The 96,532-nt window shown below is 51.4% G+C and carries 101 protein-coding genes and 2 pseudogenes; 72 read left to right on the top strand and 31 right to left on the bottom strand.

What is annotated here, in order from left to right; translation table 11 throughout:
- The first annotated feature begins 288 nt into the window (after positions 1 to 288).
- A complete protein-coding gene (locus SU32_RS12290) occupies positions 289 to 2,079 on the top strand; it encodes a methyl-accepting chemotaxis protein (RefSeq protein WP_053999667.1) in 1,791 nt (596 codons plus the stop codon).
- Between the two features lie 215 nt (positions 2,080 to 2,294).
- On the opposite strand, the gene acnA is transcribed toward SU32_RS12290, so the two are convergent.
- Positions 2,295 to 4,985, bottom strand: coding sequence for an aconitate hydratase AcnA (gene acnA / locus SU32_RS12285; protein WP_053999666.1), 2,691 nt, complete (start codon positions 4,983 to 4,985; stop codon positions 2,295 to 2,297).
- A gap of 181 nt (positions 4,986 to 5,166) precedes the next feature.
- Between acnA and ccmA the strand changes: the two genes are divergently transcribed.
- The 8 genes from ccmA to SU32_RS12250 all read left to right on the top strand — a co-directional run bounded on the left by ccmA (position 5,167) and on the right by SU32_RS12250 (position 11,359).
- Complete coding sequence (ccmA, locus tag SU32_RS12280; protein WP_053999677.1) at positions 5,167 to 5,763, top strand: heme ABC exporter ATP-binding protein CcmA; 597 nt, start codon at positions 5,167 to 5,169, stop codon at positions 5,761 to 5,763.
- A complete protein-coding gene (gene ccmB / locus SU32_RS12275) occupies positions 5,760 to 6,425 on the top strand; it encodes a heme exporter protein CcmB (protein ID WP_053999665.1) in 666 nt (221 codons plus the stop codon). Before ccmA ends, ccmB begins: the two co-directional genes overlap by 4 nt.
- A gap of 207 nt (positions 6,426 to 6,632) precedes the next feature.
- On the top strand, positions 6,633 to 7,628 hold the full coding sequence (locus SU32_RS12270; protein ID WP_053999664.1) for an ABC transporter substrate-binding protein: 996 nt from the start codon (positions 6,633 to 6,635) through the stop codon (positions 7,626 to 7,628).
- A 75-nt stretch (positions 7,629 to 7,703) separates the two neighbouring features.
- On the top strand, positions 7,704 to 8,585 hold the full coding sequence (locus SU32_RS12265; protein WP_053999663.1) for an ABC transporter permease: 882 nt from the start codon (positions 7,704 to 7,706) through the stop codon (positions 8,583 to 8,585).
- Between the two features lie 4 nt (positions 8,586 to 8,589).
- Positions 8,590 to 9,624 (top strand): quaternary amine ABC transporter ATP-binding protein, encoded by a 1,035-nt coding sequence (locus SU32_RS12260; protein ID WP_053999662.1) that lies wholly within the window; start codon positions 8,590 to 8,592, stop codon positions 9,622 to 9,624.
- Positions 9,625 to 9,805: 181 nt separating this feature from the next.
- The gene (locus SU32_RS12255) at positions 9,806 to 10,591 is read left to right on the top strand and encodes a heme ABC transporter permease (RefSeq protein ID WP_053999661.1); all 786 of its coding nucleotides are present in this window, start codon (positions 9,806 to 9,808) and stop codon (positions 10,589 to 10,591) included.
- 3 nt (positions 10,592 to 10,594) lie between these two features.
- A complete protein-coding gene (gene ccmD / locus SU32_RS17130; RefSeq protein ID WP_082376699.1) occupies positions 10,595 to 10,765 on the top strand; it encodes a heme exporter protein CcmD in 171 nt (56 codons plus the stop codon).
- Positions 10,766 to 10,768: 3 nt separating this feature from the next.
- Positions 10,769 to 11,359 carry a DsbE family thiol:disulfide interchange protein gene (locus SU32_RS12250; RefSeq protein WP_053999660.1) on the top strand — a complete coding sequence of 197 codons (591 nt, stop codon included), beginning with the start codon at positions 10,769 to 10,771 and terminating at the stop codon, positions 11,357 to 11,359.
- Between the two features lie 10 nt (positions 11,360 to 11,369).
- On the opposite strand, the gene SU32_RS12245 is transcribed toward SU32_RS12250, so the two are convergent.
- From SU32_RS12245 to mtaB, 4 genes are read right to left on the bottom strand one after another with little or no spacing between them, the layout of a single operon-like run.
- Positions 11,370 to 12,500, bottom strand: a complete 1,131-nt coding sequence (locus SU32_RS12245; protein ID WP_211097760.1) for a glycerate kinase type-2 family protein — start codon at positions 12,498 to 12,500, stop codon at positions 11,370 to 11,372.
- Positions 12,500 to 13,153, bottom strand: a complete 654-nt coding sequence (locus SU32_RS12240) for a septation protein A (protein ID WP_053999659.1) — start codon at positions 13,151 to 13,153, stop codon at positions 12,500 to 12,502. Before SU32_RS12240 ends, SU32_RS12245 begins: the two co-directional genes overlap by 1 nt.
- Complete coding sequence (gene ftsY, locus SU32_RS12235; protein ID WP_053999658.1) at positions 13,154 to 14,560, bottom strand: signal recognition particle-docking protein FtsY; 1,407 nt, start codon at positions 14,558 to 14,560, stop codon at positions 13,154 to 13,156.
- Between the two features lie 11 nt (positions 14,561 to 14,571).
- Positions 14,572 to 15,864, bottom strand: a complete 1,293-nt coding sequence (gene mtaB, locus SU32_RS12230; RefSeq protein ID WP_053999657.1) for a tRNA (N(6)-L-threonylcarbamoyladenosine(37)-C(2))-methylthiotransferase MtaB — start codon at positions 15,862 to 15,864, stop codon at positions 14,572 to 14,574.
- 147 nt (positions 15,865 to 16,011) lie between these two features.
- Between mtaB and SU32_RS12225 the strand changes: the two genes are divergently transcribed.
- Positions 16,012 to 16,617, top strand: coding sequence for an SH3 domain-containing protein (locus SU32_RS12225; RefSeq protein WP_053999656.1), 606 nt, complete (start codon positions 16,012 to 16,014; stop codon positions 16,615 to 16,617).
- Here SU32_RS12225 and dapF read toward each other — a convergent pair whose 3' ends face one another.
- Together dapF and SU32_RS17125 are read right to left on the bottom strand one after the other, a co-directional pair.
- Positions 16,618 to 17,496, bottom strand: a complete 879-nt coding sequence (dapF, locus tag SU32_RS12220; RefSeq protein WP_053999655.1) for a diaminopimelate epimerase — start codon at positions 17,494 to 17,496, stop codon at positions 16,618 to 16,620.
- A 122-nt stretch (positions 17,497 to 17,618) separates the two neighbouring features.
- The gene (locus tag SU32_RS17125) at positions 17,619 to 17,780 is read right to left on the bottom strand and encodes a DUF1328 family protein (RefSeq protein WP_082376697.1); all 162 of its coding nucleotides are present in this window, start codon (positions 17,778 to 17,780) and stop codon (positions 17,619 to 17,621) included.
- Positions 17,781 to 17,937: 157 nt separating this feature from the next.
- Between SU32_RS17125 and SU32_RS12215 the strand changes: the two genes are divergently transcribed.
- Positions 17,938 to 18,582: a carbonic anhydrase gene (locus SU32_RS12215; protein WP_053999675.1), complete on the top strand. Its 645-nt coding sequence runs from the start codon at positions 17,938 to 17,940 to the stop codon at positions 18,580 to 18,582.
- A gap of 95 nt (positions 18,583 to 18,677) precedes the next feature.
- On the opposite strand, the gene SU32_RS12210 is transcribed toward SU32_RS12215, so the two are convergent.
- Complete coding sequence (locus SU32_RS12210) at positions 18,678 to 19,274, bottom strand: HupE/UreJ family protein (protein ID WP_053999654.1); 597 nt, start codon at positions 19,272 to 19,274, stop codon at positions 18,678 to 18,680.
- 186 nt (positions 19,275 to 19,460) lie between these two features.
- Positions 19,461 to 20,366: an MBL fold metallo-hydrolase gene (locus SU32_RS12205; protein WP_053999653.1), complete on the bottom strand. Its 906-nt coding sequence runs from the start codon at positions 20,364 to 20,366 to the stop codon at positions 19,461 to 19,463.
- Positions 20,367 to 20,460: 94 nt separating this feature from the next.
- On the opposite strand from SU32_RS12205, the gene SU32_RS12200 reads away from it, so the two are divergent.
- Positions 20,461 to 21,294 carry a LysR family transcriptional regulator gene (locus SU32_RS12200; RefSeq protein WP_053999652.1) on the top strand — a complete coding sequence of 278 codons (834 nt, stop codon included), beginning with the start codon at positions 20,461 to 20,463 and terminating at the stop codon, positions 21,292 to 21,294.
- A gap of 54 nt (positions 21,295 to 21,348) precedes the next feature.
- Here the strand turns inward: SU32_RS12200 and SU32_RS12195 are convergent, their stop codons facing one another.
- Positions 21,349 to 21,903, bottom strand: coding sequence for a carboxymuconolactone decarboxylase family protein (locus SU32_RS12195; protein ID WP_053999651.1), 555 nt, complete (start codon positions 21,901 to 21,903; stop codon positions 21,349 to 21,351).
- Between the two features lie 203 nt (positions 21,904 to 22,106).
- On the opposite strand from SU32_RS12195, the gene SU32_RS12190 reads away from it, so the two are divergent.
- From SU32_RS12190 to SU32_RS12100, 17 genes and pseudogenes are all read left to right on the top strand, one after another.
- Positions 22,107 to 22,655, top strand: a complete 549-nt coding sequence (locus SU32_RS12190; RefSeq protein ID WP_245625531.1) for a TetR/AcrR family transcriptional regulator — start codon at positions 22,107 to 22,109, stop codon at positions 22,653 to 22,655.
- A gap of 212 nt (positions 22,656 to 22,867) precedes the next feature.
- A complete protein-coding gene (locus SU32_RS12185; RefSeq protein WP_053999650.1) occupies positions 22,868 to 23,842 on the top strand; it encodes an alpha/beta hydrolase family protein in 975 nt (324 codons plus the stop codon).
- A 383-nt stretch (positions 23,843 to 24,225) separates the two neighbouring features.
- Positions 24,226 to 25,785 carry a signal recognition particle protein gene (gene ffh, locus SU32_RS12175; RefSeq protein ID WP_053999648.1) on the top strand — a complete coding sequence of 520 codons (1,560 nt, stop codon included), beginning with the start codon at positions 24,226 to 24,228 and terminating at the stop codon, positions 25,783 to 25,785.
- Between the two features lie 42 nt (positions 25,786 to 25,827).
- Positions 25,828 to 26,256, top strand: a complete 429-nt coding sequence (gene rpsP / locus SU32_RS12170; protein ID WP_053999647.1) for a 30S ribosomal protein S16 — start codon at positions 25,828 to 25,830, stop codon at positions 26,254 to 26,256.
- 223 nt (positions 26,257 to 26,479) lie between these two features.
- Positions 26,480 to 27,055: a protease inhibitor Inh/omp19 family protein gene (locus SU32_RS12165; RefSeq protein ID WP_245625530.1), complete on the top strand. Its 576-nt coding sequence runs from the start codon at positions 26,480 to 26,482 to the stop codon at positions 27,053 to 27,055.
- Between the two features lie 72 nt (positions 27,056 to 27,127).
- Entirely contained in the window at positions 27,128 to 28,270 is a 1,143-nt protein-coding gene (zapE, locus tag SU32_RS12160; protein WP_053999645.1) for a cell division protein ZapE, read from the top strand.
- Positions 28,267 to 28,654: pseudogene (locus tag SU32_RS12155) on the top strand (VOC family protein). Before zapE ends, SU32_RS12155 begins: the two are co-directional and overlap by 4 nt.
- A 218-nt stretch (positions 28,655 to 28,872) precedes the next feature.
- Positions 28,873 to 29,835, top strand: a complete 963-nt coding sequence (mdh, locus tag SU32_RS12150) for a malate dehydrogenase (protein WP_053999644.1) — start codon at positions 28,873 to 28,875, stop codon at positions 29,833 to 29,835.
- A 64-nt stretch (positions 29,836 to 29,899) separates the two neighbouring features.
- Complete coding sequence (gene sucC / locus SU32_RS12145; protein WP_053999643.1) at positions 29,900 to 31,093, top strand: ADP-forming succinate--CoA ligase subunit beta; 1,194 nt, start codon at positions 29,900 to 29,902, stop codon at positions 31,091 to 31,093.
- A gap of 4 nt (positions 31,094 to 31,097) precedes the next feature.
- Positions 31,098 to 31,301, top strand: coding sequence for a hypothetical protein (locus tag SU32_RS12140; RefSeq protein ID WP_053999642.1), 204 nt, complete (start codon positions 31,098 to 31,100; stop codon positions 31,299 to 31,301).
- The gene (sucD, locus tag SU32_RS12135) at positions 31,301 to 32,221 is read left to right on the top strand and encodes a succinate--CoA ligase subunit alpha (protein ID WP_053999641.1); all 921 of its coding nucleotides are present in this window, start codon (positions 31,301 to 31,303) and stop codon (positions 32,219 to 32,221) included. Before SU32_RS12140 ends, sucD begins: the two co-directional genes overlap by 1 nt.
- A 110-nt stretch (positions 32,222 to 32,331) precedes the next feature.
- Positions 32,332 to 35,322, top strand: a complete 2,991-nt coding sequence (locus SU32_RS12130; protein WP_053999640.1) for a 2-oxoglutarate dehydrogenase E1 component — start codon at positions 32,332 to 32,334, stop codon at positions 35,320 to 35,322.
- A 37-nt stretch (positions 35,323 to 35,359) separates the two neighbouring features.
- The gene (gene odhB / locus SU32_RS12125; RefSeq protein ID WP_053999639.1) at positions 35,360 to 36,601 is read left to right on the top strand and encodes a 2-oxoglutarate dehydrogenase complex dihydrolipoyllysine-residue succinyltransferase; all 1,242 of its coding nucleotides are present in this window, start codon (positions 35,360 to 35,362) and stop codon (positions 36,599 to 36,601) included.
- Positions 36,602 to 36,610: 9 nt separating this feature from the next.
- A complete protein-coding gene (locus SU32_RS12120) occupies positions 36,611 to 37,111 on the top strand; it encodes a hypothetical protein (protein ID WP_053999638.1) in 501 nt (166 codons plus the stop codon).
- A 27-nt stretch (positions 37,112 to 37,138) separates the two neighbouring features.
- On the top strand, positions 37,139 to 38,548 hold the full coding sequence (gene lpdA / locus SU32_RS12115) for a dihydrolipoyl dehydrogenase (protein WP_053999637.1): 1,410 nt from the start codon (positions 37,139 to 37,141) through the stop codon (positions 38,546 to 38,548).
- 72 nt (positions 38,549 to 38,620) lie between these two features.
- A complete protein-coding gene (locus SU32_RS17120) occupies positions 38,621 to 39,031 on the top strand; it encodes a DUF2867 domain-containing protein (protein WP_160316312.1) in 411 nt (136 codons plus the stop codon).
- Positions 39,032 to 39,250: 219 nt separating this feature from the next.
- Positions 39,251 to 40,885: a BCCT family transporter gene (locus SU32_RS12100; RefSeq protein WP_053999634.1), complete on the top strand. Its 1,635-nt coding sequence runs from the start codon at positions 39,251 to 39,253 to the stop codon at positions 40,883 to 40,885.
- A gap of 245 nt (positions 40,886 to 41,130) precedes the next feature.
- Here the strand turns inward: SU32_RS12100 and SU32_RS12095 are convergent, their stop codons facing one another.
- The 6 genes from SU32_RS12095 to SU32_RS12070 form a co-directional block, all read right to left on the bottom strand.
- The gene (locus SU32_RS12095) at positions 41,131 to 41,799 is read right to left on the bottom strand and encodes an MBL fold metallo-hydrolase (protein ID WP_053999633.1); all 669 of its coding nucleotides are present in this window, start codon (positions 41,797 to 41,799) and stop codon (positions 41,131 to 41,133) included.
- Between the two features lies 1 nt (position 41,800).
- Complete coding sequence (locus tag SU32_RS12090) at positions 41,801 to 42,406, bottom strand: TetR/AcrR family transcriptional regulator (protein WP_082376693.1); 606 nt, start codon at positions 42,404 to 42,406, stop codon at positions 41,801 to 41,803.
- A gap of 293 nt (positions 42,407 to 42,699) precedes the next feature.
- Positions 42,700 to 42,915: a hypothetical protein gene (locus SU32_RS12085; RefSeq protein ID WP_053999631.1), complete on the bottom strand. Its 216-nt coding sequence runs from the start codon at positions 42,913 to 42,915 to the stop codon at positions 42,700 to 42,702.
- A gap of 81 nt (positions 42,916 to 42,996) precedes the next feature.
- Positions 42,997 to 44,091, bottom strand: coding sequence for a TraB/GumN family protein (locus SU32_RS12080; RefSeq protein WP_053999630.1), 1,095 nt, complete (start codon positions 44,089 to 44,091; stop codon positions 42,997 to 42,999).
- A 72-nt stretch (positions 44,092 to 44,163) separates the two neighbouring features.
- Positions 44,164 to 45,117, bottom strand: a complete 954-nt coding sequence (locus tag SU32_RS12075; protein WP_053999629.1) for a tyrosine recombinase XerC — start codon at positions 45,115 to 45,117, stop codon at positions 44,164 to 44,166.
- A gap of 76 nt (positions 45,118 to 45,193) precedes the next feature.
- Complete coding sequence (locus tag SU32_RS12070; protein ID WP_053999628.1) at positions 45,194 to 46,033, bottom strand: hypothetical protein; 840 nt, start codon at positions 46,031 to 46,033, stop codon at positions 45,194 to 45,196.
- Between the two features lie 166 nt (positions 46,034 to 46,199).
- On the opposite strand from SU32_RS12070, the gene rimM reads away from it, so the two are divergent.
- The 5 genes from rimM to SU32_RS12045 all read left to right on the top strand — a co-directional run bounded on the left by rimM (position 46,200) and on the right by SU32_RS12045 (position 50,032).
- Positions 46,200 to 46,811: a ribosome maturation factor RimM gene (gene rimM / locus SU32_RS12065; RefSeq protein WP_053999673.1), complete on the top strand. Its 612-nt coding sequence runs from the start codon at positions 46,200 to 46,202 to the stop codon at positions 46,809 to 46,811.
- Complete coding sequence (gene trmD / locus SU32_RS12060; RefSeq protein WP_053999627.1) at positions 46,808 to 47,515, top strand: tRNA (guanosine(37)-N1)-methyltransferase TrmD; 708 nt, start codon at positions 46,808 to 46,810, stop codon at positions 47,513 to 47,515. The genes rimM and trmD overlap by 4 nt, the downstream gene beginning before the upstream one ends.
- A gap of 180 nt (positions 47,516 to 47,695) precedes the next feature.
- Positions 47,696 to 48,226 carry a 50S ribosomal protein L19 gene (gene rplS, locus SU32_RS12055; RefSeq protein ID WP_053999626.1) on the top strand — a complete coding sequence of 177 codons (531 nt, stop codon included), beginning with the start codon at positions 47,696 to 47,698 and terminating at the stop codon, positions 48,224 to 48,226.
- 156 nt (positions 48,227 to 48,382) lie between these two features.
- Complete coding sequence (locus tag SU32_RS12050) at positions 48,383 to 49,186, top strand: transporter substrate-binding domain-containing protein (RefSeq protein ID WP_053999625.1); 804 nt, start codon at positions 48,383 to 48,385, stop codon at positions 49,184 to 49,186.
- An 18-nt stretch (positions 49,187 to 49,204) separates the two neighbouring features.
- Positions 49,205 to 50,032: an amino acid ABC transporter permease gene (locus SU32_RS12045; protein WP_082376691.1), complete on the top strand. Its 828-nt coding sequence runs from the start codon at positions 49,205 to 49,207 to the stop codon at positions 50,030 to 50,032.
- A gap of 27 nt (positions 50,033 to 50,059) precedes the next feature.
- Here SU32_RS12045 and SU32_RS12040 read toward each other — a convergent pair whose 3' ends face one another.
- Positions 50,060 to 50,953 (bottom strand): DMT family transporter, encoded by an 894-nt coding sequence (locus SU32_RS12040; protein ID WP_053999624.1) that lies wholly within the window; start codon positions 50,951 to 50,953, stop codon positions 50,060 to 50,062.
- A gap of 147 nt (positions 50,954 to 51,100) precedes the next feature.
- Between SU32_RS12040 and leuC the strand changes: the two genes are divergently transcribed.
- Both leuC and SU32_RS12030 read left to right on the top strand, forming a co-directional pair.
- Positions 51,101 to 52,507, top strand: a complete 1,407-nt coding sequence (leuC, locus tag SU32_RS12035; RefSeq protein WP_053999623.1) for a 3-isopropylmalate dehydratase large subunit — start codon at positions 51,101 to 51,103, stop codon at positions 52,505 to 52,507.
- A gap of 196 nt (positions 52,508 to 52,703) precedes the next feature.
- On the top strand, positions 52,704 to 53,924 hold the full coding sequence (locus SU32_RS12030; protein ID WP_144421120.1) for a GGDEF domain-containing protein: 1,221 nt from the start codon (positions 52,704 to 52,706) through the stop codon (positions 53,922 to 53,924).
- Here the strand turns inward: SU32_RS12030 and SU32_RS12025 are convergent.
- Positions 53,894 to 54,841, bottom strand: a complete 948-nt coding sequence (locus SU32_RS12025) for an AEC family transporter (RefSeq protein WP_053999621.1) — start codon at positions 54,839 to 54,841, stop codon at positions 53,894 to 53,896. The two genes, SU32_RS12030 and SU32_RS12025, sit on opposite strands and share 31 nt — an antisense overlap.
- Positions 54,842 to 54,964: 123 nt before the next feature.
- On the opposite strand from SU32_RS12025, the gene SU32_RS12020 reads away from it, so the two are divergent.
- The 6 genes and pseudogenes from SU32_RS12020 to SU32_RS17255 all read left to right on the top strand — a co-directional run.
- Positions 54,965 to 55,294 carry a hypothetical protein gene (locus tag SU32_RS12020; protein ID WP_144421119.1) on the top strand — a complete coding sequence of 110 codons (330 nt, stop codon included), beginning with the start codon at positions 54,965 to 54,967 and terminating at the stop codon, positions 55,292 to 55,294.
- 218 nt (positions 55,295 to 55,512) lie between these two features.
- Positions 55,513 to 55,911, top strand: a complete 399-nt coding sequence (sdhC, locus tag SU32_RS12015; protein ID WP_053999619.1) for a succinate dehydrogenase, cytochrome b556 subunit — start codon at positions 55,513 to 55,515, stop codon at positions 55,909 to 55,911.
- Positions 55,912 to 55,922: 11 nt separating this feature from the next.
- Complete coding sequence (sdhD, locus tag SU32_RS12010) at positions 55,923 to 56,303, top strand: succinate dehydrogenase, hydrophobic membrane anchor protein (RefSeq protein WP_053999618.1); 381 nt, start codon at positions 55,923 to 55,925, stop codon at positions 56,301 to 56,303.
- Positions 56,303 to 58,150, top strand: coding sequence for a succinate dehydrogenase flavoprotein subunit (sdhA, locus tag SU32_RS12005; protein ID WP_053999617.1), 1,848 nt, complete (start codon positions 56,303 to 56,305; stop codon positions 58,148 to 58,150). The genes sdhD and sdhA overlap by 1 nt, the downstream gene beginning before the upstream one ends.
- Before the next feature lie 10 nt (positions 58,151 to 58,160).
- Positions 58,161 to 58,940 carry a succinate dehydrogenase iron-sulfur subunit gene (locus SU32_RS12000; RefSeq protein ID WP_053999616.1) on the top strand — a complete coding sequence of 260 codons (780 nt, stop codon included), beginning with the start codon at positions 58,161 to 58,163 and terminating at the stop codon, positions 58,938 to 58,940.
- A 169-nt stretch (positions 58,941 to 59,109) separates the two neighbouring features.
- Positions 59,110 to 59,199: pseudogene (locus SU32_RS17255) on the top strand (succinate dehydrogenase iron-sulfur subunit); the annotation flags it as partial.
- Between the two features lie 135 nt (positions 59,200 to 59,334).
- Here the strand turns inward: SU32_RS17255 and SU32_RS11990 are convergent.
- Both SU32_RS11990 and SU32_RS11985 read right to left on the bottom strand, forming a co-directional pair.
- Complete coding sequence (locus tag SU32_RS11990) at positions 59,335 to 59,841, bottom strand: SRPBCC family protein (protein WP_053999614.1); 507 nt, start codon at positions 59,839 to 59,841, stop codon at positions 59,335 to 59,337.
- Positions 59,834 to 60,178, bottom strand: coding sequence for an ArsR/SmtB family transcription factor (locus SU32_RS11985; RefSeq protein WP_053999613.1), 345 nt, complete (start codon positions 60,176 to 60,178; stop codon positions 59,834 to 59,836). Before SU32_RS11985 ends, SU32_RS11990 begins: the two co-directional genes overlap by 8 nt.
- A 158-nt stretch (positions 60,179 to 60,336) precedes the next feature.
- Between SU32_RS11985 and SU32_RS11980 the strand changes: the two genes are divergently transcribed.
- The 3 genes from SU32_RS11980 (at position 60,337) to SU32_RS11970 (ending at position 62,602) form a co-directional block, all read left to right on the top strand.
- Positions 60,337 to 60,798, top strand: coding sequence for a DUF302 domain-containing protein (locus SU32_RS11980; protein ID WP_053999612.1), 462 nt, complete (start codon positions 60,337 to 60,339; stop codon positions 60,796 to 60,798).
- A 113-nt stretch (positions 60,799 to 60,911) separates the two neighbouring features.
- The gene (msrA, locus tag SU32_RS11975; protein WP_053999611.1) at positions 60,912 to 61,559 is read left to right on the top strand and encodes a peptide-methionine (S)-S-oxide reductase MsrA; all 648 of its coding nucleotides are present in this window, start codon (positions 60,912 to 60,914) and stop codon (positions 61,557 to 61,559) included.
- 140 nt (positions 61,560 to 61,699) lie between these two features.
- Complete coding sequence (locus SU32_RS11970; RefSeq protein WP_082376689.1) at positions 61,700 to 62,602, top strand: GNAT family N-acetyltransferase; 903 nt, start codon at positions 61,700 to 61,702, stop codon at positions 62,600 to 62,602.
- Here the strand turns inward: SU32_RS11970 and SU32_RS11965 are convergent, their stop codons facing one another.
- Both SU32_RS11965 and fsa read right to left on the bottom strand, forming a co-directional pair.
- The gene (locus SU32_RS11965; protein ID WP_053999609.1) at positions 62,603 to 63,292 is read right to left on the bottom strand and encodes an SDR family oxidoreductase; all 690 of its coding nucleotides are present in this window, start codon (positions 63,290 to 63,292) and stop codon (positions 62,603 to 62,605) included. It abuts the gene before it with no gap.
- A 75-nt stretch (positions 63,293 to 63,367) separates the two neighbouring features.
- Positions 63,368 to 64,024, bottom strand: coding sequence for a fructose-6-phosphate aldolase (fsa, locus tag SU32_RS11960; protein WP_053999608.1), 657 nt, complete (start codon positions 64,022 to 64,024; stop codon positions 63,368 to 63,370).
- Between the two features lie 74 nt (positions 64,025 to 64,098).
- Here fsa and SU32_RS11955 point away from each other — a divergent pair, with 74 nt between their 5' ends.
- On the top strand, positions 64,099 to 66,297 hold the full coding sequence (locus SU32_RS11955) for a primosomal protein N' (protein ID WP_053999607.1): 2,199 nt from the start codon (positions 64,099 to 64,101) through the stop codon (positions 66,295 to 66,297).
- A gap of 407 nt (positions 66,298 to 66,704) precedes the next feature.
- Here the strand turns inward: SU32_RS11955 and SU32_RS11950 are convergent, their stop codons facing one another.
- Complete coding sequence (locus SU32_RS11950; RefSeq protein WP_053999606.1) at positions 66,705 to 66,911, bottom strand: DUF2061 domain-containing protein; 207 nt, start codon at positions 66,909 to 66,911, stop codon at positions 66,705 to 66,707.
- A 131-nt stretch (positions 66,912 to 67,042) separates the two neighbouring features.
- Between SU32_RS11950 and SU32_RS11945 the strand changes: the two genes are divergently transcribed.
- The 9 genes from SU32_RS11945 (at position 67,043) to SU32_RS11905 (ending at position 74,900) form a co-directional block, all read left to right on the top strand.
- Positions 67,043 to 67,879, top strand: coding sequence for a helix-turn-helix domain-containing protein (locus SU32_RS11945; RefSeq protein ID WP_053999605.1), 837 nt, complete (start codon positions 67,043 to 67,045; stop codon positions 67,877 to 67,879).
- Between the two features lie 42 nt (positions 67,880 to 67,921).
- The gene (locus SU32_RS11940) at positions 67,922 to 68,824 is read left to right on the top strand and encodes a DMT family transporter (protein ID WP_053999604.1); all 903 of its coding nucleotides are present in this window, start codon (positions 67,922 to 67,924) and stop codon (positions 68,822 to 68,824) included.
- On the top strand, positions 68,824 to 69,216 hold the full coding sequence (locus tag SU32_RS11935; protein WP_053999603.1) for an AGROH133_08824 family phage infection protein: 393 nt from the start codon (positions 68,824 to 68,826) through the stop codon (positions 69,214 to 69,216). The genes SU32_RS11940 and SU32_RS11935 overlap by 1 nt, the downstream gene beginning before the upstream one ends.
- 196 nt (positions 69,217 to 69,412) lie before the next feature.
- Positions 69,413 to 69,970: a F0F1 ATP synthase subunit delta gene (locus SU32_RS11930; RefSeq protein ID WP_201454940.1), complete on the top strand. Its 558-nt coding sequence runs from the start codon at positions 69,413 to 69,415 to the stop codon at positions 69,968 to 69,970.
- Positions 69,970 to 71,499, top strand: coding sequence for a F0F1 ATP synthase subunit alpha (gene atpA, locus SU32_RS11925; protein WP_053999671.1), 1,530 nt, complete (start codon positions 69,970 to 69,972; stop codon positions 71,497 to 71,499). The genes SU32_RS11930 and atpA overlap by 1 nt, the downstream gene beginning before the upstream one ends.
- A 32-nt stretch (positions 71,500 to 71,531) precedes the next feature.
- Entirely contained in the window at positions 71,532 to 72,416 is an 885-nt protein-coding gene (locus tag SU32_RS11920) for a F0F1 ATP synthase subunit gamma (protein ID WP_053999601.1), read from the top strand.
- A gap of 302 nt (positions 72,417 to 72,718) precedes the next feature.
- Entirely contained in the window at positions 72,719 to 74,260 is a 1,542-nt protein-coding gene (gene atpD, locus SU32_RS11915; protein ID WP_053999600.1) for a F0F1 ATP synthase subunit beta, read from the top strand.
- A 26-nt stretch (positions 74,261 to 74,286) separates the two neighbouring features.
- Positions 74,287 to 74,487: a hypothetical protein gene (locus SU32_RS11910; protein WP_053999599.1), complete on the top strand. Its 201-nt coding sequence runs from the start codon at positions 74,287 to 74,289 to the stop codon at positions 74,485 to 74,487.
- A gap of 5 nt (positions 74,488 to 74,492) precedes the next feature.
- Complete coding sequence (locus SU32_RS11905) at positions 74,493 to 74,900, top strand: F0F1 ATP synthase subunit epsilon (protein ID WP_053999598.1); 408 nt, start codon at positions 74,493 to 74,495, stop codon at positions 74,898 to 74,900.
- Between the two features lie 60 nt (positions 74,901 to 74,960).
- Here SU32_RS11905 and SU32_RS11900 read toward each other — a convergent pair whose 3' ends face one another.
- Positions 74,961 to 75,464 carry a GNAT family N-acetyltransferase gene (locus SU32_RS11900; protein WP_053999597.1) on the bottom strand — a complete coding sequence of 168 codons (504 nt, stop codon included), beginning with the start codon at positions 75,462 to 75,464 and terminating at the stop codon, positions 74,961 to 74,963.
- A 346-nt stretch (positions 75,465 to 75,810) separates the two neighbouring features.
- Between SU32_RS11900 and SU32_RS11895 the strand changes: the two genes are divergently transcribed.
- Both SU32_RS11895 and SU32_RS17590 read left to right on the top strand, forming a co-directional pair.
- A complete protein-coding gene (locus SU32_RS11895; RefSeq protein ID WP_053999596.1) occupies positions 75,811 to 78,579 on the top strand; it encodes a methyl-accepting chemotaxis protein in 2,769 nt (922 codons plus the stop codon).
- 147 nt (positions 78,580 to 78,726) lie between these two features.
- On the top strand, positions 78,727 to 79,494 hold the full coding sequence (locus tag SU32_RS17590) for a helix-turn-helix transcriptional regulator (RefSeq protein WP_281175887.1): 768 nt from the start codon (positions 78,727 to 78,729) through the stop codon (positions 79,492 to 79,494).
- Positions 79,495 to 79,511: 17 nt separating this feature from the next.
- Here the strand turns inward: SU32_RS17590 and SU32_RS11885 are convergent, their stop codons facing one another.
- From SU32_RS11885 to motA, 7 genes are all read right to left on the bottom strand, one after another.
- Complete coding sequence (locus tag SU32_RS11885) at positions 79,512 to 81,377, bottom strand: methyl-accepting chemotaxis protein (RefSeq protein WP_053999594.1); 1,866 nt, start codon at positions 81,375 to 81,377, stop codon at positions 79,512 to 79,514.
- 258 nt (positions 81,378 to 81,635) lie between these two features.
- Positions 81,636 to 82,106, bottom strand: coding sequence for a hypothetical protein (locus SU32_RS11880; protein WP_053999593.1), 471 nt, complete (start codon positions 82,104 to 82,106; stop codon positions 81,636 to 81,638).
- Positions 82,106 to 83,194 (bottom strand): EscU/YscU/HrcU family type III secretion system export apparatus switch protein, encoded by a 1,089-nt coding sequence (locus SU32_RS11875; RefSeq protein WP_053999592.1) that lies wholly within the window; start codon positions 83,192 to 83,194, stop codon positions 82,106 to 82,108. The genes SU32_RS11880 and SU32_RS11875 overlap by 1 nt, the downstream gene beginning before the upstream one ends.
- A 13-nt stretch (positions 83,195 to 83,207) precedes the next feature.
- On the bottom strand, positions 83,208 to 84,206 hold the full coding sequence (locus SU32_RS11870; protein WP_082376687.1) for a FliG C-terminal domain-containing protein: 999 nt from the start codon (positions 84,204 to 84,206) through the stop codon (positions 83,208 to 83,210).
- Between the two features lie 9 nt (positions 84,207 to 84,215).
- Positions 84,216 to 84,659 carry a FliM/FliN family flagellar motor switch protein gene (locus SU32_RS11865; protein ID WP_082376685.1) on the bottom strand — a complete coding sequence of 148 codons (444 nt, stop codon included), beginning with the start codon at positions 84,657 to 84,659 and terminating at the stop codon, positions 84,216 to 84,218.
- Between the two features lie 16 nt (positions 84,660 to 84,675).
- Positions 84,676 to 85,563: a FliM/FliN family flagellar motor C-terminal domain-containing protein gene (locus SU32_RS11860; RefSeq protein WP_053999590.1), complete on the bottom strand. Its 888-nt coding sequence runs from the start codon at positions 85,561 to 85,563 to the stop codon at positions 84,676 to 84,678.
- 5 nt (positions 85,564 to 85,568) lie between these two features.
- A complete protein-coding gene (gene motA, locus SU32_RS11855; protein WP_053999669.1) occupies positions 85,569 to 86,423 on the bottom strand; it encodes a flagellar motor stator protein MotA in 855 nt (284 codons plus the stop codon).
- Between the two features lie 145 nt (positions 86,424 to 86,568).
- Between motA and SU32_RS11850 the strand changes: the two genes are divergently transcribed.
- The 15 genes from SU32_RS11850 to SU32_RS11780 all read left to right on the top strand — a co-directional run.
- Positions 86,569 to 87,342, top strand: coding sequence for a DUF1217 domain-containing protein (locus tag SU32_RS11850; protein ID WP_053999589.1), 774 nt, complete (start codon positions 86,569 to 86,571; stop codon positions 87,340 to 87,342).
- A gap of 1 nt (position 87,343) precedes the next feature.
- Positions 87,344 to 88,063: a flagellar basal-body rod protein FlgF gene (gene flgF / locus SU32_RS17250; protein ID WP_053999588.1), complete on the top strand. Its 720-nt coding sequence runs from the start codon at positions 87,344 to 87,346 to the stop codon at positions 88,061 to 88,063.
- Between the two features lie 6 nt (positions 88,064 to 88,069).
- Positions 88,070 to 89,410 (top strand): FliI/YscN family ATPase, encoded by a 1,341-nt coding sequence (locus SU32_RS17245; RefSeq protein ID WP_053999587.1) that lies wholly within the window; start codon positions 88,070 to 88,072, stop codon positions 89,408 to 89,410.
- Complete coding sequence (locus SU32_RS11835) at positions 89,407 to 89,940, top strand: hypothetical protein (RefSeq protein ID WP_144421118.1); 534 nt, start codon at positions 89,407 to 89,409, stop codon at positions 89,938 to 89,940. The genes SU32_RS17245 and SU32_RS11835 overlap by 4 nt, the downstream gene beginning before the upstream one ends.
- A 64-nt stretch (positions 89,941 to 90,004) precedes the next feature.
- The gene (flgB, locus tag SU32_RS11830; RefSeq protein ID WP_053999585.1) at positions 90,005 to 90,358 is read left to right on the top strand and encodes a hypothetical protein; all 354 of its coding nucleotides are present in this window, start codon (positions 90,005 to 90,007) and stop codon (positions 90,356 to 90,358) included.
- Positions 90,358 to 90,777 carry a flagellar basal body rod protein FlgC gene (gene flgC / locus SU32_RS11825; RefSeq protein ID WP_053999584.1) on the top strand — a complete coding sequence of 140 codons (420 nt, stop codon included), beginning with the start codon at positions 90,358 to 90,360 and terminating at the stop codon, positions 90,775 to 90,777. The genes flgB and flgC overlap by 1 nt, the downstream gene beginning before the upstream one ends.
- Positions 90,774 to 91,073: a flagellar hook-basal body complex protein FliE gene (fliE, locus tag SU32_RS11820; RefSeq protein WP_053999583.1), complete on the top strand. Its 300-nt coding sequence runs from the start codon at positions 90,774 to 90,776 to the stop codon at positions 91,071 to 91,073. Before flgC ends, fliE begins: the two co-directional genes overlap by 4 nt.
- Before the next feature lie 10 nt (positions 91,074 to 91,083).
- Positions 91,084 to 91,872: a flagellar basal-body rod protein FlgG gene (gene flgG / locus SU32_RS11815; protein WP_053999582.1), complete on the top strand. Its 789-nt coding sequence runs from the start codon at positions 91,084 to 91,086 to the stop codon at positions 91,870 to 91,872.
- The gene (gene flgA / locus SU32_RS11810; protein ID WP_053999581.1) at positions 91,872 to 92,342 is read left to right on the top strand and encodes a flagellar basal body P-ring formation chaperone FlgA; all 471 of its coding nucleotides are present in this window, start codon (positions 91,872 to 91,874) and stop codon (positions 92,340 to 92,342) included. The genes flgG and flgA overlap by 1 nt, the downstream gene beginning before the upstream one ends.
- On the top strand, positions 92,339 to 93,445 hold the full coding sequence (locus SU32_RS11805) for a flagellar basal body P-ring protein FlgI (protein ID WP_053999580.1): 1,107 nt from the start codon (positions 92,339 to 92,341) through the stop codon (positions 93,443 to 93,445). The genes flgA and SU32_RS11805 overlap by 4 nt, the downstream gene beginning before the upstream one ends.
- Positions 93,445 to 93,984: a MotE family protein gene (locus tag SU32_RS11800; protein ID WP_053999579.1), complete on the top strand. Its 540-nt coding sequence runs from the start codon at positions 93,445 to 93,447 to the stop codon at positions 93,982 to 93,984. The genes SU32_RS11805 and SU32_RS11800 overlap by 1 nt, the downstream gene beginning before the upstream one ends.
- Positions 93,981 to 94,688, top strand: coding sequence for a flagellar basal body L-ring protein FlgH (locus tag SU32_RS11795; RefSeq protein WP_082376683.1), 708 nt, complete (start codon positions 93,981 to 93,983; stop codon positions 94,686 to 94,688). The genes SU32_RS11800 and SU32_RS11795 overlap by 4 nt, the downstream gene beginning before the upstream one ends.
- 9 nt (positions 94,689 to 94,697) lie before the next feature.
- On the top strand, positions 94,698 to 95,216 hold the full coding sequence (locus SU32_RS11790) for a flagellar basal body-associated FliL family protein (protein ID WP_053999578.1): 519 nt from the start codon (positions 94,698 to 94,700) through the stop codon (positions 95,214 to 95,216).
- Entirely contained in the window at positions 95,216 to 95,950 is a 735-nt protein-coding gene (gene fliP, locus SU32_RS11785; RefSeq protein WP_053999577.1) for a flagellar type III secretion system pore protein FliP, read from the top strand. Before SU32_RS11790 ends, fliP begins: the two co-directional genes overlap by 1 nt.
- Before the next feature lie 191 nt (positions 95,951 to 96,141).
- A partial coding sequence (locus tag SU32_RS11780; protein WP_483756992.1) for a flagellin N-terminal helical domain-containing protein occupies positions 96,142 to 96,532 on the top strand: 391 nt, incomplete at its 3' end.

Below are 96,532 nucleotides of genomic sequence, written 5' to 3'. Positions count from 1 at the left end.
GCCAGTCCATATCGTCCTCGTTGTTTGGGGAGGATTATGGGGTCAGGGGTGTGGGGGTGGATAAGAATTTTTTATTAATTTTGGTAACTTTTTTATTAACCGCCAGTACCAAATTATAATTAAATGATTTGTCTTAACCTTCTGTTCAGACTGCCTAAATATATTGTTTCATTACAATTTTGTGCGCTTGACGGTGCGCATATCAAACAAAAACAAATTCGAAGAATCGAGATGCTTCGCAAAGGCAAGCCGCCTGTGTGTCATCATCACAGATTTGCAGGAGATTCAATGTCAATTTTAAGCGCTTTTGCGTCAACTGAAAAATCGGTGCTGGAAGCATTAAGTAAATCCCAAGCAATCATTGAGTTCGATCTAAAAGGCAATATTCTTTTTGCCAACGAAAATTTCTGTGCTGCTGTAGGCTATGAGCCCGGCGAAATCATCGGACAACATCATCGCATGTTTGTTGAACCTGCCGAAGCAGGTTCTGAAGGATATAAAGATTTCTGGAAAAAACTGGCTCGCGGCGAATATGATCAGAGACAATATAAGCGTATTGGCAAGGGCGGCAGGGAAATCTGGATTGAAGCGTCCTATAATCCGGTTTTCAAAGCTGGAAAACCATGCAAGGTCGTCAAGATTGCGACCGATATTACAGCGGCGAAACTAAAGGCGGCTGAAGATAGCGGAAAACTTGATGCATTGTCTCGCGCGCAAGCGGTCATCGAGTTTACGCCAACCGGTGAAATATTGACGGCGAATGAAAACTTCCTTGCAACGCTTGATTATAAATTGAGCGAAATTCAGGGGAAGCACCATTCCATGTTTTGCGAAGCCGCGTACTCGAAAAGTAAAGACTATCGGGATTTTTGGAAGGCTTTAGCTTCAGGCGAGTTTATCGCTGAGGAGTTTTTGCGCTTTGGTAAGAATGGGAAAAAAGTCTATATCCAAGCGTCCTATAACCCAATCCTCGACATGGATGGGCGCGTATTTAAGGTCGTAAAATTCGCAACCGATATTACTGATCGCGTCAATAGTGTTGACGCCCTCGCGAAAGGAATTCGGGCGCTGTCTGACGGGGATCTAATGCAAAATATCTCCGAACCGTTTCTGCCTGCTCTCGACAAATTACGCATTGATTTTAACTCTGCGGCGGAAAATTTACGCCACACTATGCAGTCAATCGCTCAAAATGCAGGGACGATTGCCCGCGGTTCAGAAGAAATACGTATTGCTTCTGAAGATCTCGCACAAAGAACAGAAGAGCAGGCTTCTTCGGTAGAAGAGACAGCCTCTTCTTTAGATGAGATGACAGCAACTATTCGCGGCTCGAGCGAGCAAGCGCAACAAGCTGGCGAAATGGTTAAAAAGACCAAAGAAAGCGCGGAGCGCTCCGGAGTCATCGTACGCCAGGCAGTTTCTGCAATGGACAAAATTAAGGTGTCGTCCAGCGAAATCAAAAGTACAATCAGCATGATTGATGAAATTGCGTTTCAAACCAATTTGCTGGCTCTTAATGCCGGTGTGGAGGCAGCCAGAGCGGGTGAAGCCGGAAAGGGTTTCGCAGTTGTAGCTCAAGAAGTAAGAGAGCTTGCACAACGCTCGGCGAAAGCAGCAAAAGAGATCAAGCATTTAATTGATGCTTCCAGTGATCATGTCAAAAACGGCGTGTCCCTGGTTGGAGAAACAGGAAGTGCTTTGGATGAAATTGTCATGCAGGTTCAGCAGGTCACGGAAAACGTTATCTCTATTGTCGAGGCATCAAAAGAGCAGTCTTCGGGGCTGAATGAAATCAACAATGCGGTCAATGTTATCGATAGCAGCACGCAGAAAAATGCAGCTATGGTTGAGCAGTCCAAAACGACTGCTTCCGGATTGGCTAATGACGCTGAAGCAATGTTCCAACTCATTCAGAAGTTCAATATTGGCCACAAGCCGGCTCCACAAACGACCCATCGCACCCCGATTGATATCGAGCCAATGAAGCCAATACCCTCAGCGCCTGAGAAAAAAGCGCAGCCTGTTCTGGCATTCAATGGAAATGCAGCGATTGCAGAGGATAGCTGGGAAGAATTCTAGAAGCGTTATTAGCAGCGCTGCCCTAAGCAATTACGGCAGGGATTTGGCAATTTCTTTTTTTCCTGGAGAGTAAGACCAGCCCGATCGTATTAATCTAAAAACCCGCCTCACATTTCTGTGGGCGGGTTTTTAGTTTGTGTTCTAAAGCTTTCGCCTATCGACGTCGCTGCGCTTGTCTTTCGGTGCAACGACGTCGCGCACTGCGTGCGCTTGTCTTAGGCAGCCAAATCACGCAGCACGGTTTGCAAAATGCCGCCGTTTTTCAGGTAATCGATCTCGTCGGCTGTATCGACGCGGCAGACAAGCGGCAAATCAAAAGTTGAACCATCGCTGCGTGTGACTTTCGCAACCACTTTCTGGCGCGGTTTCACATCGGCCAGGCCTTCGATTGTCACCATTTCATCGCCTTCAAGATCAAGCGATTTCCACGATGTGCCTTCTTCAAACACGAACGGTACAACGCCCATGCCGATAAGGTTTGAACGGTGGATACGCTCATAGCTTTCGGCAATCACGGCTTTCACGCCCAGAAGATTTGTACCTTTTGCGGCCCAGTCACGTGATGAACCGTTGCCATATTCACCGCCGGCGAAGACAACCAAAGGCACGCCTTCCTCGCGGTATTTCATGGCTGCGTCATAGATCGGCATTTCTTCTTTTGACGGGTAGTGGATGGTGAAGCCACCCTCTTTGCCGTTTGCGCCGAGCATATGGTTGCGGATACGGATATTGGCGAATGTGCCGCGCATCATCACTTCATGGTTGCCGCGGCGTGTGCCGTATTGGTTAAAGTCCATCACGCCAACGCCATTGTCCATGAGGTAAGAACCGGCAGGTGACTGTGCTTTGATCGCACCGGCAGGCGAAATGTGGTCGGTGGTGATTTTGTCACCGAACAGACCCATAATGCGCGCGCCTTTGATGTCGTCAATCGAGCCTGCCGATTTTGACATGCCGACGAAATATGGCGGGTTCTGCACATAGGTTGATGTGTCTTCCCACGCATAGGTCTGGCCTTCGGGAATGGTCACAGCCTGCCAGTTTTCATCGCCTTTGAACACATCGGCATATTTGGCCGCGAAGATTTCGCGTGTGACATATTTCTGGATGAATTCCTGGATTTCCTTGTTGGAAGGCCAAATGTCTTTCAGGAATACGTCATTGCCGTCCTTGTCCTGACCGATCGGCTCGGATGTCAGATCGATATTGACTGTACCGGCCAGCGCATAAGCCACAACCAATGGCGGTGAGGCCAGATAGTTGGCCTGAACGTCCGGCGAAATACGGCCCTCAAAGTTACGGTTGCCGGAAAGAACGCCCGATGCAATGAGACCTTTTTCATTGATGGTTTTGGAAATCGGCGCATCAAGCGGACCGGAGTTACCGATACAGGTGGTGCAGCCGAAACCAACAAGGTTAAAGCCGATCTGGTCGAGTTCTTTTTGCAGGCCGGAATTTTCAAGATATTCGGCCACAACCTGTGAGCCCGGTGCCAGCGATGTTTTAACCCAAGGTTTTTGCTTGATGCCAAGCTTGTTGGCATTGCGTGCCAAAAGACCCGCGCCGATCAGAACAGACGGGTTGGAGGTGTTGGTACATGATGTGATCGCTGCGATCGCAACATCACCATTGCCAAGATCAAAGTCTTCGCCTTCAACCGCATAACGCTTGTCAAGTTCGGCTTTGTCCTTCTTGTATTCTGAAACGAACGCATCGCGGTAACCGGCGCCGACATTTTCAAGCGGGATGCGGCCTTCTGGACGTTTCGGACCGGCCATTGACGGCACAACAGAACCGAGGTCAAGTTCAAGTGTGTCGGTAAAGACCGGATCTTCAGAACCGGCTGTGCGGAACATGCCCTGCTCTTTTGCATAGGCTTCGACAAGTTCGATACGGTCTTTGTCGCGGCCGGTGATGTTCAGATAGTTAAGTGTTTCATCGTCAATCGGGAAGAAGCCGCATGTCGCGCCATATTCAGGGCCCATATTGCCGATAGTTGCCGCATCCGCGAGCGTAAGGTGATCAAGACCTTCGCCGTAAAATTCAACAAATTTGCCGACAACGCCCTTCTGGCGCAGCATCTGCACAACGGTCAGCACGAGGTCGGTTGCGGTGACGCCTTCTTTCAATTTGCCTTTCAGTTTGAAGCCGATGACTTCCGGCAAAAGCATGGAGATCGGCTGGCCAAGCATCGCCGCTTCCGCTTCGATACCGCCCACGCCCCAGCCCAGAACGCCAAGGCCGTTGATCATGGTTGTGTGGCTGTCTGTGCCAACGCAAGTGTCCGGATAAGCAATTGTTTCGCCCGAATCTTCCTTGGTCCATACACACTGGCCAAGATATTCAAGGTTCACCTGGTGGCAGATGCCTGTGCCCGGAGGTACAACGCGGAAATTGTTGAACGCCTTCTGGCCCCATTTTAAGAAGCGGTAACGCTCGCCGTTGCGCTCATATTCAAGTTCAACGTTTTTGGCAAAAGCGTTCGGGTTGCCGAATTCATCAACGATCACCGAATGGTCGATCACCAGATCAACCGGTACGAGCGGGTTGATCTTTTGTGCATCGCCGCCAAGCGAAACCATCGCATCGCGCATCGCAGCCAGATCCACCACGGCAGGAACGCCGGTGAAATCCTGCATCAGAACGCGGGCCGGACGGTAGGCAATCTCGTAGCCTTCGGTGCCTTTGTTTTGCAGCCAGCTTGCAACCGCTTCAATGTCTTTTTTGGTAACAGAGCGGTCGTCTTCATTGCGCAGAAGGTTTTCAAGCAGCACTTTCATGGAGAAAGGCAGTTTGGAAATGCCTGTCAGGCCGTTCTTTTCGGCTTCGGCGAGGCTGTAATAGGTGTATTCTTTGCCCGCGACCGTCATTGTTTTGCGGCATTTAAAGCTGTCGATCTTTGACATGGCTCTTTTCCTTCCATTGTTGCGCGCTGCCAATTGGCTGGCATCGGCGCTGAATTCAGTCACTATGGTGCACTGCTTAATCGCAATCTCTGAAAATTTAAAGACATTCTAAAGTCAAAAAGACGATTGCATTGCAAGTTTGACTAAAACTATGTCATTGCTCGGCAAAATTGGAGTGCTTATGCAGCTCATTGCGGAAAATCTGGCGGCCGACCGTGGCGATACGCGCATTTTTGAGGGCGTCAGCTTTAGTTTGCGTGCCGGTGAGGGCATGACGATCACAGGACCTAACGGTGCGGGCAAGTCAACCTTGATGCGTGTTTTGGCCGGATTTTTGCCGCCCAGCGCAGGCAGCGTTAAAATATCTGGCGGACATCTTGCCGAGCACAGCCATTATCTTGGCCCAAACAATGGCATGAAGCCGAATCTTTCCGTGAAAGAGAATCTGCGCTTCTGGCAGGATTATTATGGCGGGGGCGGACGCACGCCGCTGGAAGCGCTTGAAGAGGTCGGCCTTGGCCATGTTCTTGATGTGCCGTTTTCAGATCTTTCCACGGGTCAGAAACGCCGCGTTGCCATTGCTCGCCTGTTCGTGTCACCGCGCTATATCTGGCTTCTGGACGAGCCGACGACGGGGCTGGATAATTCATCGGAACATATGTTCACGCGGCTGATTGTCCGCCATCTTAGAACCGGCGGGCTGGTGATAGCGGCAACGCATCTGTCATTGGGTGTCGATGCCATGAAGAATTTACGCTTTGCGGAGCCAAACAAATGACGGCTTTGCTTATCCGCGATGTTAAACTGGGCCTTCGTGCCGGCGGCGGTGCCCTGATCGGTATCTTGTTCTATCTGGCTGTGGCTGCGGTAACACCGTTTGCGATGGGGCCGGATTTGAACCTGCTTGCGAAAATCGGTCCTGCTATTTTATGGATTGGCGCGCTTCTGGCCTCGCTTTTGGGGCTGGAGCGGCTGTTCCAGATTGACCGCGAGGATGGTTCTCTCGATTTAATGGTGCTCAACCGTCACATCATGCCTTTGTCATTCGCCGTGTTTATCAAATGTGTGGCGCACTGGATAACGACCGGATTGCCGCTGGTTATTGTGACGCCTTTGCTTGGCCTGTTGCTTAATATGGACGGGAAAGCGATTGGTGCCACCGCCTTAACATTGTTGATCGGTACGCCTGCCGTGACATTTATCGGTGCGGTGGGCGCGGCCATTGCTGTTTCGCTGCCGCGCGGCGGATTACTGGTTTCGGTGGTGATTTTGCCGTTTGTGATACCGGTTCTGATTTTTGGCGTGATGGCGACATTCGGCGCTGTGGTCGATGGCGCACCGTTTAAAGCACCGATGCTTTTACTTGCCGCGCTGACGCTGTTTTTTGCGGTTTTAGGACCGTTTGCGGCGGGCTATGCACTTAAAAACGCCGGTGACTAGGCCTTTTTGCCGTTCTCATTTGCCGGTGATTTTATAAAAATAAGCATCTTCAATGGGTTAAATTGGCTCTTAACCTGAGCTTTTTGGGATATTTGATGCAAATTTTACGCGCGAAAATTTGACTCTGCTTCGTCAGTCCCTATCCTAATATGAATTAGAAGATTGCCGGATTAACCGGTATCATTACCTATTGGGAGAATTCTTGAAATGAAAAAATCACTTTTGCCACTTCTCGCGGGCGCCGCGTTTGTAGCATTTTCGGGTTCAGCATCTGCACAGGATGGTGAGTGCGGCGATGTTTCAATTGCGGAGATGAATTGGGCATCTGCTGGTGTGGCCGCACAGGTTGACAAACTCATTCTTGAAAAAGGCTATGGCTGTGATGTCGAGCTTGTAACAGGCGATACAATGCCGACCTTTACGTCAATGAACGAAAAGGGCGAGCCGGACATTGCACCGGAATTGTGGGTGAACGCTGTTAAGATCGCACTCGACAACGCTGTCGAAGAAGGCAAGCTGGTTGTTGCCGCTGAAATTTTGAGCGAAGGCGGCCTAGAAGGCTGGTGGGTTCCCAAAAAGCTAGCTGAAGAAAACAACATTAAAACTGTTGAAGATGCGCTTGCGCGTCCAGATCTTTTCCCAGGCGGTGAAGACGAGGAAAAAGGCGCGATCTACACATGTCCGTCAGGTTGGGCATGTCAGCCGATTACAAACAATATGGCCAAAGCCCGCAACGCTGAAGAAAAAGGCTTTGAAGTGGTCGATCCGGGCTCTGCTGCCGGTCTCGACGGTTCAATTGCCAAAGCTTTTGCGCGCGAAGAAGGCTGGCTCGGCTATTATTGGGCACCAACAGCGATTCTGGGCAAATATGAAATGGTCAAGCTTGAGCGCGAAGTCGAGCATGACGCAGAAGCTTGGGACACATGTATCGTAAAAGAAGACTGTGCGGACCCGCAACCAAATGACTGGCGCCGTTCGGACGTTTTCACAGTTGTGACAAGCGAATTCGCTGAAGAAAATGCTGTTGCGATGGATTACCTGAAATCACGCCAGTGGGACAATGCCACAGTCGGTAAAGTTCTTGCATGGATGGCTGACGAGCAGGGCACCAATGAAGACGGTGCTATCCATTTCATCGAAAACTATGAAGATCTTTGGTCACAATGGGTAAGCCCTGAAGTGGCTGCCAAGATCAAGGGCTAACACCCTTTAATTATAACGGCGCGAGACAGTTTCGCGCCGTTTTCGTATGTATCAACATAACCAAGGGCTGGGTATATGGATTGGTTTGAGTTTCCAGAAATGGAACGAGAGCAACTGCGCGACCTGCGCAAAGGAATTGATGAGGGGTTTCGCGACTTTACACGGGCATATGGCGAAACGATTGAAAACGCGCTTTATCCCGTTGAGTGGTTTCTAAAGCATTTTGAAAACCTGCTGCTGGATACGCCGTGGATTATCGTTCTTCTTGCCTTAAGCGGTATCGTTTATTTTGCCAGCCGCCGACCGTGGCTTACGCTGGGCACATTTTTCGGTATGGCGCTGATCGGCTATTTCGGCATGTGGGAAGATGCGATGAAAACGCTCGCGATGATTTCCACCGCGACCCTTGGTTCTGTGCTCTTAGGTATTCCGCTGGGAATCGGTATGGCAAAGTCAGACCGTGTGCAGACCGTTATGAACCCGATCCTCGACGTCATGCAGACCATGCCGAGCTTTGTTTATCTTATCCCTGTGATCATGCTGTTCGGTATCGGCAAACTGCCCGGTATTATCGCTGTTATCATCTATGCCATTCCGCCGATTATCCGTCTGACCAATCTGGGTATCCGGCTGGTGGACAAGGAAGTGCTTGAGGCGGCCGATGCCTTTGGTTCGACAAGCTGGAAGCGGCTTACCAATGTGCAAATTCCGCTCGCGCTACCAACCATTATGGCCGGTGTTAACCAGACCATTATGATGGCACTGGCTATGGTTGTTGTCGCTGCACTTGTGGGTGCGCCGGGCCTTGGACAACCGGTTCTGAAGGCCATTAACAATCAGTTCCTGTTTATGGGTGTTTCTGCCGGTATGGCCATCGTCATACTCGCCATTATCATCGACCGCGCTTCGCAGGCCTATGGCCAGCGGTTGCAATCGCACCGTGAAAAGGAGCATTGATCCGATGAGTGGTATTCAGATTAAAAACCTCTACAAGATTTTTGGCGATGATCCGGCGATGGCGCTTGATCTTGTTAAAAAAGGAATGGGTAAAGCCGAACTGCAGGACAAGCACAGTCATGTTCTGGGCCTGCAGGACATTAATATTGATATGCCTGATGGCGGTATTCAGGTTGTGATGGGCTTATCTGGTTCAGGTAAATCTACACTTATCCGCCATATCAACCGCTTGATCGAGCCAACGGCCGGTGAGGTGATTGTCGATGGTGTGGACGTTTTGGGCATGTCGCGCGGTGATTTGCGTAAATTCCGCGCCAATAAAACATCGATGGTGTTCCAGAAATTTGCTTTGCTGCCGCACCGCACCGTGCAGTCCAATGTTGAATACGGGCTTGAGGTACAGGGTGTTTCGGCATCGGAACGTCATGCGCGGTCAAAAAAATGGATCGACCGTGTGGGGCTTGGCGGGTTTGAGGAAAATTATCCGTCACAGCTTTCCGGCGGTATGCAGCAGCGTGTTGGTCTGGCTCGTGCGCTGGCAACCGATGCTGAAATCCTGCTGATGGACGAGGCCTTCTCTGCGCTTGACCCGCTGATACGTACAGACATGCAGGACGTGCTTCTTGAACTGCAATCGGAACTTAAAAAGACGATTGTGTTCATTACCCACGATCTGGATGAAGCGCTGCGTATCGGCGACAATATCTGCATCCTGCGCGATGGCGGCATTGTTCAAAAAGGCAATGCGCAGGACATTATCCTGCATCCGGCTGACGATTATATCAAAGATTTTGTCAAAGATATTAACCGGGCGCGGGTACTCCGCATCGATTCGCTCATGTCGGATGATTTGGCCAATGCGGGTACGATGAAGCTTGACCGTGATACAAGGCTGGATGAGGCGGCACGCCAGATGCAGGAAGCGGATGTGACCAAGGCGCAGGTGGTCGACAGTTCTGACAAGGTGATCGGCGCGATTGCGCTCGATGACATTGTTAATTCCATGGTTGAAAAAGTGGAAGTTGAAAGCACGGTCTAATCCGCGCCGCTTTTGTGACTTATATAGCGCTGTCTTCTATTTTAGGAGGCGGCGCTTGTTTTTTTGCCCTTTATTCGTGCAATAGAGCAAATCTGTCAGGCTGGTCGGGGCTGCATCATTGTGCCTCAATTGCCACGTTTAAAAATCACGGATAAAACGGCTCAAAACGTGAGAGAACGGCATGAACAATAAAAACATAAAGAAAGTGGGGGCTTTAACGGCGCTGGCCAACCCTACCCGATTTATGGATCTGTCAGGCAAGCTGTTGCCATGGCTGGCTCTTCTTGCGGCTCTGCTTACCGGAGTGGGGCTTTATCTTGGCTGGCAGGCACCGGAAGATTACCAGCAGGGCATTACCGTGCGCATTATGTATCTTCATGTGCCTGCGGCATGGTTTGCGATGTTCTCCTATACGGTCATGGCGCTGTCGGCGCTTGGCGTTTTGATCTGGCGGCATCCTTTGGCCGATGTGTCGATACGGGCTGCGGCACCGATTGGCGCTGCGTTCACGCTTTTATGTCTGGCGACGGGCTCTCTTTGGGGACGTCCGATGTGGGGCACCTATTGGGTTTGGGATGCGCGGCTGACATCGGTGTTCGTGCTGCTGATTATGTATTTTGGCATTATGGCCTTGCAACGGGCGATGGAGGAACCGGCGCGTTCGGCGCGGCCTGTCGCCATCCTTGTTTTGGTCGGCTATATCAATATTCCGATCATCAAGTTTTCGGTCGATTTCTGGAACACATTGCATCAGCCGGCATCGGTCATACGTCTCGACGGGCCAACGATCCATCCGTCAATGCTCTGGCCTTTGCTTGTCGTTGCGGTTGGTTTTACATTTATGTTTCTGGCAATGCATATGGCTGCGATGCGTAATGAAGTGCGGCGGCGCCGCGCGGCAAGTCTGCGCAAGGCAGGCGCGCGCGGCAAATCATCAGCACCGGCAACAGCGGTTCTTGAAGGGTAGAAAATGTCTGAGCATGAAATTTTTGTTTATGCCAGTTACGGGCTTGGCGCGCTGATTTTAACCGCGCTGGTTTTATGGCTCTGGATTGACCGCAATATGACGGTCAAAGAGCTTGCCCGTCTTGAAGAGATGGGCGTGCGCAGGCGTTCGCAAACACAAGATGAGCAGGCGTGAGCTTTGAGCGAAACAGTTGAAAAAAAACCGCGTTCGGCATGGTCCGTCTATGTGCCGGCAATTGCGTTCTTCATTCTTGCGGGTGTTTTTGCCTTGATGCTGACGCAAGAAGGGCGTGATGTCTCGGCTTTGCCTTCAGCGCTTATCGGCCGCGATGCGCCGCAAACCATATTGCCGCCGCTCGAAGGGCTTAAAGATGCAGGCGGCGCGCAAATTGCCGGTTTTGATCCGGCCGTCTTTGCAGGCAATATCACGCTTGTGAATGTGTGGGCATCATGGTGCGCGCCGTGCCGCGAGGAACATCCCTATCTCAGCGCTCTGTCAGGCGATCCGCGTGTGCAACTGATGGGATTGAACTACAAAGACAAGACGGAAAACGCCTTACGCTTTTTGGGCAGTCTGGGAAATCCGTATGATTTTATCGGCGTGGATGATTCCGGCCGCGCCGCGATTGACTGGGGCGTTTACGGGGTGCCGGAAACATTCCTTGTCGGGCAGGACGGCAAGATCAAATACAAATTTACCGGCCCGCTAACACCTGAAGCGATCGAAAAGCAGCTCATGCCGGAGATTGAGAAACTGGCGGCGAATTAGGGTTTGGACCTTAAGTCTTTAAAACCAGAACAATATCCATCACATTGGTGCCGGTGGGGCCAGTTGTCAGCGATGCGCCGCGTTCGTTCAAATAAGTGCCCGCATCAGCCGTCCTCAGATAGCGCGCCGTATCATCACCGGCTTTCACGGTTGATCCGTCAATGATAGCGCCTGCTTCAGCGGTCGGCCCGTCAGTGCCATCGGTACCGGCGATCAGGATATGCAAATCATCACGTGTTTTGATTTTATCGGCGAGCAATAGCGCTAAATGCTGATTGCGTCCGCCGCGGCCCGGATTGTCGGGCAGTTCGACCGTCGGCTCGCCGCCAAAAATGTAAAGGCCCACCGGACCGTTTTGAAATTCATCCAAAAGCTTTGGTGCTATGTCTTCGGCGTGGCCGTAAAGACATTCTTCGTTGCGCTGAACGTCAATGTTTTTGTCCTGCGCTGCCTTTTCAATGGTTTGGCGTGCCACCGCATTGGACGCGGCGATTTTGATTTCGATATGGTTGCCGCTGCCATGATAAGCGCCGATACCCGAAGCGATAACATCAATGCTGTCGCCTTCCACATCGGAAATGGCAATCACATGGGCAGATTTGCCTTTAAATGCGTCAAGCAAGCGCCCGCCCTTAATGCGGGAGATTTTACGGCGTTCGGCATTGATCTCGCCAATGCTCAAACCGTCTGCCAGAAATCCTTTATTGAGCGCTTTGAGACTATCAAGCGTCTGGCCTTCTTCCAGCACTTCAACCAGTGCCGATGCGCCGCCTGAAACCAGAAGCAGGAGGTTTTGGTCCGCCGCCATATTCTGCACCGCTTCAAGCACGCGCGCGCCGCCGGTCAGGGAATTTTGATCGGGAACCGGATGGCCCGCTTCGATGATTTCGCAATTGGAAAGCGCGGCAAGTTCGTCGCGTGTATGATCATATTTGGTCACAACAAGTGTGGGAATTTGTGTTGCGAAATGTTTCCGTGCGCCCAGTGCCATGTCGCCTGCGGCCTTGCCAACGGCGATAATCATATCGGGCGGCGTGATGGTGCTATCTGACAACGATGCTGTCACCGCACTGAAACCGCGCACGGCGTCGACACCCTGCCACCATAGTTCTTCCAGCATAGCGGCGGGGTTATCTGTCATTACTGGCTTTCAGACTTTTCGATTGCATGGCGGTTTATCAGCGGAAACTGGAAAGCCATAAAGATAATCGTAATGGGAAAGTTGCCCCAAACCTTGAAAGCCACCCAGAAATCATCGGCCGTTTTGCCTTCGCCGTAATAGGCATTGGAACCGCGCCAGATAATTTCATTGAGTATCGCCATGCCAAAGAAAAACAGCGCCCACCGGATTGTCAAAAGATACCAGCCTTTTTCATCCAGTTCAAAAGCAGCGCCGAGCACATATTTGAGCAGTGGCTTTTTAAAAATCAGGCCGCCGATCAATGTCAGACCGAACAGGGAGTTGATGATTGTCGGCTTTAATTTGATGAACAGTTCATCGTTCAAATAAAGCGTTAGCGCGCCGAAAATAAAAATGACGACACCTGATACGACAGGCATTAGCGGCAATGCGCGTGTTAAAAGCCAAGAAGCGATGAGCGCCAACGCCGTCGCGGCCATAAAAAAGGCGGTTGCGACAAACAGCGGGCCGCCAAGACCGGCCAGTGCAGGAAATGCGGATGCGAGTTGTTCAGCGCGGCTATTGGCAATAAAGAAAACGATCAACGGCCCCATTTCAAGCGCCAGCTTAAGGCCGGGATGGATTTCTTTTTTGCTTTCGGAAAGCTCTTTCATTTATTTTTCTTCTTCTTCCATGTTTGCGGTGCCGACAATTGCAGAGGCAAAATCATCGGCGCTGAACGGTTCAAGATCATCAACGCCCTCGCCAACGCCGATGAAATAGACCGGTAATTTAAATTTGGCAGCAATCGCGACCAATATGCCGCCGCGCGCTGTACCGTCGAGTTTGGTCATCACCAGACCGTTGACCCCGGCGACATTGCGGAAAATATCAACCTGGGAAAGTGCGTTCTGGCCGGTGGTCGCATCCAGTGTTTGCAGCACGGTGTGGGGCGCTTCGGGGTCATGCTTTTGCAAGACGCGCACGATCTTGGCCAGTTCGTCCATCAGTTCGGTTTTGTTTTGCAGGCGTCCTGCGGTGTCGATGATCACGACATCCGACCCGTTGTCGCGCGCGGTCTCATAGGCACCATAGGCAAGCCCTGCGGCATCGGCGCCAAGCTTTGTGCCGACAAATTGCGAGCCGGTTCTGTCCGCCCAGATTTTAAGCTGTTCAATGGCGGCGGCGCGGAATGTGTCGCCCGCACCCAGGGTTACTTTCAGGCCCGCATCACGCAGCTTTGCGGCCAGCTTGCCGATGGTCGTGGTCTTGCCGGTGCCGTTGACCCCAACCACCAAAATAACATGCGGCTTATGGGAAAGATCAAGCTCTAGAGGCTGGGCAACAGGGCCAAGCACATTGGTGATTTCCGCGCCCATGACTTTGCGCACTTCATCGGTGGAAATATCCTTGCCGTAGCGGCCGGAAGAAAGCGTATCGGTAATACGCATTGCGGTTTCAATGCCAAGATCGGCCTGAATAAGCACATCTTCCAAATCCTGCAATGTGTCTTCATCAAGCTTGCGCTTGGTGAAAATGCCGGAAATGGAATCGGTAAGCTGTTTGGAAGAGCGTGACAGCCCTGATGTCAGACGGGCAATCCAGCCCTTGTTTTCAGGTTCGGGGTCCGGCTCGGCGGGCGCGGGTTTTGCATCGCCAATGGTGACGCTGCCGGATTTGCTGGTCGTGGGCGGCGGCGCATCAACATCAATGGGCGGCTCAACAGCTTTGCTTGCCGGTGCCGGTGTTTCTTCCTCGCGTACAGGTTCGGGTGCTGTCTCCGGCGTTGGCTGGAAAACACCATCGGGCGCAAATGCCTCATCATCTGTGGATGCGGCTTTATTGTCTGTTGTTTCAGGCTTGCCAGCGGCAGCGCTTGAGTCATTTTTCTCTGGCTCTGGCTCTGGCTCTGGCTCTGGCTCAACCATGGCCGCAGGCATTTTTGAAGCGCTGTCGGGTGCCTGATCTACAGCCGGTTCGTCCGGTTTTTGCTCTTCTTCAGAGCCTTCTGTTTCAGCCGGCTGTTCCTCGACTGTCTTCTTGCCGAAGGAAAATACTTTTTTGATAAAGCCGAATGCCATTCATTTAATTCCTATTGCGCGGCGACAGGCGCTTCATGGCACCCGATCAGGCGCTCACCATCATTGTTTAATATCTGAACTGTTGCGATTGCACCAGCGCGGGCGGGCGATCCTTCAATGCTGACCGGCGTAAAATCCTGCGTGCGTCCGATACCGTCTTTTTCAAACAGGACTGTTTGCACGGTGCCGTTAAATTTTTCCAAATGCTGCTGCCATGCGCTGGCAGCCTTGGCACGCAGGCGGGCGGCACGGTCTTTAATCAAAGCGCGGTCAAGCTGCGGCATTTTTGCGGCAGGGGTGCCTTCGCGCGGTGAAAACGGAAAAGCGTGGACACGCGCAAGGCCGCAATCATCGATGATGGATATTGCGTTTTCGAACATGGCTTCGGTTTCGGTTGGAAAACCGGCAATGATGTCCGCGCCAAAGGACGCATCGGGACGCAAATCACGCACGGTCCGGCAAAATTCGATAGAATGTTCGCGCAAATGGCGCCGTTTCATGCGCTTTAAAATCATATCATCGCCATGTTGCAGCGACAGATGAAAATGCGGCATCAGGCGCTGCTCGGATGCGATGGCATCGAACAAAGCCTCATCGGCTTCGATGGAATCAATTGATGACAGACGCAAACGCTCAAGCGAGGGCACTTGCGCCAGAATTTTCTGCACCAGAACGCCAAGCGACGGTTTGCCGGGCAAGTCCGGCCCGAAGCTCGTCAAGTCGACGCCGGTGAGTACGATTTCCGAATAGCCATTGTCTGTCAGCCGTGTGACCTGATCGATAATGCCGCCAATGGGCACGGAGCGTGACTGGCCGCGGCCATAGGGAATGATGCAGAATGTGCAGCGATGGTCGCAGCCATTTTGCACCTGAACAAATGCACGGGTGCGCCCTTCAATTGAATCAACCATATGCGGCGCGTTTTCAGTGACCTCAAAGATGTCATTCACGCGCACTTTTTCAAACTGGTTGACGCCAAATTCAGGCAGGGCACGATAAGAAGACGCTTTGAGCTTATCCTCATTGCCGATAACCAGATCGACCTCGTCCATATCGCCGAAATCATCAGGATTGATCTGCGCGGCGCAGCCGGTCACGATGATACGCGCATCTGGCTGTTCGCGGCGGGCACGGCGGATTGACTGTTTGGCCTGTCGCACAGCTTCGCCGGTGACAGCGCAGGTGTTGATAATGACGGCACCGCCTTCAAGCTGGTCCAACCCTGCGGCTTCGGCCTCGCGCTTAACCACCTCGCCCTCATAAGCGTTCAGGCGGCAGCCAAATGTAAGTGTTTTAATTGCCATGTGTTTCGCGGTTTAGTTTACAGCGCCTTATGAAGCAGTTGCGCACCGTATGCCAGCCATCATTTCGATATGCAAATCAGGCGTGCTGCTTGCAAGCCCTAGCCTTTTGCAGTCATGGTAGTTCGGGGCTTAATTGAGAGGGATATAATGCGTTTTTTGACAATTTCCATGATCTGTCTGGGCAGTGTATTTTCATATGGAGCATTCGCATCGCCGCAACCGGCCTTTGAATGTAAAGGTGCGGGCGAGAATTACGAGTTTATCTATGCGATTGATGATGAGCGCTATGCGCTGACGGGTTATCCGGAGAGCGAGGATGAATATCTTAACCTGGAAACCGCCAGCGGCGGAGGCGCGCTTTTTATCGGTAATAAAGTACGCTTTTTCGAAGCATCACAGGACAGCGGTTTGAATTCAAATATTCAAATCATTGCTACTGATGAGAGTATTGCGTGCAAATCTACAAAGGTGGCATCCAATATTGACGGTGCAGGCGACAAGGGCTGGGTTGCTGGTATGGCGCTGGAAACAATTGTGCGCGAAGGGCCAAGCGTAGATGTCAAGCGGATCGACAAGCTACCGCTTAAAGAGCCTGTTGCGATCCTGCGTAATGAAGGTCAACCGTACCAAGGGCATCCGTGGTTCCTGATAGAATATAGCGAAGGACTGCGCGGCTATGCGTGGGGCGGCACGCTTTGCAGTGAGGGGCGGATGATTGAGGGTGTCGCGGTCGCCTGCGCGGATGTGCAGTGATTACGCGTCCTCGATGACCCGCAGCCATTTGCCGGTTTCAGCATCAAGCTTACCGGCAAATTCCCATTCAGTAGGGCCGGTCATGATGACATGGCCGTCCTCGCGCCACTGGATAAACAGATCGCCGCCCGGCACTGTGATTTTGACATTGCGGTCTGTCAGCTTTTTACGCACAGCGCACACAGCCGTTGCACAGGCGGCAGAACCGCAGGCTTGCGTTAAACCGACACCGCGCTCCCATGTGCGGATGATGATGTGGTCATTGCTCTGTACCTGCGCGATTGAAATATTGGCGCGCTGGGGAAAGATCGGATGGTTTTCCAGCAAGGGGCCGAATTTGTCCAGATCGTAGGACCAGACATCATTTTTTACCCAGAAAACGGCATGGGGATTGCCCATATTGGCAACCGAAGGCGTGTGCAGTACCGGCGCATCAATCGGGCCGATTTGCAGTTCAATGCCGGTTGTGTCGCCAAATTCCTCTTCCAGCGGGATTTGGTCCCAGCGGAAGCGCGGCATGCCCATATCAACCGAGACCATGCCGTTTTCACCTTCATCGGCATTTAAAATACCGCCCAGCGTTTCGAAGGTGAATTGAGTGCGGCCGGTTTCGGCGGAAAGCGCGCTGACAACGCAGCGCGTTCCGTTGCCGCAAGCCTCGGCTTCAGAGCCGTCATTGTTTAAAATCATGACATAAGCATCGGTGCCGTCCGACTTTGGATCATGGATCGCCATGATCTGGTCAAAGCCGGTGTCGGTTTGTGCATTCAACTCGACGGCAGCCTGCGGCGTGATTTTATCTTCACGCCCGCGCATATCGGCAACAATGATCTTGTTGCCGAGTCCGTTCATTTTCGCAAAATTGACGTCAACTGCCATGATAGCGTCCGCTGATTAGATTGAACTCTATATGAGCGAACGCCGATAAAATTTAAAGTGTTTTGTCTTGCTTAAGCGCGTTTACGGCCGGTGAACCGATGTCCAGCTCGACCGGCCGCGCTTTAGGCTATGGCGATTATGCCAAGCAGAGCGAGCAGGAACAGGACCAGCACAATGCCGATAAGCAGTTTTGCACCGGTCAGCGCCGCGCCGGAAAGCCGACCAAAACCCAGTAAACCAAACACGGCGGCGGCAACAAGAAGTATAAGAATCCATTTAATCATATTGTCTTCCCTGAATATTGATTGCCACAATTAACGCACATTTCGCATTTGGGTTCCCTCACAAGGGTGAAATGGATTGCTTCACATAATTTGAATGTCCTATAACAGCGCAGCAATTACACTTTCAGACCATATTATCGGATCAGAATTGAACACTATGAATTTTCCCCAGCGCCTCATTGACGGTTATCAGAATTTTGTAAGCGGCCGGTTGCCGGAACAGCGCAAGCTTGCGCGTGAACTTGCTGAAAAAGGCCAGAAGCCGGATACAATGATTATCGCCTGCTGTGACAGCCGTGCGGCGCCTGAAATGATTTTCGGCGCGGACCCCGGCGAGATGTTTGTGGTACGCAATGTGGCCAATCTTGTCCCGCCTTATGAGCCGGACGGTGAATACCACTCCACATCGGCAGCACTCGAATTTGCGGTTCAAAGCCTGAAGGTCAAACATATTGTCATCATGGGTCATGGACGCTGCGGCGGTATTTCCGCCGCATTGGCCGAAGATATGGAGCCGCTTTCATCGGGCGATTTTATCGGTAAATGGGTCAGCCTTCTGGCACCGACTGCCGCCGCTGTGAGCGCCAATGGCGATATGACCGATGCGGAGCGCCAGACTGCGCTGGAACGCATATCGATCCGCAACTCGATCAAAAACCTGAAAACTTTTCCGTTTGTGGACAGTCTTCACAGCGAAGGCAAACTGACGGTGCACGGTGCCTGGTTTGATATTTCGACCGGTGAATTGTGGACGATGGACGATACCGGCGATTTCATCCGTCAGGATGCGGCTTCTGCCTGATAATCAGCGCGAAATTGAGCTGGATTTACGGTAACTCTTAAAATCAAACCCGCTCATGGGTTTGAGCGGGTTTGTGACCATGCCAGAAATTTGACTTAAGCGGCAGTCATAAGGCCGATACCGGCAATAAATGTCAGGCCGCCGAGCACGCGTGTCACCGTCAAGGCGATGCGTGTTTTGTCTTTGAAGACAGCATTAAGGCCATAACCGGCAGCAATGCCTGCGCCATGAAGAAGTGCTGTTGCAATAGCAAATCCGGCGCCATAGCCGAACTGTGTTGCCGCGCCGATCTCGCCGCCATGGGCATAGCCGTGAAACAGGGCAAAAACGCCGACGATTGCAGCGCCGGCTGACACGGGCAGTTTAACAGCCAGTGCCACCAATAGGCCGAGGGCCACGACCGAAGCCAGAATTGCCGGTTCAACGAATGGTAATTGCGCGCCGCCCAAAGCAAGCACAAAGCCAAGTACCATCGTGCCGACAAAGGCGGTTGGCACCGCCCAAAGTGCTTTTTGGCCGATCTGCCATGCCCAAAGGCCAACGGCGACCATTGCCAGAATATGATCCATGCCAAACAGCGGGTGTGTGAAACCGGCGGCAAATGATCCGTGTTCATTGGGGTTTAAGTGAGCAAAAGCAGGTGTCGCACTCAATAGTGTCAGCGACAGGCAGATCAGCATCAATTTTTTCATATCAGGAACCTTTGTTTAAGTCGTTCAAGCACCCCGGAATGGGTCATGCTATTATGGTATTTCATAGATTTGCCGTGCGGAAAAGTTCGAAACGCATTTTGTCGACGTGATTATGTACCCGCTCAAATGGTTGAGCGGGTTTGTGAAGTGGTCTGATTTGGTAATTTGATTATTGTCCAGCGTTGACTAAAGCGTCAGTACCGAGCCTTCTTCAAGCACATGCAGGGAATATTGGGCGTTCGCCGGATCATGTAATTTAATCATTTCGCTGACCGGCTCCTGATAATGTACATATGTTGAATGGTGAACAGGCAGAACCTTGTCGGCTTTAATGCGCGCTGCAAAATCCAGAGCTTGTTGCCCGTTCATGGATAGCTGGCCCAAAGCTCCATTAATGCCGACCGCACCGATGTGGGGGATAAACAAGTCGGGTGCCGCATGGCTTTGCATCGCGTTCCAAACCGGATCAGCCAAAAAAGTGTCGCCTGCCCAATAGATATTGGTTGTTTTTCCGCGGACCACCGCCTCAATCCAATAGCCATTACCCAATCCCAATATATCTGAAATGCCTTGGTTGAGAGAATGGATCGCCGGAATTGAGGTAATGGACACCTTGGTATCGGCAACGGTGAATTCGCGCTTTTCACCGTGAGCCAGAGCGCTTGCTGAAAACCCTTTTTGGGTCAACGCATCAAGATCATGTGACGGGCATAATAAAGGAAGGCTTTTACTTAGCCATGCTTGTGCTTTTTGGTCGAAATGATCTTCATGTGCATGGCTCAAAAGAACGAGATCATAATCAGGCAGCTTCATGCCCGGAAAAGCAGTCAGCCGCTCATGGAACTTCATGTTTGGACCTTTTGACAGATCGAACATCTCGTTGGGGTCGGGCATTTGAAAGGCTTTTTTACCTTCGCCCAAACACGGGTCTGTGAGAATGCGAAAGCCGCCAATGTTCAATTCCATCATGGCGGCACCAAGCCACCGCACTGATATATCGGAGGCTGTTGTTTTTGCGCTTCCCATAGATGGTGTCAGGGTTGAGGTTAGAGCAATGGCACTGCCCATTTTGAGTAAATGACGTCTGTTCATCGGTATCTCCTTTGGTTTGTGCATTGACATAGCGCAGAGATAGACTTCAGATAATCCGTGAAATGTTGAATTTATTTAACGGAATTTATAAATAATGGTTGATCTGCGGTCGCTTGAAACTTTCGCTGAAGTTGCCGATTGCCTGAGCTTTTCAGATGCCGGACGGCGGCTTGGCGTTCCCGCATCGACAGTGACGACGCGGGTAAAATCGCTTGAGACGCGCTATAATGTGCGGTTGCTTGACCGCTCGACACGGACAGTCGCACTTACGGCCGAAGGGCAACAGTTTTTATTGCATTGCCGTAGAGCGCTGAATGAATTGTCCCTTGCCAGCGAAGCGGTCGGCGGGGCGCAAGAGGCGTCAGGACAAGTTCGTATTTCAATTCCGACCGCCTTTCCGAAAATGCCGTTTGCTAAAATTGTCGGCGAGTTCCGCGCTCTTTATCCCGATATTTCGGTCAATGTGTTTGTGGATGATCGGCCCGTTTCTTTCATTGAGGAGGGCGTTGATCTGGCTTTGCGTGGCCGCGCGCCTGGCGGTGACAGTCTAATTGCCCGTCATCTGACGGACACTGATATTATTTTCGTTGGTCCAGCGGGACGGATCGATGATGAAGAATTGCCAATTCTCCGGCCTGTCGCGAAAGCATCCGGCGGGATCAATAGGCAGGAAGGGCTTGCGACTGGGTCTTTTGAATTGACACTTGCTTTTGTTAAAACCGGGCAAGCGCGCGCATATCTTCCCCGTACGATTTGTGAAGAAGCCATCAAGGCGGGTTTATTGGAGGAAGGCGAGGGGCCGGACGGCCCTCAGGCGCCGCTGCCTCTTTTCCTCGTTTATCATGACAAATACCACCAGACCAAGCGCATTCAGCTGTTCAAGGATTTTCTCATTGGCGCATTCACAAAGAGCAATGCTCAAAAGTAGGATTGTTTCAGGGGAGACATGAGCGGTCCGGCTTTGCGCCGGACCGCCACCGGCTTAGCCAGCTTTGTGCCATTCAAACTTTTCAAAAGCCTTGTCGACGGGTGTGTTCGCAAGATGATTGGTGTAATTTGACATTATTTTTTGCGAATAGCCCAGAATGACTTCGAGAATATTGCGCTTGGTATAGCCTGCATCAAGAAATGCCTGAACCTTGGCGTCCGCAACATTGCCGCGGTCACGCACCACCGAAAGCGTGAAGTCGCGCAGCGCTTCCAGTTTTTCGGTCGGCAAAGGTGTTTCGTTTCTCAAAGCTTCTGTGATTGCGTCATCAACGCCCATGTTTTTGGCGATACCGGTATGCGCCGGCACACAGTAATGACATTCGTTTTCAACATTGATTGTCTGCCAGACGACTGTCAGTTCGTCGGCATTGAAGCTTGAATTCGCAAAAAGCTCATGCACACGCTGATAGGCTTCCAAGAGACCTGGAGATTCGGCCATCACTGCATGAAGCCCCGGGACCATGCCATATGCGCTTTTTGATTTTTGAAGCAGGGGCTGGCTTTCTTCTGGTGCAGACGTTTCATCATGTAGTGTAAAATCAGTCATTCTTTTCTCCTGTTAGCTGGCCCTTTCGGGGTGACAATCAGGTAGTATTGTTTGAGTGATCACTCAATATTAAATTTGAGCAATCACTCAAATGTGATCGGAGCTGTCTATAGGCACAAGACATTGAGAAAAAAATATCCTATTTAGAGTTTATGATGAAACGCGCCCGCCCCTATGACAGAGATGTTGCTTTGGAAGCAGCCATGACCCTTTTTTGGGAGAAGGGTTATCATGCGACGTCGCTGAAAGATCTTGAAACGGCGCTTCAAATGAAACCCGGCAGTATTTATGCAGCTTTTTTGAGCAAGGAAAATCTGTTCGGGCTTGTGCTGGAACGGTATTTCGAGCGCAACCGCGCTGAGTTCGTTTCGATGATGGAATCTGAAGAATCGCCATTGTTGGCATTGGCCAAATTCCTGCGCCGCTTCGGGCGCTCGGAGCAAAGCAACCCAAAGGGCCAGGCGTGTATGCTGGTCAAAACATTGCTCAATGCAACGCAGGATGATGCAGCCATCACCAAGAAAGTCACAACCTATCTTGATTTGATGGAAAGCGAGATGGCGGCTGTTTTCGCCCGCGCTGTCAAAGCCGGAGAGTTGCCGCAAAACGCGGACGTGCAGCGGCTGGCAAGACGATATCAGTCTGATCTAACCGCGCTTAGAATCGAGGCGCATCGCGGATTGAAGCCTCACGAGCTTGAAGCGTCGGCCAATGAAGTTGCCGATAATCTTTTGGCGCAGCGCCTGCAATAAGTGTCCGGTGCCATGATTGGCACCAGCTTGTCGCTCATAATGCAGGAGTTGGCGATAATGCTCAAACGTGGACATCGGTCCATTCAAACACGTCATAAATTGATAAACGATGATTGGTAATCCCCATCTGGATGATGCCGTTATTTGTTGTGTGCCTATGGCATTTTTAATGAGTTCGGTTCATACGCATCTGGCAATCAAGGAGCCCTTTCGTGAAGTATTTTCTGTCCGCTATTTTGTTTTTGACGCTCATTTTTCCCACTTTTGCAGGTGAGCAGCCAGGATTTGCCCAGTTGAAAACCGCCGCAGAGGGTGGCCGTCCATTGGAACTGTCCATCTGGTATCCGGCAGCAGAAGGAAACGCGCAAGAAATTGGCGGCAATGCTGTCTTTAAAGGGGCAGAGGGTTCGCAGGACGCAGCGGTCAAAGATGGTCAGTTTCCCTTAGTGATCCTGTCGCATGGCGGGCTGCGGTCTGCCCAGAACTCCGGTGCATGGCTGGCTGCAGCATTGGCACAGTCCGGTTTTATCGTTGCGGAGATAAACGGACCAAGACCCGCCAATGCAGGTGCCGGTGTCAACGAGATATGGCAACGCGCCAATGATTTCAGCGTGGCACTGGACGGGTTGCTGAACGATGAAAAATGGGCCGCAAGCATAGACCGGAAAGCTATAGAGGCTGTCGGTTACGCGCTGGGTGGTACGGCTTCGCTTGCAGTTGCGGGTGCTTCATTTGATGTCGAGCGTTTTCTTCGTGCTTGCGACACTCAAAGCGGACCGGATTGCGGGTGGTATGCTGCGCAAAATGTGACATTGGATAGAGTTGATCAGGCTCAACTGGCAAAAAGCCGTTTTGATGCGCGTTTTAGCAGCGCCATTGCGATTGTGCCTGAATATATGGATGTGTTCGCGCAAGACACGGTGACCGGCGAAACACCAAAACTGGTTCTTCATCTGGGTGAAGATGGCGGGGCTGATCAGGGCAGTGACGGTTTGACAACGCAAGAAACTGTTGTTGATGAAGCCAGTATTTTTGACGGATTTGCGCTATGCACGGCGGCCGGTCCGAAAATTCTGGAGGAAGATGGCGGTAATTCTGCAATCTGCGGACAATCGCAGGAAAGGCGCATGAAAGCCCATGCAGCCATTGCCGATTCCATCAATATGTTTCTGAGCGGTCACAAATAGGCAGAATAATGAGCGCAGGCCATCGCTTGCGCTTACGGTAGGCTTGATTTCTTGGCGGTGGACCTCAAGCCTTGACTCTGCCGCACTTCTTGGTCATAAGCGCGGCTGTTCAGCGATATTTTTAACGCCGAGCCACTGACCGGTGCGTAAAATCCTTATGATGCCGGAGGTCAACACCCGACAGCGCGATGCGCCCTCGGGTGCTTTTTGGCTATGTGCGCGGGTTTAAGAATTTTGCAAACGTTTCAGGCGAAGTGGACACCGGTTCGCCGCCCGGAAACGTGACAGAACAAAAGGCGCAGATTGTTTTCATCAATTTGGAAATGAACTGCGAAATGCTTATCTTGGTTTCACATGGTGTGAAATGAAGAGCAGGAACAAATATGTTTGATTCACTTCAGGACCGCTTAGGTTCGATCTTTTCCGGCCTCACAGGCCGCGGCGCGCTCTCCGACAAGGATGTGGCAGCAGCGCTGCGTGAAATTCGCCGTGCGCTGATTGAAGCGGATGTGGCGCTTGAAGTGGTGCGTGATTTTACCGACCGAGTGCGTGAAAAAGCGGTTGGCGTCGATGTTCTCAAATCGGTCAAGCCGGGTCAGATGGTCGTCAAGATCGTTCATGATGAGCTGGTCGAAATGCTGGGCAGCGAAGGCGAAACAATCGACCTGAACGCCCCGTCACCGGTCGTCATTATGATGGTTGGTTTGCAAGGCTCGGGTAAAACAACAACCACTGCCAAAATTGCCAAACGCCTGAGCGGCCGCGACAAGAAAAAAGTCCTGATGGCCTCGCTCGATACGCGCCGTCCGGCAGCCCAAGAGCAGCTTCGCCAGCTTGGCGAGCAGGTGGATGTGGCGTCATTGCCGATCATTGAAGGCCAGTCACCAACCGATATCGCCAAACGTGCGGTACAGGCGGGCAAGCTTGGCGGTCATGATGTTGTTATTCTGGATACAGCAGGCCGCACCCATATTGACGAGCCGCTGATGACCGAAATGGCGGATATTCGCAAACATGCGGACCCGCACGAAATTCTGCTTGTTGCTGATTCACTGACCGGTCAGGATGCGGTTAATCTTGCCAAGAGCTTTGACGAGCGCGTGGGCATTACCGGTCTTGTGCTGACCCGTATGGACGGTGACGGGCGCGGCGGTGCGGCGCTATCCATGCGTGCTGTTACCGGCAAGCCGATCAAGCTTATCGGTACCGGCGAGCGCATGGACGAGATGGAAGAATTCCATCCCAAGCGTATTGCCGACCGAATTTTGGGCATGGGCGATATTGTATCGCTGGTTGAAAAAGCCGCCGAAAATATCGATCAGGAAAAAGCGGCCCAGATGGCCAAGAAGATGCAGGAAGGCAAGTTCGATATGAACGATCTTGCCGATCAATTGCATCAGATGAAAAAAATGGGCGGCATGGGCGGTATCATGGGAATGATGCCGGGCATGGGCAAGATGAAAGACCAAATGGCGGCTGCCGGTATGGATGACGGCATCTTTAACCGCCAGCTTGCAATCATCGGTTCCATGACCAAGCATGAGCGCGCGCGCCCTGATATTTTAAAACACAGCCGCAAGAAACGCATTGCCGCCGGTTCCGGCACAAGCGCTGCCGACATCAACAAGCTTTTGAAAATGCACCGCCAGATGGCCGACATGATGAAATCCATGAAGGGCAAAAAAGGCGGCGGCATGATGGGCAAGATGATGGGCGGTCTTGCTGGTAAAATGGGTATGCCGGGCATGGGCGGCGGAATGCCGGGCGGTATGCCCGACCTTTCCAATATGAGCCAGAAAGACATCGAAAAACTGCAAAAGCAGGCCGAGCAAATGGGTCTTGGCGGTGCTGGCGGACCAAAACTGCCGGGCCTTGGCGGCGGTAGTGGAAAATTACCCGGTTTGGGCGGCGGCGGTTTGCCGGGCCTGCCGAAAAAGAAATAACCAACAATCAAACTTTAAAGAATACAAATAAGGAAAATTTAAATGGCTACTAAAATTCGTCTTGCGCGTGCTGGTTCAAAAAAGCGCCCTTACTACCATGTTGTTATTGCCGACGTTCGTGCACCGCGCGACGGCCGTTTCATTGAGCGTGTTGGTAAATGGGATCCAATGTTGCCGAAAGATGGCGACAAGCCGCGCGTGGAATTGAACGAAGAGCGCATTAAGCACTGGGTTGAAAACGGCGCTGTGCCTACAGATCGCGTTTTGCGCTTTATGGCTGAAGCCGGTCTTGCAACACGCGAAGCCCGCAACAACCCGAACAAAGCAAAGCCGGGTAAAGCTGCTCAGGAACGTATTGCTGAAAAAGAGCAAAAAGAACTTGATAGAAAAGAAGCTGAAGAAGCGGCAAAAGCTGCGGCGGCTGAAGAAGCAGCAGCACCGGCTGAAGAAGAAGCGGCAAGCGAAGAATAAGCTTTCGCTTACAACGAGTTTTAAGAGAACGGGGCAGCGATGCCCCGTTTTTTTATTTCCATTTCGTTAACACAAGCGTTGCACATTAAGCGCACAAACAGTGCAAATGAGCGCTGCGCGCCGTCAAATCGGGTACATTCGTTGCGAATTTCCTTGTTTCGCCATTTTATGACGGTATGTAGTGGAAACGGGACAGGTAATTTTATTGCCAATTTGGAGTTATATGATGGGGATTTCATCCATTAAGCCGATCACGGTTTTGCTGGTTGCAGGTGTTGCACTGGCAGGCTGCCAGAGTTCGCGCATAGGCGCTTTGCAAACGCAATCACAACCTGCACCGCTGACACCGGCGCCGTCGGGCACTGTGACAAGCAATCAATTGCCGCCGCCGGTGCAGCCGGGTAACCAGCAGCCAAATGGCAATTTTCCGACAGCCCCTGAAAATGAGGCCAATCCAAATGGCACAGATGTAGCCAGCGCAGACAGCCAGTCCAGCATTCAGAATGTTTCAACCAATGCGCCTGTGACCAAAGAAGCGCTGGTTGGTGCATGGAAGGTTTCTACCGGCGGCTCCAGCTGCCAGATGTTTATGGCTTTGACCAAATGGACCGGTGGTTTCCGCGCTGCTTCACGCGGTTGTCCGGGTGATGCGGCATCCGTGTCCGCATGGAATGTTTCGGGCAACAAGGTTGTCTTGAGCGATACCAACGGCAATCAGGTTGCAACCCTGTTCCAGTCCGGCCCTACCCAATATAACGGACAGACAAGCGGCGGCAGCGCAATCAGCCTGTCACGCTAACACTCTGACGCAATCGGGAGCGGAAACAGGTGCCTATTTTTCCTGCATTTGCGCTAAATTGGACGCTGAACCATGCCTGAACGTATCCTGCCGGGCGATTCGGTGCGCGCGCGTTACAATGAGTTTGTTGCCGATGGCATAATTTCAGATGACGCCGCGCAGCATGGTTTGGCCGACAAGCTCGATGATTTGAACGCCCGCATCGGCGCGGCGCGTCTGGCCGTTTCTTCCTCTTCGCTCGGTTGGCTCTTTGCCAAAAAAGCGCCGAAGAAAAATGTCGTGCGCGGGCTTTATATTCACGGATCTGTCGGGCGCGGCAAAACCATGCTGATGGATTTCTTTTTCCAAGCCTGTCCTGAGAAGAAAAAGCGCCGCGCGCATTTCAATGATTTTATGGCTGATGTGCATGATCGCATCGGCATCTATCGCGAGCAGGTCAAAGCGGGCAAGGTCAAGGATACTGACCCCATTACGCCGGTCGCGCGCGATATTGCTGAAGAAGCCAAAGTGCTATGTTTCGATGAATTCACGGTGACCGATATTGCCGATGCGATGATCCTGTCGCGGCTTTTCACAACCCTGTTCGAGCAGAATGTCGTGCTGGTGGCGACCTCGAACGTGGTGCCGGACGCACTTTATAAAAACGGTTTGAACCGAAGTCTGTTTACGCCTTTTATCGATGTCTTGAAACGCCATACCGATGTGACAAGTCTGGATGCCGAACAGGATTACAGACTGTCCAAGCTTGCGCTGTCAGAGCGCTATTTCTCGCCGGTCAACGCTGTGTCCGAGGCGGGCATGGATGATTTGTGGCAGTCCATCGCCGGACCAGAGCCGCGTCCCATGACGCTGGAAGTGAAGGGCCGGAAAGTGAAAGTACCGCAAGCAGGCCTTGGCGCTGCGCGGTTCACCTTTAATGATTTATGCGCCAATCCGCTGGGCGCGCGCGATTACATGACGATCGCAAGGGCCTATCATACGTTGTTTATCGATCATGTTCCGGTTATGGATGTCACCAAGCGCAATGAGGCCAAGCGCTTTATTACATTAATTGACACGCTCTATGACACGCACACCAAGCTTGTGATGTCTGCCGAGGCGGAGCCGACCGAGCTTTATAGTTCAAAATCCGGTACGGAAGGCTTTGAATTTGACCGCACGGCATCGCGGCTGATCGAAATGCGTTCGGATAATTGGATGGAGGGACGCGCGTGAGCTCGTTTATTGCTGCGGTCACGCTGACTGTTCCCGATTATGATCAAGCCATTGATTTTTATGTCGGTGTGCTGGGTTTTGATTTGCTTGAAGACACAAAATTGAGCGAGACAAAACGCTGGGTGAAAGTCGCGCCCAAAGGGGCACAAACAGCGCTGCTGATCGCGCAGGCTGACGGTCCGGCGCAGATTGCAGCCGTTGGCAATCAAAATGGTGGCCGGGTGTCATTTTTTTCTTCAAACAGATGACTTTAAAGAGACCTATGAAGCCATGAAAACGGCTGGTGTGACCTTCACGGAAGAGCCGCGCCATGAGAGCTACGGCCATGTTGTTGTATTTCGCGATCCTTTTGGCAATTTATGGGATCTTATCCAACCGATTTGACATTCCAGCGGGTGATTTGACGCCTTGATTTGTCATTTTGATTGACGTTTACGTAATTCCCGCAATATCTAAACGATTGAAAATACTGATTTCTCACTTTTCGGTTGATTTTTTATTCAATGCGAGTCACCAACACTGGAACTGCGGGAGAGTGCCTTGCTTTGCCAGTGCCTTTTTTCGCACCTTGATAACCACAAGCGATTTGGAAAACTATCATTATGGCACGCAATAAAATTGCACTTATCGGCTCAGGTATGATCGGTGGCACTCTGGCTCACATGATCGGCCTGAAAGAACTCGGCGATGTTGTTCTTTTCGACATTTCGGAAGGCATCCCGCAAGGCAAAGGCCTTGATATTGCAGAATCCTCCCCGGTTGACGGATTTGACGCAAAATTCACCGGCGCCAATGATTATGAAGCAATCAAGGGTGCTGACGTATGTATCGTCACTGCCGGTGTGCCGCGCAAGCCGGGCATGAGCCGCGATGACCTTCTGGGCATCAATCTGAAAGTGATGGAGCAGGTCGGCGCAGGCATTAAGAAATACGCGCCTGACGCATTCGTTATCTGTATCACAAACCCGCTGGACGCGATGGTCTGGGCATTGCAGAAATTCTCAGGCCTGCCGAAAAACAAAGTTTGCGGCATGGCGGGCGTTCTTGATTCAGCGCGCTTCAGCTACTTCCTTGCCGAAGAGTTCAATGTGTCTGTTGAGGACATCAACACATTCGTTCTTGGCGGCCATGGCGACACAATGGTGCCGCTGACACGTTACTCAACTGTTGCAGGCATCAATATTCCGGACCTGATCAAAATGGGCTGGACAACGAAAGAGCGTATTGAAGAAATCGTTCAGCGTACACGTTCAGGCGGCGGTGAAATTGTCGGTCTGTTGAAAACAGGTTCTGCCTATTACGCACCGGCATCATCCGCCGTGATGATGGCGGAAGCCTATCTGAAAGACAAAAAACGCGTTCTGCCATGTGCGGCGCATTTGTCCGGACAATACGGCGTAAAAGACATGTATGTAGGCGTGCCGACTGTGATTGGCGCTGGCGGTGTCGAGCGTATCATCGAGATTGACCTTAACAAGTCCGAGCAGAAAATGTTTGACAATTCAGTCGAAAGCGTCGCCGGTCTTTGCGAAGCGTGCGAAAATATCGCGCCCAACCTCAAGTAAGTTTTGAAAGCGGGCCGCGCGGCCCGCTTTTTCTTTATTCATTTAAACGACAGGACGTTCAAAAATGAACATTCACGAATATCAGGCAAAGCGCCTTCTGCACTCATACGGCGCACCGATTGCCGGTGGTGTCGCCATCTACTCTGCCGAGCAGGCTGAAGAATGGGCAAAGAAAATGCCCGGACCGCTCTATGTGGTTAAAAGTCAAATTCATGCCGGTGGCCGCGGTAAAGGCAAGTTCAAAGAGCTTGGCGATGATGCTGCGGGCGGTGTGCGTCTTGCGCGTTCGGTTGAAGAAGTCGTACAAAACGTCAAGGAAATGCTCGGCAATACGCTGGTCACAAAACAGACCGGTCCTGAAGGCAAGCAGGTCAACCGTCTTTACATTGAAGACGGCGCGGATATTGACCGCGAGCTTTATCTTTCCATCCTGATCGACCGCACGGTCGGCCGCCCTGCCTTTGTGGTTTCCACAGAAGGCGGCATGGACATTGAAGCGGTTGCGGAAGAAACACCTGAGAAAATCTTCACACTGCCGATCGACCCGATCAAAGGCATGACCGATGCCGATTCGCGCAAGCTTAACCGCGCATTGAAGCTGACAAAGGATGCGGCCAAGGACGGCATGGAGCTTTTCCCGATCCTTTATAAAGCGTTCACCGAGAAAGATATGTCGCTTCTGGAAGTAAACCCGCTGATCGTCATGAAAGACGGCCGTTTGCGTGTTCTTGACGCGAAGGTTTCTTTTGATGGCAACGCATTGTTCCGCCATGACGACATTATGGCTTTGCGTGATTTGAGCGAAGAAGACGAAAAAGAGATCGAAGCCTCCAAACACGATCTTGCCTATGTTGCGCTCGACGGCAATATCGGCTGCATGGTCAATGGTGCCGGTCTGGCGATGGCAACCATGGACATCATCAAACAATATGGTGAAGAGCCGGCTAACTTCCTCGATGTGGGCGGCGGCGCGACAACTGAAAAAGTGACCGCAGCGTTTAAAATCATCACAGCCGACCCGAAGGTCAAAGGCATTCTGGTCAATATTTTCGGCGGCATCATGAAGTGTGATGTGATTGCCGAAGGTGTTGTGAAGGCGGTTAAAGATGTCGGTCTTAAAGTGCCGCTGGTCGTGCGCCTTGAGGGCACCAATGTCGAGAAAGGCAAGCAGATCATCAATGATTCAGATGTTGATGTGATCGCGGCCGATGATCTTGATGATGCGGCTCAGAAAATCGTGAAAGCGATCAAAGGCTAAGCTGATGGAAACTGGCCCTCTGATCGGATCAATACTTCCTTTTATTGTTCTGTTCGCAGGGCTGTTCTTCGTTATGCGTGCGACGAACCGTCATTATCAAAAACATGTTCATGAAGTGAACACGGTGAACCAAGAAATAGCGGATACGAACCGCGAAATGATTGCCGAGCTTCGTGAGATCAAACAGCTCTTAAAGGACCGAAACTAATGTCCATTCTAATAGACAAAAATACAAAAATTCTTGTCCAGGGACTAACCGGTAAAACCGGCACATTCCACACGGAACAGGCTCTTGCCTATTTTGGCACAAAAATGGTTGCCGGTATTCACCCGAAAAAAGGTGGTGAAACCTGGACAGCGGGCGAAGGCGCGGGTGAAGCTGCCGGTACCGAATTGCCGATTTTTGCCAGCGTTGCGGAAGCCAAAAAGGCAACCAAAGCCAATGCCTCTGTGATTTACGTTCCACCGGCAGGCGCGGGCGCTGCAATCATCGAAGCGATTGAAGCCAAAATCCCGCTGATTATCTGTATCACCGAAGGTATTCCAGTGATGGATATGGTTGAGGTTAAAGCCAAGCTCGATAAATCGAAATCACGTCTTGTTGGTCCGAACTGCCCGGGTGTTATGACACCGGATGAATGTAAAATCGGCATTATGCCGGGCAACATCTTCAAAAAGGGTTCTGTTGGTATTTTGAGCCGTTCAGGCACGCTGACTTATGAAGCAGTGTTCCAGACAACCAATGAAGGTCTTGGCCAGTCATCGGCGGTCGGTATTGGCGGCGATCCGGTCAAGGGTTCTGAATTTATCGACATGCTCGATCTGTTCCTCGATGATCCTGAAACAGAATCCATCATCATGATTGGTGAAATCGGCGGTTCTGCGGAAGAAGATGCCTGCGAATGGCTCAAAGAACAGGCCGCAAAAGGCCGCTCGAAACCAATGGTCGGCTTTATTGCAGGCCGCACAGCGCCTCCAGGGCGCACGATGGGTCATGCCGGCGCGGTGATTTCCGGCGGTAAAGGCGGCGCGGAAGACAAAATCAAGGCGATGGAAGATGCGGGTATCCGCGTTTCACCATCACCGGCAAAGCTTGGCGAAACACTCGTGGCTGTTTTGAAGGGCTAAGTTGGCTGGCAGCCAATCAATATCGCTTCCCCCGATTTTTACGGGGGAAGAAAACCAAGGGGAAACCCTTTTTGTGAACTGCGGATGATCCTGAAAGCAAGGCGATCGACATGGCACGCACCGATAATCAAAACGACATAATGGCGCTGACCTCATTTTTGTATGGTGGGAATGCCCACTATATTGAAGAGCTTTACGCGCAATATCAGGACAATCCGTCATCGGTTTCCGATGACTGGCAGGAGTTCTTCAAGGATTTGAAGGATGCGCCGGAAGATATCCGCAAAAACGCGCAGGGCGCATCATGGGAGCGCGATAACTGGCCGGTTGACCCCAATGGTGAACTGACCTCCGCGCTTGATGGCAATTGGAGTGCGGTTGAAGCGCAGATAGAAAAGAAAATTAAAGACAAGGCGGCAGTGGCTCCGGGCAAATTGTCCGACACAGATGTTTTGCGCGCGACACGCGATTCTGTACGCGCGATCATGATGATCCGTGCATACCGGATGCGCGGGCATTTGCACGCCAATCTCGACCCGCTGGGTATTGCCGGTACACGTGAAGATTATCAGGAGTTGCATCCGGCGTCTTACGGCTTCAAAGAAGAAGACTACGACCGCAAAATCTTCATCGACAATGTGCTCGGGCTTGAATATGCGACCGTGCGCGAGATCGTCGATATTTGTAAGCGCACTTACTGCGGCACTATGGGTGTCGAGTTCATGCATATGTCCAATCCTGAAGAAAAGCTCTGGTTGCAGGAGCGCATCGAAGGACCGGACAAGGGCGCTCATTTTACCGATGAAGGCAAAAAGGCGATTATGCAAAAATTGGTCGAGGCCGAAGGCTTCGAACAGTTTCTGGATGTGCGTTACAAGGGCACAAAACGTTTCGGCCTTGATGGCGGTGAATCGCTGATTCCTGCACTGGAGCAGATCATCAAGCGCGGCGGCCAGCTTGGGCTTCAGGACATTGTTCTGGGTATGCCGCACCGCGGCCGTCTCAATGTGCTGACACAAGTGATGGGCAAACCGCACCGCGCGCTGTTTAACGAGTTCAAGGGCGGCTCGTTCATGACCGATGATGTGGAAGGTTCAGGTGATGTGAAATATCACCTCGGCGCTTCGTCGGACCGCGAATTTGACGGCAATACCGTTCATTTGTCGCTGACCGCCAACCCGTCGCACCTTGAAATCGTCAACCCTGTGGTGATGGGCAAAGCCCGTGCCAAGCAGGACCAGTTGGCGGGCGGTTCGCACCGTGCTGAAATCGTACCGCTTGTTGAACGTGTAAAAGTTCTGCCATTGCTGCTGCATGGTGATGCGGCTTTTGCCGGACAGGGTGTTGTGCCTGAATGTCTTGGTCTGTCGGCGCTGCGCGGTCACCGTGTTGCCGGTACAATCCATTTCATCGTCAACAACCAGATCGGCTTTACAACGAACCCGTATTTCTCGCGTTCGTCGCCTTATCCGTCCGATGTCGCAAAGATGATCGAAGCGCCGATTTTCCATGTGAACGGCGATGATCCCGAAGCGGTGGTTTATGCGGCCAAGATTGCGATCGAATTCCGCATGAAGTTCCATAAGCCGGTGGTGATCGACATGTTCTGTTACCGCCGCTTTGGCCACAATGAAGGTGACGAGCCTTCGTTCACGCAGCCGTTGATGTACAAGAACATCCGCAGTCACGAGACAACGGTTTCGCTATACTCTGAAAAGCTGGCCGCTGACGGCGTTCTGTCAAAAGATGGCGTCGACAAGCTTAAAACCGAATGGCGCGAGCATTTGGAACAGGAGTTTCAGGCGGGCGACGAGTACAAACCGAACAAGGCGGACTGGCTGGACGGGGCATGGTCCGGTTTGGCACGTGCTAACAATGAAGATGAGCGCCGCGTCGGCAAGACTGCCGTGGCGATGAAAACGCTTAAAGAGATCGGCAAAAAGCTCTCTGTGGTTCCCGATGATCTGAAGGTCCACAGAACCATTCAGCGCTTCATGGATAACCGCGCGAAAATGGTTGATACCGGCGAAGGTATCGACTGGGCCATGGGCGAAGCGCTGGCCTTCGGATCGCTTGCGCTTGAAGGCTATGGCGTGCGCCTTTCCGGTCAGGATTGCGAGCGCGGTACATTCTCGCAGCGCCATTCGGTGCTTTACGATCAGGAAAATGAAACCCGCTACACGCCTTTGAACAATATCAAAGCCGGACAGGCGCGCTATGAAGTCATCAACTCCATGCTTTCCGAGGAAGCCGTGCTTGGTTTCGAATATGGCTATGCTCTGGCAGAGCCGAACGGTCTGACATTGTGGGAAGCGCAGTTCGGTGATTTTGCCAATGGTGCGCAGGTGGTCTTTGACCAGTTCATCTCTTCGGGCGAGCGCAAATGGCTGCGTATGTGCGGTCTCGTTTGCCTGTTGCCGCATGGCTATGAAGGTCAGGGACCGGAGCATTCATCGGCGCGTCTGGAGCGTTTTCTGCAAATGTGTGCGGAAGACAATATGCAGGTGGCGAACTGTACGACACCGGCAAACTATTTCCATATTCTGCGCCGCCAGATGAAGCGTAATTTCCGCAAGCCGCTGATTTTGATGACGCCGAAATCATTGCTGCGTCATAAAAAGGCAACGTCGACGCTGGCGGAAATGTCCGGTGAAAGCGCGTTCCACCGCTTGCTTTGGGATGATGCGGAATACCGCAAGGACCATGAGATCAAGCTGGTCACCGACAGCAAGATACGCCGTGTCGTTCTTTGTTCGGGCAAGGTTTATTACGATCTTGAGGAAGAGCGTACAGCGCGCGGCATCAATGATGTGTATTTGCTACGCATCGAGCAGCTTTACCCGTTCCCTGCCAAAGCGCTGATCAATGAATTGTCACGCTTTAAAAACGCAGAAATGGTCTGGTGTCAGGAAGAACCGAAGAATATGGGCGCATGGTCGTTCATTGACCCGTATCTGGAATGGGTGCTGGCGCATATCAATGCCAAGCACCAGCGTATCCGCTACACGGGGCGTGCCGCATCGGCCTCCACGGCAACCGGCTTGATGTCCACGCATAAAGCGCAACTTGCGGCTTTCCTTGATGATGCTTTGTCTGAGTAAGCTGACCAACTTATTTTAATTTAAGAGAGATAGAATAATGGCCACAGAAATTCGCGTACCAACCCTCGGTGAATCTGTTACCGAAGCGACAATTGGCAAATGGTTCAAAAAGGTCGGTGAAGCGTTCAGCGATGGCGAGACACTGGTTGAACTTGAAACCGACAAGGTGACACTTGAAGTGCCTGCACCGTCTGCGGGATCATTGACTGAAATCACCGCTCAGGAAGGCGACACTGTTGAAGTGGATGCCCTGCTTGGCATGATGGAAGCCGGTGACGGCAAGGCGGCTGATGCGCCAAAAGACGACAAGAAAGAAGAAGCGGCTGCAAAGGCGGAACCTGCAAAATCAGGCTCAGAGACCGAGACTGAATCGATGAAGGAAGCCAAATCCGGTGATATGCCGGCGGCGCCTTCCGCTGCCAAGCTGATGAACGAAAATGACCTGTCCAAAGATGACGTTGAAGGATCGGGCAAGCGCGGTCAGGTGCTCAAAGGCGATGTGCTTGAAGCGTTGAACCGTGCGCCGGAAACATCGGCACCTGCGCCAAAGGCACCCCGTGCAGATTCCGGTGATGATGCCTCGCGTGAAGAGCGTGTGAAAATGACACGTTTGCGCCAGACAATTGCCAAGCGCTTGAAGGACGCGCAAAACAGCGCAGCAATGCTGACGACTTACAATGAAGTCGACATGACTGCCGTTATGGAGATGCGCAAGAAGTACAAAGACCTGTTTGAGAAAAAACACGGTGTGAAGCTTGGCTTCATGGGCTTCTTTACAAAAGCAGTTTGCCACGCATTGCAGGAAATTCCGGCAGTGAATGCCGAGATTGACGGCACGGACATTATCTACAAGCATTTCTGTCACATCGGCGTTGCCGTGGGTACGGAAAAAGGTCTTGTGGTGCCGGTTGTGCGTGATGCCGACCAGATGGGTATTGCCGATGTTGAAAAGGAAATCGGACGCCTTGGTAAAGCGGCACGCGACGGGCAGCTTGGCATGGGCGACATGCAAGGTGGTACTTTCACGATTTCAAACGGCGGCGTTTACGGCTCGCTGATGTCATCGCCGATCCTGAACGCACCGCAGTCCGGTATTCTGGGTATGCACAAAATTCAGGAGCGTCCTGTTGCTATCAACGGTGAAGTTGTTATCCGCCCGATGATGTATCTGGCGCTTTCCTATGACCACCGGATCGTGGACGGCAAGGAAGCGGTGACATTCCTTGTGCGTGTCAAGGAAAGCCTAGAAGACCCTGAACGTCTGGTGCTTGATCTGTAAGGCATTGTCATGAAGTTTCTTGCGGGTATGGCTGGGTTCTGGATGGCTATTGTGCCGTCCGCTAGCTTTGCTGCCTGCCCGCAGCAACTGGCGGTTTATAAAGCCGCCAATGGCAATCTTCTGGAGTTCAGCGGCAATAGCAGCGCTGATTTCCACCAGATCGGTCTTTTACTGCAAACCCATGATGAACAAGAACCACCTATTATTCTGGATGCTTTTGTCGAGAAAACCCATGGGTTGGGGCAGGCGGAAATGACCGTGCGCTATGGCTGTCCTGACGGGGATATCCCGCTCGATGATCTGGATGGCTGTACCATTTATCAAAGTGTCGTTTACGGCGCTGATAGTAACGGCCTGATCAGTGAACTGCCTGCGACGGGAAAGCCTGCCGCAGAATCAATTGTTTTACCGAATTTTACCGCCGATGTGTGGATGCACGCGGCTTGGAAAGAAACAGGCGGGCCGAAGCGCCCGGCAGAAGTTTTTCAGCTTTCGGGCTGTATGGAATAAAGCGCAAAAGCGCGAAAGGATTTTGATATGTCATATGATGTGGTTGTAATCGGCTCCGGTCCCGGCGGATATGTTTGTGCAATCAAAGCGGCACAATTGGGCCTGAAAACCGCGATTGTTGAAAAACGCGCAACGCTCGGCGGCACCTGCCTTAATGTTGGATGTATCCCATCCAAGGCGATGCTGCACGCTTCTGAAGTGTTTCATGAGGCTGGCCATTCAATGGCTGCGCTCGGCGTTAATGTCGGCAAGCCAAAGCTCGATCTCAAAGCAATGCTGGCGCATAAGGATGCGACCGTTAAAGCCAATGTCGACGGTGTCGCTTTTCTGATGAAGAAAAACAAAGTCGATGTGTTTACCGGCGCGGGCAAAATTGCCGGTGCGGGCAAAGTGGTTGTGACCGGCGATGACGGCAAGGATGAAAACCTTGAAACGAAAAATATCGTCATCGCAACCGGTTCCGATGTTGCCGGTATTCCGGGCGTGGACGTTGATATCGACGAGAAAATCATCGTGTCATCAACGGGCGCTCTGGAATTGGCAAAAGTGCCGGAAAATCTTATCGTTGTCGGGGGCGGCGTGATCGGTCTTGAGCTTGGCTCTGTCTGGCAGCGTCTTGGCGCGAATGTGACCGTTGTTGAATATCTTGATACGATTTTGGGCGGCATGGACAAAAGCGTTTCCAAGCAATTCCAGAAAATGCTTGAAAAACAGGGCATGAATTTCAAAATGGGCGCTAAAGTGACCGGTATTGAAAAAGGCAAATCAGGCGCGGAAGTAACGTTCGAACCGGCAAAAGGCGGTGATGCTGAAACACTGAAAGCCGATATTGTTCTGGTTGCAACAGGCCGCAAACCTTATACTGAAAATCTCGGGCTGGAAGAAGCAGGCGTCAAGCTTGATGACCGTGGCCGCGTGGCGATTGACGGTCATTGGAAAACCAATGTCGATGGCATCTATGCACTAGGCGATGTGGTGGTCGGCCCTATGCTGGCGCACAAAGCCGAAGATGAAGGCATGGCCGTTGCGGAAATTCTTGCAGGCCAGAAAGGCCATGTGAATTTTGACGTCATTCCATCTGTTGTTTACACCGAGCCGGAAGTGGCTTCTGTCGGTAAAACCGAAGAAGAACTGAAAAGCGACGGCGTTGAATATACAGCCGGCAAGTTCCCGTTTACGGCCAATGGCCGCGCCCGCGCCATGCTGGCGACAGACGGTTTTGTGAAAATCCTCGCTGACAAGAAAACCGACCGTGTGCTTGGTGTTCATATTATCGGTAAGGGTGCCGGTGAAATCATTCATGAAGCCGCTGTGCTGATGGAATTTGGCGGGTCTTCGGAAGATCTGGCGCGCACATGCCATGCCCACCCGACGATGAGCGAAGTTGTGCGTGAAGCCGCATTGGCAACAGCATTTGGCAAGCCGATACATATGTAATGGCGCGCCATAAGGTTCACGAAATTGATGTTGGCCTGCCCCATCCTGCTTTGCCGGATGGGGATTGGGCCGATGGCTACAGCGTCATTGTGGACCAGCCCTTTGATACAGCACGTGCTGCCGGTGATGCAATCATCGTCGCTTTTCCAAAAATGGACATATCCCGCGCTGTTTTTGCGCCAAATTCTTGTGGCCCCTTTTGGTTTGAAAGGGGCGCGTAACAATAGTGAGCAGGACCGCATCGGTATTTTCCCGGTAATCCATGAGGCTGATAATGTTGTTTATGCAGGCTTGGATGACAAGCATCTGGATTTCAGAATTGTCATCGAGATAAAGCCGCACGGACAAGCCCAGGAAGTCAGCCTTAAAACCATTATTAGGCGCCATAATGCTCTGGGGCGCAATTATTTACAGTTGGTTTTACCGTTTCACCGCAGAATCATTAAGTCCGCGCTCGCAAATTTGGGCCGAAACAGCTCCTGACTGTGCGTAAGAAATTCCGGGCGCAAGAGTTCGTGCTTACTAGATTTGTGTCAAAACCGTGTTTTCTTGCCTTTTTTCCACCAAATTGTCGCACAGAGGGTCTCATTCTTCGCATTCTGGTGTTAAGGGTTGGCTGCATAATACACTAACCTCGTAGATGGTGGGTTTGTTCAGATCCTTTGGAAAGCCCATCCGCGTTAAACTGAGGAGGGTTTAATCATGGCAGAACCAACTGCTGGCGAAATCGTAGAAGACGTTCCACACCCGGTGGATACTGATTACGAAATTGGCCAAAACAACATCAATCCGTTCGGGTTGGATATTCACAATCCGGTTTTTCTTATTTCCGGCCTTTCGGTGGTGGCTTTTGTCTTAGTCACATTAATGTTTCAGGAAGGTGCGGCTGAGTTTTTCGGCTGGTTGCGTCCGGCATTAACATCTCAATTTGACTGGTTCTTCCTGCTGGCCGGCAATATTTTTGTGCTTTTCTGCATTGTCTTAATGGTGACGCCGCTTGGCAAAATCCGTTTGGGCGGCGCTGAGGCAACGCCCGATTACAGCTATCTTGGCTGGTTTGCGATGTTGTTTGCTGCCGGTATGGGTATCGGCCTGATGTTCTTTGGCGTGTCCGAACCGATGTCACACTTTGCATCCGCGCTTGGCGGTACAGCCGCAGAAGGCGGAGCGCGCACAGACTGGGCACCGCTCGGTGCTGCGGCGGGCGATGAGATTGCCGCACGCAATCTTGGTATGGCGGCAACGATTTATCACTGGGCGCTGCATCCGTGGGCCATCTATGCGGTTGTGGCATTATCGCTCGCGTTCTTTACCTATAACCGTGGTTTGCCGCTGACATTGCGTTCGGCATTTTATCCGGTACTGGGTGAACGCGTTTGGGGTTGGCCTGGCCATATCATTGATATTACCGCGGTATTTGCGACCCTGTTCGGTCTTGCCACATCGCTTGGATTTGGCACAGAGCAGGCACTTGCCGGCTTGAACTATCTGTTCGGCTGGGGAACGGGCGGCGCTGCGAAAGTTATCCTGATTGCGGCGATTACAGCGCTTGCGCTTATATCTGTTCTTCGCGGACTGGATGGCGGCGTTAAATTGCTTTCCGAAATCAATATCGGCCTGGCGGCCCTGCTGCTGCTGTTCATCATTCTCGTTGGTCCGACAGCGACGATTTTTGAAACAGTGATTGCCGGTGGTGCAGCCTATGTGAAAGAGTTCATTCCGCTGTCAAATCCGTTTGGCCGTGAGGATGCCAATTTCAGTCAGGGCTGGACGGCATTTTACTGGGCATGGTGGATTTCATGGTCTCCATTTGTGGGCATGTTTATTGCCCGCGTATCACGCGGACGCTCAATCCGTGAGTTTGTCTTCTGCGTGATTATCATTCCAACCGCGATCAGCGTGTTGTGGATGGGCGCATTTGGCGGCACAGCAATCAGTCAGGTTCTGGCCGATGCTTCCGCACCGGTAAAAGATGCCGCATTGGAGCTGAAACTGTTCGAAATGCTCAAGCCATTGCCATTGGCAGGGATTACATCCTTCATCGGTATCGTGCTTGTGCTGGTATTCTTTGTCACCTCGTCTGACTCTGGCTCTTTGGTCATTGATACCATTACGGCCGGCGGTAAGACCGATGCGCCCGTATCCCAGCGCGTATTCTGGTGTACATTCGAGGGCATCGTTGCTGCGACATTGTTGCTGGTGGGCGGCAGTCAAGCGCTCAATGCCTTGCAGGCCATGGCGGTTTCAACCGGCTTCCCGTTTGCAATCGTTCTGCTTGTAATGTGTGTCAGCTTGTTTATCGGCCTGATGCAGAGTTTGCGCGAAGACAAAAAATAACAACAAAAAACCCGGTGATTGGGGAAGATCACCGGGTTTAACGCCTATGGCTTCTTGTTGAGCCAATTTTGTTTTAGCTTTTAACTGGAGGTCAAAGCGATATTATTTGGCGTTTTGTACCTGTTAAACGCGCAATGGCCCGGTTCGTTCCTTAAGACAATATTATTTTGCGGCAGGACGCTGCACGTAGTTTCTAATGCCTTCAAGAACGCTTGATTGCCGGTCTCTATTTCCAGAATATTCATTCAGGCAAGTTTGCCGACAAAATCATCGAATTTCTGCATATCCCTCAATACAGGGCCGTGGCCGAAGCAAATAATGCGCGGCTTTAATGCGTGTAGCTTTTTGATGGATGCGATATTTTGCTCTCTGTCTGTCGTGAAGGCCGCAGGCGGTAGTCTCAAGCCAGCCAGAGTGGTTAAAAAGCTCATATTGATCATTGTGTCTCCCGCAATCAATACGCCGTCGCGTCGCCGGAAGAATGAAATGTGTCCGGGCGCATGACCGGGGGTGTCGATCACTTCAAAACCACCAACCATGTCGCCCTCGTGAAGAATTTGGCCCACCTTGTGGCCGGGTCCTGCCCAGAGTTTTTGCTGAAGACGTGGAATAAGCGCATTAGGATTCGGATAATTGCGCGTGGCAAAACCCGTTTCCGCATTACTTTGCTCAATTTGTGAGGTCAGCAGGGGTATATTTAATTTTTTGCAAATCTTTTTGCTCGCACCTTGGTGATCGGCGTGGGCGTGGGTTAATGCATGTTTGGTAACATTATGCCCTTCAATGGATTTTAGTATTTTTCGGCCTGAACCTTGGATACCTGCATCTATTAGAACCCCGTCAATGACATAACAATTAATGAGATTTCGCGGCATAAGCGGGATGTGAAATACATCGTCTGCGATTTTGTGCATATTACTGCTCCAGTCCCAAAATAAGGTTCAGTTGATTTTTTGTTTGCTCAAGCGGCTGGAGCGATTTTTGCGTGCGCGCCAGAATAAGCGCCCCTTCAAGAGCGCAAAAGCAAAACTGTGCCAGATCGGGCGCTTTATCGTCAGCCACACCGAAAACGACCAGTCTCTCTGCCACCAGTTTTTGCCAATGGCCGTAGCACTGTGAAATAGCAGCGGTGATGTCTGGTTCCTGAGCGCCCATTTCCAAAGCCAAAGTGGCAACGGGGCACCCTTTTGCATAGTCTGAATTGACAAGGCCGTCTGCGAATTCCTGAACCAAAGCCGAGACAAAAGCTTGCCGTGTGGCACTGGTATCTCCAATCTGCACGATGCGATTGCCGATTGCATCTTTTGCGCCATTAATCACCGCGACAGCAATGTCGTTCTTGCCATTGGGGAAGTGAAAATAAAGCGAGCCTTTTGGCAGATCGCCTTGAGCGCAAAGTTCGTTCAACCCAACGGCGGCAAAACCCTTTCGCTGAAACAAATCCATGGCGATGGCTATTATTTTAGCCTTCGTCTCTGCACCTTTTCTTTTGCTGCGCGGCTTTAATTTGGTGTCACTCATTATGTAGACCAGTCATAATATTTATAATTTACATAGAGGAAAACTGATGGAATAGTCAAGTCTGCAAAATTAAGGGAACTGGGGAGCCGAATGTGTAGAGGTCAATCATTTATCGAAATGATTGTTAGGCGTGAACTATAAATTGCTACAGCCTCGTGTCTGCCCACAGCAACAAATGAAAAACTGAGGCGTTTGTAGGCTCGGCGGATTATCGGTTTTGAAATGTCTGACAATACAAAAAGGCCCATATCTTTGCAGATACGGGCCTTTGATACATAAATGTATTGCGCTGATTAATTAGAATCCGGAGCCGGAGCGTCCGGCACAGCTTCTTCAACTGCATCGGGCACATCAACACTGATATTTACGTCTTGTGTTCCGTCAGCACCGCCACCGGTATAAAAATAGGCGCCGACACCAATGACAGCGAGCAAAATAAGCACAGCAACGATCCATCCGCCGCTACCGCCTGACTTTACGACTGTTGTATCCCGCTTTTCGTCAACCATGATATTCTCCTTTTTATGCCCCAATAACAGCGGCTGGATAAAAAGGTTCCCAATTTTCAACTTTTGGGAGTGAATCGGAGTTTATCGAATGGCTGTGACTGTGTAGCCGGCATCCTGATAAAGCTGGGCCAAACCTTCTGCGCCCGGCAAATGCAGTGCGCCCACCGCGATGAAAGCATTGCCGCGCTCCAAAAGTGGCATTGAACGTTCCAGCATTGTTTTATTGCGCGTGGTGACCATGGTTTCTTCAAATTTCGCATAGCCTTCGCTGGCAGAAATATCAGCTTGTCCGGCATCTTCCGCCACAGCGCGCAGCATCGGCCACACGGTGCCGGTTTTGCCTTCAGTATAAAGGACGATCATTGTCTCGGTAACATCCTTGACCGTATCGCCAAGCGCTAATGTGTCGATAAGGCCCTGAACGTGAAACTCCATCGGCAGGGATGCCATCGCGTTGAACTGTTCCAGCAGGGTTTCAAGGCCGACAAGTTCCTTGCCATCGCGTTCAGCACGCTCTGCCAGCGCAAGATCAAGGAAGGATTCGCCTGCCTGTTTGCGTTCAAACTCACATTCGGGCAGGGCAAACATGCCGGTCAGTAACCAGGGTTTCATCCGTTCAATCAAGGCAAGCTGCATCCCGCGCTCGGCCAGCCCCTTGGTCAGAACAGCTTTGCCTGCCTCATCCAGAAAATCAGAAAGACGTTTTTCGCCGACAAACATGGTCAGTTCAGGCTTGGACATTAAGGCCATCTGTGCAGCCGCAGGGTCGAGAATTTCTGTGCTTTCAATCGCGACGATGTCAGCATCATCAAGCGCCGCATCGGCCGCGGGCGGCAATGAGACAACACGCGGATCTGTCATATGCATCGTGCCAAACAGATAAGAGGGGGCAACACCGTCTTTTTCCAGCTTGAACAAAAGCCCCTCGCCAAACGGCACTTTTGACGCTTCATCTTCAATGGCTTTAAAGCGCTCAGGGTTTTGCGCAGCGATTTTTTGCATGAGATTATTGCCGCCGCAGCTTTTTTCTGAAGCCTCGGCTTTTGCCTGTGTGACAGTAAATGCCAGCAGCATGGTGATCGCAAAGACAGTCGCATGAATGGCGCCTATGATAATGATTGAGGCGTCTGACAGGCGATCTGCAATCGCGGCGGTGCGTGTATGATGTGTTTTCATGGAAGCACATTACGCATGAAAAGACGATTATTTGGTTAAAGCAAAAGCTTCGATTGTCTGAACTTCAAAAAATCAGGCGCGCGGATGAGCGGTGCGATAGGCATCGAGCAAATGTTTGGTGTCAACGCCGGTATAGACCTGTGTTGTTGATAGGCTGGCATGGCCCAAAAGCTCCTGAATGGTACGCAAATCTCCCCCCGATGCCAAAAGATGGGTTGCAAAGGAGTGGCGCAAAGCGTGCGGCGTCGCGCTATCGGGCAAACCCAGTGCGCCGCGCAGACGCCGCATATCACGTTGCAGGACAGCGGGCTGTAAAGCCCCGCCGCGAACGCCGCGAAACATTGGCGCGCCTTCATGAAGATTATAGGGGCAAAGCTGCCGGTATTGTTCGACGGCTTTAAACACGACCGGCAATAGCGGCACGGTTCTGGTTTTGCTGCCTTTACCGGTGATCGCGATGGATTTTGCCGTGCTGTCGCGCAAGGCCGTGCCATCGAGCGAAAGCGCTTCGCCAAGGCGCAGGCCACAGCCATAAAGCAGCGTCAAGACAGCGATGTTGCGCGCCCGCACCCATGGCTCTTCAACCAGTTGGTCGGCGTCCGCAACAACACGCATGGCATCGGATGCGGTCAGTGGTTTGGGCAGGGATTTTGGCTGGCGCGGCGCGCGCATGGCGCTTGCTGCTGTCGCATTGGCAAGACCGGCGCTTTCCAGATAACGCAGAAACGAGCGCACACCGGCAAGGCCGCGTCCCAATGTGCGTGCGCCTGCACCATTTTGGCGGCGGCGCGTGAGGAAAGCGCGCAAATCCATAGGCTTTAAATTGGCAACTGATTTTAAATCAGCAGTGTCGCCGACATGTTCCGATATAAAAAACAGAAACTGGCGTGTGTCGCGCTCATAGGCCTCAATTGTATGGCCGGACAGCCGCCTTTCCTGAGCCAGTTTTTTTAGCCATGCGGAACGATGCGCCAAAAGCTTTGGCGATGCGGGCAGAAGCGATGCGTTGGTCAGGTCTTTGTTCATGAGCCAAATCTACCGCAGCAAGGTTACCGCATCGTTGCAATTTTACTGGCTCTTCTTTTGAAGCGGATGACTCGCTTTAAGAGTATTTGGTGAGTTTTTCGCCAAAGTGAAGAATTGGACTACATTGGCGTTGGGTTGTGAATTTGTCTTTGACGAACCGCCCGTACCTGTATGACCAGTAATATTGTGAGCGTTCACCATCACGATGCACAGTCAGTGTCGCATGGTAGTTGTACCGCTGTTTGTCCATCGTGAAAAAGGTAAACTCTTCCAGCGCTTCGGCGGTCGTTCCCCGTTTTTCGAGGATTATGCAGTAAGGATTATCACGTGCTATTTTCGCTGCGTTGCCGACAACATATCTTGGATAAAATGAACCCAGTACCGACAATATAGCCAGGTAGAAAAATATCGCGGCAAATACTGAAACAATGAGAATTGATTGTGATTGGCCATGCTTTTTGAACATCACCACCAGCAGCCACAACGTGCCCGAGAAGAGGGTGAAGCCGATTAGTGTAACCAAATAATGTGCATTGAAGCCGCCGTCACCCGTACTCAAAGTCCACGCGATGGCAATGAAAATCTTGGCGCCGATGAGCCCGCCCAAACTGCAGGCAAGCAAAAGGTCGGTATAGAAGAATATTGGTGAAGCAGGGTATGGTTTGAGTTCTACCATACCTTTAGCGCGAAACTCACGCACAAGTACGCGAATTATAATGAGGGAAAACTGCGCGAAAAGGATGAGTCCAAGAAACAGCATTCCGAGTGTATAATTGACGCCTTCATGGCGCGATGGCGGTTCCAACCACAAGATTATGTAGATGATCAATGCATAAAACAAAGCCACACGGAACGCGGCAGCAAGCGGTGTAAGCAAGAGCGCTACCGTTACGACAAATGCTGTAAATAAAATCATATTGGCCCTCCTTTCACACTGTTGCTTCCTGATATCGCATACTGCAATTGGCACAGCTTTATGATGAAGTGCTTTAAAGAGTGCCGAATATTTAAACTTTCTTGCTATTCACCATTTTGAAATCTGCTCTATTGGCTTGAACCTCAAAAACCATTATCCGGTCGGTATGAGTAAAAACGATCTTGAAAATCCGGTTCTTCTTGGCGTCATTGGTGCCGCGCATGGTATCAAAGGCCAGTGCCGTGTGAAAAGCTATACGGCCGACCCAGAAGCGCTGGGTGATTACGGCACTTTATATGCCGAAGATGGCCGTGCGTTTGATGTAAGCGATATAAGGATGGCGAAAAATGTCGTCGTTGTATCGTTCAAGCAGGTCAAAGACCGCACGGCTGCCGAAGCGCTCAACGGCACCGAGCTTTTTATCGACCGGTCGCAATTACCCGATGATGCGCTGGACGATGATGAGTTTTATGTCGACGATCTGATCGGCATGGATGTGCTTGACGCCAAGGGCAATCATATCGGGGCGGTCATGGCAGTGCCGAATTTCGGGGCAGGCGATATGGTTGAAATCGCCATGCTGAATGAGAATGGTGGTCTTTCAAACAAAACAGAGCTTTATCCGTTCACCAAAGCGGTTGTGCCGACCATTGATATGGAGCGCTGGGCGATTACGCTTATGCCGCCGAAGGAGATCATTGTTCCGCCGGAAGGCTCCAAGGAACGTGAAAACGATTCGGATAATGAGGGCTTTGACGGCGAAGGTGCAAAGCAATGAGCTTTCGTGCATCGGTTCTCACGCTATATCCGGACATGTTTCCCGGCACGCTTGGCCATTCACTGGCGGGGCGGGCGCTGGAAAACGGTGTGTGGGATCTGGAGGTCACGCAAATCCGCGATTTTGCCGAAGGCAAACACAAGAATGTGGATGACACGCCGTCAGGCGGCGGGGCGGGCATGGTCTTGCGCGCCGATGTTGTGGGCCGCGCGATCGACAGCGTGTCCCTGCCGGATGATCCGCGTCCGCGCCTGATGATGAGCCCGCGCGGCAAGCCGCTGACACAGGAGCGTGTGCGCGAAATCAAGGACGGGCCGGGCGTGGTGATCGTTTGCGGGCGTTTTGAAGGACTTGACCAGCGGGTGATTGATGCGCGTGACCTCGAAGAGGTTTCAATCGGCGATTATATCTTATCGGGCGGTGAAGTGGCAGCTCAGGTACTGCTCGACGCTGTTGTGCGGCTGTTGCCCGGCGTCATGGGCAATGACATTTCCGGCGAGACTGAAAGCTTTGAGACCGGCTTGTTGGAACATCCGCATTATACGCGGCCTGCCATCTGGGCGGGTTTGAATATTCCGGATATATTGTCATCGGGCAACCACGGCAAAGTGGAAGAATGGCGGCGCAAACAGGCCGAAGAGCTCACCAAAGAACGCCGTCCGGACCTTTGGCAAGCCTATCGCAATAAAAATGCAGCTAAATAGGTGACAAAGCCACTTAACTGATGTATGTGCGCGCTCAAATCGGGCAAAGATCCGGTATTACGTCATTTAGCAATTACGAGCATGACTACCGCTCCGACCCTTAAGGTCAGGCTGCACGATAAGATTATTGTGGGCCGTTCGTCGAGCGCTCTGGCGGTTCAAAAGAACAGGAATAGACAGATGAATATCATTCAGCAGCTCGAAAAAGAGCAGCGCGCCAAGATCGAAGAAAAACGCACATTCCCGGAATTTTCTCCAGGTGATACTGTTCGCGTACAGGTTCGCGTTACAGAAGGTAAGCGCACACGTTTGCAGGCTTACGAAGGCGTTTGCATTGCCCGTTCAGGTGCCGGCCTTTCTGAAAACTTCACAGTACGCAAGATTTCTTACGGTGAAGGCGTGGAGCGTGTGTTCCCGATGTACTCACCTTTGGTTGAGGCTGTTGAGATTGTCCGCCGCGGTAAAGTACGCCGTGCGAAACTTTACTACATGCGCAACCTGCGCGGTAAGAAAGCCCGTATTACAGAAAATACCGGCGTTCGCGCCAAGCGTTTGAATGATCTTGAGCGTCAGGCGATGCTTGACCAGAAAGCGGCTTTGGAAGCGGAAAAAGTTGCCGCAGCAGAAGCACTTGCGGCTGAAAAAGCAGCAGCAGATGCCGCAGCAGCCGAAGCTGAAGCAAATGCAGCGGCAGAAAACAAAGACGCATAAGTCTTTTGTAAATTGCGAATTTGAAAGAAAGGCGTACCGAAAGGTTCGCCTTTTTTGTTGAATCCGGGTGTTAGACCTTGCGCAGAATATCATCGCGGTCCATTTTGTGCATAAGCTGAAAACAGCCACTCTCTTTGTGACAGATGGAGACTATTGATGATTACCAAACGCCTATTTTTATCTATGGCAGCTCTGGCTGTTTCCCTTGCCGTTGTACCCAGTGTTTCAGCGCAGGACCTGCCTGATCTTGGCGGCAAGACAATCACTGTTGTGACTGAAAATGCCTATCCGCCGCTTCAGTTTATTGACCCGAAAACGGGCGAGCAGATCGGCTGGGAATATGATGCTGTTGAAGAAATCGGCAAGCGTCTGAACGCTACTATCGAATATCAGAATACCTCATGGGATGCGATGATTCAGGCTGTCTCCGACGGCCAGTACGACATGGGCATGACAGGCATTTCAATCAAAGAAGACCGCAAGGAAAAAGTCGACTTTTCGGATTCCTACATGGTGTCTGAAATGTTCATGCTGGTTCGCGCCGACGAAGACCGTTTTACCGATTCTAAAAGCTTTGCCGCATTTGAAGACGGTTTGGTGGGCGCACAGCCCGGCACAACACCGTTTTACACCGCGGTTTATGACGTGCTTGACGGCGATGAAGCCAACCCGCGTATCAAGTTGATGGAAACATTCGGCGCAACGGTGCAGGCATTGCGCGCCGGTGATGTTGATGTGGTTCTAACCGACGGTGTTGCCGGTAAAGGTTATGTCGAAGCCTCTGACGGTGGTTTGAAGCTCTATGACGAAGCACTCGGCACAGACAATTTCGGTTTTATTTTCCCGAAAGGCTCTGAATATGTGGAGCCGGTCAACGCGGCGATTGCGTCCATGAAGGCCGACGGCACGATTGATGCGCTTAATAAAAAATGGTTCCTTGACTACAAGCTTGGCGAATAAAGCCGGATATAGCCGCAATTGTTGAACCCTGAAAAACACAAGTCGCCGGGCAAAAAGTCGGGCGACTTTCCCTATTGGCTGGTTGCTCTCGGGCTGATTGCCGTTGCGATCGCCTATGTCATTGCAACCAATGGTCTTTATACGCAAATCGCCAATGCTGTTTCCAAAGGCGTATATATTACCGTCTTTGTCACGCTGGTCGGCTTTGCGCTGGCGACATTGCTGGGCTTGATTTTCGCGCTGATGGGGCTCTCAAAATCGATTGTCCTCAGGCAAATCGCCCGGTTTTATGTCGAGGTCATCCGCGGCATTCCGATGCTGGTTCTGCTTTTTTATATTGCCTTTGTCGGCGCGCCTGCTCTTGCCTGGCTTATCGATACGGTCACACAGCCCTTGCAGCAGGCCGGCATAACAAGCGAGTTCCGCACCCGCGATATTCCGCTGATATGGCGGGCAATTCTGGCGCTGATGATCGGCTATTCCGCTTTTATTGCCGAAGTATTTCGCGCCGGTATTCTTTCGGTTGATGAAGGGCAGGTAGAAGCGGCCGAAGCGCTTGGCCTGTCGCCCTGGCAGCGGTTTCGCCTGATTGTCTTTCCGCAGGCCATCCGCACTATTTTGCCGCCGCTCGGCAATGATTTTGTTGCAATGGTGAAAGATTCTTCGCTTGTGTCCGTGCTTGGCGTTGCTGATCTGACGCAGATGGGCAAGGTCTATGCGTCCGGCTCTTTCCGGTTTTTCGAAACCTATTCGATTGTTGCCTATATCTATCTGGTACTGACAATCGGATTGTCCCTCGGCTTGCGCCAGATCGAAAAGAAAATGCGTAAATCGCAAGAACGCTGAACAATTCCGGCAGGGAAAACTCTCAGCCTAGCCGTTAAAGATAAGGGCGCTGCCAAGCACCACAAGAATGGCGCCAATCCACGCGCCAAGCGCCGGTGCCTCTTTTGTGCGCCACCATAAAATAGGCAACAGGAGCGCGGGCGTGGTGGCCGATAATGTTGTGATAACGCCGACTTTCCCGCCTGACAGCGCAAACAGCAACAGCGTCATGCCAAGTCCCATGCCAAGGAGGCCGGACAGAGCGACCTGCGCCCAGATTGAAACTGTGCCGGGGTTTGTTTGCTTCAAGTTCTTGTAAGGCAGAAACATCAAAGCCAGCAGGCCGAGTGATGCGGTACCCACCCGCAAAGCGGATGCGGCGACAGGGTCAACGCCGCTTTCCATAACCGGCCGTGCGATCAGTGCGCCAAGTGCCTGAGCCAATGCGGCCAACGTGCCGAACAATATGCCGACCCAAAGCGAACCGGTGACACTTTCCCATTTGTGGAGCTGGGTTTTACGCTTGCCAAAAATGATGGCTAAAATCACGCCGCAAATGGTGATGATGACCCCCAAAAAGGTTTGCGGTGCCAATGCTTCGTCCAGAAAAAGATAGCCGAGCACAACAGACATTGGCGCGTTCATCGAAAACAAAATCGCAGTCCGGCGCGGGCCCATGCGGTTCATGGTCAAAAACAAAACCGTGTCGCCAAGGAAAATGCCGATAAAGCCGGACCAGAATAAGGGCCAGAATGTTTCACCGGTAATGCTGGACCAACTGCCAAACAATGTGACCCATGTGGCAAGCGCGATAAACACCATTGTCATGCGCCAGCGGTTAAACGCGATTGCGCCTAAATGTTTGGCCGGATCGGCAGATAAAATGCTGGTAAAGGCCCATGCCAAGGCGGCAAGCATAGCAGCAGCTTCAAAAATGAACATAAATCGCCTGCCTCACAAGTGCCTTAAAAACTGCTCATGCTCCAATTATCACATGCACGTCAAGTGCTCTTGGTGGCCTTGACCGACCCCTTAACTAGGGTGCATATCAGCGCTAATTAATTCACTGTATATTCAGGACGACACGCTATGGCCGGACCGCGCACGCTTTATGATAAAATTTGGGATGATCACCTTGTTCATCAGGCAGATGATGGCACATGCCTTCTGTATATTGATCGCCATCTTGTGCATGAAGTAACAAGCCCGCAGGCTTTCGAAGGCTTGCGCATGACGAACCGCACGGTGCGCGCTCCGGATAAAACACTGGCTGTTGTGGACCACAATGTGCCGACATCGCCGGACCGTCATCTTGGTATCAAGAACGAACAGAGCCGCATTCAGGTGGAAGCACTTGCGAAAAATGCTGCCGACTTCGGTGTTGAATATTATTCGGAAAATGATAGGCGTCAGGGTATTGTTCACATTGTCGGACCGGAGCAGGGCTTTACACTGCCGGGCATGACCATTGTTTGCGGTGACAGCCACACATCCACGCATGGCGCATTCGGCGCGCTTGCGCACGGTATCGGTACGTCAGAGGTCGAGCATGTGCTGGCGACGCAAACGCTGATCCAGAAGAAGGCCAAAAACATGCTGGTGCGTGTTGATGGCGTAGCACCGGAAAATGTAACCGCAAAAGACATTATCCTGGCAATCATCGGTGAAATCGGCACAGCCGGCGGTACCGGCCATGTGATTGAATTTGCCGGTGAGGCGATTGAAGCGCTTTCCATGGAAGGCCGCATGACCGTTTGTAATATGACGATCGAAGGCGGTGCGCGCGCCGGTCTTATCGCGCCCGATCAGAAGACTTTTGATTATATCAAAGACAAGCCACGCGCACCGAAAGGTGCCGCGCTCGACATGGCTATGGATTACTGGAAAACATTGCACACCGATGAAGGTGCGCATTACGACAAGGTTGTTGTGCTGGACGCGGCCAATTTGCCGCCAATCGTTTCCTGGGGCTCTTCGCCTGAAGATGTGATTTCGGTTGAAGGTGAAGTGCCTAATCCGGATGACATCAAGGATGCCAATGCACGTGCATCCAAATGGCGTGCCTTGGAATATATGGGTCTTAAGCCGGGCACCAAAATCACGGACATCACACTGGACCGTGTCTTTATTGGATCCTGCACCAATGGGCGTATTGAAGATTTGCGCGCCGTTGCCAAAGTGGTTGAAGGCAAGAAAGTCGCATCAAGCGTTGATGCGATGATCGTTCCGGGCTCTGGTATCGTTAAAGAAATGGCGGAAGCCGAAGGGCTTGATAAGATATTTATCGAGGCCGGTTTTGACTGGCGTGAGCCGGGGTGTTCAATGTGTCTTGCGATGAACGATGACCGCTTGAAACCGGAAGAGCGCTGCGCGTCGACATCCAACCGAAACTTTGAAGGCCGTCAGGGTTTTAAGGGCCGCACGCACCTTGTGTCGCCTGCAATGGCAGCAGCGGCGGCGATTGCGGGCCACTTTGTGGATATCCGCAAGATTTAAAACTTTGTGATTTGACGTTTAAGAAAGCCCGTTTTGCCCCGTGCGAAGCGGGTTTTTTTTATTGCCCGTAGTGCATCGCGGTGTTTTCTTTTAGAAAGTGTAAACCATGTTGATCGGTACATGTTAATTATCTGCAATCGTTAAAACCTAATGCAGGATTTTGCGTTACTCTCCGGTAATAGAAGCGGGGGTAATTGTGGACGACCAATCATATTTCCAACTTATAAGCCCACTAATATTCTTGGTGTTTTCACTTGGGTTCTATCTTGTGTATCATTATGCAAGAGAGCACGTATCAGCTTTGGTTTTTTCCGCGTCCTATCTGTTTGGCGCTTTCGGCTTTATCTTCGACTTCCTGCGAAATCTGTTTCCAGAAACCCTTAATTACATGCCCGCTAATATTGCCTATATGGCTATGGCGGCACTTTTTGCCTCGGCACTGTCGCTGCATTATACCAAGCGAACGCAATTTTTGCCGCTTGTGACCATGTTTGTGTGCTCAATTCTTATTTCCGCATATTACTCATATATCGACGACCATATTTTCAAGCGGACATTTGCGGTTAATGTCTTTGGAACATTCATTCTGGGCTATCCGATTGTCTCCATTTGGAAAGTTAAAAAACGCAAGATTGACCAAATAATTTATGGGCTGACCATTGTTACCGCGCTGCATTTTCCGCTTCGTGCAGGGGCAATTCTATGGATTGAAAGTGACCGTCTTACCGTAGAGAATTATGCCAACTCAATGACATCGCTCACATTGCAATTTACGTCTTCAGTCGCGGGGCTGTGTATCGCAATGGCATTGCTAACAATGTTTATGACGACAATTGTTTTTAGTCTGCGGCGCACGAGTGAAACTGATACCTTAACTGGTCTGCTCAACCGGCGCGGCGTTGAAGCAAAGCTGCCAAAATTTGAAGAAGCACTGGCAGAGGGCGTAAATAGTCACGCGGTTCTCGCTCTGGATATTGATCATTTCAAACAGGTCAATGACACTTATGGCCATAACTCGGGTGACGAGGTTCTGATCGCCTGCGCGCGATTGCTGAAAAAGCTGGATATCGAGCAATCGATCGTCTCGCGCATGGGCGGAGAAGAATTCAACCTCATTTTGTATAATGCCAATGACGAAACAGCCAAGCTGGCCGCTGATTATGTCTGCGGCGCGTTTTCGCAACTCACGCACCCGGTTATTGATGACAAAGCGGTAACGGTGAGTATCGGCGTCTCATTGTGGAGTGCACGCTCCAGTTTTTCAGATGCGGCACGGCTAGCCGATATCGCGCTTTATCGTGCCAAATCGGAAGGGCGCAATTGTGTACGTCTTGCGCATATGCAATCCGGCCCGTATCAGGTTCGGGGCAAAGACCGCCGCAGTAATCAGGCCGGAATGGTCACGCTGAGAACATAAAGCCAGAGCGTTGCGGTAAACACCGATAATGCTGTGCAGACCAAAAAGGCTGATGCGGCCAGATTAACCGCGCGATCATACATCACCGCGAAAATATAGATATTCATACCGGGCGGCATGGCAGCAAGCGCGACGACGGCGCGTACCGTCTGCGGCTCCAGCGCGAAGACATAATGCGTCAAGCCAAATGCAATGGCCGGATGCACCATCAATGACAGGCAGGCCACCAGCATGCTTTCAGACAGGCCGGCGCTGATTTTATAGCGGGTCATGGCCGCGCCAATGCCGACCAGTGCGACGGGAATGGCGGCTGTTGCGATCATATCGACGGCTGACATGACCGGCTCGGGCAGGGTGATGCCAACTAAATTAAAGGCCGCGCCGATCAATATGGCGATCATCAGGGAATTGGCGAGAATGGATTTGCCTGCGGTTACAAGTGTGCTGCCCAGGCTTTTGCCATCACGGCGCATCAACTCCATTGTCACCATGCCAAGAATGTAAATGCTTGGTGCGTGAAAGGCGATAATACCAAATGCCGGCGTCAATGCGTCCGATCCAAAAGAGCGCTCTATAATGGCAAGCCCGAGGAGAACCGAATTGGAAAATGTCGCTGCAAAGCCAACCGATACGGCTTCGCCCGGGCGGCGCTTGAAAATTTTACGCGCCAGAATAATGCCAAGGACAAAACAGCAAAAAGCGCCGGTGTAAAATCCGACCAGTGCGGGGGGTGAAAACGCTGCCGCAAAATCAAGATTGAGCATGGCGCGAAACAACAGCACTGGCACCGCAACTTTTACGGCAAAACTGTTAAGGGCATCGCCCACCGTGTCCGGAACATAGTTCAAACGCACGGCGCCATAACCAACGGCAATCAGGATAAAGACCGGTAAAACGGCGAGGAAGATGGAGAGCAAACTGATTTCCTTTACACGACGCCAAACTAAGATTTATTGCGCAAACCGCAAGCTTTTAATCTTATGTCTGCTTGCGGCGATCCGCCTATTGCGCCACGCTATACAAAATTATATTTTGACCGGATGAATCGCATATCTATCAAATTCGCTCCTTTGGCCGTTCTTGTGCCTTTACTGGGTCTTGCTGCTTGTTCTTCATCAGGCAGTGGCATTTCGACCTCTGCGCAGCCTGCTCAAGCGACGTGGCGCTGTACCGACGGTGTCAGCATGACAGTGCGCCGTTCAGGCTCCAATTTGCATGTCACAGATTCGCGCGGCGTTGATACAGAATTGCCCGCCGATCCCCCCGGCCAGCGCGAACGTTATGGCAAGGCGGGCTATGCGCTTGTTTTTGCGGGCCGTACTGCGAGTTGGTTTGTCAGCGGCAAAGTACCGACGGACTGCCGACGCTAAATGCATGTTTAGGCAATAATCACGGGTGTTTATGTCCTTGATTTTGCTATTCCGCGCCTAAATTAACGATTGGTATTATATACTTTGGTGCGGTTTTTTACCGATTGTGCGGTTTCAAACGGTTCAGGTCTTTGACGCGCTCGAATATCGGGGTTAAAGACTGCAACAAAGGTGGCAATTTTGTGATTGCCCTTATGGTTTAACTCGGGGGATTTCTCGTGTCTTCGACGTCTGCGCAGTCCAAGCGGCCGCTATCACCGCATCTTTCTATTTATAAGCCTATTCCGACAATGGTCATGTCGATCATGCACCGTATTACCGGATGTGCGCTTTACGCCGGCACGCTGTTGGTTGCCTGGTGGCTGATTGCCGCTGCAACCGGTGAAGCCTATTTTAACTGGGTAAACGGCTTTTTTGCTTCATGGTTCGGCATTCTTGTCATGTTCGGCTACACATGGGCTTTGGTGCTTCATATGCTTGGCGGCCTTCGTCACTTTGTCTGGGATACGGGCTCGCTAATGTCGAAACAGACATCAACCAAGCTTGCGTATGCATCGATGGTCGCATCCATCGTCATTACGGTCCTGATCTGGATCGTGGGTTACAGCGTTACTTGAGGGGATAAGATATGAGCATGCTAACACCTCTTAAACGCGTTCGCGGCCTTGGTGCGGCCAAGTCCGGTACCGAACACTTCTGGCGCCAGCGCCTGACAGCCCTTGCCAATCTGCCCTTGCTACTGGCTTTTATCTGGATTGTCATAACAACCATCGGGCAGCCCTATGAAGCTGTGCGGGCAACGCTTGGCAGCCCGTTTGTTGCGATCGTTCTACTGCTCGTTGTTTTGAGCGGCCTGTATCATGCCAAGCTTGGTATGCAGGTTGTCATTGAAGATTATATTCATACAGAAAGCACAAAATTCGCGCTGTTGATCTTCAATATCTTTTTCACTTTTGTCATCGGTGCCGCGAGCATCTTTGCCATTCTAAAAATGGGTTTCGCCAACTAATGAGCAAGCAGGAAACAAAGGCGGCCGGAAGCACCGGCAAGGCCTATAAGTTTGAAGATCATAAATTTGATGTTGTTGTTGTCGGTGCCGGCGGCGCAGGTTTGCGCGCAGCTCTCGGCATGGCCGAGCAAGGCTTTAAAACGGCCTGTATCTCAAAAGTGTTCCCGACACGCTCGCACACTGTTGCCGCGCAGGGCGGTATTGCCGCATCGCTCAAAAACATGACGCCGGATTCATGGCAGTGGCATATGTATGATACGGTCAAAGGTTCAGACTGGCTTGGCGATGTCGATGCCATGCAATATCTGGCCATGGAAGCGCCAAAGGCGGTCTACGAGCTGGAGCATTACGGCGTTCCGTTCAGCCGAAATGAAGAAGGCAAAATCTATCAGCGCCCGTTTGGCGGCCATATGCAGAATTACGGCGAGGGACCGCCCGTACAGCGCACCTGTGCTGCGGCTGACCGGACCGGCCACGCGATTTTGCACACACTTTACGGCCAGAGCCTCAAGCACAATGCGGAGTTCTTTATTGAATATTTCGCGCTTGATCTGATCATGGATGATGACGGCACATGCACAGGCGTTGTCGCATGGAACCTTGATGACGGCACGATCCACCGCTTTTCGGCCAAAATGGTTGTTTTGGCGACTGGCGGTTATGGCCGCGCCTATTTCTCGGCAACATCGGCGCATACCTGCACCGGTGACGGCGGCGGCATGATTGCGCGTGCGGGTCTGCCGCTTCAGGATATGGAATTTGTCCAGTTCCACCCGACCGGCATTTATGGCGCGGGCTGTCTGATTACCGAAGGCGCGCGCGGCGAAGGCGGCTATCTCGTCAACTCTGAAGGCGAGCGCTTTATGGAGCGCTATGCGCCATCGGCGAAAGATCTGGCATCACGCGATGTTGTGTCGCGCTGTATGACAATGGAAATCCGCGAGGGGCGTGGTGTCGGCAAAGACAAGGACCATATCTTCCTGCATCTCGATCACCTTGACCCTGCGGTTCTAAATGAACGTTTGCCGGGCATTTCTGAATCCGCAAAGATTTTTGCCGGTGTGGATGTGACCAAAGAGCCGATCCCGGTTCTGCCGACGGTTCACTATAATATGGGTGGTATTCCGACCAATTATTGGGGCGAAGTGCTCAATCCGACCGCTGACGAACCGGACCGTGTCACACCGGGCCTTATGGCTGTGGGCGAAGCGGGCTGTGCCTCTGTTCACGGGGCGAACCGTTTGGGTTCCAACTCACTAATCGACCTCGTTGTGTTTGGCCGTGCAGCGGCGATCCGTGCGGGCGAAGTGATTGACCGCGAAAGCGCAATCCCTGACATCAATGAGAAATCCTGCGATAAAATCATGGAGCGTTTTGACCGTCTGCGCCATGCCAATGGCGGCACACCAACGGCCGAACTGCGCCTGACCATGCAGAAAATCATGCAGGAAGACGCAGCCGTGTTCCGCACGCAGGAAACATTGGAAAGCGGATGCCGCCGGATGGACGAAGCCTATAAAGGTCTTACCGATCTGAAGGTCACGGACCGCTCTATGATTTGGAATTCTGATCTGGTGGAAACGCTGGAGCTTGAAAACCTGATGGCCAATGCGATCACGACGGTTTACGGCGCCGAAGCGCGTAAAGAAAGCCGCGGTAGCCATGCGCGTGAAGACTATGTGGATGGCCCGTTTGCGGGACGTGATGATGAAAACTGGCGCAAGCACACACTTAGCTGGGTTTCTGACAGCGGCGAGGTGACGCTTAAATATCGCGGCGTTCACACTGATCTTTTGAAGCCTGGCATTGATCTGGCGAAAATCGCGCCGAAAGCACGGGTGTATTGAGGACGAATTAATGGCTGAACTGACACTTCCAAAAAATTCCACCATGTCGGAAGGCAAGACATGGCCGAAGCCGGAAGGTGCGAAGAATATTCGTGAATTCCGTATCTATCGCTGGTCGCCGGACGATGATGCCAATCCGACAATCGACACCTATCATGTTGATATGGATGATTGCGGCCCGATGGTGCTCGACGGTCTTTTATATATCAAAAACAAGATCGACCCGACGTTGACGCTGCGCCGTTCATGCCGCGAAGGTATTTGCGGTTCCTGCGCGATGAATATTGACGGCACCAACACGCTCGCCTGTACCAAGGGTATGGACGAAGTTAACGGTACGGTGAAAGTCTATCCTTTGCCGCACCTGCCGGTTGTCAAAGATCTTGTGCCGGACCTGACAAATTTTTACGCCCAGCACCGTTCAATCGAGCCGTGGCTTAAAACAACGACGCCTGCGCCTGAAAAAGAATGGAAGCAGAGCCATGAAGACCGCCAGAAACTGGACGGCCTTTATGAATGTATCTTATGTGCTTGCTGTTCAACGTCCTGCCCGTCCTATTGGTGGAACGGCGACCGCTATCTCGGCCCTGCGGTACTGCTGCAAGCCTATCGCTGGCTGATTGATTCACGTGACGAATCAACCGGTGAACGTCTGGACGATCTGGAAGACCCGTTCCGTTTGTATCGTTGCCATACGATCATGAACTGCGCGCAGGCGTGCCCGAAAGGCTTGAACCCGGCGAAAGCGATTGCGGAGGTCAAGAAAATGATGGTTGAGCGGCGCGTATAAAAGGCAATCGCAATTTATTGTTTGCGCGTCCTCGCAGCGTTGCTGCTGCGGGCGCCGCGTGTGCCGAAGTCAAAAGGCTGATGGTCGAGCGCCGCGTGTAAGCGCTGTTCATAATCTTTGTTTTTGATTTGCACGTCCTCGATACTTCGTATCTGCGGGCGCTGCATGTATGAACTGCGCCCAAGCGTGTCCGAAAGGCCTGAACCCGACGAAGGCGATCGCGGAAGTCAAGAAAATGATGGTCGAGCGGCGCGTATAAAAGGCAATCGCAATTTATTGTTTGCGCGTCCTCGCAGCGTTGCTGCTGCGGGCGTCGCGTGTACTGAGCTCAAAAAGATGATGGTTGAACGCCGCGTGTAAACGGCGTTCATAATCGTATTTTTTGCCGTCGCTGCTATGCAGCGGCAGATTTTCTCGCAATGTGACCAGCAAGCTTATCCAGTGTCTGGGCACCATATTCAACCGCGCCAAATCCGATAACAATGTTACGACGCTCCGCTGTCGGATGCATCTGGCGTAATGTAACGACCGTTTTGCCGTTGCTCTGTTCGTCAAAGGTCACAAGCATCTGGAAACGATCAGGATCGTCATCGCTGTCGGTACCGTGGCTTAGTTCGATCAGGTTTGGCTCTTTAATACGTAGAAACTCCATGCGGTTTGGATATAGCGTTCCGTCCGGTGCCTTCATATCAAACCGCCATACGCCGCCCGCACATATGTCGATCTCATGGGTTTCAAGTTCAAAACCTTCGGGGCCGAACCATTTGACGATTTGTGTCGGATCCGACCACGCGCGGAAAGCGGTTTGCCGGTCTGCATCCACGACACGCGCAATGACAACTTCTCTCTCTAAAGGCCATGTGGCCCATGCTGATGCGGCACTGTTTGCGTGTTCACTCATTTGATTTTTCCTCTTTCATATTCGCTAAATGGGCTTCAAAGCGATCCAGACGCGCCTCCCACTGACGCCGCGATGAAGCGAGCCAATCTTCTGCATTTTGCAAAGCTGCGGGATTTAACGAGCAGATACGTGAGCGTCCTTCTCTGTGCGACACAATAAGACCTGCATTTTCCAGAACACCGAGATGCTGGGTGAATGATGGCAACGCCATGCTGAATGAACCGGCGAGTTGCGAGACTGATGCCGGACCGTTGCTTAATGTCTGAATCACTGCACGCCGCGTCGGGTCGGAAAGTGCGTTGAAAGTATGTTCTATAGGCTGATCTAATTTAGGCATATGCCTAACTATCACTTATCAATAGTTAGGTCAATACCTAATGGTTTGTGTGGTGCGCCATTTATCTTTCATCCTTCTCTTCACACCAGTGTGATTTGATTTCAGTGACGTGCGCTCCATGTTCATGGCAAAGTTCCTATGTTCAAATGGAGAGAAAAATGCCGATCAAAACATTTCTGAAAACCGCAGCAATGAGCGGCATTATGAGCTTGGCCGTGATAGGGCACAGTTTTGCCGATGACTGGGTTATCAAGGATAGCGCGTCCGATGTCGTTACAACCGCGGACCAATTGATTGCGGCGATTGATGAGGCTGGCGCAACGGTATTTGCCCGTGTTGACCATGCAGCGGGTGCTCAAAGCGTTGATGCCGAGCTAGCCCCTATGACGCTGGTCATTTTTGGCAATCCGAAACTTGGAACGCCAATTTTGCAGGCTGAACCCAAAACCGGGCTGGACTTGCCATTGCGGGTTTTGATCTGGGAAGCTGAAGGCACCACCAAGATCGGCTATCTGGAACCGGACGAACTTAAAGACCGCTATGATGTTGAAGGTGCGGACAAGGTTTTTGAAATGATGAACGGTGCCTTGAACAAGCTGACGGATGCCGCCGCCAAATAGGTGGCTCCGGCGCATGATCACATTTGTTTGAGACCAAGTTTAATTGCGCTGCGAAACTTAAAGCATAGGGTGAACGTAAATCAGACAGATACAAATTCCCAAGGGAGGCCAATATGCTTAAATCAACGATTAGAACGGCGCTCATCGGTGCCGTTTTTACGGCGGGCGCAACAAGTGCTGCCCTTGCCGAGACAAAAACAGTGGTCGTTGCGGGCGGCTGTTTCTGGTGTGTTGAAGCAGATTTTGACAAGGTAAATGGCGTTGTCGCCACGACATCGGGCTTTGCCGGCGGCACATCGCCCAACCCAACCTATAAAAGCCATGCCGGTCACTATGAGGTTGTTAAAATCGACTATGATTCCAATGTGACCGATTATAAAACGCTGGTGACAACTTTTCTGCGCACCATCAATCCGACCGATGGCGGCGGGCAGTTTTGTGACCGCGGCATGACGTATGCGCCCGCATTATTTGCTTCCACACCGAATGAGAAAGCTGCCGCAGAAGCAGCTTTGGCGGAAGCGTCAAACCAGCTTGGCCAGAACTTGCCGGTACCAGTGAAAGGCGCGCCGAACTTTACGGCAGCCGAGGACTTTCATCAGAATTATTACCGTAGCCAGGAAAAGCAACTGACGCGCTTTGGTATTATTAAACGAGCCGATGCCTATAAAAAATACCGTAAGGCCTGCGGGCGCGATGAAACGGTCAAAAAAATATGGGGTAATGCTGCCTATCAAGGTGTTTCCGGCTACGGCAGCTAAAGCTAAACGCTTGAAATAAAATTTTAAAGCACCTTTCGCTCTGATTGACGCAAGGTGCTTTTCCCGCTTATGCGCTTGTGTCATAAGGCTGTGACATTAATTAGCGATAGGGGACCATATGCCAACCGGAACACATGGCTATGGAAAATCAGACGACTTCAGTGGCGTTCTTCGACATGCTGGCACAGCGTAGCGCGGGCGTGGCGCGCCACGAGGACCTGCACATTGTTGACCAACTGATCAATGAACGCGGTCACACACTGATTAAACACTGGATATGGCCTTTTATCAAAAAGCCGCTGCATAGCGTTTTACACTACAAGCAAGCCGTGAAAATGGCTGATGAAGTGCAGGGCATGAGCGGTCTTGATTGCTTTGAATATGTCAGTCAGCTTCTCAAGTTGGATGTGCCTGTGCGCGGAATGGAAAACATTCCCGAAAAGGGCGGGTTTATTCTTGTTTCAAACCATCCAACCGGCATTGCCGACGGTATTGCCGTTTATGACATGATCAAGAACAAGCGCGATGATCTGGTGTTCTTTGCCAACCGCGATGCGATCCGTGTCAACCAGCGGCTGTCCGAAATCATTATTCCCGTGGAATGGCGTGCCGACCAGAAATCAATGGCGAAAAGCCGCCAGACTTTGGTGCAGACCAATAATGCGTTCAAGGACGAACGCGCCATTATGCTGTTTCCATCAGGTCGTATTGCCTATTGGTCCAAAACCGGACTGACGGAACGCCCGTGGATGGCAACGGCCCTGCAAATGGCCAAACGCTATAAAGTGCCGATTATTCCGATGAATATGAAGGCGCGCAATTCGGGGCTGTTCTATCTTCTGGCACACCGCAACACAGAACTGCGTGACATGACGATTTTTCACGAACTGCTCAATAAAAAGGGCAAAACCTTCGAGATGACAATCGGCCAGCCGATTGATACGTCAGTGCTCGACGGGGATGTTCAGGATTTGACTGTCACGCTGCAAAAACATTGCGAGATCACGCTGCGCGATGATCCCGATGCGGCATCGCCTTTTTAATCAGTCGTCTTGCTTGGCGTAATTCGGCATCACCATGATTTCCGAAACATTGACGTGATCGGGCTGTGAGACGGCATACATGACCGCTTGGGCAATGTCTTCGGCGTGCAGCGCTTCGGTTGCGCCTTCGTCGAAAAATGGTGTGTCGACTTTGCCGGGTTCAATCAATGTCACCCGTATGCCGTCATCCTTTACCTCTTCGTGCAAATTGCGCCCATATCCGGTAACCGCCCATTTTGTGGCTCCGTAAACAGAGCCTTTGAGCGATACCCGTCCGGCGACCGATGAGGTTAAAATAAAGTGGCCTTTGGATTTTTTGATTTCATCAAGCGCTGCGCGGCACGTCATGATGCAACCGTAAATATTGGTCAGAATCATGTCTTTCCAGTTTTCCGGATCGCCGCCTGCTGTTCCTGCGCCAGTGGCTCCGAAACCTGCATTGGCAAAAACCACATCAATCGAGCCGAAAGTTTCGACAGCGATATTGATCAGTTCTTCCTGATCGCCGTCCTGTGTCACATCGCAGGCAACGGGAAGCGCGTATTCAGGTCCGCCAAGCTCTTTGGCGAGTTCTTCCAATTTTGCTTTTGACCGCGCGGCCAGAACAACACGGTAACCTGCATTGCGTGCGCGGCGCGCTGTGGCTGCACCAATGCCGGAAGATGCACCTGTGATGAGAAAGGTTTTCATAAAAAAGCTCCGGTTATTGCAGGATATTCATGCAACGACCGAAGCTTGTTTAAGTTCCGAGATTTAAGACCGCCCTTAGCCGGCGATATTTTGTCCGGTTTTTGCCCAGTCAGCCAAGAACTGCTCAAGGCCTTTGTCTGTGAGCGGATGTTTGACCAGCGCTTTAAGTGTCGCTGGCGGAACGGTTGCCACATCAGCGCCGATCAGCGCTGCTTCCTTGACATGGTTCACAGTGCGGATTGAGGCGGCAAGGATCTCGGTTGAGAAACCGTAATTATCATAGATCGTGCGAATTTCGCCGATCAGCTCCATGCCGTTGATGTTCATATCATCAAGGCGGCCAATGAACGGCGAGATGAAGGTCGCGCCTGCCTTTGCCGCAAGCAATGCCTGATTGGCAGAGAAGCAAAGGGTGACATTTGTTTTATAACCGTCGGAAGTCAGCGCTTTACAGGCTTTCAAACCGTCCATGGTCAGCGGAAGCTTGATGCAGATATTGTCCGCAATTTTGGACAATACCGCCGCTTCTTTCATGATGGTTTCATAATCGGTCGCAGCAACTTCGGCTGATACAGGACCGTCTACTTCCGCGCAAATTTCTTTGGTGACCTCGATGATGTCACGGCCGGATTTAAGAATGAGTGACGGGTTTGTCGTCACGCCATCCAGAAGGCCAGTTGCATTCAATTCACGGATGTCGCCAATATCGGCTGTGTCTACAAAGAATTTCATATTTCTGTCCTTTGTGTTTCAAGATGAAGGTTCTTACTTGTCGTTTAGACCAAACTCGCGGCAAGGTCACGCCTATGGTGAGCGATTCGGAAAATAAAATTAAAACGATTAGTATTTTGGTGCCGACACCATCACCGGTGCCATACACTTATGCGTTGCGCGCTGACCAAAAGGCTGGTCTGGGCTCTATCGTGCAGGTGCCGCTTGGGCCGCGTCAGGTTTCTGGTCTCGTGGTAGAGGATCTGCCAGATGCCAAACCGGTTGATCCTGCAAAGCTGCGCGAAGTGACCCAGGTTTTTGATTGCCCGCCGGTCACCGGCGACATGTTACGCTTTATTGACTGGGTTGCCAAATATACATTGTCCGCGCCCGGCATGGTGGCGCGCATGGTGCTGCGCTCACCCACAGCGTTTGATCCCGAACCGCCGACCAAAGGCATTATCGCAACCGGTACGCAGCCGGAACGTTTAACCGATGCGCGCAAACGTGTCATGGAGCAGATTGCGGAAGAACCGCAAATGGCGTGGACGCGCAGTGGTCTTGCCCATGCTACAGGCGTAACGACCTCGGTAATCGATGGTTTAAGCAAGCAGGGCGTGTTCTCTGAAATTGAGATTCCGGCGCGTCCGGTGGTTGCCAAACCGGACATATCATTTGGCAAACCGGAGCTGATGGGCGATCAGCGCGATGTGGCTGAAGGGCTGGCGGCGACTGTTTCGGAGGAGAAATTTTCCGTGACGCTTCTGGAAGGCGTTACCGGTTCGGGAAAAACGGAAGTCTATTTCGAAGCGATTGCCGCAGCGGTCGCCCAAGGCAAGCAGGTGCTTGTGCTCTTGCCGGAGATTGCGCTGACGCAAGCATTCCTTGAGCGTTTTCACGATCGTTTCGGTGCCGAACCGGCACCGTGGCACTCCGACCTTGCACCGCGAATGCGTGAACGTATCTGGCGGCAGGTCACCGAAGGGCAAATACAGGTTGTTGCCGGTGCGCGCTCGGCGCTGTTTCTGCCGTTTCAAAATCTGGGTCTGATTATCGTCGATGAAGAACATGATGCGGCCTATAAGCAGGAGGACCGCGTCTTTTATAATGCGCGGGACATGGCTGTCGTGCGCGCGCATCTGGGCGGTTATCCGGTTGTGCTGGCTTCTGCCACGCCATCGGTTGAAACACGGCATAATGCCGAAGAGGGCCGGTATAAATATGAGCGTCTCGACAAGCGCTATGCCGATGCGGCACTGCCGACACTCAAAGCGATTGATATGCGTAAATCGCCGCCCCAGCGCGGCGGGTTTTTATCACCGGCATTAATCGAGGCGATGCAGGAAACGCTGGATCGCGGCGAACAAAGTCTTTTGTTCCTGAACCGGCGCGGATATGCGCCGCTGACACTTTGCCGTGCTTGCGGGCATCGTTTCGCGTGCGGTAATTGTTCGGCGTGGCTGGTTGAACACCGTTTTCGCAAACAGCTTGTCTGCCACCATTGCGGGCATCATGAACATGTGCCCGAATCATGCCCTGAATGCGGAACCTTCGACCATCTGGTTGCCTGCGGGCCGGGTATCGAGCGCATTGCCGAAGAAACGCTGTCGCATTTCCCTGATGCGCGGATCATTGTGCTGTCATCGGATATGATGGGCGGTGTAAAGCGTTTGCGGCTGGAAATGGATGCCATCGCCAAAGGCGAGGCCGATATCGTGATCGGTACGCAATTGGTTGCCAAAGGTCATAACTTCCCAAATATGACGCTGGTGGGCGTGGTGGATTCTGATTTGGGGCTTGCCAATGGTGATCCGCGGGCGGCCGAACGGACCTTCCAGCTTTTATCACAGGTAACAGGCCGCGCGGGCCGCACCGGCAAAAAATCTGTCGGATTGCTGCAAACTTTTCAGCCGGAGCATCCGGTGATGCAGGCAATTGTGTCCGGTGATCTTGATACATTTTATGAAAAGCAGATCGATGAGCGCGAGCGGGGGAAAATGCCACCCTTCGGCCGTTTGGCATCGCTGATCATTTCGGCGGCGACCCGTATGGAAGCCGAGCAGCATGGCCGCGCTTTGCGCGGGGCCGCGCCTCAGGCCAAGGATGTGATGGTGCTCGGCCCTGCCGAAGCGCCCATTGCCATGGTGCGGGGCCGGCACCGGTTCCGTATTCTGGTGCATGGTGATCCGCGTACCAATGTGCAGGCCTATTTGCGCGAAATGATCGGCAAGGCGCCGCGACCGCGCGGGTCGGTGAAAGTGCAGATCGATGTCGATCCGCAGAGTTTTTTATGAGTGTGGATGCGATGGCGGGCCCCCATGAGCATGAATAGTTTAAGGATCCAGATGGGACATTGAGCCCATAAGTGTTAAACAAATTCATGCGGCTCATAGCACCGCCATCTCACAACTTATTCGCAACCAGCTATGGTGAGGTTGGTTTGCCGAAGCAAGAAGCATTGCTTCAAAACTACATTAAACTCCTCAGGGCATCGCCCGACTTTCTGCGAACCTCACCCCACTACGGTTGAGGCTTTTCATTCATTGCTAATCCTTTATCCCCTTTAAAGAGCCTGAGTGATGTAGTGCTCAAGCATCATGGGTTGGGTTATAGAAAAACGCTTCCAAGGAAATACTCCTTTCAAAAACGATTAGCACTCGAAATATAGAATGTTCCTGTTTTGTTTTCAAGGGTGGAGCTTTTAAATCGTTTTTCTTCCCCAATTGATTTTTGACCAGCAACGCTCATGGACAAAATAAAATACAAAGCCTGTTGCGCTGGCGGACAGCGCCAGCATGACGGCGTCGATCAGACTGCCGGATTGAAATAGCGCAAGCAGGGTCATGGTCGCGATGCCAAGCAATTGCCATGTAACGGCTTTGACAAATGTTCTGCGCGGCGATTCCAATGATACCTCCTTCAGGTCGATTATGTTGTCATCTTATGCGCTCTGCCTATCGAAAATTTTCACTTGCCGGAATTTAGAAAGAGTGAAACATTAACACCTGATTGTTTACAAAAATCACCAAGGTTTAAAAAATGAACAAGTTGGAGCGGGCGGCTTTATTTCGGGACCGTGTGATTGAGCGCTTAAATGCCACTGAGGTGACACGCTCACAATTATCGCGGGATGCGGGCATTGACCGTTCCACAGTGGCGCAAATTCTCAATGGCGAGGATGCGCGTCTGCCCAATGCTCATATTGCGGCGGAATTTGCTGCCGCCCTCGGTGTAAGCGCCGACTGGCTGCTTGGCCTGTCTGACCGCTCCGAGCGGGCAGCGCAATTGCTAAGCGCCGGTTTGAACTTTGCAGACGCGCAGCGCACGCCGGCCGACGAGCAATTGATTGCCTGGCACCGCGAAGCGGCGGGTCATAAGATACGCGCCGTACCGACAACATTGCCGGATATTTTGAAAACCAGCGCCATGCTGAATTGGGAATATGCGCTTTTTCAGGACAAAACGCCCGAGCAGGCCAATGCGGCCATGCGCGACACGGCGGACTGGTTGCAGGCACCGGGATCGGATTATGAGATTTGTGTGCCCATTGAGACCGTAAAATCACTGGCGCGCGGCGAGGGGTATTTTGAGGGCATTCCCGAAGAGGTGCGGGTTGAGCAAATTCGGCATATGGCGCAGCAATGCGGTGATCTTTATCCCTCTGTCCGGCTTTATCTGTTTTCCAGCCGCAAAGTTCATTCCGCGCCGTTGATGATTTTCGGACCGCTGATTGCGGCGGTCTATGTCGGGCAATTTTATATGGTGTTTCGCGAACGCAAGCAGGTGCAGGGTTTAACCCGCCATTTTGATGAACTGGTGCGTGCGTCCAGTGTTGATGCACGATCGGCGCCAGAGGTTATCCGGTCTTTTCTTTAACCGCGAAATCTGTCAGAGCGATGGAAGCGCTTAACCGGACATATGAACTTGCAAGCCAAATCACCCATAGTTGAAATGTCGATGCCGCCGGCTGCCATTGGTATCGCTTTGTTTTCGTTTTTCTGCTTTTCGCTGCTTGATGCGTCGGCCAAATGGCTGGTGGTTGGCGGTCAGGCGGTGATGTTTGTTGTCTGGGTCAGGTTTGCAATTCAGGCTCTGTTTCTGGTTGTCTTTTTCAAAGGCTGGAAAAACAAGCGGCTTTGGAAAATGGAGCGCCCTGTGCTTCAGATCTGCCGCGGCCTTTTATTGCCGGGCATGACATGTTTCAATTTTCTTGCTTTGCAATATCTGCAACTGGCCGAAACAATTTCCGTATTGCTTGCTGCCCCGATCGTTGTTGCCGTGCTGGCAGGACCGATGCTGGGTGAATGGGCAGGGCCGAGGCGCTGGGTCGCGATCTTTATCGGGTTTATCGGCGTGCTGATTGTCGTGCGCCCCGGCACCGATGTTTTTACATGGCCGGTCCTGCTGATTCTCGGCTCCATGTTGTGCAATTCTTTTTATCTGGTGCTGACGCGCAAACTGGCTTCTGTTGAAACGCCGGAAAGCCTGATCTTCTATTCGTGCTTTTTCGCCGTAGTGCTGTTCGCGCCGCTTGCCATTCCCGAAGCACAGATGCCGCAACAATTATCGGACTGGTTTGCATTTGCCATGGCGGGCTTGGCGGGCATGGTCGGCCATATGGGTTTGATCAAGGCGAGTAAGCTTGCCGATGCGTCGAAGGTAACACCCTTTTTATATACGCAAATCATCTGGATGACTTTGCTCGGCTTTCTTCTTTTTGGTGATCTGCCGGACAGCTGGACCGTATTGGGAATGATCGTCGTTGCCGGATCGGGGCTGTATCTGTGGTACCGCGAGCACAAACTTGGAAAGAGGATGTAATGCAAGAGGTGATTATCAATGAGCCGGTGGGCGAATGGTTTGCGCTGGCATCGGCTATTATTACGGTTGGCTTCGGATTTATCTGTCTTTTGATGCCGCGCCTTACATTCCGCATATTGCGGCTGCGTACCGCCGAAGGTGTTCCGCAGGCTTTGTCGGAAAGCCGTGCGACTATGTCAGGATTCTATTTTGGTGTCGGAATTCTGGCGATTGCCTTTGCCCAGCCACTGCTTTGGCTGGCACTGGGTGTCAGTTGGGCGTTTACCGCATTTGGCCGTCTGGTTTCGATTCTCTTCGACGGCGGCAATACCAAATTTAACTGGATCTCCATTGCAATGGAGGCGGCTTTGGCCGCCGGACCGCTCATATATGGCTATACAGCGCTGTTTTGAGCGCCCCATATGCGACAAAAGAGTAGTGCCAACACCTTGCACGGCGACAAACGCTATGCTAGAGCGCCCTCATCTTGCTTGGGGGTCGCGGTCTGTGGATCTTAGGCGCTCAGAAAAAAACAATTTAATCAACGTGTTAGGGCTTTAATCCACTTAGGAGCTCTTCACAATGTCTAGCTAAGAGAAGTGATTGCCTGTGGCTACATCGTCTCCTACCTCACAAGTTGCAGCGCGTTATGCGGGTTCTTTGTACGAACTTGCCGTTGACGCAAAAGCAACATCCAAGGTTGAAGCATCATTAGATGCATTCGAAGCTATGGTTTCCGGCAGTGCCGACCTTAAACGTCTCATCGAAAGCCCTGTGTTTTCTTCGGACGATCAGGTTGCTGCCGTTAACGGTATTACCGCAAAGGCAAGCTTCCACCCGCTTGTTACCAATTTCCTCAAAGTTGTTGCCGGCAACCGCCGCCTCTTTGCAGTGCCTTCCATCATTAAAGCATTTCGCGAAATCGCAGCCGAAGGCCGCGGTGAAGTTTCTGCTGATGTGACGGTCGCCGCAAAGCTGACAGCTGCACAGGAAAAAGAATTGAAGGCTGCATTGAAAGATGTTGCCGGCAAAGACGTGACGCTCAACATTACTGTTGATCCGTCAATTCTCGGAGGTTTGATAGTGAAGATCGGCTCACGCCAGATCGATACATCACTAAAAACCAAACTCTCCTCACTTAAGATTTCGCTCAAAGAGGTCGGATGATGGACATTCGCGCGGCAGAGATTTCTGCAATACTTAAAGACCAAATCAAGAATTTCGGTAAAGAAGCCGAGATTTCAGAAGTTGGACAGGTTCTATCTGTCGGTGACGGTATCGCCCGTATTTACGGCTTGGACAAAGTTCAGGCCGGTGAAATGGTCGAATTCCCAGGCGGCATTCGCGGCATGGCGCTTAACCTTGAAGAAGACAATGTCGGTGTTGTTATCTTCGGTTCTGACCGTGACATCAAAGAAGGCGACACAGTTAAGCGTACAGGCGCGATTGTGGATGTTCCTGTCGGAAAAGAGCTTCTTGGCCGTGTTGTTGACCCGCTTGGCAACCCGATCGACGGCAAAGGCCCGATCAAGGCAAAGCAGCGTGCACGTGTGGACGTTAAGGCGCCGGGCATTATCCCGCGTAAATCCGTGCATGAGCCAATGTCTACCGGTCTTAAAGCGATTGACGCTTTGATCCCTGTTGGCCGTGGCCAGCGTGAGCTTGTGATTGGCGACCGCCAGACAGGTAAAACAGCGATCATTCTTGATACGTTCTTGAACCAGAAGCCTGCGCATGAATCAGGTTCGGAAAGCGACAAGCTTTACTGTATCTATGTTGCGGTTGGCCAGAAGCGTTCAACTGTTGCGCAGTTCGTGAAGGTTCTTGAAGAGCGCGGCGCGCTTCCATATTCAATCGTGATCGCTGCGACAGCATCTGATCCGGCACCATTGCAGTTCCTTGCACCATTCGCAGGCTGTACAATGGGTGAATATTTCCGTGACAACGGCATGCACGCGCTGATCGGTTATGACGACCTTTCAAAACAAGCGGTTGCTTATCGTCAGATGTCACTTCTTCTTCGCCGTCCTCCGGGCCGTGAAGCTTACCCAGGTGACGTTTTCTATCTTCACTCACGTCTTCTCGAGCGTGCGGCGAAACTGAACGAAGACGAAGGTTCTGGTTCTTTGACTGCTTTGCCGGTTATTGAAACACAGGCGAACGACGTGTCTGCCTATATTCCGACAAACGTGATTTCGATCACGGACGGACAGATCTTCCTTGAAACTGACCTATTCTTCCAAGGTATCCGCCCGGCGGTGAACGTTGGTCTATCGGTTTCCCGCGTTGGTTCTGCCGCGCAGATCAAAGCGATGAAGCAGGTTGCCGGCTCTATTAAAGGTGAGCTTGCCCAGTATCGTGAAATGGCTGCGTTTGCGCAGTTCGGTTCCGACCTTGATGCTTCTACGCAGCGTTTGCTGAACCGTGGTGCCCGTTTGACAGAATTGCTGAAACAGCCACAGTTCTCGCCACTCAAAACCGAAGAGCAGGTTGCTGTTATCTTCGCTGGCGTGAAAGGTTACCTCGATAACCTTCCGGTCAACAAAGTTGGTGAGTTTGAGCAAGGCCTTCTGACGCATATGCGCGGCGAAGGAAAATCAATTCTCGAAACGATCGCAAAAGAACAGAAGCTGACTGATTCAACAGAAGAAGCGCTGAAGTCTGCAATCGAATCATTCGCAAAGAGCTTCGCATAATTCGCGGGGCTCTTAGGTAAGGGTTATAAGATATGCCTTCATTGAAGGACCTTAGAAACCGCATCTCGTCGGTTAAGGCAACGCAGAAAATCACCAAGGCCATGCAGATGGTGGCCGCGGCTAAATTGCGCCGTGCGCAGGATGCTGCCGAAGCTGCACGTCCTTATTCACAGCGTATGGGCGCGGTGCTTGCTAACATTGCAGCCACTGTTTCCGGTGATGACGCACCGAAGCTGATGACCGGTACGGGAAGTGACAAGACGCATTTGCTTATCGCTTGTACGTCTGAACGCGGCCTTTGCGGCGGCTTTAACTCCAACATTGCGCGTTTTGTGCGCGATGATGTGCGCAAGCTTCAATCAGAAGGCAAGGAAGTCAAAATCCTTTGTGTCGGCAAAAAAGGTTACGACATTCTGCGTCGTGAGTTTTCAGCCCTGATTATCGACCGTATCGATTTGCGTGAAGTCAAACATATCGGCTTTTCGAACGCCGATGCCATTGGCAAGCGCGTTATGTCGATGTTTGAAGCGGGTGAATTTGACGTTTGTACGCTTTACTATTCCGAGTTCCGCTCGGTTATCAGTCAGGTGCCGACAGGTCTGCAACTGATCCCGGCAGCTGCGCCGGAAGTTGATGAGGCAGAAAATGTCGATGCGGCGTCAGCCTTGTACGAATATGAGCCGGATGCCAATGCGATTCTGGATGATCTCATCCCGCGCAATATTTCGGTTCAGATTTTCCGCGCATTGCTGGAAAATGTTGCCGGTGAAATGGGTGCGAAAATGTCTGCGATGGACAATGCGACCCGCAATGCCGGTGAAATGATCGACAAGCTGACAATGAGCTATAACCGCCAGCGTCAGGCGCAAATCACTAAAGAACTTATTGAAATTATCTCGGGCGCGGAGGCTCTCTGATTAAATTTTTTAAGACCATACTAACCTCATATTTGGCAATCGGAACGATACTTGGGCTATTCTCAGGCCTCTCTTATTTTACGATGCCTTGGAAGTTAGCATTTAGCGGTTGTTATGGTCTTTGGGGTTTTGTAACAGCCCAAGTATATGGTGTAGGGATTGGTTTAGTCTCATATGTGCTGAAGCTCTTATTTTGGCCGTATGGTTTATACGTTACTTACATTGGTGACTTGGGATATATTAAATGGATTTTTCCAGGCTGGTTTGCAGCCTGTATTGTATAGAGGAAAAAGGTAGTCAAAATGGCAAAAGCACCAGCAAAAGCTGCGGCTCCGGCTAAGGCACCAGCTAAGAAAGCGCCAGCGCGTAAAGCACCAGCAAAAGCTGCTGCAACAAAAGCGCCGTCACGCTCCGCAGCGGCTAAATCCGCTGCAGTTGGCACGGTTTCTCAGGTCATCGGCGCGGTTGTGGACGTGAAGTTCACAGACAATCTTCCGCCAATTCTCAATGCGCTGGAAACAGACAACCTCGGCAACCGCCTTGTTTTGGAAGTCGCACAGCATTTGGGCGAGAACACTGTTCGCTGTATCGCGATGGACTCAACTGAGGGTCTGGTTCGCGGTCAGGAAGTAAAAGATACAGGCGCACCGATTTCTGTGCCGGTTGGCGAAGAAATGCTCGGCCGTATCATTAACGTTATTGGCGAGCCTGTTGATGAAGCCGGCCCGATCAAATCTAAAACACTGCGCCCGATTCATGCTGAAGCGCCTGCTTATGTTGAGCAGTCAACAGAAGCTGCGATCCTTGAAACAGGTATTAAAGTTATCGACCTTCTCGCACCTTATGCGCGTGGTGGTAAAATTGGTCTGTTCGGCGGTGCCGGTGTTGGTAAAACAGTTCTCATTCAGGAATTGATCAACAACATTGCTAAAGCACACGGTGGTTACTCTGTGTTTGCCGGTGTTGGCGAGCGTACACGTGAAGGTAACGACCTTTACTACGAATTCATCGAATCAGGCGTGAACGTTCAGGGTGGCGGCGAAGGCTCTAAAGCGGCTCTCGTATACGGTCAGATGAACGAGCCGCCAGGTGCGCGTGCCCGTGTTGCTCTGACAGGTTTGACAATTGCGGAAGATTTCCGTGACAAAGGTCAGGACGTTCTGTTCTTCGTGGATAACATCTTCCGCTTTACACAGGCCGGTTCCGAGGTGTCTGCGCTTCTAGGCCGTATTCCTTCTGCGGTGGGTTACCAGCCGACACTTGCAACTGACATGGGTCAGATGCAGGAGCGTATTACGACAACGCAAAAAGGTTCGATTACTTCGGTTCAGGCGATTTATGTTCCTGCCGACGACTTGACCGACCCCGCGCCTGCGACATCGTTTGCGCACCTTGATGCGACAACAACGCTTAACCGCGCGATTGCTGAAAAAGGTATTTATCCTGCGGTTGACCCGCTTGATTCAACATCGCGTATGCTTGACCCGCAAATCGTTGGTGAAGAGCACTACGAAGTTGCGCGTATGGTTCAGTCAACATTGCAGCGTTATAAATCGCTTCAGGATATTATCGCCATCTTGGGTATGGACGAACTTTCTGAAGAAGATAAGCTGGTTGTTGCGCGTGCACGTAAAGTTGAGCGCTTCCTGTCACAGCCGTTCTTCGTGGCGGAGGTGTTTACAGGTTCACCGGGTAAACTGGTTGCTCTTGAAGACACAATCAAAGGCTTCAAAGGCCTGGTAAACGGTGAATATGACCACTTGCCAGAGGCTGCTTTCTACATGGTTGGTTCCATTGAAGAAGCGCTTGAGAAAGCCAAGAAACTTGCAGCGGAAGCTGCATAATTAGAAAAATTCGAAAGGAAACGGTGATGGGTAATAAGTTGCAATTAATTGCTGAACTTGCATTCGCCGGTTTCCTTATCGGACTACTTATCGGACCGGATACGCTCGACCAGTTTTTCGGTTTGACCTACAATAATTCAGTGGCGGTTAATCTGATTGTCGGTACCTTGGCCGGTGCCTCACTAGGACTGCTGGGTTCATTTTTGCCACGACATGAAACTGAGTAATTTTTATGGCTGACGCATTTACATTCGAGTTGGTTTCACCAGAGCGCTTGCTACTGTCAGAACAGGTAACGGAAGTTGTTGTGCCTGGCAGCGACGGCTATTTCACTGTTATGGCTAACCACGCGCCGACAATGTCAACGTTGCAGCCCGGCGTTGCCACAGTGACAACTGCTGAAGGCAAAAAAGAAGAATATGTCATTTTTGGCGGTTTCATCGACGTGCTGCCGACATCCTGCACAGTTCTGGCAGAATCCGCGGTTTCTGTTGCCGATGTCAACAAAGCTGATCTTGATGCGCGTATTGAGGCTGCGAAAGCAGAGGTTGCCTCTGCTGCCGAGGGCGAGGCCAAAGCAAAAGCAAATAGCTATCTTGCCCAATTGACTACCCTTAACCAGCAAATTCTGCCTGCATAAGCGTTTCAAGCGATATGCTTTATCTGAGCCGCCCACCGGGCGGCTTTTTTATGCGTGTGATCAAGGCTCCGCGCTGAATTGCGGCGGATAGATCAAAGGGCCGGAAACATTGGCCAGTGCGCCTTCTTCAAGCTCGAGAGCCTGAAGCTCGCGGCATTGAAAAACACAGTCCACACAGTCGGCAAGTTCTGAGCTAAAGCCGAAGCGTCCGTAATACACCGGATCGCCAAGGACAAAGATACTTTTCCAGCCTTGGTCTTTCGCATCATCAATCAAACGGCGAACCAGTTCGGTGCCAATCAGAAAATCGCGCCAGTCGGGGTCCACTGCCAATGGCGCCAGAGCCAATGCACCGTCCTGTCCGTCCAGCGCCGTCAGCAAAGCATGGCCGACGATCTGCCCGTCAATAATTGCCGCCATGTCCAGTGTGGCACGTTTATCAAATAAAAGAGATTCGACTAATTCAGCTTCAAAGCTGCGCTCAAACGCACGTTCGTGAATAATTTTCACTGCTGTCATTTGCGCATGTGTCGTCGGTGCAAAAACTGTTTTGTCGAGGATCATAGTAAAGCCCGTTTGTTAAAACCCCATACTTTAACAATATGACATATTTACTGCGAAAACTCACGGGGTTCCTGAAATTCTGTGTCAGTACATTTCCGTTCGTTGACCAGCGTAAATGTTAACAGGGCATGATCAATTTTAACTAATTTTTAGTGCTTCGATGGCAGCGTCTGTCATGGCGGCAACTGTAAAGTTGACGATGACCTTCGCCAAACGCTCGCTTTACGCAGCATGTCCCTCCGGAAATCAGATGCTAATGAGGCTGTGAAACCGTCTTGCCGGATGATCAGGCTCTTACGTTCGGTTTTTCACCTTATATATTCCAAGAACGTATGTGGTTTTATCAATGGCTTTGACAAAAAATCTGTTCAAATTTGCTCGTAAATCTAAAAGCAATGCTCAGGCACAGAAACCAGCTGAAAAACCAGATCGTAGCAGTCTTGGGGTGAGGGCAAAGCTCAGTGCTTCCATCGCCATTGTTGGTTTGTTGACGATTGTAGCGATTACCATCGCGGTTTATGCCTTCAACTCAGCAAGCAACCAATTCAAGGCCATTAATGAAGAACGTGTTCCTTCACTTGTGGATGCAGGTACACTGGCTATCCAGAGCACGGAATTGACAATCGCCGCTTCAGAGCTGATTGGTGCAGACCAGCAGGAAACCCGTCAGGAAGCCTTTGATACGTTGTCACTGACAGTTGAAAACCTGTTGGACAGAGTGCCTGCGGGCGTTCAGGAAGGACCTGCAGCAGAAGATATAGCCAAGTTACGCAATGCGGTGGAGGGATTTAGCGGACAGCTGACCGCGCTGGACGAAATGACAGATGGCAATTTGTCGATCAAAGCGCAGTCATCAAAATTATTGCTGGAATTGTTTAAGACAGACACGCTTATTGGCTCTCTGCTGTCGCCTGCTATCAGTAAGGCTTATTCAGAGTTGCAGGAAGGTGGTCAAACAGCTGGCCGTGAAGCCGGCGCTCTGGTTGACCGGTTGATGAAAACAGAAGTTTTCGCATTCCGCACATTGATGGACGTTCAAATCGAAGTCGGACAATTGGGCGGGGCTGCTTCAACATTCCTGACTCTCAGCGAACCGGAACTTGAAGGTAAGTTCAAGTCCATTTTGGGCCGTGCTTCCATCCGCATTCGCAACACAACAAAGAGACTTCTTGCAAATGGTGACCTGCCAGAAGAGACGGCCAGCAAACTAAACCTGCTTGCCAATCGCGGTGAAGAAGCCATTAAAATGCGTGAACTGGCAAGCTTTTTCCCTAAATCCGGCTCTGTACAAACATTTCTTGATGGCATTAATGCGCTTAAGGACGATGTAGAAAAAGAACTCGCAAGAGCTGTCGATGAAAAATATAACGGTATGCTCCTGAACGCACAGAAAGCGGCGCAGGAAAACAAAGGCATTATCAACGATCTGGTCGACATCCAGATGAAGCAGGTGCGCAGCAGCTTGGAAGCAATGTCCACATTACGCCAATTTACTGCTATGGTGGTTCAGGGCGCATTGACGGACGATCCGAAAGTAGTCGATACAATGCAGCAAAGCGTCGGCTTTATTGTGACGCGTTTGACTAAATTGCTTGAGGCCGTTGGCAACAAAGACGCTGCTGAAAATGCGGTTAAACTAAAAGCGTTTGTCCATGAAGACACGGGTCTGATTGCGCTTAGAAAATCAGTTCTGAATACCAGCGAAGCGGTTGAAGGGCTTGTTGCGGATGTTTACCGCGAGACAAAGCTTATCAACAGCATCATCTTCGATATTTTGACTGCCGAACGTGCTGAAATCGCCACTTCATCATCGCAACTCAACGAACAGCTCACATGGAGCACGAATGTTCTGATCGCCATTGGTGTCGCGGCACTTGTCACCTTATTGCTGGTTGCCTTTATCGTTATCAATCGCGGTATTGTGAACCCGCTTTCCAAACTCATCGGTTCCACACGGTCGCTGGCTGAAGGGCAACTTGACGCAGAGATTAATTATACCAACCGCGGCGACGAACTTGGCCAGCTGGCCAAAGCCTTGTTGATTTTCCGTGATAACGCGCTTGAGAAAATTCAGGTTGAAAGCAACTCTGAAAAAGTGCGTCAGGAAGTTGAAGAAGAGCGCGTTGAAAACGAAAATGCCAAGGCCGAAGAGGCGCGTAAAATCCAGGCCGCTGTCGATGATCTGGGCTTTGGCCTTAAGGAGCTCGCGGCAGGAAATCTCAGTGCCCGTCTGGAAAAACCGTTTTACGGCTCGCTTGATGCTGTGCGTTGTGACTTTAACCAGTCTCAGGAAACTTTGCAGTCTGTGATGCTGCGTGTTGCTCATAATACCGGCGATATAAGCTCAGGCACCACACAATTGCGTTCCGCAATGTCACAACTTGCCGAGCGTACCGAAAATCAGGCAAACCATATTGAAGGCGCTGCGCGTACATTGGGCGAGGTGACCAATAAGGTTAAAGCTTCATCCGAACGTGCGCTGGAAGCCAGCCAGATGGGTGTTCAGTCGCAAGATCATGCCCGCAAGGCTTCAGATGTGGTTTCTCAAGCAATTGAGGCTATGGGCCGTATTGAAGATACATCCGCCAAGATTGCGACTATTGTTTCCATGATCGAAGACATTGCATTCCAGACCAACCTGCTCGCTCTTAACGCGGGTGTGGAAGCTGCCCGTGCCGGTGAAGCCGGACTTGGCTTTGCGGTCGTGGCACAGGAGGTGCGCGAGCTCGCCCAACGTGCATCCACTGCGGCCAAAGAGATTGATGGTTTGATTTCAACATCCGGTCAGGAAGTTGAAAACGGTGTCCGCCTTGTTCAGTCGACCGGTACATCAATCACAGCAATCGAAGAAAACATTGCGTCGGTTAATGCCTTGATTGAATTGATTGCTTCCACATCAACGGCGCAATCGGAAGATTTGCAAGAAGTAAACAGCGTTATCGGGCAGCTCGATCAATCCACACAGCAAAACGCGGCAATGGCTGAAGAAACCAATGCAGCTACGCAAACAGTGGCGGAACTGGCTTCGGACCTATTGACCATGGTTTCACGCTTTAATGTTTCAGGCGATGCGCAGACGCATTCTGATGATGAAGAGTGGCAAAAGGCTTCATAGTTGACCATTTCGACTATGGGCGTAAGTTAGTGTCATAAAGATTCGCTATATCTGTTCAAACATGAACCGTTATTGCACCATGTGTAATAATGGTTTGTGTTTATCACTGAAGGATAAAAGACACCGTTTGCCGATATGACTGCGCATGTGACTTCCATCGTAACATCCAAAGACATACAAAGCGCTGCGGCCTGCGTGACGGAAACGTCAGACTTATCCAAAGCATTTAACGCGTTCTCCGACACATTAAGCGAGTATGGATGGCAGGCCCTGATTGTTGCAGGAACTAGCCCGAAAGCGGAAGACAGCGCCACGGTTCATTATTGTGCGTTAGAGCAATCATTCGAAATCGAAACACTGCGCATGTGTGCGGCCGGACGCCTGCCTATCAATCGTCCGGAAGCATTCGAACCTATTGATATAGACGCTCTCAAAAGCATTTATGGCGATAACACCGATGCGGATTTGCAAAAATATTTAAGTGATTTTGCAACATTAGAATATCGCCGGGTGGTGATGGTGCCGGTGCGTCTTGATGACATGCAGCTTAATTTCTTCATAGGTACAGATGCCGAGCGTTTGGATGAGCCGACCTATGAACGATTGAAATCGCTGGTGTCGCATTTCTTTATGGCTGTTGCCGGGCGTTTCGCGGCTATAAAAGCCAAAGCGAATGCGGCCGGTGAAAATGATGGCGCATTGAAAAAGAAGATATCAATGCGCGAGCGCGAATGTTTGCTGTGGTGCGCGAACGGAAAATCCAGCTATGAAATCTCAAAGATTTTAACGTTGTCAGAGCACACGGTGAACCGTTATTTGGGTATGGTTTGCGACAAACTGGATGCGGTCAACCGGCCCCATGCCGTATCGAAAGCAATAAAGCTGGGCTTGATTGACCTGACCATTATTTCCTAGGTGCCGAGTGTGCCGGTCTAGAATTCTTCCCAATTGTCCATATCAACCGCCGCATTGCCTGACACATAGTTCTCGGGTACTGGCGCCGGTTTTTCACTGTGCCTGACCTGCGGTTTTTCTGATCGGGTTTCTGCACCTTTTACTGGCACTTTTTCGCTGACAGCAATTGGTTTTGCCTGAGGCTTGGGCGCAGCGACGGCAGCAAGTGAAACCGCACGGTGGCTTACAGTCTGTCCGCTTTTGAACTTGGAAACCAGTTTCTCAAGTTCCGTCGCTTCGGTGTTGAGAGAGTGACAGGCCGCCGTTGCTTCTTCCGCCATTGCAGCGTTCTGCTGTGTACCTTTCTCAATTTCGCCTACGGTAAGGTTGATCTCGCTAATAGTGCCCGCCTGCTCGGAACTGCGCGCAGCAATACCGTCAATGGCCTCACTGATCTGCACAACCTGCTGCGAGATCCGTTTCAAGGCGCCGCCGGCTTCATCGACCAGCTTGGAGCCTTGCTTCACCTGTTGGCCGGATTTCAAGATGAGTGCTTCAATCTCCTTGGCAGCACTGGCCGAACGCTGGGCAAGATCGCGAACCTCGGTTGCCACCACCGCAAAACCGCGCCCTGCATCACCCGCGCGCGCCGCTTCAACGCCGGCATTGAGCGCCAATAGATTGGTCTGGAAAGCAATTTCGTCGATAACAGAGATGATCTTGCTGATTTCCGTCGCTGACCCTTCGATCAATCGCATCGCATCCAGAGCGCGCTCCACAACTTCTCCGCTACGCTTGGCGTCTTTGGTCGCTTCTTTTGCCACGGTTTGTGTTTCTTCGGCGCTTTTGGACGACAGGCGAATATTCTCGGTGATATTGTTGAGATTGGCAGCTGTTTCTTCAAGTGTAGCCGCCTGGCGTTCGGTGCGCTGGGAAAGATCGTCCGATGCCGTCACAAATTCTCGAATACCTGTGCGAATGGAGCCTGATGCGCCAGATACCCCGTTGAACGCCGAAGAAAATTGGGACAGTGCATGGTTTAGGTTTTGACGCAAACCTTCCATGTCATTTTCAAATGTCACATCGTCAATGTTTGCCGTTAGATCGCCGGTCGCCAGCGCCTGAAGGCTTTGACCAATTCTCTCAATTGCAGAAAGGCGCGGTGTAATGTCGGTTGCAAACTTGATGACTTTGACAATATTGCCTCGGGAATCTTTTGTCGGGTGATAATTGGCTTGGATGAAAACGTCGTTCCCGCCTTTACCCATGCGCTTGAACTCACCGCTTACACATTGACCACTGCGAAGCGTTGTCCAGTGATCCTTATATTCCTGTGACTGCGCAAACTCGGGATGCACGAACATTGAGTGTTTCTTGCCGACAATTTCCTCAAGGCTGTAGCCGAGCGTTTGGCAAAACGGCTCGTTGGCCCACAAAATTGTGCCGTCAATGTTAAACTCGATAATCGCGGAGGATTTCGACATGGCGTCCAGCCGCGCGGCATTGTCGAACGCTTCATTCTTTTCCTTGGTGATATCGTAGGCGAGTTTGACAACTTTTTTCGTTCTGCCACGGTTGTCCGTCACCGGATTATAGGTCGCTCTGATCCAAAACTCTTTGCCGTTTTTATCAAAGCGGCTGAACTCACTGCTGTTAAAGTTACCATTGCGCAGATCTTGCCAGAAATCCTGATACTCCTTAGATTCTGCATATGCTTTATCAACAAACATGCTGTGATGTTTGCCGACGATCTCTTTCAGATCATAGCCGGTAACTTTGCAAAAATTTTCATTAGCGTCGAGAATATTGCCTTGTGGGTCAAATTCGATGCACGCGGCTGATTTATCAATGGCAGCCAGAATTGATACGGCATTGTTACTGTGTTTTGAGCTAAACGCGATCATGAATATCTCCGTAGAAATGAAGAATTATTGATGCCGCGTATCGCCGTCAGGCGCCCGTCGCGACAGGGCCTTCCACCGCAATCCTCATGATCTGAGTAGATAGGACAGAGCCAATACATCTTGGCCGGCAATTAGAACCGTCACCTACAATCGTTATTGTAGTATTAAGAGTAATAGGCGATTTTACACTAGGAAAATGTTAGCGTGCAAAGACGTCTCAGGGTTGTAGCCGGTGGTATTAATGCCTGCTGTTCTGGCTTACAGCAAACCGGAACTGCCCAATGCAGGCAATCGGCCCAAGGCGCCCAGCGGCACCTTGCCCAGATAATTTTCTTCAATCTCGCGGCGACAAGAATCTTCAATTTCCTCATCGCTCAAACCGCTGTCGGCTGACGATGTGTGGAGCAGCTTAACGGTCGCATAAGTGTCGTACAGCACGATGTTGGTTATGTTGCGTGCGCGGGCACCGTTAAAGCTGATATTCAGCGACACATAGGGTTCTGTGCCCCAATCCGATGTTGCTGACGCGACTTCTTCTAAATGCAGAAAGCCAGGCGCAAAAAACAGCTGCGAGGCCTCTTCGACAATATCGGTCAGGCAATCGAAACGCTCCATTTGAATATAGCCGATATAGTGGGACAGATCGACGAGCCTGAGCTCGGCTATAAACCCGCGCAATGTCGCCGCTAGCTGGGCTTCAATCTTGGAATGGAGCGTCATTTCATTCATTAAGCGAGACCCATTTTCTGGCTTTTGGCGGTTTGATTTCTAAGAAATGCGATAATTTGCGCAACGGACTGGAAAAATTCTGGCGGGATTGGCTGGTCGACCTTCGAAATTTTATAAAGACCGCGTGCGAGCTGCACATTCTCAATGACAGGCACTTCATGATCTTTTGCAATTTCACGAATGCGCAACGCGATGATGTCCTGTCCCATTGCGACAACCATAGGCGCGGGATCTTCATCCGGCCGGTAGCGCAGGGCCACAGAAAAGTGTGTCGGATTGGCGATGATGACAGTTGCTGTCGGCACTGCCGCCATCATTCGATTGCGCGAGCGGTCCAGAGCCATAGAGCGCTGGCGTGAACGCAGCAGCGGGTCGCCCATTGCCTGCTTGATTTCGTCTTTGACCTCTTGCTTGGTCATCTTCAAATCATCGAGCCATTGTTTGCGCGATATGAAAATATCAACCGCAGTGATGGCGGTCATGGTCACCAAAATCGCTGAAACGATGCCGATCAGCTCAATCTGGAGGTGGTTCAGAAAATCGGCGGTCCGCGTATAAAGACCGGTTATCAAACCTTCGATAAAATTGGATGTGAGGAGGTAAACGATAAAGATAGAGATGCCGACCTTGGCAACGGATTTCAAAAACTCGATGAAACCCTTGCCGGAGAAAATACGCTCGCGGCCCTTGCTCAATGAAATTCTGGATAGTTGCGGGGTTACGCGTTTCCATACGATTGACGGCGGGTTCTGGGAAACAGAACTGGCAATACCGGCGAGCATCAAGCCGACAAAGAACGGGGCGGCGATAATGATGCCGATGGAGATGCAGACATTGGCAAGCTCCATAATATCGTCACTGGACACAAGATGGATTTCACCTGAGCGGTCAAGCAACCCGGCGAGCTGTTCGCCAGTTGCCGCCATATTGCCCGACATGGTGAACACGGTAACGGCCAGTATGACCAGAAGACTGAAAAAGATCGACAGCTCTTTGGAAACAGGGGTTTGACCTTTTTCCAATGCGTCTTTGATCTTCTGTTCTGAAGCGTCTTCGGTTTTCTGTTCTTTGTCTTGATCGTCGGACATGACCTAGCGACCCCTACTTTTCCGGCAGAGTAATCTGGCCTTCAGCGGCCATTTTCAGGGCTAGTGTCGCGATTGATTTACGGGCTTGGAGAACGGTGTTTTCCTGTATTTTCACGTCGTCGCTTATTTCGGATTCGATCATCCGGCGTGTGCGTTGACCAAGGCTGGAAAGCACAGCTTCCATGACGCTTTTATCTGCTTTGTACAATGCATTTGTGAGCAGCTCCTGCGGTAGGCCGTCACAAAGCTTGGTGCGGTCTTCGGTAGCCATGCGCACCACATCTTCAAAGCGGAACATCATAGATTTAACCAGCGCCAGCTTCTTGTCATCGATCTGACCTTCCATCTGCGCCAGCATCATATCGCATGTCTCGCTGTCCATCTCGTTGAGAATGTCAGCCATTTTGGATGCTGACTCACGCATTCCGCCCGCATTTGGATTAGGCTTGAACTCTTCACGCAGATTTTTCTCGATAGCCTCAAGCATACGGTCGCTGATGTCGCGCGAAGAAAGCATACGCGCCACTGTCTTTTTGCGCTTGTCTTCAGGCAATTGTTTGAGCAAAGACGCCGACGTCTTGGGTTGAAGACGTTTCAGAATAATGGATGCAAGCTGGGCCGGCTGCTTTTCAAGATAAGCAACAACCTTTTCCGGTTCTGTCTCTTCCAGCTGTTCCCAAATGTTGATGGTTTCTTTTTCAGAATTATCCATTTGCTCGCGCTTGATGAAATCTTTCAGTTCATCATCGCTCATAAAGTCATTGAGGATATTCTTCATCGTGTCAGCCGAATCAATCAGGCCGACACCTTTGGTAAATTCTGCCTCGAATTCCTGAACCAGCTTTTCCAGATCAGGCTGCGGGATTGTCTGTAATGTATGGGCGGCGTCAATCATCACACGCAGCTCGTCGCTTTTGAATGTTTTCAAAACAACGCCGGCACGCTCTTTACCCATTGCTACGAGAATGGCAGCGGCGCGTTGTGGTCTGCTGAGTGTGTAAACTTTTACCATGAGTAAATCTTACGAGCCAAGTTTTACGATACGGACGCAAAGCGAATTAGGATCATGACTGTCGATCTCCAATTCGCCTTCACCAATTTTTTTGCCGTTCACAGCAATATCAACCGGTTCGCCGACTTTGGAGTCGAGCGTGACAACGGTATCTGGTTCCAGTGCCATGAGTTGCGATACAGACATGCGTGTTGAGCCAATGATCACCTGCACTTCAACAGGAACATCAAAGACGCTCTTATTATAATTGGCTTTGCCTGTATATTTCCTCGCCGCACCATCAAGTTCATCATCAGAAATTGATTTTTGCAATTCGTTGATTGCCTCATTCAGCGGATCGGATTCAACAAAGGATGCCGGCTCTTCGGCATCTGCAAGCACGCTTGGCTCTTCCAGCGGCTCCAGTGGTTCCAGGTCCATATCGAGGGGGCTATCTGCCTTTAAATCTGCCATAATATTTGTTCGCCTTCTAAACGGCTGAAGTTATAATCGACTGAATCGGCTCGTGCGCTTCTTCGACCAGTAATGCGTATGAAGTTTCATCTTGCCCGAGTTGGCATTTGTGAAGCTTGCGTCCCTTAGAGGAAAGTGTGGTTTGGCACTTTTTATTATCCCCCAAAGAAAGCGTTGCACCGGGTTTTAACTTGGCAACATCTCTCAATGTCATCTCGGAAAGGTGGATAACACCAAGAATTTCGATATCGATGTCTTTTTCCGGCGATATTTCACGTTTGTTTTCACGCGGGGGCTCTGGTTCCTTTTCCCGGAAATTCAATTTCAGTATCGCGCTCTGAGACAGCAAAACCTCAAATGTGTAGGACTGGTTGCCATGTTGAACTGTCATGGCAAAGCTTGCGTGATCGCCAAGTCCGTTTTGTGTCGTCTGGCCGGTCATTTTATCAAGACTTAACCGCGATGACAGGTCGAGTACGGATTCAATGGTTGCTGCCATCAAATTACCGAACTCGATAAGAATGGTTTCCTGAAATTCTGTCAGGGCTGTCGCGCTGGCGTCGCTTTCAAGCTCGGGATCTGATCCCAGCATCATGTCGACAAGCATTGATCCTTGTTGAGGCAGCACACACATTGCCGCCGGAACTCTGCCCTTGTCGGACTTAAAGCCGAAAAACGCAGTATCGTTTGAATTGCGGAAATCAAAGCTTTTGGCTGTGCCTTCAACGCGCCATTTAATTTCATAGCCTAAGGTTTTAAAATTGGTGTTGAGCGCAGATTGAAAGCGCGAGGACACCGCACTGACCAGCTTGTCAATGTGTTCGTGCTCGCCTTTTTGCCGAAGGATGCGTTTATACACATCCGGCATGTCGCTATTGATAGGGGTCGCCACTGCAATAGACATTGATCTTAACCACCACCCATGGAGACGTTTTCAACATCATCAAGTGTTGGCCGGTAATGGTGCGAAATTGTTTTGCGTCCGAATTCCAGCGCCACCTGAGGCAGTGAGCCGTTCATATAGGCAATAAGGGTTTGCTTGGCGACGAAGTACAAACGGATGTTCTTTTCACGAACGGTTTTAACGCTTGTCGCAATCGGGCCGACAACCGCATAGGACAGGAAGATACCCACAAATGTACCAACCAAAGCCGCACCGATTAGGCCGCCCAAAATCTCCGGGCTCTGGTCAATGGCGCCCATCGCTTTGACCACGCCCAACACCGCGGCAACAATGCCGAGAGCGGGCAGGCCGTCCGCCATTGCCTGCAGGCCGTGATAGGCTTTCATCTTGTCGTGCTTGATGGTGTCGATTTCCTCTTCCATCAGCGCCTCGACTTCGTGCGGTCTGGCATTGCCGACAATGATAAGGCGCACATAGTCACAGATGAAGCCCGTTAGATCAGGTTCCTGGAGAATCAGCGGATAACCCTGAAAGATTTCCGAATCATCCGGATTGTCGATATGAGTTTCAACTTCGTTGCGTGGCTTGTTCTTCAGTTCGCGAAGCAGCTGGTAAAGAAGGCCAAGAAGCTGAAGATATTTCTCGCTCGTCGGAACCGAGTTTTTAAAACTTTCGGCCAGCGATTTGCCTGTGTCTTTAACAACATACATTGGGTTGGCAATCAGGAAAATGCCGATTGCCGCACCGCCAATAATTACGAATTCAAAAGGTTGATTGAGGACGCCCAATTTGCCGCCCATCGCCATATAACCGCCCAGCACGCAGCCGAGAGTAACGATCATGCCGATTAAAATGCCCACATCTATCTCCAATGGTTTCGCCGCAAGATGACACGCAAACCTTGCTTCAAACTGTTTTTAGGTAGTCGTGCCAGCGCTTTTATCAGTTCAGCTACGCGCAAGCAGATGCCGCTAGCCTGCCGGCAGTTTGAACCGGAGCGCTTTCATGGTTGGCACCCTTACGTCCTATCAAAATTTAAGCCGCGATATACCTTCTGCGATATCGCGCGTTGCTGCGCAGCCTTTTGAAGCGCGGGAAGTTGAATATTTCAGCAAGACAATCCAGACTATCAAGAACGTGGAAGACTTTGTAGCCGACCGGCGGGTATTCGCATTTGCCATGCAGGCTTTCGGTCTTGGTGAAATGACCTATGCGACAGCGTTTATGGAGAAGGTGTTGAACGAAGGCATCAGCGATGATGACAGCTTCGCCAATTCATTATCCGACCCCCGTTACCGCGAATTTGCAAAGGCATTTAACTTTGAATCATTTGGCAGCGCTGCGACCTCTTTTGATAGAGCGCAAGGTGAGGTCGTTGATAAATATCTGCGCCAGACTCTGGAAGAAAGCCAGGATAATGAAGGTGTCCGTCTCGCTCTTTATTTCGAGCGCAAAGCACCAAACATAACATCCTATCTACAAATACTGGCCGAACCGGCCATTGCCACAGTGGTTCGTACGGCCCTTGGTATACCACAATCAACAGCCGCGCTTGATCTGGATAAGCAAGTAGAAATGATATCCGAGAAACTCGATCTGGAAGAGTTTCAAAGCGCCGAAGGCATTGAGAAATTCCTGCAAAAATTCACCGCACTTTATGACATCAACAATCCGCAAACAACAGACGCAGGCGGCGTTGGTCTGCTGTTCGGACAGGCCGGTGCAATTGGTATTGATATGAACACGATGCTGCAAATCCAACAATTGAGGCGTACATAATATGCAAGATGGACTAACCGTCAGCCTTACCGGGCAAGTGGCCATGGAAGAACGGCTAACGAGCCTTGCGAACAATGTGGCAAACAGCCGGACCGTTGGCTTTCGTGCAACGCAAATCACGTTTGACGAAGTGCTAAAGAGCGTTGACGATCAGCGCATATCAATGGTCTCCAAAGGTGACGAAATCATCAGCGACCGCGCAGGCGGACTTGAAAAAACAGGCAATACGCTTGATTTGGCTATTTCGGGTGATGCCTGGTTTCAGGTGCGATCCAACGGCGTTAATGTCATGACGCGTGATGGCCGCTTTAAAGTGGATGATCAGGGCGCTTTGGTCACTCTGGGCGGTGATGCGGTTCTTGATGGTGGCGGCGCACCTATCCAGATTAACATTGCTGCCGGTGAGATTGATATTGCCGGTGATGGTGTTATTTCACAAAACGGTAATATTGTCGGCGGTGTCGGCCTGTTCAGCTTTGAACCGGGTATTGATTTTGAACGCTATGGTCCGTCCGGTTTTCGCGCCAATGCAACCACTGAACCTTTGGTGGACCAGTCCAAAGCAGGCGTCATGCAGGGCTATGTGGAACAGTCAAATGTCAATCCCATACAGGAGATCACCCGCCTGATCACGGTGCAGCGCAGCTTTGAACAATCGGTTGCTCTGTCCGAACAGTCAGACCAGTCTTTGCAGCAACTGATCCGTAGCTTTGGACGCTGATAAATTATGGCCAGCCTGACAGAGCTTGCTGATACAGTCGCGGCGGGAAATTTTCTAAGCGAACCGGTTGCCTTTGGCGGGCGGGTAAAAAGCCTTCATAGCAATAGCGCTCTTCTTGAAGGCATGCCTTCCCACTTGCAGCTGGGTGATATGGTCAAGCTGCTGCATAGCGGTGGCAGCACACGTGTTGAAGTCGTCAAAATTTCGGATGAAAGCGCGCTTGGTGTTCCCTGTGAGCCGATGGGCGGTATCTCGCCGGGCGCTGCCGCGCTGATTGATCACGGTGTAAAAAAGCGTAACGCGAAAGAAATGCTCGGACGTGTCGTCAACGCGCTCGGAGAGCCGATTGATGAAGGCGGCAGGATTTCGCTTGCTCCGGCGCGCGAAGAGGTAGTCAACGATTTCTCGCCGATGAAACGCGGCCGAGTGGACCAGCCGATCAAGACGGGTATCCGCCTTGTTGATATCTTTACGCCGATTTGCGTTGGCCAGAGGCTCGGCATTTTTGCCGGTTCCGGCGTTGGAAAATCAACACTTCTGGCCATGTTTGCCAAAACGGATGATTTTCAGGCTGTTGTTATTTCGCTGGTTGGCGAGCGCAGCCGCGAGGTTCGCGAATTTGTGGAAGATACGCTTGGCCCGGAGCGTTTGCAAAAATCCATTATCGTGGTGGCGACAAGCGATGAAAGCGCAGTGATGCGTAAACGTGCGCCGCTGACCGCAATGGAAATTGCGCGGGATTTAGCGCGCGAAGGCAAGCGGGTGCTTTGCCTTGTTGATTCGCTGACGCGATATGCCCATGCCTTGCGCGAGGTTGCGGTGACATTGGGAGAGCCGCCGGTCTCGCGCGGTTATCCGTCATCGGTGTTTACCGAACTGCCGCGTCTGCTTGAAATGGCCGGTCCGAGCGAAACCGGATCGGACGGTTCGGTGACGCTGATTGCCACGGTTCTGGTTGATGGTGATGATCACAATGATCCGGTCTCGGATTGTTTGCGCGGTATTCTGGACGGACATTTGGTGCTGGACCGCGGCCTGGCCAATCGCGGCAGGCTTCCGGCGATTGATCCGGCGGCTTCTATTTCGCGGCTGGCCACGAAGGTGTGGAGCAATAGCGAGCGCGGACTTGTCAGTAAATTAAAGGCGATGGTCACATTGTATGAGGAAAGCCGCGATCTGCGAATGATGGGCGGTTATCAACCGGGCGCTGATGCGGACCTTGATCATGCGGTCTCGCTTGTTCCGGTCATCTATGAGTTTTTAAAACAGGGTATTGATGATCCGGTATCAAGCGACGTGTTTGCCGATATGGCGGCTCATCTTAAGCAGGAAACGGGAAGCGAATGATGTCTAACCGCTCATCAAAAAATAAAAAGCCCTGGTTTGACCGCGGTGATGTGGGGCTGGGCGTGTTTCTTGTTACCGTCACAGGCTGGTCGCTGTTCCTGCCGTTTGACGCTTATACCAATCCAACCCGTTATGCGCCGCCTGAAATGGTATTCTCGCGTCAGCAGCCGGGCGCGGAAGACAGTCTGGCCTATATGGCCGGCGGACGTGCCTTGTTTGATCTGGCGGATGGGCGCTTTAAGCCTGCCAATCCGCTGCCGGAGGTCGATCAGATTATGACCGGAACCGTTGGCGGTGAAACGGTCAAGGCTGTCGACACGCCAATGCCGAAGATTATCGCCAAGGATGTGCAGTTACTCGCCGGTGATAAACGCCGCGCCATGATTATGAGCGATGACGGCATCTATATTGTCAGCCGGCAATCACGTTTGCCGGGCGGTGCGCGGGTGCGGGCGCTGATTGAAGAGGACGGTGAAAGCCGCCTTGTGACGAATCGGTATGTGGTGCTGCGCGCCGGACAAAAAAAATAAACTCCGGCGACAAGCTACAGACAAGTTCATTCAGCTACATTCTTCATAGTTTAAGAGGAATGTCATGGAAACAACATCCATATTTTCAATTGCCTCCACGAATGCGCAATGGCTTTCTGCGCGTCAAGCGACCGTGGCAGGTAATATCGCTAATGCGAATGTCACAACCTACAAAGCGCTTGATACGGCTTCTTTTGCCGACACGCTGAACGACGTAACCAACAAGATGGAACTGACAAACGTCAACCATCTGACCGGTACGCGCAGCATTGGTGATGTTGCGATTGAAAGTTCGGGTAAAGGCGTTTCACTTGAAGCTGAACTGGCAAAATCTTCTCAGGTGCGTAGCCAGACGGAACTGAACACAGCGATCACATCCTCTTTCCACCGGATGCTTCTCATGACGGTGAAACCATAATGGATAATCTAGCAGTAAGTCTGAAAATCGCATCAGCCGGTCTTGATGTTGAATCGCTGCGTATGCGGGTTGTTTCTGAAAACCTTGCGAACGCACAATCGACCAGCGAGGTTAAAGGCGGCGATCCTTACCAGCGCAAACTGGTCAATTTTGAAACTATTTTGCTTCGTGAAAGCGACGCTTCTTCCGTCGGTATCAGCGGTATTTCCGGCGATAGGCGCGAATTTCAAACAACGTTTGATCCCGGGCATCCGGCAGCAGACGATGCAGGCTATGTCAAAATGCCCAACGTGAATCCGATTATTGAAATGGCGGATATGCGTGAAGCCAACCGCTCCTATCAGGCCAATCTGGAAGTGTTCAAACAGGCACGTGACCTGATCGGTATGACTATTGAACTTATGAGGTCAGGACGATGATTGAAGCAATCGGTCAAATTGGGGACAGCGCATCCAGTGCTGCCACAGGCCAAGCCAAAACAATTAGCATCAGCTCGCAAATGTCGTTCGGTGAAGTTCTGTCCGACATGGCGGCCAATACGATTTCATCTGTTCGCACAGCCGATAAAACCGCGGTTCAGGGTTTGATGGGCAATGCCGATACGCGCCAGGTTGTTGATGCTGTTATGCAGGCCGAACAGGCGCTTCAGGCATCCATTGCCGTGCGCGATAAAATCGTGACCGCCTATCTCGAAATTTCAAGAATGTCGATCTGAGGAATATTTCATGAAAGCCCTTTCTATTGCTGCAACCGGTATGAATGCCCAGCAGACCAATCTTGAAGTGATTGCCAACAATATTGCCAATGTGAACACAACCGGTTTTAAGCGCGCGCGGGCGGAATTTTCTGACCTGCTTTATCAAACGGAGCGTGCGGCAGGAACGCCAACACGCGCCAATGCGGGCATTGTGCCGGAAGGTACCAATATCGGTCTTGGTGTGCGCACAGCAGCGGTGCGTAACGTGCATCTTCAAGGCGCGCTTCAAAGCACCGGCAACCGATTGGACGTGGCGTTGACAGGCAATGGCTGGTTTCAGGTCGATGGTCCGGGAGGGCAAACAGTTTATACCCGCGCAGGCGCGTTTAATACCAATGCCGAGGGCCAGCTTGTTACTTCAGACGGTTATACGGTTCAGCCGAATATTACCGTTCCGGAAAACACTGTTGAAGTGGTCATCAACCAGTCGGGTCAGGTTTTTGCCCGCCTTGATGACCAGATCCAGATGCAGGAACTGGGTCAATTGACACTGGCAACTTTTGCCAATGATGCCGGCCTCAAAGCACTGGGCAGCAACCAGTTTGCAGAAACTGAAGCCTCCGGCGAGGCGCTTGTGGGCGTGCCGGGTGATCCTGGCTATGCGACAATCCAGCAAGGTTATCTTGAAGGTTCCAACGTTGATCCGGTCAAGGAAATTACCGAGCTGATCGCTGCACAGCGCGGCTACGAGATGAACTCGAAAGTTATTCAGGCTGCCGACCAAATGGCCGGTGTTGTTTCTAACGGATTGAGATAATGATTATGCGCCGGAGCGGTATTGCGCGTTTATCCCTATGTGTTCTCACAGGATTGCTGGCTGTCATGCCGGCATATTCTGTTGAACGCGTTGCCACTGCCGTTCGGGTAATCTATCCGGGTCAGACCATTGAAGCGGATATGGTCAAGATTGTTGAACTAAAGCGCGAAATGCCCAATGCGGCCCGCTCAATACAAACTCTTGATGCTCTTGTGGGCAAGGTTGCAACCAAAACTATTCTTCCCAACCGCCTGATCCTTCCAAGTGCTGTTATCGAAGGCAATATTGTTGAAGCCGGTCAGAATGTACGCGTTGTATATGAGACCGCAACAATAAGCATTTCATTGGTGGGCGTTGCGCTTCAGGACGGTATCATTGGCGATGTTATCCGCATCCGCAACCAAGATAGTGCGCGTATTATTACCGGCCGTATTTCCGATGACGGTACAATCTATGTGAGTGCCCTATGAAAATGTTCAAATGGGTTGCCGCCACATTCATTGTTGTTGCTCTCGCCTCGCAGGTATTTGCCCAGTCGCGTATTAAAGACATCGTGACGTTGCAAAGTGCGCGTGACAACCAGCTTATCGGCTATGGCCTTGTGGTCGGTTTGCCCGGCACAGGCGACAGCCTGCGCAATGCGCCATTTACGGAAACGTCCATGCGCTCGATGCTGGATTCGCTTGGTATCGCAACCGAAAGCGGACGGGCACGGCTTAACAATGTTGCGGCTGTTATCGTAACCGCCAACTTTCCGGCATTTATGCGCCACGGATCGCGCATTGATGTTGATGTGTCATCGCTTGGTGATGCTTCTTCGCTTGAAGGCGGGCAGCTTGTGATGACACCTTTGCGCGGCGGTGACGGCGAAATTTACGCTGTAGCGCAAGGACCGGTTTCAACGAGCGGCTTTTTTGCCCGTGGGCAGGCCGAATCTGTATCACAAGGAACACCGACTTCGGGCCGTATTGTCAACGGGGCGATTGTTGAAAAAGAAGTGCAATCGAACGGGCACGAAGTGCACCAGATTACGTTGCAATTGCGCAATCCCGACTACACCACAGCTGTGGCAATTACTGATGCAATCAACCAGTTTTCGCGCAACAATTATGGCGGTATCACCGCGCGCGAAGTTGATGCGCGGACCGTATTGGTGACCAAGCCTAAAAACATTACGTCAGCGCGTTTCGTGGCCTCTATCGAGGCGCTGCCGATCGCCATTGATTCACCGGCGCGTGTTGTTCTGGATTCAAGCACGGGTACAGTTGTTATTGGTCAGGATGTGCGTGTCACGCCGGTAGCGGTCAGCCATGGCGCCTTGACTGTGCGGGTAACCGAGACACCGACAATCAGCCAGCCAAATCCGTTTACGCTTGGTGAGACAGCCGTTGAGCCATTGACCAATATCGAGGTTACGCAAGAGGGCACCGGCATGGGAATTGTCAATGGCGCAAGCCTCAATTCACTTGTCGAAGGGCTTAACCAGCTCGGCGTTGGCCCGCGTGAAACAATCGCCATTTTGCAAACGATTAAAAATGCCGGCGCATTGCAGGCGGATTTGGTGGTGCAGTAATGTTTAATTCTCTGACAAAATCACTTCTTATTGCACCGGTGGTATTTGCAGGGCTGGCGTTAACAGCGCAAGCGCAAGAAAAGCCGACAGTGAACACAGTGCAAAAAAGCCTTGTGTCCAATGTCGCACCCGGCTCTGACAAGGAACTCGAACTTTTCTGCGCCAATATTGAAGATTCAGCGCGTGAACGCCGCTATGCGTTGCAACGGGCGCAGCTCGAAGAGCTGAAAGCCGAGCTGGAAGAGCGCATCAAACTTCTTGATGACAAGCAGAGCGAACTGAAGGTCTGGGTTGAAAAACGCGAAGAATTTGCGCGCATGGCAAGTTCTTCGGTGGTCGACGTCTATGCCAATATGCCGCCTGATTCTGCGGCTGAACGTCTGGCCAATATGGAAGGCGGTCTGTCGGCTGCGCTTCTGATGAAATTAAAATCACGCGTGGCGGCTGCTATTTTAAGTGAAATGGAGCCGAGAAAAGCTTCCATGGTCACGAGTATTATGGCTGCGTCCAGCGATAAAACAACAGCAGTACGTCAATGATAAAACTTAGCGCGCATATGGTGGGAGCTGTCGCAGTTACTGTGGCTCTGAGCGGTTGCATGGTTCAGCCAAAGACAATCGGGCGGACACCGGATCTCAGCCCGATGAGCGTTGATGCGCAATATCAGGCCCATACCAAAGAAGAACTCGGTGCAATGTATCCTGATACGCCGCGCAAATATTCGACGTGGAACAGAAGCGCGGCCTCGCTGTTTACCGGGCGCCAAGCCATGAACCGCGGTGACATTTTGACCGTTAACATTGTTGTTAATGACAGGGCGCAATTTGATAACCGTTCGGACCGGCAGCGCACATCCAGCAAATCGCTTGGCCTTGGCGCAAGCACCAGCGGTGGATTTTCCGGTTCAATTGACGGCAGCTTGAATTCAGGCACAACTTTTGACGGCAGTGGCGGTACTACGCGTCAGGAGAAGTTAAGTGTTGCCGTTGCGGCGGTTGTGATGGAAGTGCTGCCTAACGGCAATCTGGTTATTCGCGGCACACAGGAAATCGTTGTGAATGCGGAGAAACGCATTTTGACGGTTGAAGGTATTGTGCGTCCGTCTGACATCTTACCGAACAGCTCTGTTCCATATGAAAAAATTGCCGAAGCCCGTATCCGTTATGGCGGTCAAGGCCGCATCACCGAGGTCCAGCAGCCACCTTATGGCCAGCAGGCACTCGACATGTTGCTTCCGTTATAGGTGGGTGACATGGCAGATCCTTTGTTGATCGAGACGGACGAGCAGCCGAAGAAAAAGAAGTCAATGGTTTCAGCGATCATTGTGCCGGTTCTTTTGTTGGCTTTATCGGGCGGTTTGGGTTTCAGCTTCTCGAAATTTTATGTGTCGCCGATGATAGAGGCGAATGCGAGCGCTGCACCTGTTGATGTTCAAGCTGCCAACACCGCCAATGCTGCTGCCGCCATACGAAAGTCTGATGAACCCGCCATGGCGGTTGTTGCGCTTGATCCGATTTTGACGAATTTAAGTGATCCGTCGGAAGTCTGGGTAAGGGCGGAATTTTCAGTGCTGTTCAACGATGCGCCTTCTGCCGATGTAACCGCTGAAATTCACGATAATTTTCTACGTTATATGAAAACAGTTAAGCTGCGTAATCTGGAAGGCGCTATCGGATTCGAGCACATGCTTGAGGATTTGAATGAACGGGCCCGGCTGATTAGCGGCGGAGAAGCGGGCCGTGTTTTGGTCAGGGCTTTCATTGTTCAATAATGCGCAACCTTAACACATTTCTTCTGACCTTTTTTGCCTTTATGGCGATGACCAGTGCTGCTTTTGCGCAGAATGTTCTTGGTCCTGTGGGCGGACAGACGAGCGGTCAGATCATCCAGCTCTTCGGGTTGTTGTCGGTGCTTGCTATTGCGCCGGGTATTCTGGTGATGGTCACCTGTTTTCCGCGCTTTGTTATTGTGTTTTCCATTCTGCGTGCCGGTATCGGACTACAATCAACGCCGGCGAATATTATTCTGATCAGCCTTTCACTATTCATGACATTCTATGTGATGTCTCCAGTTCTGGACGAGGCCTGGGAAACGGGTATTCAACCTTTGATGGCCGAGCAGATTAACGAAGAAACAGCGTTCCAGCGCACGATTGAACCATTTCGCGGCTTCATGGAAAAAAACGTTCGCGACAAGGACATTGGTCTTTTTACCGAACTCGCCGAAGAACGCGGACAGAATGTGCAAAATTCTGCCGGAGTCGTTGATATCCGTGTGCTGATTCCCGCCTTTATGATCTCGGAAATTCGCCGCGGCTTTGAAATTGGATTTCTTGTTGTTTTGCCGTTTCTGGTGATCGACCTGATTGTTGCAACCATTGTTATGGCAATGGGCATGATGATGTTACCGCCGTCGGTTGTGTCACTGCCGTTTAAAATATTGTTTTTTGTGATGATTGACGGGTGGAATATTTTGGTTGGTAATCTGGTGCGATCCGTTATCTAACTGTTTACCACGATTGCCTTGCTTGAGCTTTTTTCTCTCCCAAGGCTTTTCCCATTCTGTTTTTGTTAAACTTTATCCACCATTTTCCCAAGCATCGATGGTGGCCCGGTTGGCTATGGCATGATGCCTGTCCATCGAACCGGGATATCCGGCATGTCCCTTCTTTGAGTATCTTTTGAAAGGGACAATTTATGTCCAGTATTTTGACGAACACTGCAGCGATGACTGCGCTTAAATCCCTGCAGTCTACAAATTCTGCTATTGAAACAACACAGGCCCGTATTTCTACAGGTAAAGCGGTTGCTCAAGCCAGTGACAACGCTGCTTATTGGTCTATCGCGACAACAATGCGCTCAGACACAAAAGCTCTTGGCACAGTTCAGGACGCTTTGGGTCTTGGTGCTGCGAAAGTTGACGTTGCCTACACAGGTATCAACGCGACTTTGGACGTTGTTGACGAAATCAAGTCGAAGCTTGTTGCTGCCAGTGAGCCTGGTGTTGACCGTTCTAAAATCCAGTCTGAAATTGGTGAACTTCAAAACCAGCTAACAAGCATTGCTGAATCAGCGACATTCTCCGGTG

Source organism: Ahrensia marina (genome assembly GCF_001293565.1).
In the GTDB taxonomy this organism is placed as follows: domain Bacteria; phylum Pseudomonadota; class Alphaproteobacteria; order Rhizobiales; family Rhizobiaceae; genus Ahrensia; species Ahrensia marina.
Note: the sequence above shows the minus strand (reverse complement) of the source record. Positions and strands in the feature narration are given on the sequence as shown.

Excerpts from the sequence above, each read along its gene's own strand:
- SU32_RS12290 (WP_053999667.1), top strand. The coding sequence starts at position 289 with ATGTCAATTTTAAGCGCTTTTGCGTCAACTGAAAAATCGGTGCTGGAA.
- acnA (WP_053999666.1), bottom strand. The coding sequence starts at position 4,985 with ATGTCAAAGATCGACAGCTTTAAATGCCGCAAAACAATGACGGTCGCG.
- ccmA (WP_053999677.1), top strand. The coding sequence starts at position 5,167 with ATGCAGCTCATTGCGGAAAATCTGGCGGCCGACCGTGGCGATACGCGC.
- ccmB (WP_053999665.1), top strand. The coding sequence starts at position 5,760 with ATGACGGCTTTGCTTATCCGCGATGTTAAACTGGGCCTTCGTGCCGGC.
- SU32_RS12270 (WP_053999664.1), top strand. The coding sequence starts at position 6,633 with ATGAAAAAATCACTTTTGCCACTTCTCGCGGGCGCCGCGTTTGTAGCA.
- SU32_RS12265 (WP_053999663.1), top strand. The coding sequence starts at position 7,704 with ATGGATTGGTTTGAGTTTCCAGAAATGGAACGAGAGCAACTGCGCGAC.
- SU32_RS12260 (WP_053999662.1), top strand. The coding sequence starts at position 8,590 with ATGAGTGGTATTCAGATTAAAAACCTCTACAAGATTTTTGGCGATGAT.
- SU32_RS12255 (WP_053999661.1), top strand. The coding sequence starts at position 9,806 with ATGAACAATAAAAACATAAAGAAAGTGGGGGCTTTAACGGCGCTGGCC.
- ccmD (WP_082376699.1), top strand. The coding sequence starts at position 10,595 with ATGTCTGAGCATGAAATTTTTGTTTATGCCAGTTACGGGCTTGGCGCG.
- SU32_RS12245 (WP_211097760.1), bottom strand. The coding sequence starts at position 12,500 with ATGACAGATAACCCCGCCGCTATGCTGGAAGAACTATGGTGGCAGGGT.
- SU32_RS12240 (WP_053999659.1), bottom strand. The coding sequence starts at position 13,153 with ATGAAAGAGCTTTCCGAAAGCAAAAAAGAAATCCATCCCGGCCTTAAG.
- ftsY (WP_053999658.1), bottom strand. The coding sequence starts at position 14,560 with ATGGCATTCGGCTTTATCAAAAAAGTATTTTCCTTCGGCAAGAAGACA.
- mtaB (WP_053999657.1), bottom strand. The coding sequence starts at position 15,864 with ATGGCAATTAAAACACTTACATTTGGCTGCCGCCTGAACGCTTATGAG.
- SU32_RS12225 (WP_053999656.1), top strand. The coding sequence starts at position 16,012 with ATGCGTTTTTTGACAATTTCCATGATCTGTCTGGGCAGTGTATTTTCA.
- dapF (WP_053999655.1), bottom strand. The coding sequence starts at position 17,496 with ATGGCAGTTGACGTCAATTTTGCGAAAATGAACGGACTCGGCAACAAG.
- SU32_RS17125 (WP_082376697.1), bottom strand. The coding sequence starts at position 17,780 with ATGATTAAATGGATTCTTATACTTCTTGTTGCCGCCGCCGTGTTTGGT.
- SU32_RS12215 (WP_053999675.1), top strand. The coding sequence starts at position 17,938 with ATGAATTTTCCCCAGCGCCTCATTGACGGTTATCAGAATTTTGTAAGC.
- SU32_RS12210 (WP_053999654.1), bottom strand. The coding sequence starts at position 19,274 with ATGAAAAAATTGATGCTGATCTGCCTGTCGCTGACACTATTGAGTGCG.
- SU32_RS12205 (WP_053999653.1), bottom strand. The coding sequence starts at position 20,366 with ATGAACAGACGTCATTTACTCAAAATGGGCAGTGCCATTGCTCTAACC.
- SU32_RS12200 (WP_053999652.1), top strand. The coding sequence starts at position 20,461 with ATGGTTGATCTGCGGTCGCTTGAAACTTTCGCTGAAGTTGCCGATTGC.
- SU32_RS12195 (WP_053999651.1), bottom strand. The coding sequence starts at position 21,903 with ATGACTGATTTTACACTACATGATGAAACGTCTGCACCAGAAGAAAGC.
- SU32_RS12190 (WP_245625531.1), top strand. The coding sequence starts at position 22,107 with ATGACCCTTTTTTGGGAGAAGGGTTATCATGCGACGTCGCTGAAAGAT.
- ffh (WP_053999648.1), top strand. The coding sequence starts at position 24,226 with ATGTTTGATTCACTTCAGGACCGCTTAGGTTCGATCTTTTCCGGCCTC.
- rpsP (WP_053999647.1), top strand. The coding sequence starts at position 25,828 with ATGGCTACTAAAATTCGTCTTGCGCGTGCTGGTTCAAAAAAGCGCCCT.
- SU32_RS12165 (WP_245625530.1), top strand. The coding sequence starts at position 26,480 with ATGATGGGGATTTCATCCATTAAGCCGATCACGGTTTTGCTGGTTGCA.
- zapE (WP_053999645.1), top strand. The coding sequence starts at position 27,128 with ATGCCTGAACGTATCCTGCCGGGCGATTCGGTGCGCGCGCGTTACAAT.
- mdh (WP_053999644.1), top strand. The coding sequence starts at position 28,873 with ATGGCACGCAATAAAATTGCACTTATCGGCTCAGGTATGATCGGTGGC.
- sucC (WP_053999643.1), top strand. The coding sequence starts at position 29,900 with ATGAACATTCACGAATATCAGGCAAAGCGCCTTCTGCACTCATACGGC.
- SU32_RS12140 (WP_053999642.1), top strand. The coding sequence starts at position 31,098 with ATGGAAACTGGCCCTCTGATCGGATCAATACTTCCTTTTATTGTTCTG.
- sucD (WP_053999641.1), top strand. The coding sequence starts at position 31,301 with ATGTCCATTCTAATAGACAAAAATACAAAAATTCTTGTCCAGGGACTA.
- SU32_RS12130 (WP_053999640.1), top strand. The coding sequence starts at position 32,332 with ATGGCACGCACCGATAATCAAAACGACATAATGGCGCTGACCTCATTT.
- odhB (WP_053999639.1), top strand. The coding sequence starts at position 35,360 with ATGGCCACAGAAATTCGCGTACCAACCCTCGGTGAATCTGTTACCGAA.
- SU32_RS12120 (WP_053999638.1), top strand. The coding sequence starts at position 36,611 with ATGAAGTTTCTTGCGGGTATGGCTGGGTTCTGGATGGCTATTGTGCCG.
- lpdA (WP_053999637.1), top strand. The coding sequence starts at position 37,139 with ATGTCATATGATGTGGTTGTAATCGGCTCCGGTCCCGGCGGATATGTT.
- SU32_RS17120 (WP_160316312.1), top strand. The coding sequence starts at position 38,621 with ATGGCTACAGCGTCATTGTGGACCAGCCCTTTGATACAGCACGTGCTG.
- SU32_RS12100 (WP_053999634.1), top strand. The coding sequence starts at position 39,251 with ATGGCAGAACCAACTGCTGGCGAAATCGTAGAAGACGTTCCACACCCG.
- SU32_RS12095 (WP_053999633.1), bottom strand. The coding sequence starts at position 41,799 with ATGCACAAAATCGCAGACGATGTATTTCACATCCCGCTTATGCCGCGA.
- SU32_RS12090 (WP_082376693.1), bottom strand. The coding sequence starts at position 42,406 with ATGAGTGACACCAAATTAAAGCCGCGCAGCAAAAGAAAAGGTGCAGAG.
- SU32_RS12085 (WP_053999631.1), bottom strand. The coding sequence starts at position 42,915 with ATGGTTGACGAAAAGCGGGATACAACAGTCGTAAAGTCAGGCGGTAGC.
- SU32_RS12080 (WP_053999630.1), bottom strand. The coding sequence starts at position 44,091 with ATGAAAACACATCATACACGCACCGCCGCGATTGCAGATCGCCTGTCA.
- SU32_RS12075 (WP_053999629.1), bottom strand. The coding sequence starts at position 45,117 with ATGAACAAAGACCTGACCAACGCATCGCTTCTGCCCGCATCGCCAAAG.
- SU32_RS12070 (WP_053999628.1), bottom strand. The coding sequence starts at position 46,033 with ATGATTTTATTTACAGCATTTGTCGTAACGGTAGCGCTCTTGCTTACA.
- rimM (WP_053999673.1), top strand. The coding sequence starts at position 46,200 with ATGAGTAAAAACGATCTTGAAAATCCGGTTCTTCTTGGCGTCATTGGT.
- trmD (WP_053999627.1), top strand. The coding sequence starts at position 46,808 with ATGAGCTTTCGTGCATCGGTTCTCACGCTATATCCGGACATGTTTCCC.
- rplS (WP_053999626.1), top strand. The coding sequence starts at position 47,696 with ATGAATATCATTCAGCAGCTCGAAAAAGAGCAGCGCGCCAAGATCGAA.
- SU32_RS12050 (WP_053999625.1), top strand. The coding sequence starts at position 48,383 with ATGATTACCAAACGCCTATTTTTATCTATGGCAGCTCTGGCTGTTTCC.
- SU32_RS12040 (WP_053999624.1), bottom strand. The coding sequence starts at position 50,953 with ATGTTCATTTTTGAAGCTGCTGCTATGCTTGCCGCCTTGGCATGGGCC.
- leuC (WP_053999623.1), top strand. The coding sequence starts at position 51,101 with ATGGCCGGACCGCGCACGCTTTATGATAAAATTTGGGATGATCACCTT.
- SU32_RS12020 (WP_144421119.1), top strand. The coding sequence starts at position 54,965 with ATGAATCGCATATCTATCAAATTCGCTCCTTTGGCCGTTCTTGTGCCT.
- sdhD (WP_053999618.1), top strand. The coding sequence starts at position 55,923 with ATGAGCATGCTAACACCTCTTAAACGCGTTCGCGGCCTTGGTGCGGCC.
- sdhA (WP_053999617.1), top strand. The coding sequence starts at position 56,303 with ATGAGCAAGCAGGAAACAAAGGCGGCCGGAAGCACCGGCAAGGCCTAT.
- SU32_RS12000 (WP_053999616.1), top strand. The coding sequence starts at position 58,161 with ATGGCTGAACTGACACTTCCAAAAAATTCCACCATGTCGGAAGGCAAG.
- SU32_RS11990 (WP_053999614.1), bottom strand. The coding sequence starts at position 59,841 with ATGAGTGAACACGCAAACAGTGCCGCATCAGCATGGGCCACATGGCCT.
- SU32_RS11985 (WP_053999613.1), bottom strand. The coding sequence starts at position 60,178 with ATGCCTAAATTAGATCAGCCTATAGAACATACTTTCAACGCACTTTCC.
- SU32_RS11980 (WP_053999612.1), top strand. The coding sequence starts at position 60,337 with ATGCCGATCAAAACATTTCTGAAAACCGCAGCAATGAGCGGCATTATG.
- msrA (WP_053999611.1), top strand. The coding sequence starts at position 60,912 with ATGCTTAAATCAACGATTAGAACGGCGCTCATCGGTGCCGTTTTTACG.
- SU32_RS11970 (WP_082376689.1), top strand. The coding sequence starts at position 61,700 with ATGGAAAATCAGACGACTTCAGTGGCGTTCTTCGACATGCTGGCACAG.
- SU32_RS11965 (WP_053999609.1), bottom strand. The coding sequence starts at position 63,292 with ATGAAAACCTTTCTCATCACAGGTGCATCTTCCGGCATTGGTGCAGCC.
- fsa (WP_053999608.1), bottom strand. The coding sequence starts at position 64,024 with ATGAAATTCTTTGTAGACACAGCCGATATTGGCGACATCCGTGAATTG.
- SU32_RS11955 (WP_053999607.1), top strand. The coding sequence starts at position 64,099 with ATGGTGAGCGATTCGGAAAATAAAATTAAAACGATTAGTATTTTGGTG.
- SU32_RS11945 (WP_053999605.1), top strand. The coding sequence starts at position 67,043 with ATGAACAAGTTGGAGCGGGCGGCTTTATTTCGGGACCGTGTGATTGAG.
- SU32_RS11940 (WP_053999604.1), top strand. The coding sequence starts at position 67,922 with ATGAACTTGCAAGCCAAATCACCCATAGTTGAAATGTCGATGCCGCCG.
- SU32_RS11935 (WP_053999603.1), top strand. The coding sequence starts at position 68,824 with ATGCAAGAGGTGATTATCAATGAGCCGGTGGGCGAATGGTTTGCGCTG.
- atpA (WP_053999671.1), top strand. The coding sequence starts at position 69,970 with ATGGACATTCGCGCGGCAGAGATTTCTGCAATACTTAAAGACCAAATC.
- SU32_RS11920 (WP_053999601.1), top strand. The coding sequence starts at position 71,532 with ATGCCTTCATTGAAGGACCTTAGAAACCGCATCTCGTCGGTTAAGGCA.
- atpD (WP_053999600.1), top strand. The coding sequence starts at position 72,719 with ATGGCAAAAGCACCAGCAAAAGCTGCGGCTCCGGCTAAGGCACCAGCT.
- SU32_RS11910 (WP_053999599.1), top strand. The coding sequence starts at position 74,287 with ATGGGTAATAAGTTGCAATTAATTGCTGAACTTGCATTCGCCGGTTTC.
- SU32_RS11905 (WP_053999598.1), top strand. The coding sequence starts at position 74,493 with ATGGCTGACGCATTTACATTCGAGTTGGTTTCACCAGAGCGCTTGCTA.
- SU32_RS11900 (WP_053999597.1), bottom strand. The coding sequence starts at position 75,464 with ATGATCCTCGACAAAACAGTTTTTGCACCGACGACACATGCGCAAATG.
- SU32_RS11895 (WP_053999596.1), top strand. The coding sequence starts at position 75,811 with ATGGCTTTGACAAAAAATCTGTTCAAATTTGCTCGTAAATCTAAAAGC.
- SU32_RS11885 (WP_053999594.1), bottom strand. The coding sequence starts at position 81,377 with ATGATCGCGTTTAGCTCAAAACACAGTAACAATGCCGTATCAATTCTG.
- SU32_RS11880 (WP_053999593.1), bottom strand. The coding sequence starts at position 82,106 with ATGAATGAAATGACGCTCCATTCCAAGATTGAAGCCCAGCTAGCGGCG.
- SU32_RS11875 (WP_053999592.1), bottom strand. The coding sequence starts at position 83,194 with ATGTCCGACGATCAAGACAAAGAACAGAAAACCGAAGACGCTTCAGAA.
- SU32_RS11870 (WP_082376687.1), bottom strand. The coding sequence starts at position 84,206 with ATGGTAAAAGTTTACACACTCAGCAGACCACAACGCGCCGCTGCCATT.
- SU32_RS11865 (WP_082376685.1), bottom strand. The coding sequence starts at position 84,659 with ATGGCAGATTTAAAGGCAGATAGCCCCCTCGATATGGACCTGGAACCA.
- SU32_RS11860 (WP_053999590.1), bottom strand. The coding sequence starts at position 85,563 with ATGTCTATTGCAGTGGCGACCCCTATCAATAGCGACATGCCGGATGTG.
- SU32_RS11850 (WP_053999589.1), top strand. The coding sequence starts at position 86,569 with ATGGTTGGCACCCTTACGTCCTATCAAAATTTAAGCCGCGATATACCT.
- flgF (WP_053999588.1), top strand. The coding sequence starts at position 87,344 with ATGCAAGATGGACTAACCGTCAGCCTTACCGGGCAAGTGGCCATGGAA.
- SU32_RS17245 (WP_053999587.1), top strand. The coding sequence starts at position 88,070 with ATGGCCAGCCTGACAGAGCTTGCTGATACAGTCGCGGCGGGAAATTTT.
- SU32_RS11835 (WP_144421118.1), top strand. The coding sequence starts at position 89,407 with ATGATGTCTAACCGCTCATCAAAAAATAAAAAGCCCTGGTTTGACCGC.
- flgB (WP_053999585.1), top strand. The coding sequence starts at position 90,005 with ATGGAAACAACATCCATATTTTCAATTGCCTCCACGAATGCGCAATGG.
- flgC (WP_053999584.1), top strand. The coding sequence starts at position 90,358 with ATGGATAATCTAGCAGTAAGTCTGAAAATCGCATCAGCCGGTCTTGAT.
- fliE (WP_053999583.1), top strand. The coding sequence starts at position 90,774 with ATGATTGAAGCAATCGGTCAAATTGGGGACAGCGCATCCAGTGCTGCC.
- flgG (WP_053999582.1), top strand. The coding sequence starts at position 91,084 with ATGAAAGCCCTTTCTATTGCTGCAACCGGTATGAATGCCCAGCAGACC.
- flgA (WP_053999581.1), top strand. The coding sequence starts at position 91,872 with ATGATTATGCGCCGGAGCGGTATTGCGCGTTTATCCCTATGTGTTCTC.
- SU32_RS11805 (WP_053999580.1), top strand. The coding sequence starts at position 92,339 with ATGAAAATGTTCAAATGGGTTGCCGCCACATTCATTGTTGTTGCTCTC.
- SU32_RS11800 (WP_053999579.1), top strand. The coding sequence starts at position 93,445 with ATGTTTAATTCTCTGACAAAATCACTTCTTATTGCACCGGTGGTATTT.
- SU32_RS11795 (WP_082376683.1), top strand. The coding sequence starts at position 93,981 with ATGATAAAACTTAGCGCGCATATGGTGGGAGCTGTCGCAGTTACTGTG.
- SU32_RS11790 (WP_053999578.1), top strand. The coding sequence starts at position 94,698 with ATGGCAGATCCTTTGTTGATCGAGACGGACGAGCAGCCGAAGAAAAAG.
- fliP (WP_053999577.1), top strand. The coding sequence starts at position 95,216 with ATGCGCAACCTTAACACATTTCTTCTGACCTTTTTTGCCTTTATGGCG.